Source organism: Micromonospora sp. NPDC049204, assembly GCF_040647935.1.
Classification (GTDB): Bacteria; Actinomycetota; Actinomycetes; order Mycobacteriales; family Micromonosporaceae; genus Micromonospora.
Map to the genome: position 1 here is coordinate 226,215 of NZ_JBEZDC010000005.1, position 115,343 is coordinate 341,557.

A 115,343-nucleotide genomic window follows, 5' to 3' on the forward strand; every position below is an offset into this window, starting at 1 on the left:
GGGTCAGGTACGCGCTGGAGATGTAGCGACGGGCCTGCGCGGTGTCGCCGTGGGCGTAGCAGGGGGCGAGCTTCGTCATCAGCCCGCTGCCCAGCCCCAGGTCGGCGAAGGCGGCCATGCCGGCCAGCGCGGCCACCGCCATCCACAGGCCGTACAGGTCGTTGCCGAAGTAGGGCAGCGTCACCGGCACCAGGACGATCGGCACGATGAGCCCCGCCGCCCGGCTGAGCAGCGCCGTCGCCACCCCGGAGACGAGCCGGCGACCACGGTCGGGAAGTCGACGGTGCGTGCCCGGTCGGCGGGCGCGCCGGGTCCGCTCGACGACCCCGGACGACATCGACGGCCCTACTGACTCGCGAGCACGTGACCCGCCATCCAGGACACCGTGCGCTCCAGGCCGGTGCGCAGCGGCACCGGCCGCACCCCGGGGAACAGCTCTCCCAGGCGGGTGCAGTCGGCCTGCGAGTCCCGTACGTCGCCCGGGCGCGGCGCCTCGTGCACGACCGGCAGCGGCCGGCCCATGATGTCCTCCAGCTCGGCGATCAGGTCGAGCAGGGAGACCCGCGCGCCGAAGGCCAGGTTCACCACGTCGGTGGTGGACACCCGACGGACGACGGCGTCGACGATCACCGAGGTGACACTGCCGACGAACGTGAAGTCGCGGGCCTGCCGACCGTCGCCGTGCACGCGCAGCGGCTCGCCGGCGAGCGCGGCGGTGACGAAGCGGGGCAGTACCGCGGCGTACGCGTGGTGCGCCGCCTGCCGGGGACCGTAGACGTTGAAGAAGCGGAACGGCAGCACACCCAGGTCGTAGCAGGCGGCGTAGGCGACCGCGTACGCCTCGGCGGCCAACTTGGAGACCGCGTACGGGGACACCGGGATCGGGCGCAGCTCCTCCTGGCGGGGCAGCACCGGGTTGGCGCCGTAGACCGACGAGGAGGACGCGAGGATCACCTGTGGGACGTGGTGCCGGCGAGCCGCCTCCAGCACCAGCAACGTCCCGGTGGCATTGGCGTGGTGGCTGGGCAGCGGCCGGTCGATCGAGCGCGGCACGGAGCCGAGAGCGGCCAGGTGCACCACGGTGGCCGCCCCGGCGAACGCCTCGTCCAGCAGGTCCGGGTCGAGCACGGAGCCCCGGTGCAGCCGGACGGGCTGGTCGTGCAGGTTGTCCAGCAGGCCGGTGGAGAGGTCGTCGACCACCACGACGTCGGTCACCTGGGGTGCCTCGTCGAGCGCCCGTACCAGGTTGGCGCCGATGAACCCGGCGCCGCCGGTCACGACTACCTTCAACGCGTCTCCCCGTTCGGCTCGGCCCCGGGCGGCGGGCGCTGGGGTGCCCGCTGGGTGGGGCCGTGGCAGCGCCGCTGGGGCCACTAGTGTGACAACGAGCGCTGTTGCCGCAAGTCACGCGAAGCGGACACCGACCCGCGTGTCCTTCATTCCCTTCCGTCAGTTGTCTGCCCAGGTGGACGAGTTGACGTCGACGGGAGTGCCGGGCACATGCGAATCGGACTGATCAGTCAGTGGTACCCGCCGGAGAGCGCCTTCGTGCCGGGTCAACTGGCCACGGAGTTGGCCCGACGCGGTCACGAGGTGCGGGTGCTGACCACCTTCCCGAGCCTGCCGCTCGGGCGGACCTACCCGGGTTGGCGGCAACGCTGGAACCACCGGGCCACCGATCGCGGGGTGACCGTCCGACGGGTGCCCGCGTACCCGAGTCACGACCGATCCGGTCTGCGCCGGGCGGCGAGCTATCTCTCCTTCGCCGCCACCAGCACCCTGGCGGCCCCGCGCCACCTGCACGGCGTCGACGCGCTCTACGTCTACCATCCGCCACCCACCGCGTACGCCGCCGCCGGTCTGCTGCGGTTGCTGCGTGGCGTCCCGGCGGTGCTGCACGTGCAGGACCTGTGGCCGGAGTCGGTGACCGCATCCGGGATGGCCCCGCCGGGGCTGGCCGGGCAGGCCATGGACCGGGTCCTGACCGCCATGATGCGCCGCATCTACCGCGCCTGCGCCGGCATCGCGGTGATCGCGCCCGCCATGGCGGAACAGGTGGTCGAGCGGGGTGTCGACCCCGGCGCGGTGCGCACCGTCTTCAACTGGACCGACGAGGCGCTGTTCCGGCCGGTGGCCGGCACCGATTCGGCCCGGGCGACGATCGGGCACCGGGGGCGGGTGACGGTGATGTTCGCCGGCAACCTGGGTGTGTTGCAGGGCGTCGACGTTGCCATCCGCGCGGCCGCGGCGGCGCCGGACGCGGTGGACCTGGTCTTCGTCGGCACCGGGCTGGGGGCGGAACAGGCCCGGCGACTCGCCGACGAGTTGGACGCGGACAACGTGCGGTTCGTCGGTCGCCGTCCGGCCGCCGAGATGGCCGAGCTGTACGCCGCCGCCGACTACCAGTTGGTCATGCTGCGCGACCTGCCCTGGTTGCGCGGGACGGTGCCCTCGAAGTTGCAGGCCGCGCTGGCCTGCGGCGCCCCGGTGCTGATGTCGGCCGACGGCGACGCCGCCGCGCTGGTCAGCGCGGGCGGGGCGGGTCTGGTCTGCCCGCCGGACGACTGGCGGGCGTTGGCCGACCAGTTCGCCGCCGCCGCCCGGGTGCCGGCCGAGCAGCGGATCGCGATGGGCCGGCGGGGTCGCCAGCTCTACCTGGACCGGATGTCGTTGCGGGTCGGCGTCGACCAGATCGAGGACCTGCTCAGCAAGGCGGCGGCGCGCGGCCGGGGCTGAGTGGCGCGCCCGTCGGGCAGCCCGGCCAGCCCGGCGAGGAAGTCGCGCACGCGGCGACCCTGTGCGACCGGGTTACGCGTCTCCCGCACGAAACGGGCCCCGCCGGCGCCCAGCGCCCGGGCCTCGTCCGCCGGCAGCGCCAACACCCGTGCGACGGCTGTCCGCAGCCCGTCGGCGGTGTCCGGCTCGGCGAAGGACAGCCACGGCGCGTACTCCCCGGGAATGCCGGGCAGTCGGGTGCTCACCACCGGCACCCCGGCGGCGAGATACTCGATGATCTTCGACGGGAAGGACCAGCGGACGAAGTCCTGGTCCACCGGACGCGGGTTCACCAGCACGGCCGCCCGGGCCAGCCGGGGCAGCAACTCCGGCCGGGGCAGCAACTCCGGAGGCACGATGCGCCGATCCACGGCGGCCTGGTCACGCAGCCAACCCGCCAGCTCGCCCCGGCCGTACACGCACAGCCGCAGGTCGTCCCCGGGCAGACCGCGGAACGCCTCGACCAGCCGGTCGACGCCGTAGGCACGGCTCAGGCCCCCCGCGTACACGATGTCCCTGGTCGCACCGGGCGGCAGCACCGCCCGCGCGCCCTCGCGCAGCTCAAGCGGATCGGCCGAACAGATGCCCTCCAGCACCAGCCGGGGCCGGCCGGGCGCGAAGTCCTCGGCGAGCGCGGCGGTCAGCGCGATCACCCCCGAGCAGCGGGCGAGGGCGGCCCGGACCAGCGCGACGTCGAGCCCGCGCAGCAGCCGGACCAGCCGACCGTCGCCGGGCAGCGCGACACCCGGCGGGTCGGTGAGCACCGGCACCACGTGGACGCCGCGGCGGCGCAGCACACCGAACCAGAGGAACGGCGAGTGCACGCCGTGCACCAGCAGGACGTCGGCGTCCCGCTCGCGCAGCGCCCGACCGCCGGTACGCCAGGCGGCCACGAACCGGGTGAGGTGCTTGAGGCCGAGCAGGTTGACGAACGCCAGCAGCTGCCCGTCCACGTCGTCCTGCCGGAACCGCCCCGCCCGGAAGCGGACCTGCCCGTTGCCCGGCCAGGTGGACACCGGCGCGGCGGAGAGCAGGTGCACCGGACAGTCGGCGGCCCGCAGGCTCCGCACCACGCTCCAGGCGAAGGTGTGCGTCTGGGTGGGCAGGTGGGTGTCCCGGGCGATGATCTCGGCGAGCAGGTCGTCCGGCACGGTGAAGCCCAGCAGGGTGACCCGGGGGCCGCGTCGCTGCGTCACCGTCCCTCCCCGAGGATCTGCTGATAGACCCGATCGAGGCGACCGAGCATGACGTCGAGGCCGTAGTCCTCGGCCACCACCTTGCGACCCAACTCCCCCACGTGGCGTCGCTCGGCGGCGTCGTCCAGCAGCGGGATCAGTGCCGCGGCCAGGGCATCCGGGTCACCGGCCGGCACCAGCCGGCCGCCGCCGGAGCGCAGCACCTCGACGTTGCCGCCCACCGCCGAGGCGACCACCGGCAGTCCGTACGCCATCGCTTCGAGCAGCGCGTTGGAGAGGTTCTCGTGCAGGGTCGGAAAGACGAAGAGGTCCGCCGCGGCGAGCAGGTCCGGTACGTCGAGACGATTGCCGAGCAGGCGCACCTCGACCTGGCCGGCGTCAGCCAGCGCCGCCGCGATGCCGTCGCGGTCCGGCCCGTCGCCGGCGACCAGCAGCACCCGGCGGGTGGCCGACGGCGGCAGCCGGCGTACCGCGTCGGCGAGGACGCCGTACCCCTTCTCCCAGGTCAGCCGGGACACCGCGATCATCGCGACGTCGTCGGGGCGCAGGCCCAGCTCGGCGCGGACCCGGTCCCGGACAGCGTGTGGACGGGTCGGCAGCGGCACCCCGTTGGGGATCACCCCGACGAACTTCGCGCCCAGGCCGGACAGGAAGTCCCGGCCGGCGGCGTACGCGCAGACGGTGCCGACGTGGCTGGCCAGCCGCAGCGTCAGGGGCTCAGCCCCGTGCACGAGCAGTCGTCGCCGCCAGGGGCGACCCGGCTGACGCAGGTCCCGTACGGTGCCGTGGACGGTGACCAGGACCCGTGGGCAGCCGGCGAGGCGGGCGGCGAGCACGCCGTGGAAGCCTTCGTTCTGCAGACCCCGCACGTGCACCAGATCCGGGCGGACCCGTCGCAGCAGGCGCACCCACTCCCGCAGCAGCGGCAGGTTCAGGCTGCCGTTGCCGGCGTGCTGGTGCATCCGGACGAACTCGTACCGGTCGGCCAGGGGCGAGGCGAGCACCCGCTGCACGGCGGTCAGCGGGCCGTTGGCCCCGGGGGCGCCAGCCGAGTGCTGTACCACCACCGGTCGGCTCACGACGGCACTCCGGCCGACGCGAGCCGGCGCCGGACGTCGCGCACGGCTGCACGCTGCATGTCTCCTCATTTCGACGGCCCGCCTAGACTAAGCAGTCATAATGGCACAAATCACTTTAATCTCCCGAGGGGGTGGAGCGTGGGCGAGCCCACCACCAGCACGGACCTGATCCCCGCCCTGCGGCCCACCGCTACGCCCGCGGTGCTGGCGCTGGCCGCGTACCGGTTTCCGCACGGCGACGCGATGTCCAACCGGCTCCTGCAACTCGTCCGGTCCGCCACCCCGCCGGGGGGCGTGGCCCTGGTGGTCAACGACTGGCCCGACGACGGGTCGCGCCCACCCTCCCCCGTGGACCTGCCACCCGACGTCCGCCTGATCACGCTGCCCCGCCGCCGCCGGGGTGGTGGGGCGCTCGGCCGCTGGTCACACCGGCGACTCCGCCCGCTGCGGGTGCTGGCCGCGCTGCGCCGCGCGGGTGTCCGCCCGGGCGACCTGGCCGGCGTGCACCTGCCGCTCGGACTGTGGGACCTGGCGACCTGGGCGGTGCTGCGGGTGGCGGTGCGGTGCCCGGTGACGGTGGACGTGCTGGAGCAGCACGACCGGGCCCAGTTCCCCCGCGGCTGGCGGACGCCGTACTTCCTCCGGCACCGCTGGGCGTCCTTCTGGGCCGGACGACTCGCCGACCAGGTCATCGTCATCTCCGAGCTGCTGGAGCGGCACTTCGTACGCCAGGGCCGGCCGACCCTTGTGGTGCCGCCCCAGGTGGACCGCGCCGACTACGCCGACCCCGCACCACCCGCACTCGGCGACGGGCTCCGACTGCTCTACGCCGGGTCGGCAGGTGCGAAGGACCAGTTGGCCGTGGTCCTGGAGGGCATCCGTCTCCTCCCGCCCGCCGACCGGGCCCGGGTGCACCTGGTGATCGCCGGGATCAGCCGGGAGCGGGCCGGCCAGCTCTCCGACCTGGACGAGGCCGGGCTGGCCGCCCTCGACGACCAGGTGAGTTTCCTGGGTCGGGTCTCCCGCGACCGGGTGCTCGCCGAGCTGCGCCGGGCGCACTTCTCCGTGCTGGTCCGCCCGCCGCTCGGATACGCGCAGGCGGGCTTCCCCTCCAAGGTGCCGGAGAGCCTCGCCGCCGGGTGCCCGGTGCTGCTCAACCTGACGAGTGATCTCCGGCGGTACCTCGTGGACGGCCGCGAGGGCATCATCCTCGACGGCGCGGCGGCGGAGGACGTCCGGCGCGGGATCGAGCGCGCGCTGCGCCTCGACGACCCGGCCTGGCGGGCGATGAGTCGCGCCGCCCGCGAGCGGTCCCACTGCTTCGACTATCGCGCCTGGAGGCCGGTGGTCAGCGACTTCGTCACGGGCGTCGGACGCGGCTCGGGCACCGGCAGCTCGGCGAGACCGGCCAACTCGGCGGCGGTCAGCCGCCGCGCGGCCGGGTAGAGCTGCCGCTCGTGGTCCCGAATGGTCTCCACCGGCCACCGCAGGCGGATCACCCGGGCCGGGTTGCCGGCGGCCACCGCGTACGGCGGCACCGACCGGGTGACCACCGCACCGGCTCCGATCACCGCGCCCCGGCCGATCGTCACCCCGTGCAGGATCACCGCCCGGGTGCCCACCCACACGTCGTCGCCGATGGTCACACCCCGGTCGTGGGTGTCGTCGCCGGCCTCCTTGTCGACCGCGATCATCGGTACGCCGACCTGGTCGATGCGGTGGTTGCCACCCCGGATCGTCACCTCGGGGCCGAACATCACGTTGTCACCGATGCGGATCCGACTCCGGGCCGCCATCAGGATCGGTCGGTACCCGAGATCAACGTTGTGGCCGACCTCGATCGACCCGCAGGTGTACACACCGTCCGGGTCGAACGTGAAGTTGTCTCCCCGGGCGGCGAAGCGGTCGGCGAGGGCAAGGCCCCGGATCGCCCGTCGGACCCGCGCCCCCGCACGCAGGAGACGGTCGAGCGTCCCGATCACCGGGCGGAGCAGCTTTCCAGGTTGATCGAGGCGGACGCGCATCAGACTCCCGTCCCGACGCCAGCCCGCTCGGGCACCACGCGCATGTCGCCTCCCGCATCTCCGCCGGTCGTCCAGGTCGATCCAGGGGCCGATGGTAGCCTCGCCAAATTCCATAATAGGTGCATATCCCTCGAAGTCTCCGTCCGCGCAGAGAGTCCGAGATGACCAGAATCCTGATCCTGAGCGACTACCGCGGCACGTTCTACTCCACCGCCCGTACCCAACACGGGCTGTGCACGATGGACCTCGGCCGGATCACCGGGCAACTCACCCGCGCCGGTTTCGAACCGGAGGTCATCGGCTTCGCCGACCTGGACCTGAGCGACGATCTGCGCGGGGTCCCGGTGCTCTACACCTCCTCGGAGGATCGCGGGCTGCACTACAAGAGCTGGATCGAGGACCTGGTGCTGGCGTTGGAGACCGCCGGCGCCCGGGTCATTCCGGCCTACCGCTACCTGCGCGCGCACCACAACAAGGTGATGATGGAGGCGCTGCGCGCCCAACTCTTCCCGCGCGACGCCCAACGGCTGGGCACCCGCACCTTCGGCACGTACGAGGAACTCGCCGACGCGGCGCTGGACGGGCCGTGGCCGAAGGTGCTCAAGTCCGCCTACGGCGCCGGTTCCCGGTTCGTGGCCCGCGCGGCCGACCGACCGGAACTGCTGCGCACGGCCCGTGCCTTCAGCCGCACCCACGACCACGCGGAGACCGTCCGCGAGCATGGCCGGCGACTGCTTCGCCGAGACCACCACCCGCGTTCGACGCACCGACAGAAGTTCCTGGTGCAGGCGTTGATTCCGGGGCTGAGCGGTGACTTCAAGGTGCTCCGGATGGGTGCGCGCTACTACACCCTCTACCGGCGTAACCGCCCCGGTGACTTCCGGGCCAGTGGCAGCGGCGACTTCGACTTCGAGGACCTGGCGGGCGTCGACCGTGCCGCGCTGCTCACCTACGCGGAGCAGGTCGCCGACATCCTCGGCACCCCGCTCACGTCGCTGGACATCGGCCACGACGGCGACCGCTTCCACCTGATCGAGTTCCAGTGCCTGCACTTCGGCACCGTCACCGCGGAGAGGTCGAGCGGCTACCACGTCCGGGCGGGCCAGGCGTGGCAGCACGTCGAAGAGGAGTGCGACATCGAGGCGGTGTTCTGCGAGGCGATCGTCGGCCACCTTCGACGCCCGGCGCCCGCACTGCCGGCGCAGCCGGCGCGATCGGCCACCTCGCGGCCCTCGCCGTACTGACGTCGAGCGCGTCCCGCCGGCGACCTGAGCACCGGCACGATCCCCCCGCCGAAGGGGCCGCCCCTCCCCCGCCCGACCGGCCAGTTTTCCCCTCGCCCGACCGGTCGTTGCGACGCTCACCGCTCGTGCGGTGGATCACCGCGCCGCAGAAGGCTGCCGAGCCGGCCGTGTCCGTCTGCGAGTTTCGGGGTTGATCGGGGGAATGCTGGCCGACTGTCGCCTATCAGCGCGGTCATCCGGTTTCTACCCGGTCAGGACGTGTACCGAGCGTTACCCCGACGCTGCTGGAGGTGGGATCGTGCCGATGCCTGGTGGTCTCGTGATCGACGGTGCCCGATGAGTGGCACCGTGTACCTGTCGCCCCCCGACATCGGGCCGCTCGAGGAGTCGTACCTGATCGCCGCCCTGCGCTCGGGCTGGGTCGCCCCGGTCGGCCCGGACCTCCAGGCGTTCGAGCAGGACGTCGCCGCGCGGGTCGGCGCCGTCGGAGCCGTGGCCGTCAACTCCGGGACGGCGGCTCTGCACCTCGCCCTGCTCGGTGTCGGTGTCGGCCCCGGCGACGTGGTCGTCGTGCCCACGCTCACCTTCGTCGCCACCGCCAACGCGGCCCGCTACATCGGGGCGCGGCCGGTCTTCGTCGACTGCGACCCCCGGACCGGCAACGTGGACGTCGCCCTCGTCGACGAGGCGCTGCGACGGCTGCGGTCGCGCGGCGAGCGGGTCGGCGCGGTCGTTCCCGTCGACATGTTCGGCAGCTGCGCCGACTACCAGGCCCTGGTCCCGGTCTGCGCGGACGCCGACGTCCCAGTGGTGGAGGACGCCGCGGAGGCCCTGGGCGCCCGCCACCGCGGGCAGGCCGCCGGCTCCTTCGGGCGTGTCGGCGTGCTCTCCTTCAACGGCAACAAGATCATGACCACCTCCGGCGGCGGGATGCTGGTGTCCGACGACGCCGCGCTGCTCACCCGTGCCCGCCACCTCGCCAGCCAGGCGCGCGAACCGACGCGGCACTACGAGCACCGCGAGACGGGGTACAACTACCGGCTCAGCAACCTGCTCGCGGCGCTCGGTCGAGCCCAGTTGCTTCGGCTGGACGCGATGATCGCCCGCCGCCGGCACCTGCGCGACCACTACGCCAAACTCTTCGCCCCGGTGCCGGGCGTCGGGCTGCTCGGGGCGGAGGACGGCGAGTCCAACTGTTGGCTCACCGTCATCACCGTCGATCCGGAGCGGTGCGGCTGGCGGGCCGACGACCTGGCGGTCCACCTGGCCGAGCGGGACATCGAGACCCGGCCGGTGTGGAAGCCCATGCACCTGCAACCCATGCACGACGGCGCGGAGAGCCTGCTCACCGGCGCGGCGGAGCGGCTGTTCACCGATGGGCTCACGCTGCCCAGCGGAAGCGCCCTGACCGAGCCGCAGATCGCCCGGGTGTCCGTCGCGATCGAGGAGTTCCTGAGCCTCCGGACGGGAGCCCGCCCGGTGTGACGACCGGACGACGCGGGAGCGATGCCGGTGCGTTATTCACCCGAAATCACTCATAAACACGAGACTGCCTGTAACAAGAACAAAGGGCGTTTAGTCCCTTCCGCCGTACGCGGCGGTTGCGGTCGGAGACGGGTCAGGGAGCCAGCACATGTCGCAGGAGACCGAGCACACGGAGCACGCGGACCGCTCGACACGGCGGGCCCGGGCTCGCCGCCGCACCGCGGGCTTCCTCGCCACCGACACCACCGCCTGGGTCAGCGGCTTCGCCGCAGCCGTGTGGACCCGGTTCGAGTTCGACCTCCCGGCGGGCCAACTGGGCCGGGCCGCGGCGATCGGCCTGCTCGCGGCAGTCGCGCACGTCGCCGTGGCGGCGGTACGCCGGCTCTACTCCGGACGACACCCGCTGGGCAGCCTGCAGGAGGTCCAGGGTGTCGCCGGCACCGCCATCCTGACGGCGGCCATCGTGCTGCTCGCCCTGCTGTCGTCAGGTGAGCGGCCGGTGCCGGCGAGCACCCCGTTGGTCGGCGGCGCACTCGCCCTGCTCCTGATGCTCGGTGCCCGGTTCGCGTACCGGCACCGGCGCGATCTCTCCATGCGTCCCGACGTCCGGTCGTCGACACCGGTGCTGCTGTTCGGGATGGGCAACGCCGGCCAGGAGCTGCTGCGGGCGATGCTCGGCGACCCGCGCGGCCGGTACCTGCCGGTGGGCGCCCTCGACGACGATCCCGACAAGCGCGACCTGCGCATCCGGCGGGTGCGGGTGCTCGGCGGGCGGCGCGACATCGATGCCGTGATCCGCCGTACCGGCGCGAAGGCGGTCATCTTCTCGGTGGCCAACGCCGACGCGGCGCTGATCCGCCAGATCCGCGAGGCCACGCTCACCGCCGGGGCGGTGTTCAAGGTGCTGCCCCCCGTGCGGGATCTCGTCGACCACCGGATCACCGTCACCGACGTCCGGGACGTGCAGATCGGCGACCTGCTCGGCCGCCACCAGGTGATCGGTGACCTGCCGCTGAAGACGAACAGCCTGACCGGGCGGCGGGTCCTGGTCACCGGTGCCGGCGGTTCGATCGGCTCGGAGCTCTGCCGCCAGGTGATGAAGGCCGATCCGGGTGAGCTGATGATGCTGGACCGGGACGAGTCGGCCCTGCACGGCCTGCAGATGTCGCTCTCCGGCCGCGCCATGCTGGACAGCCCGGAGCTGATCCTCGCCGACCTGCGCGACGACGAGGGCCTCCGCCGGATCATCCGGGAACGCCGTCCGGAGGTCATCCTGCACGCGGCGGCGCTCAAGCACCTGACCCTGTTGCAGCGGTACCCCGGCGAGGCGGTCAAGACGAACGTCTGGGGCACCCTGTCGGTGCTGGACGCCTGCCAGGACGTCGCCAAATTCGTCAACATCTCCACCGACAAGGCGGCCGACCCGATCAGTGTGCTCGGGTACTCGAAGCGGATCACCGAGCGACTGACCGCGCACGCCGCGTCCCGGTTCCCGGGGACCTTCCTCAGCGTCCGGTTCGGCAACGTGCTCAGCAGTCGCGGCTCGGTGGTGACGGCCTTCCAGCGACAGATCGAGGACGCCAGGCCGCTGACCGTCACCCACCCGGACGTCACCCGCTACCTGATGACCGTCCAGGAGGCGGTCCACCTGGTCCTCCAGGCCGCCGAGATCGGGCGGGACGGGGAGGCGCTGGTGCTGGACATGGGTGAGCCCGTCCGCATCGCCGACCTGGCCCGGCAGATGGCCGAGCAGGCGTCCAGCAGGGTGCCGATCGTCTACACCGGCCTTCGTCCCGGCGAGAAGCTGCACGAGGACCTGTTCGGCACCGGCGAGGTGGACACCCGACCGTTCCACCCGCTGGTGTCCCACGTCGCCGTGCCGGCGCTCGACCCGATGGAGGTGAGCGGGCTCGACCCGTACGACGACGCGGTGAAGCTCACCGAGCACCTGGCGATGCTCTGCGCCCAGCCGATCGACCCGACGGTGGGCGGTCCGGTGGGCGTACCCCTGCAGTCCCGGTGACCGGCGCGGCGGACGGTGACCAGTGCCGCACCCAAACCCCCGCACCGGCAGTTATGACCGTAGGGAACCCCAGCGCGAGGCCGCGACGCGGCAGCCGCGTCCCTCCGGCGTTCGCCGCGAAGCGATAGGACCGACAGATGCGGACCCGGGACGGCAGGTCTCAGCGGTACGAGCCGCTGCACGCCGCATCGCCCAGGTCGCGGCGGGCCGTCCAGACGTTGGAGCCACCCGCTACGGTCGACGCCGCTCCCCCCGGCCCGAGCCGCGCTCGTCGACTGCTGTCCTGGATCGCCACCGCGGCGCTGAGCCGGGCGGTCAGCGCTCTCGTACCACTCGTCCTCCTCCCCGTGACCCTGTCCTACCTGGGCGCCGACCTGTACGGGCTCTGGGCCGCGGTGCTCGCCGTCACCGGGATGGTCGCCTTCGCGGACCTGGGTGTCGGCCTCGGGCTCATGACGAGGCTCGCGCCGTGTCGGGTGGACGGCGACTCGGACACGGCCCGGCGGTACGTCTCCAGCGCCTACGCGGCGGTGTGCGGGGTGGCGCTCCCGACGTGTGGCCTGCTCTTTCTGCTCGGTGGATTCGTCCCGTGGCCGCTGCTGTTCAACGCGACCGGGACGGCGGCGCGGGACGCCCACCTTGTCGCCCTGGTGTGCCTGACCGCGTTCCTGCTCAACATTCCGCTGTCGCTTGTCGCCCGCGTCCAGTACGCGTATCAGCAGGTGGCGGCCAGCAATGTCTGGCAGGCGACGGCGAGCGCGCTCTCGTTACCCCTCGCGCTCGGCGCGGTGTACGCGAAACTGCCCCCGATAGCGGTGATCGCCAGCATCGCCATCGGCCCGTTGCTCGTCAACATCGCCAACACGGTCTGGACGTTCGGCTGGCGGCTGCCGCACCTGGCGCCCCGCCTGAGATTCGTCGACGGTCGGGGAGTTCGGGAGCTGTTCGGCCTGGGCGGCATGTTCTTCCTGGTCACCCTGATCATGGTCCTGGCGGACAACGCCGACCCATTGATCATCGCGCACCTGCTGGGCCTCGCCAGCGTCACCGCGTACGCGGTGCCGGCCAGATTGTTCAACCAGCTCGGCGCGCTCGTGACACTTGTCAACCAACCACTGTGGCCGATGCACGGTGAGGCCCTGGCGCGCGGCGACCTCGACTGGATTCGCCGCACCGTGCGCCGGATGACGATCGTCTCGACGCTTATCGCCCTCCTGCCGTCGACCATCCTGGTGCTGTTCGGCGAGCAGATTCTCGCCGCCTGGCTTCCCATTTCGATCGGGAACCGCCCACTGCTGCTGGGCCTCGCCTGCTGGTGGATCGTGCTGGCGGCGATCTCACCACGGTTCATGGTGCAGAACGCGGCCGGAGTCGTCCGCCCCCAGTTGTGCGGCTATCTGCTGTACCTACCGCTGTCCATTGTCGGAAAACTGCTCGGAGTGCACTGGTGGGGAGTGGCCGCGGCACCGTACGCCGCCGTTGTCATCTACACCGTGACCGTTGTCCCGGCGGCCATCTTCGGCTACCGGCGGGCGCTGAGAATACGGACCACATGAGAGAGGTGGAGGCACCAATGGTGTTCGACGAGGAATTCCCACGGGTACTGGTGGTGAGCCACACGCCCTTCAGCCGCGTCAGCGGCACCGCCCTGACCCTGTCGAACCTCTTCTCCGGCTGGCCCAAGGACCGCCTCGCCCAGGTGCACACCGGGAACATCACGCCGACCACGGACGTGTGCGAGAACTTCTTCCACTTTCCGCCGCGCGACCACTACCTGCCGATCCAGTACTACGCCATGCGGATGTCGGGCTGGAACGGTCGCACGCCGCTGCAACAGAGCCGGCCGATCGCCGCCGTACACGCCGCGGCGGAGAACCGGCCCGCCCTGGCCAAGATCTACGCGCAACTGCGGGCGACCGCCGATCTCAGCCCGATCCGCGTTCCCCCGGCGCTGATCGAGTGGATGCGGGGCTTCCGGCCGGATGTCGTCTACTCGATGCTCGGCAGTGTGCGGCTGACGAGGATCACGGCGCTCGCGGCGCGTACTTGCGGCGTCCCGGTCGTGCCGCACTTCACCGACGACTGGCCGGCGACCCTGTACGACAACGGTGAACTCTTCGGCCGGGCCGACCGGTCCGTCCAGGAGACGGTCGCACGACTCATCCGCCGGGCACCGCTCGGCATGGTCATCAGTGCGCCGATGGCCCAGGAGTACGCCCGGCGGTACGGCGTCCCGTTCAGCCCGTTCGCGAACTGCGTCGACGAGACCTTCTTCGCCCCACCCCGGGGCGCGGCGGAGCAGCGGGCGACGACGGAGCTGGTCTACGTCGGCGCCCTGCACCTCAACCGCTGGGAGTCGCTGCGCGACATCGGCGCCGCACTGGACGACCTGGCCGCGGCCGGTCTGCCCGTCCGGCTGACCATCCACGCTCCGGAGCAGGACCTCACCCGCCACGCGCCACACTTCGCGTCGCTGGCGCGGGTACGGCTGGGGCCGTCGCTGACCAGCGACGAGGTGCCCGCCGCGCTGCACGGCGCGGACGTGCTCGTCCACATCGAGTCCTTCGACGAGGAGATCCGCCGCTACACCCGTTACTCGGTCTCGACGAAGATCCCCCAGTACCTCGCCTCGGGCCGGCCGATCCTCGGCTACGGGCCGGCCGAGGTGGCCTCGATGCACCACATCCAGGAGGCCGATGCGGGCGTCATCGTCGGCACCGACGACACGGCGGCGCTCGTCCGCGGCCTGACCGACCTCTGCCGGGACGCGGCCCTGCGGGAACGGCTGGCCCGCAACGGGACCGCGTTCGCACGGCAGGAGCACGCCAAGGAGAACGTGGCCGCGCGGTTCGCCGCCACGTTGGGCTCGGCGGCACGAACCGGATCCACCACCGCCGGGGTCGCCGGCCGGCAACTGACCTAGATGGGTGCTGCGATGAGACGTACCGGATGGGTTGCCTGTGTGGGTCCGTTCCTCTTCCCGTGGGGGGAGGCGGGGTCCCGACGGGTCTACGGACTGGTGGCGTCGCTGGCCGCCGCCGGCTACGACGTGGTGGTCGCCGGCGGCGGACCGGAGCCGCTCACCAGCACGGCGCTGCCGGGCGTCGACGGACCGGGCTCGGTCTCCCACCTCGGTCTCGCGGAGCGGCCGTCGCCGGAGGCGGGGCCCCTCGGCAGTTCGGTGCAGACGCTCGTGCGCTGGGGTCAGCGGACGGTCCGGTGGCTCGACGCCCAGCCGACCAAGCCGTCCCACGTGCTGGTGCACGGCGGTCAGGCGCAGTACATGTTCCATCTCCAGCGCTGGTGTCGCCGGCACCGGGTGCCGCTGATCGTCGACGTCGTCGACTGGTTCAACGGACGCCACGTGCGGGGCGGCTACCTCGGCCCGCTGCACGTCAGCATGAAGCTGGCCCTGCGCCACTACTACCCGCGGTGCGACGGCATCATCGCGATCAGCTCCTACCTGGAAGACCACTACCGGGGCAGCGGCAGACCCGTCCTGCGGGTGCCACCCACTCTCGACGTCAAGGGCCTGACGTTGGAGGCACGGCAGACCGCGGGCGACGCACCTCCGCTCACGCTCGCCTACGCGGGAAACCCGCACGGGAACAAGAAGGATCTTCTGGGCACCGTCATCGAGGCGGTGGGCAACGTCCAACGCGACGGCGCGAGTGTCGAGCTGCGCGTCTACGGCCCGACGCTGGACGAGGTGCGCCGCCTCTTCGACGGTGGGCCGCTGCCGGACGGGGTGCGGTGCCTGGGGCGGCTACCGCAGGCCGAGGTGTCCAACGCCCTACAGGAAGCGGATTTCACGGTGCTCGTCCGCAGGCCGGAGCGGGCGGCGGACGCGGGCTTCTCGACGAAGTTCTGCGAGAGCCTCGCCAGCGGCACACCGGTGATCGCCAACCTCACCAGCGACATGGGCAGATACCTGCGCCCCCACCGGGAGGGCCTGGTCTGCCGGGACCACTCGGTCGCCGAGGTCACCGGGGCGTTCCGTGCGGCGGCGGGGTTGAGCTCCGCGCAGCGCAGCATGATGCGCCAGGCCGCGCGCGGCCAGGCGCTCGAATCGTTCGACTACCGGGCGTACGCGGAACCGCTCGGCAGGTTCTTCCGGCAGTGGGGCTGACGGCGCACACGCGCCGCCCAGCCCGGGCGGGCGTGGCGCCTACCTGTTGGCAGCCCGTGCGGTGAAGGTCGGACCCGGGGCGGGCGCCCGATGTTCGCCGAAGATCGACCGCAGCACGTGCAGGGCCAGGAGCGTGGCCATCCCGACGATGGATTCCGGCGCCATCCCGAGCTGGTTGTTCGCCGGCACGTAGAAGACGAGAATGCAGAGCTGCGCGAAGATCAGCGACGGGACCACCCGGCGGGACGACACCGCCGCACGCCACGAGCCGGCGAAGAGCCACCCGACCAACCCCATGAACAGCGCCGCACCGGGGAAGGTGAGGTCCGAGGCGAGCCACGGATAGATGGTGGCCCAGTACATGCGCGCCGGCCACCCCATCTCGTTCTCCGTCCGGTCGGGGAAGCTCGGATGGTCGGTGAGGTCCACGTCGAGAGTCTGCTCGGCGAAGATCGCCGCGGACGGCGCGCTGCCGAGACCACGGGACCACTCGAAGGGCACCTGCAGGTTGTAGGACAACCCGAGGTAGCCGTGCGTCGGGTAACCGATCATCGCGGCGATGCCCTCGGCCATCGGTTTACCCAGGACACGTTCCACCGACGGGTTCACGCGCACCACGTCGCCCGTGGTGCCGAACTCGGCCGCCCGCGTCGCGTGATTGTGGATCATGTAGGTGGCCAGGAGCACGAACGCCGCGACGACGAGCAGGAGCGCCCGACGCCGGCGCGAGTAGGTCCGCGGCCGGTGCCGGACCGACGCCCACGCGATCAACATTCCGGCCGCGAGCATGATGACGACGTCGCCGAGGCCCTTCATCGTGCCGATGAAGAGGTAGAACGCGATGTGCGTGGTCGTCGCGCCCACGCCGGCGAGTCGCAGCCAGCCGGGCAGACTGCGCCAGTGCACGACCAGCAGCGGTACGAGGGCAACGCTGAGCACGCCGAGCGGGAAGAGCGCGGTCATCCACGGGCTCGTGCTGCCGAACCCCTGCTGATAGACGTCGAACTTGTTGACGTATCCGGCGGCGGGTGCCTGGATGTTCGCCCACACGCTGCTGGGGCCGGTGGCGCCGAACTGGGTCAGCCGCGTCAGGCTCACGACGACGTAGTAGACCGCGCTGGCCAGGACCAGTTGACGCACCAGCCGGACGCGGCCGATGGAGTGTGTCGCGGCGGCCAGCGAGGGCGGACGGCGGGCCATCTGCGCCACGTACCCACCGGCGAACAGCGCCGTCGCCAGGAGCACGAAGGCGGAGAGCTGGTAGGGGTTGGTGACATCGCGGGCCAGTCGCGTCGACCAGAACACGGCGAACGTGCCGAGCATCCACGACAGCGCCAGCACCAGCGGCAGCCAGGTGACCGTGTGACCGGCCGGTGCCGCGCGGAGCGCCGCCCCGGTCGGGGGTACCCGGTGCTCAGGTCGCGGCGCGGCCAGGAGCTGCAGGTCGCCGACCGGCGAGCGGTGTCGGCCACGACTGATTCCGTCGACGGTGGTCACCGAGGACCACTCCCGGCCGGGCGGCCAGCCCCGGACGGTCGCGGGTCGACCCGGCCAGGATTCCGCGGTTGCACTCGCCGACCCTCCACACTGTTGAGCACCCGACGCCCGTACGCGGCCCGTCGTCGTGCCAGGCCAGGTTTCGGCGGCGCGGACGGTCGCTCCGCGGCGTCGTGGTCCAAATCGCTGGCTCTCAGAAGTCACTGAACGAGCCAACGATCGGGTGGTCACCGGGTGATGGCCCCCGGCCAGTCCAGAACTGTCGCCCCGGCCGGACGTCCGGCGGCGCGGACCCGCACCGGACCCGGCAGGCCTGTCGCTCGCCGCCCGGGGTCGCCCGCCCGGCGACGGCCGGCGACCTGGACCGGCAGCATCGACAGCAGGGCGAGTACCAGCCACGGCCCCCGCTCGAACTCCCACACTCCGGTCAGCCAGAGCGGAAATCCCCCCACCAGGAACAGCCCGGCGACCCGGAGCCCGACCGGGCACTGCGCCGCCCGCCGGGCGAGCACCACCCCGAACAGGGCCGCGACGCCCAGCAGGCCCAGCAGACCCAGGTCCACGGCGACGGCGAGCACGGCGTTGTGCGGGCGGATGCCCAACGGATTCCAGAGCTCGAAGGTGCCCGCGCCGCCGCCCACCCAGAGGGCCTCCCACCAGTAGGAGGACGCGTACCGCCACAACTCGACACGGCTCAGCACGTCGCCGGTCGCCGCCGAGCCGATGAGATCGTCGGCCCACGTCAACGCGCTCTGCCCCAGACCGAGCGGCACCGTCACCAGCAGCGTCGGCACCACGGCGACCGCGGCCACCCAGGTCACCCGGGAGTTGAGTTCGCTGAGCAGTGCGTACACCACCACGAGCAGCAGGGCGACCAGGGCACCCTTGGTCCGGTTCAGGAAGATCCCGGACGCCAGCACCGGCAACGCGGTGATCAGACCGATGGTGAAGAGCCGCCGTTGACCGCGGATCTTCAACAGGCCCAGCGCCAGGACGAACGCGGTGACGCTGGAGTAGGCCGTGAAGTTGATGTTCGTGCCCTCGATGCCGAAGCGCACCGCCATGTCCATCGCGCTGGCCTGTCCCCCGGCTCCGCGCGCCTCGATGATCAGGTGCCACGCGGCGATGGCGCATCCGACGATGTAGGAACCCCCGACCGCGAGCAGGTGCGTCGGCGTCGTGGCGACGTGGCGGACCGCGACGAACAGCAGAGCGGCCGAGGTGTACGCGAGGGCCACGCTCCGCGTCTGCGCGACGTCGCTGGACCAGACGACGGTGAGCTGCGCCCAGGCCGCTACCGCGACCGCCAGCGCGTCGGGCAGTCGGGGGCGCGGAAGGCGGCAACTGAGCAGGATCGCCGCGGCGGAGGCTTGCAGGACGGTCAGCCAGGCGTTCGCCGACGACGCCTGGAAGGCCGCGACACACAGCAGCGCGACGGCGAGAGTCGTCATCCTCGTCCGCCGGCCACCCCGTCCGGCCACGGCCACGGCCCGACCTCCGGGGCGTGATCCGGCACCGGCCGGAGGCGGCACCGGCGTACGGGGGCCGAGCGGCGCCCGGGTTTGCGCTGTCACGACCACTCCTTCTCGTCCCTGCGGCGGCATCCGCGGACGTCGTCACCGGCGGTGTCGTCACTGATGCGGCACCGGCGGCGTTGGACAGACGACAGTCCGACGACCCGCCCCGACCGGCGCGCCCCACCACGACCCGGGCACCACCGAAGAGCGTCCTAAATGCCCGATTTGATCTGCGCTTGCAGCTTCCTACACCCACGGTCCCGGTCGGGACGAAACGACGGAATCGCCATTGCCCAAGGGGACGTCGAAGGTGAAACCCGATCTCCGCGCGATCGCCGTGGACATGCGCGCGCTGGGCCTGTCGGCACCGCTGCGCGCGGCGTACGAGGCATCCAAGCGCACCGGATTCCACGCGGTCCTGTTCCGCGGCGAGGCGCACCGGCACCACCCGGCCGCGTCGGTGCCGCTGACCGGCGTGCGGCCGATCGGCGACGGCGCACGGCAGCGCTGCCTGGACGACGCCGGCCAGGTGCTGAACGACGGGCTCCGGGTCTTCGGCGCCCGCGTGGCGACGGGTGTGTCGGCACCGTGGAGCACCGACCCGTTGACCGGACGGCAGTGGCCGGCGGACGACCCGTGGTGGCGCATCGACATCCGCTCCGAGGCTCGCCTGTCCGACGTGAAGCACACCTGGGAGGCGGCACGCCACCGTGACCTGGTGATCCTGGCCCGCGCGGCCCGCCTCGACCCGACCGGCCCGTGGCAGGGCGGCCTCGACGAACTGCTGCGAGCCTGGTGTACGCAGTCCCCGCCGGAGCGGGGCGTCAACTGGTACTCCAGCCTCGAACTCGCCCTGCGCGCCATCGCCTGGAACCAGATCCTCGCGCTCGTCGGCGATCGACTACCCGGCGACGTCGGGACCGCCATGGAACGGCTGCTGCTGTCCAGCGCCCGACACCTGATGGTCGAGCTGCCCTACACGTTGAGCAGCATGCGCAACAACCACCTCCTCGGTGACGCGCTCGGGCTGATGCTTCTCGCCCGGATGTTCCCCGCGGCGCGGCGCGCCCGCTGGTGGGCGCGTACCGGCGAGAAGATGTTCGCCGCCCAGCAACGCCGACACTTCGGCGCCGACGGCCGGATGATCGAGGACTCGCTGTCGTACCACCGGTTCGTCCTCGAAATGCTCATCGTGCGGGTGCTGCTCGGCGGCGCGCCGCCCAGCGTCCGCCGGGATCTGCACGCCGCCAGCCTGCACCTCGCCCGGCTCGGCGTGTTCGACGGAGACGTCCCGCAGTACGGCGACTGGGACGAGGGACGGGTGCTCGCGTCCTCCGGCGACCCGCTCGACGTGGCCGGCTCCGCCGCGCTCGGGCTCGCGCTGTGCGGCGAACGGCTGCCGGCGCGGTGGTACGCCGAATTCGACGAACTGGCGTGGTACGCGCCCCCGCCCGGCCCGGAGTCCACCGCGGAGGAGTTCGGCGCGACGACGCGCCAGCGGTCGACCGCGACGACCTCCGGAGGCATCGCGCGTGTCGACCGGGGGCCGTGGCGCGTGTGGTTCAAGGTGGACGGCGGCCCCTCGCACGGCCACGCCGACCTGACCTCGGTCTGGATCACACACGACGGCAGGTGGCTGATCGCCGACCCGGGCACGGGCACCTACAACGGCCCGCTTGAGATCCGCAACGGGTTGCGTACCTCCGCCGCCCACCCGGTACGCCGGCCGGACGGGCAGGACCAGCTCGTCCCACACCGGGCGTTCCGCTGGCTCACCACCGGCCATGGCCACCTCGGCACACCGCTCGTCCTGGCGGACCGCACGATCCTCTTCGGCTGGCACGACGCGTACGCGCGCGGCGAGCACCCGGTGCGCGTCGGCCGGGCGGTCGTGGTGGCCGAGCAGTACGTGGCGATCGTCGAGTTCGCCGACCCGCCGGCGACCGCCCGGTCCTGGTCGCTCACCGTCCCGCTGCACCCCGACGTCGTGGTGGACGACGACACGCTCATCCTCGGCGGGACCAAGCTCGACCTCTTCGGACTCGACGGGCACCAGGCGGTACGCGGCCGGTCGACGCCCTTCGCGGGCTGGCACAGCCGAACGTACGGACGCTGGGAGCCGGCGACGTGGCTCACGGCCCAGAGTCGGGCCGACACCGCGCTGTGGGGGCTCGGCGCGGTACCCGGGCCGCCACCCGAACCGGACGCGCTCGACGGCTTCCGCTACCAGGTGGCCTGGAGCGACGCGGGCGCCTCCCTCACCGTCACCCACCTCGGATCAGGGGATGTCCACCACGTGCGAGCACCACGATGAACCCCCGCAGAGTCCTCGTCCTCAACCACTTCGCCGTGCCCCCGGGCCATCCCGGCGGCACCCGGCACGTCGAGTTGTTCAGCCGGCTGCCCGGCTGGACGCACGTGATCATCGCGAGCCGCCGCAACATGATCACCGGCCGGCCGCAGCGCGCGGAGCCGGGCTTTCACCTGGTCGCCGTGACGCCGTACCGGGGCAACGGTCTGGGCCGGGTGGTCAACTGGGCCAGCTACGCGGTGACGGCCACGGTGGCCAGCCTGCGCCAACCCCGACCCGACGTGGTCTACGCCTCGTCGCCGCACCTCCTGGCCGGCCTCTCCGGCTGCGTCGTGGCGACACTCCGGCGCACGCCGTTCGTCCTGGAGGTCCGGGACCTGTGGCCGCGGGTGCTCGTCGAGATGGGCACGCTGTCGGAGACGTCGGTGGCGTACCGGGCGTTGGAGCGCCTCGAACGGTTCCTGTACCGGCGCGCCGACCGCGTGGTGATCATGGCGCCCGGTGTCCGGGCGGCGATCGAGGGCAAGGGCGTGGCGCCCGAGAAGATCGCCTTCATCCCCAACGCGGCGGACCCCGAGGACTTCGTACCCAGCCGACCCCGCGCCGAACTGCGGGAGCGATACCGGTTCACCCGCCGGACCGCCGTCTACGCCGGTGCACACGGCCCGGCCAACGGACTCGACCTGCTGCTGGCCGCCGCCGAGGCGGTGCCCGAGATCGACGTCGTACTGGTGGGCGCGGGAGTGGAGAAGGCACGCCTTCAAGCGAAGGCCCGCGCCATCCCCAACGTCCGCTTCCTCGACCCGGTGCCGAAGTCGGAGATCCCCGACCTCCTGCACGCCGCGGACGTCGGCGTGCACGTCCTCGCCGACGTCGAGCTGTTCCGGGCCGGAGTCAGCCCCAACAAGGTGTTCGACTACATGGCCGCCGGGCTGCCGATCGTCACCAACAGCCCGGGGACCGTCGGCGACCTCGTGCTGGGCGCGGACTCCGGATACGTGACCCCGCCGAGCCACCTCGCCCACGGCCTCGCTCAGATCACCCAGGCGAGCCCGGACGAACTGGCCAAGATGGGCGCCGCCGGCCGGAGTTGGATCCGGGCGAACCAGTCTCGTACCGCGATGGCCCACGCCCTCGGCCGGCTGCTCGCGCCGCTCGTCGACGGCGACGCGCCGCGCTGACCCGGGCCGCCCCGCGCTGACCCAGGCCGCCCCGCGCTGACCCGTCGCGCCCGGTGCGCCCGGCCGCCGGGCGCGGGGGTGTCACGAGGTCGAGCCGGCCCGCACGCTCTCCAGGTCGACCTGGGTGGGCAGCCGCGACGGGTGTTCCTGGATGCCGGCCAGGGCGGCGATCGCGGACAGCGCGGCCCTCGTCGTGCCGAAGGAGGCGTCGAGGTCCCGGTCGTCGGGCACGTTCCCGGCGATCACCGCTCGGGTGCGGGCGAGCAACTCCTGGTGTCCCTTGCCGCCGGGAACCCGCTTCACCTCCCGGCCGTCGATCTCCAGACGCCGGAAGTCGTCGATCACCACCGTGTGCCCGCGACCGAGGACCTCCAGGCGCTCCTTGGGCGTCCGCCGGTGCCCCCGGGTGGAGTACGTGATCGTCGCCGTGGACCCGTCCGGGTATCCGAGCAGGACACTCACGTCCTCCTCCAGACCCGGCTCGCCGCGCCCGCTGCCGTACGCGTGCACGACCCGCGGCTGCTCGCCCACCAGCCACGACGCGAGGTCCATGAAGTGGCACACCTCGCCCCGGATGCGGCCACCCTGGCGTCGGTCGTGATACCAGTGGGCGGCGGGCAGTTGCCCGGCGTTGACCCGGTAGGCGACGGTGATCGGCCCGGACCCGGACGCCAGGGCCGACTTGGCGTGCACGACCATCGGCGCGTGTCGACGGTTGAACCCGACGAACAGGTGGCCGGAGTTGCGGTCGTAGGCGGCCCGGACCTCGTCGAGTTCGTCCTGGGTCAACGCGAGCGGCTTCTCCACGAAGACGTGTTTGCCGGCGTCGAGCGCCTGCGCCACCAGGCGGGCGTGCGAGTCGTGGCGACTGAGGATGAACACCACGTCGACGTCGTCGCGAACCAGCAGGTCCTCGACTGTCGGTGCGACCACGGCGATGCCGTTGCGCTCGGCCGCGTGCCGCGCGGACAGGCCCCGGGCCGACGTGATGGCGACCAGGTCGTCTCCCCAGCCCGCCGCCTTGAGCGCGGGCAGGAACGTCGCCTTGGCGTAGGCGCCGGCCCCGATCAGGCCGCCCCGTGGCGACGTCGAGGTGCGGCGCGGCCGGAGGGTGATCGTCTGCCGGGACGGCTGTGCGGGAGCCGAGTAGCTGAGCTGCACCGCGAGGGAGCGCGGGTCGGAGGCCAGCACGTCGTAGGCCGCCGTCGCGCGCTCCACCTCGTACACGTGCGTCACCAGGTCGTCGACCGCGACCCGACCGCTGGCCACCAGGTCGAGGTACGCCTCGATGTTGCGCCGTGCCGTCCAGCGCACGTGGCCGATCGGATAGTCGATGCCCCACTCCTCGTAGGCCCGGTCGTGGCGGCCGGGACCGTAGCTGCGCGCGAACCGGAGATCCAGCTCACGCTCGTAGAAGGGTCGACGGTCGAGGTCCAGACCGACGTCACCGACCACGACCAGTCGGGCGCGGTCGCGGGCGATCTCGGTGCTGCGCGCCACCGGCTCCGACGAGGGTGTCGCCGCCGTGATCAGGACCGCGTCGACGCCCCGGCCACGGGTCAGTTCCATGATCTGCTCGGTGGTCGCCGCACCGGCCTCGACCAGGCCGACGGCCCCGCACTCGCCGGCCAACTGAGCGGTCCAGTCGCGCAGGTCGATGCCGATGACGTGCAGGCCCGAGGCGAGCGCCAGTCGTACCGTCAGCTGCCCCACCAGGCCGAGACCGACGACCGCGACCGAGCCACCCAGACCCACCTCGGCCTGCCGCAGGCCCTGCATGGCGATCGCCGCCACCGCGCCGAAGGCGGCCGCCTGGTCGGACACCGACTCCGGTACGGGTACCGCGAGCAGACCCGGCACCGCCTGGTACTCGGCGTGCCCCACCGACGCGGTGGCGACCCGCATTCCGGGTCGGATGCCGTCGGTGGCGGCGCCGGCCGTGACGACGACACCCGCGGCGCTGTAGCCGAGCGGCATGTCCTCGTCGAGCCGGCTGCGCACCGCGGCGAGCGTCGAGCGGACTCCCCCGGTGCGGGCCCGGTTGACGACCTGGCGGACCAGATCCGGCCGGGCCCGCGCCTTGCGCAGCAGGCTCGCCGACGCCAGCTCGCGCACGGCGCGCTCGGTTCCCGCCGAGAGCAGGGACCTGCGCGTGGCGACGAGCACCTCGGTGGCACCAGGCTCCGGTTGGGGAACGTCGACGATGCGCAATTCTCCGCCGGACACCGATTGGACGATCTGCTTCACGCGGCTCTGCCTGCCTTCGGAATTGAGAACATCATTCACGGCAGGTCACCGGTCCGGGCGACGCACACCGCAATGCATCCGTCATTCGGCATTCTATGACGATTAGATGCCTTAAACTGGATAACTTGTACTATTGGCGCGCCGCCGTTGATTCGCACCGAATTTCCGAGGAGAGCCATGCCAGCCGACGCCGTTCTGCACGTCGCGGGTGCACGTCCCAACTTCCCCAAGGCAGCACCGGTGATCCGCGCGCTGGAGCGGCACGGCGTGACGCAGCGCCTCGTCCACACCGGACAGCACTACGACGAGCGGATGTCCGAGGTGTTCTTCCGGCAGCTGGGCCTGCCCGAGCCGGACATCAACCTGGGAGTCGGTTCGGGAAGCCACGCGAGCCAGACCGCGAGCGTCATGACCGGCCTGGAAGAACTGATGATCGCCGACCGCCCGGCCCTCACCGTCGTCTACGGCGACGTCAACTCCGCACTCGCCGCCGCCCTCGTCGCGTCGAAGCTGGGCATCCCGGTCGCGCACGTCGAGGCAGGGCTACGCAGCTTCGATCGGTCCATGCCCGAAGAGATCAACCGGATCGTCGTCGACCACGTGTCCGACCTGTTGTTCGCCACCAGCCCCGACGCCGTGTCGCACCTCGGGACCGAGGGCGTCCCGGCGGAGAAGATCCATCTGGTCGGCAACCCGATGATCGACACCCTGCTGGCCAATCTCGACCGCTTCGACGTCGCCGGCATCCGGGCGACGCTCGCGCTGCCCGACCGCTACGTGGTGGCCACGCTGCACCGACCGGGCAATGTCGACGATGCGACAGACGTCGTCGACCTGGTCAAGGCGTTGCACGCGGTCGCCGACCAACTCCCGGTCATCCTGCCGCTGCACCCGCGCGGCCGGCGACACCTCGAAAGCGCGGGCCTGCTCTCGCACCGCGCGCTGCGGGTCGTCGCCCCGCTGGGTTACCTCGAGTTCGTCAGCCTGGTGCGCGGCGCCGCCGTCGTCGTCACCGACTCCGGCGGGGTGCAGGAGGAGACGACGATGCTCGGCGTGCCCTGCCTGACGCTGCGGCCCAACACCGAACGCCCGATCACGATCACGCACGGCACGAACCGCCTCGTCACCCGGTCGACGCTCGCCGAGACCGTGGCGAGCACGGTGGCCGCGCCTCGACCCGCCAGCTGGCCCACCCCGCCGATGTGGGACGGCGCGGCGGGTGACCGCATCGCGGACATCATCTCGGCGACACTCCGGTAGCCAGTCCACCACACGATCACAGGCGGCACCCACACCAACACGGGCAGCCACCTCGCGCCCATTGAACTATTGACATCGTTCACGCCGCACCGAAGGCTCGCGCCTACAGGTCCTTCACCCAAGGAGGCGCGAATGAGACCGAGACGACTGGCGATCGCCGGCGTGCTCACCCTGCTCGGCGCACTGGCGTTGACCCCGCCGGCCAGCGCGAAGCCACCGTCCGACCCGGTCGCACGCGACGGCTTGGAGGTGTACGTCGGCACGGTCGACGCGAAACAGCGGGACCAACTGCGCGCGGCGGGGGTCGACCTCGGCCACGACGCGAAGACCGACGCGGCCGGACAGACCACAGTCGAGACGGTGCTCAGCCGCCGGCAGGCCAAGAGGCTCACCGACCAGGGCGTCCCCCTGTCGGTGAAGAAGGTTCGCGGCAAGGACGCCTCGCAGGCGCTGCGGGAGCAGGCCGCGGCCGGCTGGACGGCGTTCCGTCCCTACGGAGAGCCGGGCGGCCTCCGGGACGAGCTGAACGCCACCGCGGCCCGTCATCCCAAGCTGGCCAAGGTGGAGACGATCGGCCGCACCCAGCAGGGCCAGCCGATCCTCGCCGTGAAGGTCACCAAGAACGCGCGGACCGTCGAGGACGGTAAGCGACCGGCGGTGCTCTACGCCGGTGCGCAGCACGCCCGCGAGTGGATCACGCCGGAGATGAACCGCCGGCTGATGCACCACGTGCTGGACAGCTACGGCACCGACCGGGAGATCACCCGTCTGTTGGACACCACCGAGCTGTGGTTCCTGCCGGTCGCCAACCCGGACGGCTACGACCACACCTTCACCCCCGGCAACCGGCTGTGGCGCAAGAACCTGCGGGACAACAACGGCGACGGGCAGATCACCTCGGGCGACGGCGTCGACCTCAACCGCAACTTCAGCTACAAGTGGGGGTACGACAACGAGGGCTCCTCACCGGAGCCGAACAGCGAGACCTACCGGGGTCCGAGCCCCAACTCGGAGCCGGAGACCAAGGCCCTGGACCGGCTCTTCAAGCGGGTCGGGTTCGAGTTCTTCGTCAACTACCACTCGGCGGCCCAGTTGCTGCTCTACGGCGTCGGCTGGCAGGTGAGCACCCCCACCCCGGACGACGTGATCTACGAGGCGATGGCCGGTGACGACGCGCACCCGGCGGTGCCCGGCTACGACCCGGACATCTCCGCCGAGCTGTACACCACCAACGGTGACACCGACAGCCACGCCACCGTCAAGTACGGCACGTTGGGCTTCACGCCGGAGATGTCCACCTGCGAGGCCGCCTCGGCGGTCGACCCGGACGACCAGTGGCACCCGGAGGACTGCGCGAGCGAGTTCATCTTCCCCGACGACGAGGCCCTCATCGCCGGTGAGGTGCAGAAGAACCTGCCGTTCGCGCTGGCCGTGGCCCGATCCGCGGCGGACCCGGACGACCCGGTGTCGGTGGTCGGCCGCAGCACCCCGGACTTCGTGGTGGACGCGTTCGACACCTCGTACGGGCGCACCCAGCAGGTCGCCTCGATCACCCGCCGGGCGCTGAAGAACGTCCGGATGCACTACACGGTCAACGGCGGGCGACCGAAGACGGTCGCGGTCCGCGAGTGGCGCGGCGGCGAGCGGTACGGCGACACGCACGACGACTACTACGCCGAGCTGCGCGGCACGGTCACCGGCGCGAAGCCGGGTGACCGGGTGGAGGTCTGGTTCACCGGCAACAAACCCCGGGCCGGGGTGGTCGCCAGTCAACACTTCACCTACCAGGTGCACCGCGACATCGGCGGCGACGTGCTGGTCCTCGCGATGGAGGACGTCACCGGCCTCAGCCCGACGCAGACCGGCACCACCGCGAAGTACGCCGACGAGGTCGCGGCGTCACTGAGCGCCGCCGGGCGCAGCAGCGACGTGTACGACTTCGACGCGATGAAGCGCGCGGCACCCCACCCGCTGGGCGTGCTGTCGCACTACAAGACGGTGGTCTGGGAGACCGGCGACGACATCATCGTGCGCTCCCCCGACCAGGTGCCCGGCACCACGGCCAAGGCGGCGCTGGACACCGAACTGGCCGTGCGGGACTACCTCAACGAGGGCGGCAAGCTCCTGATCAGCGGCCAGTACGCGCTGTACGCCCAGGGCGCCAACGGGTCGTACGTCTACCACCCGGACGCGCCGCCCGAGTGCACCGACGCCGAGTCCGCCGCCTGCCTGCCGTTGTTGAACGACTTCCAGCAGTACTGGCTGGGCGCGTACACCTACGTCAGCGACGGCGGCACCTCCCCGGAGGGGGGACCGTATCCGGTCGCCGGCACCGACGGCGCGTTCGCCGGCTTCAGCGGGCAGCTCAACGCACCCGGGTCGGCGCAGAACCAGGAGCACGGCGCGTCGTTCCTGACCACGTCGGGCTTCCTGCCGCCGGACGAGTTCCCCCAGTTCGCCAGCTCCGCGCCGGTGGGCTGGACCCGGCCGGGCGGCGCGCCGTTCGATCCGCGTACCGGTGAGTGGTATCTGCACAGCGGGCAGAGCGACGAGTCGTACAAGCGGCTCACCCGCACGGTGGACCTGACCGGGGCGAGCAGTGCGGAGTTGCGCTTCTTCACCTCGTACGACATCGAGCAGGACTGGGACTTCCTCTTCGTCGAGGCGCACGAGGTGGGCACCGACAACTGGACGACCCTGCCGGACGTCAACGGCAAGACCAGCACGTCCACCGGGGAGAGCTGTGCCAGCGACTGGGTCGGGCTGCACCCGTTCCTCGCCCACTACCAGGGTGCGGACTGCTCGCCCACCGGGAGCACCGGCAGCTGGAACGCGGCGTCCGGCGCCTCCGGCGGCTGGAAGGAGTTCGTGACGGACCTGTCCGGTTACGCCGGCAAGCAGGTCGAGGTGTCGATCACGTACGCCTCGGACTGGGCCACCCAGGGGCTGGGTGTCTTCGTGGACGACGCCCGGGTGCTCGTCGACGGGGCGACCGTGGCGGAGACCTCGTTCGAGTCGGCCGACCTGGACGGCTGGACGGTCGCCGGTCCGCCGGCCGGATCCGGTGGCAACGCCACCGACTGGTCGCGCAGCCAGCGGGCGTTCGAGGAGGGCTCCGTGGTGGCCACCGCCGACACGGTCTACCTGGGCTTCGGGTTGGAGGGGCTGCCCCCGGCGGCCCGCGACGACCTGGTCGCCCGCTCGCTGAGGCACCTCAGCGGTCAACCCCGACCCTGACGGCGGCGAGGTGCGCCGACGGTCCCCGGACCGTCGGCGCACCTTCGCGGTACGCCGGGTGCGGCCACCGCGAATGTGGTGAGCTGTACGGGTGTCGGGGCTGGGACTTGTGCTGCACCCCACCCGGGATGTCACCGAGGTGGTCGGGATCATCGAACGGTGGGCGACGCGCCACCACAAGACGCTGATGGTGCGCGAGGAGGACCAGCACCGCGTACCGTCCTGCGTCGAACCGGTGCCGGCCGAGGAGGTCGCCACCCGCTCCAACGCGTTGATCAGCATCGGCGGCGACGGCACCATGCTGGGTGCGCTACGTTCCGCCATCCGTGACCCGAAGCCGGTGCTCGGCGTACACCTGGGTCATCTGGGGTTTCTCGTGGAGATCGAGCCGCCGGAGCTGCCCGACGCGCTGAGCCGGCTGCTGTCGAAGGACTTCACCGTCGAGTCGCACGCCTGCCTCGCCTGCGACGTCTGCGGTGACGACGTCGTGGCGTTCAACGACATCGCGTTGGTCCGCCAGCCCGGCTCCGGCTTCGTCAGCGTCACCCTCGGCATCGACGGCCAGCAGTACGGCTACTACCGCAGCGACGCCGTGGTGGTGAGCACCCCGATCGGCTCGACGGCGTACAGCTACGCGGCCGGTGGCCCACTGATCTCCCCCGCCGCGGACTCGGTGGTGATCACGCCGTCGGCGCCGATGGCCGGTATCTCCCGGTCGGTGGTGCTCTCGCCGGACGAGAAGATCCGGTTGGAACTCCGGCCCGACTCGTCGCCGGTCGTGGTGGAGATGGACGGGCTGGTGTTCCGCGACGCCGCGACGGAGGGGGCCGTGGACATCACGTACCGCCGCAACGCCGGCCTGGTGGTCCGCTTCGACCCGCTGCGCTACCAGGAACGCAACCAGCTGAAGATGACCCTGCTCGACCTGCCGTTCCTGCCGGAGCAGCTCCGCGAACTGCTCCCCGAAGAACTACGACGAAGAGCCCAACAAGAAATCCCCCCACCCTGCTAACCCCCCTGCCCTGCCACCCCCCACCCCACCCTCAGCCCCGTTGATCAAGAGGTTTGCGTCACCCGCGCGGCGTGTCCTGACGCAAACTTCTTGATCAACTTGGGCAAGGCGGACCCGGAGGGGGCAGGGGTTAGGGGGTTAGGGCCTGGTCTACCAGGTTTTTGGCTTCTTCTTGGATCTGCTTGAGGTGGTCGGGGCCCTGGAAGGACTCGGCGTAGATCTTGTAGACGTCCTCGGTGCCGGACGGGCGCGCGGCGAACCAGCCGGACTTCGTGCTGACCTTGAGGCCGCCGATCGGGGCGTTGTTGCCGGGGGCGGTCGTCAACGTCGCGGTGATCGGCTCACCGGCGAGTTCGGTCGCGGTGACCTGGTCCGGGGAGAGCTTTCCGAGCACGGCCTTCTGCTCCCGGGTGGCCGGGGCGTCGATCCGGGCGTACGAGGGCGCGCCGAACCGCTCGGCCAACTCCGCCCAGTGCTCGCTCGGGCTGCGCCCGGTGGTGGCCAGGATCTCGGCGGCGAGCAGGCAGAGCAGGAGGCCGTCCTTGTCGGTGGTCCAGGTGGAGCCGTCGCGGCGCAGGAACGACGCCCCGGCGCTCTCCTCACCGCCGAAGCCGACCGCTCCGTCGAGCAGCCCGGGCACGAACCACTTGAAGCCGACCGGTACCTCCAGCAGCGGCCGACCCAGGTCCGCGGCGACCCGGTCGATCATCGACGAGGAGACGAGCGTCTTGCCCACCGCGGCGTTCGGACCCCATTCGGTACGGGTCCGGAACAGGTGATCGATCGCCACCGCCAGGTAGTGGTTGGGGTTCATCAGGCCCGCGTCCGGGGTGACGATGCCGTGCCGGTCGGCGTCGGCGTCGTTGCCGGTGGAGATCTGATAGTCGGCGCGGGCGGCGATCAGCGACGCCATGGCGTTGGGCGAGGAGCAGTCCATCCGGATCTTGCCGTCGCCGTCCAGGGTCATGAACCGCCAGGTCGGGTCGACCGTCGGGTTGACCACGGTCAGGTCCAGCCGGTGCCGCTCGGCGATCTCACCCCAGTACGCCACGCTCGCCCCGCCCAGCGGGTCCGCGCCGATCCGGATCCCGGCGTCGCGGATGGCGTCGATATCGATCGCCGAGGGCAGGTCGTCGACGTAGTGGGCGAGGAAGTCGTACTCCCCGGTGGTGTCGGCGGCCCGCGCCCGCGCGTGGGTGATCCGGCGGACCTCCTTGAGCCCGGCGGCCAGGATCGCGTTGGCGCGGTCCTGGATCCACCGGGTCACGTCGGTGTCGGCCGGCCCGCCGTTCGTGGGGTTGTACTTGAAACCGCCGTCGTCCGGCGGGTTGTGCGACGGGGTGATGACGATCCCGTCGGCGAGCCCACTGGTGCGTCCCCGGTTGTGGGTGAGGATCGCGTGCGACAGCGCCGGGGTGGGGGTGTAGCCGTCGCGGCTGTCGACGAGCACGGTGACGTCGTTGGCGGCGAGCACCTCCAGGGCGTCCACGGCGGCCGGCGCGGACAGCGCGTGGGTGTCCCGGGCGAGGAAGAGCGGCCCGTCCAGCCCCTGCTCCCGTCGGTAGTCGCAGAGCGCCTGGGTGACGGCCAGGATGTGGTCGGAGTTGAACGCGTTGCGCAGGCTGGAGCCGCGGTGGCCGGAGGTGCCGAAGGAGACCTGCTGGGCCGGGTCCGTGGGGTCCGGATGCTCGGCGTAGTAGGCGGTCACCAGGCGCGGCACGTCGACCAGGTCGGCGGGCTCGGCGGGCTGGCCGGCACGGGGGTGGGTCACTGCGGAATCCTCCTCGGGGAGTGCCTGTCGCTCACGGCTCGACCTTCTGGCCCTTGCCGATCACCACGATGCCATTGTCGGAGACGGTGTAGCGCTGCCGGTCCTTCTCCAGGTCGACGCCGATCTCGACGCCCTCCGGGACGAACACGTTCTTGTCCAGGATGGCCCGCCGGACCACCGCGTGCCGGCCGATCTCCACACCCTCCATCAGCACCGAGCCCTCGACGTGCGCCCAGGAGTGCACCCGCACCTTCGGCGAGACGATCGAGTTCTCCACCAGCGAACCGGAGATCACCACACCGGGCGAGACCATCGAGCCGACCGCCCGGCCGACGCGCTCACCCCACTGGTGGACGAACTTCGCCGGCGGCCACGGCGGCTGCTCGGTGTAGATCGGCCAGTCGAAGTTGTAGAGGTTGAAGACGGGGTGCACGTTGATCAGATCCATGTGCGCGTCGTAGAACGAGTCGAGCGTCCCCACGTCCCGCCAGTAGCCGCGGTCCCGGTCGTTGCTGCCCGGCACCTCGTTGTCGCGGAAGTCGTAGACGTTCGCCTCGCCCCGCTCGACGAGCATCGGGATGATGCTGCCGCCCATGTCGTGCTTGCTCGACTTGTCGGCCGCGTCGCGCTCGACCGCCTCGCAGAGCGCACGGGTGGTGAAGACGTAGTTGCCCATCGAGGCGTAGATCTCGTCCGGCGCGTCCGGCAGACCGACCGCGTCGGTGGGCTTCTCGCGGAACGCCCGGATCTTCCGGCCGTCCTCGCCGACCTCGATGACGCCGAACTGGTCGGCCATCGACAGCGGCTGGCGGATGCCGGCGACGGTGACCGCGGCACCGGAGGCGATGTGGTCCTCCACCATCTGCCGCGGGTCCATCCGGTAGATGTGGTCGGCGCCGAAGACGATCACGTAGTCGGGCTGCTCGTCGTTGATGAGGTTGAAGCTCTGGTAGATGGCGTCGGCCGAGCCGGCGAACCACCACGGGCCACGACGCTGCTGCGCGGGCACCGGGGTGACGTAGTTGCCGAGCAGCGTGGACATCCGCCAGGTCTTGGTGATGTGCCGGTCGAGGGAATGGGACTTGTACTGGGTCAGCACGACAATCTTGAGATAGCCGGCGTTTGCCAGGTTGGAGAGGACGAAGTCGACCATGCGGTACATCCCGCCGAACGGGACGGCCGGCTTGGCCCGGTCCGTGGTGAGTGGCATCAGGCGCTTGCCCTCACCACCCGCCAGGACGATCGCGAGCACCTTGGCAGCCATGCCACGACGCTATCCACCCGCGTCGGACTTCACCACTCGTACGGGGACTCTTCTGCATTAGGGTGCGGGGTCATGACGGAACCCACCCCGCTGCGCGTCGATCTGCTCACCCGCGAGTACCCGCCGGAGGTCTACGGCGGCGCCGGGGTGCACGTCGAGTACCTGGCCCGGGAGTTGCGCCGCCGCGCCGACGTCCGGGTGCACTGCTTCGGTCTGCCGCGCACCGAGCCGGGCGTCACCGCGTACCCCGAACCGCCCGGCCTGACCGGCGCGAACGCCGCGCTGCGCACGATGGGCGTGGACCTGGAGATGGCCGCCGGCACGGCCGGCGCCGACGTGGTGCACAGCCACACCTGGTACGCGAACCTGGCCGGCCACACCGCGAAACTGCTCCACGGGGTGCCGCACGTGGTGACCGCGCACAGCCTGGAGCCGCTGCGGCCGTGGAAGGCCGAACAGCTCGGAGGCGGTTACGCGCTCTCCTCCTGGATCGAGCGCACCGCGATGGAGGCCGCCGACGCGGTGATCGCCGTCAGTGGCGGGATGCGCAACGACGTGCTCACCGCCTACCCGCAGATCGACCCGGACCGGGTCCGGGTGGTCTACAACGGCATCGACACCATTCAGTACGCGCCGGATCAGGCGACCGACGTGCTCGACCGGCTCGGCATCGACCCGTCCCGACCCAGCGTCGTCTACGTGGGAAGGATCACTCGACAGAAGGGGCTGCCCTACCTGTTGCGGGCCGCGCGGGAGCTGCCGGCGGACACCCAGCTCGTGCTGCTCGCCGGCGCACCGGACACCGCCGAGATCGCCGCCGAGGTGGCGGGCCTGGTCGCCGAGCTGCGGGCCAACCGCTCCGGCGTGGTCTGGGTCGCGGAGATGCTGCCCAAGCCCGAGGTGATCCAGGTGCTCACCCACGCCACCGTCTTCGTCTGCCCGTCGATCTATGAGCCGATGGGCATCGTCAACCTGGAGGCGATGGCCTGCGAGACGGCCGTGGTGGCAACCGCGACCGGCGGCATCCCCGAGGTGGTGGCCGACGGCGAGACGGGCCTGCTGGTGCCGATCGAGCAGGTCAGCGACGGGTCGGGGACCCCGTTGGAACCGGGGACGTTCGTCGCCGACCTGGCGGCGGCGATCAACACGCTGCTCGCCGATCCGGCGCGTACCGGGCGGTTCGGCCTGGCCGGTCGCCAGCGCGCGGTGGACCACTTCTCCTGGGACGCCATCGCGGGTCAGACCCTCGACGTGTACCGCTCCGTCGGCGCGGGCCGCGACGCGGGCTGAGGACGGCGAGCCTCGACGCGGCCATCGCCGCCTCAGACGGCAGTTCCTGGAGGGGACTTGAGCAACGACGTCACCTCGGCGGAATGGCCACCACGCCCGGTGCGGAGCGCGCTGGCCGCGATGCGGATGAGGTCGATGTTGACCCCGGCGGCACCGCTGGGGTCGTGCACCGTCAGCTTCACGTCGAGGCTCACCGCTGTCTCGCCCCAACCCTGCGCCTCGATGTTGAGGTGAGCCACCTTCTGCGAGCGCAGGTGCGGCAGGTAGCCGAGCGGAGCCACCTCGACCCTGCCGCCGGCGGGTCGCTCGGCAGCGGGTCGCTCGGTGGCGGGTCGCTCGGCGGGGTGGCCTTCCGTCAGGGCGTTGAGCTTGGACTGCTTCTTCGTGTTGGGGTTGGCGACAAGGTTGCGGAAGTCCTCGGTGCCGCCCAGGTTGACCTGGTACGAGCTGACCAGCGTGAGGCCCCGCTCCTCGAGCAGCCGCAGCAGCGCTTTGTGCAGCACCGAGGTGCCGAACTGGCTGGCCAGGTCATCGCCGAATAGCGGCAGTCCGGCCGCCGTGAACCTGTCCAGCAGGTGCGGGTCGCGGGCGACCGGGTCGGAGGTGGTGTTGATGAAGGCGACGCCGGCGGTGTGCGCCGCCTCGGCGTACGCCCGCGCGGTCTCCGGCCGGCCACTCGGCGCCGAGTAGAGCAGCACCTCCGCACCGGCCAACGCCGCCGCGACCCGCGGCACCCCGGTCGCGTCGACGAGGCCCTTCGTGACGGGCACACCTGCTCGGGGCAGGTCGCAGTTCAGCCGGGGGAAGTTGTTGGGCGGCAGGAAGATCGCCTCGGTCAGATCCCGACCGATCTTCTCCGCGGAGGTGGCGAAGGCCGCCACGACGTCGATGTCGCCCACCCCGAGCCCGTCGATCGTCGGCCGGCGGATGCCGACCAGGCTGCCGCTCTGGCGGTAGAGAGCAAGCCCCTGCACCAACGCCGACGTGTTGTTGCCGACGCCGACGACCGCTACCTTCACCCGTTTGATCATGGCCGGAGGCTATGCCACCTCCACGCGCGCGGAGGCCCACGCCCGTTCGACCATGGCCAGAGGCTAGGTCACCTTCGCGCGCGGAGGCCCACGCCCGAGCGGCACTCCGTCGTCTGGGTAGCCCTTCGCGTCCACCCCCACCCGGAGCGCTGACCGCTGGTGGTGGCGCGGCAACGCCGACCGACCCACCACATCGCCGACCGACCCACCACGCCGCCGCGTGCGGGTAGCCGTTCGCGCGGAGGTGCGGTGATCCGCCCGGCCAACCGTCGGCAGTGCCGGAAGTGTCGTACAGGTGTTCTAGTCTCTGGTGGTGATCGATGCGTTGGAGCAGGCGGAGGCCAGGGTGGCGGCCTGCTTCGACACGCCCGCTTGGGCCGCCGGCGAGCACGATCTCGTGGCGGCGCTGGACGCCACGCACCGCTTGGAGCAACGCCTCGCCGCGGTCAAGCTGAGCCTTGTCCGTGAGCTGGACGGTCGCGGCACCGCGACCGCACAGGGCGCGTCCTCGACGGCGGTGTGGCTCCGCGACCGGCTGCGGCTCGGAGTCGGTGCCGCCCGGCGTCTGGTCGAGCTGGCCGCGACGCTCGACGCCGCCCCGCCCGCCGTGCGGGACGCGTTGGCCGCCGGGACGGTCGACGCGGACCAGGTCCGGGCCATCGCCGGCACGGTCCAGACCGTGCGCACCACGGCCGGCACCGAAGCGGCCGACAAGTCCGTCGGCGTCCTCGTCGACTGGGCGACGCAGTTCGACGCCACCCTGCTGCGCAAGCTCGGCACCCGGATCCTCGACCACGTCGCCCCGGACGTCGCCGACGCCGCGGCCGAGGCCGCACTACGGGCATCGGAGTCGCGGGCCGCCCGCGACCGGCACGTCACCGTCAGCGAGCAGCCCGACGGCCGGCTCCGCCTCACCGGCATCCTCGACACCGAAGCCGCAGCCGCGTTCCGCGCCGCCATCGACCCACTGACCACACCCACCGGCCCCGACGACACCCGCACCCCGGGCCAGCGCCGCCACGACGCCCTCGCCGACGTGTGCCGGCTGGCCCTGCGCACCGGTGAGCTGCCGGAGGCCGGCGGCGATCTCGCCCAGGTCGTCGTCACCACCAGCTACGACGGGTTGACGCGGCAGCTGGGCACCGGCGCTCTCGACACCGGCCTGCACCTCAGCGCCGAGGCCGTGCGTCGGCTCGCCTGCGACGCGAGCATCCTGCCCGCCGTGCTCGGCGGCGCCGGTCAACCACTCGACATCGGCCGACAACGCCGCCTCATCACCGGGTCGCTCCGCCGCGCCCTGGTGCTGCGCGACCGGGGCTGCGGGTTTCCCGGCTGTGATCGCCCGCCGCGTTGGTGCGACGGTCACCACATTCGCCACTGGACCGACGGCGGTCCGACCAGCCTCGACAATGCCGTCCTCCTCTGCGGCCACCACCACCGACACGTGCACCACAGCGACTGGGTTGTGCGGCTCGGCAACGACGGCCACCCCGAATTCATCCCACCCGCCTGGCTCGACCCCGACCGGCTCCCCCGTCGCAACCACTACCACCGGCGCAACTAGCCAGACAGCCGGCCGAGCGTCAGCCAGGACGATCGCCGCCCGCGCGGTCCCGGCAGAAGTCCCGGAAGGATCGTGGCGTACGACCTGTCACGTCTGCGACGGTCGACGTCGTCCGGTCCTCCGCGCCTGCCGCGATCGCCGTGTCCAGGCTCGCGAGGAAGCGGGCGAAGTCCGGCGGTATGCCGTTGGCGCTGTGGCGTTCGGCCAGTTCCGCCGCGTCGATCGCACGGTGCCGGACCGGCCGGCCGCCGGCCTCGGTGAGGATGGCGGCGACAGCGTCGTAGCTCAGCGCCTCTGGGCCGGTGATGATGTGGTCGGTGTTGTGCGCCGTCGGGTCCGTGAGAGCGCGCACCGCCACCTCGGCGATGTCGGCAGGGTCGACGAAGCCGACCCGGGCGGTGCCGGTGGCGCTGACGATCTCGCCATGGTCGCGGGCGCTCACGGCGTACGGCTGCTCACCCACGAAGTTCTCCATGAACCAGGACGGTCGCAGCACCGCCCACTCCCCGAACAGCTCACCGAGGCGTGCGTGCACCAGGCCCAGCCCGTGCTCGGCGGGCGGGACGGCCGAGGAGCTGAGCAGGACCACCCGGCGGACACCGGCGTCGCGTGCCCGCTCGAGGAAGGGCAGCATGATCGGCGCCGGGTCGACCTCGCCGACCGGGGGGATGGCGTAGATCGCGCGCACGCCACCCAGCACGTCTGAGTGGGTGGTCGGGTCGCGCCAGTCGAAGCGGACCCCTCCGGCGGTGGGGCGTCGGCTGGCGATCCGGGTGGGGTGACCGCGCTCGGCAAGCGTGGCGGCGACGATGCGGCCGGTGGTCCCGGTGCCACCGATGACCAGGATCATGAGCGCACCAGGCCGCCACCGAGCAGCTCCTGTGCGGCGATCGGATCCCAGTAGTCGCGATAGTGCACGAGCCGCCCGTGACGGATGGTCAGGACGGCGATGTAGCGCACCTCGTACGGCCGACCCGTCGCGACGACGAAGCCGGAGGCGACGAACTCGACGACGATGACCTCGGGGTCCCTGGTCTCGTGCACGGTTCGATCGCGGATCTCGCGGACGTCGAGCAGCGCGGGGTAGTTGATCAGGTACTCGTGCAGCTCGGCGCGCCCGGCTACCCGACGCGGCTGGCCGGGCGGCGCGAACGGAAGCTCCAGCACCGCATCCTCGGCAAACAGCGCGATGAACCCGGCCATGTCCTTGGCGAGCAGCAGCTCCATGCCGCGATGGAACACGGAGGTGGGGTGGTCCGACATGATCGTCCTTTCGTCGTCCGGTACGGTCGCGCTAAGATGCGGACCGCCGGTCCGCTTAAACTATACGGACCGCTAGTCCGTTTGGCGAGAGGGGTGTCCGGTGCGGGCCGATGCGCTACGCAACAGGGAGTCGGTGCTGGCCGCCGCCGGGCGTCTCTTCGACACCGCAGCCGACCCCGACCAGGTGTCCATGGATGACATCGCCACCGCAGCCGGGGTCGGCAAGGGCACCCTGTTCCGGCGCTTCGGCGACCGCATCGGGCTCATCCGCGCCCTCTACGAGCAACGGGGACTGCGGTTGCAGGCTGCGCTCGCGGTGTCACCCCACCGGCCGGCGGCGGAGCAGGCCGTCGAACTGCTGCGGGCCATGCTGCGCTTCAAGCTCGACAACCGGGTGCTCACGCTGGCGCTCGAGAGCGCCGGGAGCGGCAGCCCGTACCGCAATGAGGCGTACGACCACTGGCACGCCCTGCTGGCCGGCCTCGTCGCGGAGGCACGCGGCCCGCAGGCGGCGGACTATCTGGCCCATGCCCTGCTCGCTGCCGTCCGCAGCGACCTGGTCGAGCACCTGCGCGACTGGCCCGAAGCGCGGTGGCACGCCGGCCTGGACGCACTTGTCGACTCCGTGTTCGGACACGACGGCCAGTCCGAGCTCCCCGCAGGTCCATCGCGCTGAGCTGGTTCTCAGTGGGCCAGCCGACGTACCCCACGCTGGACCTTGTCCACCCAACTCGTCGACTTGCCCAGCCGGTCGGCGAACTGCTGCTGCGTCATGTTGCGCCGCACCCACTCGGGTTTCCGGAGACCGCTCGAACCAGGATCTAGTGGCATCGCCGACGCGCCGAGACCACTACAACCAGGATTCTGTGCGAGCTTGCAGCCTGCGGATCGTCGCGACGGGGCAGGGCAGGCGAGGTGCTTGGCCGCGCGCAAGCGGACGACCGCCGGACGACGGGAGCGGCGGTCAGCGGCCCGGTGTGGTCAGTCGTCCGGCGTGGTCAGCGTCAGGCCCCTGTCACGTGTCTCACACGACACGCGACACAAGCCCGACACGGTGCGTCTCCTGCGTCTCGGGTATTGGCTCGACGCCTGGATGGTCGGCTGCCAGGATGCTGAGCCATGGCGGACGACGGGTCGAGCAGCCCACCGCAGCTCGCGGCGTGGGCGGATATCGACCCGGCGCGATACCCGTTCGACCCGGTCGAGATGTCGGTGGCGGTCCGGGCGTTGGTCCCTCCGCCGCCTCCCCCGCCGGCCTTCCGCGACGGCGGGTGGGTCGGGGGAGCAGAGGCCTTCGCCTGGGTCGATTCCGTCAGCACTCTGCTGTCCGACCGGTACGGCCCGTGGGCCTATCGCTGGCACTGGGGGCCCCGCGAGAGGGAGCATGTGGGCTTCGTGACCGACCGCATCCCGGCCCCGGCGGACGCGCCGACGTTCGTCGCCGACGCGCTGCTGGCCTGGCGGCGCTGGTTGGAGAGCCTGGCTGAGCGGTTCGACCACCTTCTGCCGTCGCTCGATCCGGGGCGGGCCGGCGACGCGGCGGAGGTCGTCGCCTGGGAGGTCGCCGGCGAGCAGTTGATGACCTTCGTCGCCGCCCCCGTCGTCGACAACGACGGCTGGCAGGGGTACTCCCAACTCACCCTGCAGTGGTTCCTCACCGCCACAGGCATACCGCCGGAACAGGCGCGGGTGGTGGTCGGCGGAGCCCTCAAAGGGTTCGGCTGGTGGGCGCCGCTGACCGCGGTGGAGATCGGCGAGATCGGCGGCAGGGTCGCCCGAGACGTGCTCGGCCTCACCGGGAGCGTGCCGCCCGGCCGAGTCCACGACTGGCCCGACACCTGGCCACACGGTTGGCCGACCTGGCGGGCGACGAACACCAGCGCGGGCGCCGGGCCGCCGCCCGACCGTGGGCGCTACAGGTGATCTGCCCCTCACCGACGCCACGAAGACGCGCACAACGTCGGAGGGTGACGCCGCGCGGCAGCACGTACCCCCGAACGTGCACGGATCTTGACGCGCAACCCCGGGGTAGGGCGGACCGGCGGGCTTGCCCGCGCGCGAACGGATCTCGCGCAGTAGGTTGGCGGGGTGACTGGACGGTTCCCGATCGAAGACGTCTCCCCTGTCGTCTCGTGCGGGCGGTACCCGGCCAAGGCGGTGGTCGACGAACCGGTCCCGGTGTCGGCCCGCGCCTACCGGGAGGGGCACGACGCGCTCGGCTGCAACGTGGTCTGGATGGGTCCGGATGGCGTCACCAGGCCGTTCACCCGGATGCGCCCCGGCGAGCCCGGCCAGGACCGGTGGCACGCCACCATCCGGCCGGACGCCGTCGGCTCCTGGGCCTTCGCCGTCGAGGCGTTCCAGGACCCGTACCTGACCTGGCAGAACGCGGTGACGAAGAAGATCGCCGCCGGGCAGGGGTCGGAGGACCTGGCCAACGACCTGGCCGAGGGCGCGCGGGTGCTCGCCGCCGCCCGGGACCTGGTCCCGACCGCCGAGCGGCCCCGGATCGCCGACGCGCTCACCGCGCTCGTCGAGACCGACCTGCCGCTGCCGCAGCGGGTCGGCCCGGCCCTGGCGCTGGCCGACCTGCTCTGGGAGCACCCGGTGCGGGAGCTGGTCACCTCCGGTGACACGTACTCGATCTGGGTGGACCGCAAGCGGGCGCTCTACTCGGCCTGGTACGAGTTCTTCCCCCGCTCGGAGGGGGCGACGCAGGACCGGTCCGGCACCTTCGCGACCGCCACCGAGCGGCTGCCGGGCGTCGCCGCGATGGGCTTCGACGTGCTCTACCTGCCGCCGATCCACCCGATCGGCCGGGTCAACCGCAAGGGCCGCAACAACGCGCTCACCGCCGGGCCGACCGACGTGGGCTCGCCGTGGGCGATCGGCGCCGCCGAGGGCGGCCACGACACGATCCACCCCGACCTGGGTACGCCTGCGGACTTCCGCGCCTTCGTCGAGGCGGCGGCGGCGCAGGGCCTGGAGGTGGCGATGGACCTGGCGTTGCAGTGCGCGCCGGACCACCCGTGGGTCACCGAGCACCCGGAGTGGTTCACCACCCGGGCCGACGGCAGCATCGCGTACGCGGAGAACCCGCCGAAGAAGTACCAGGACATCTACCCGGTCAACTTCGACAACGACCCGGAGGGCATCCGGGCCGAGGTGCTGCGGGTCGTGCTGCACTGGGTGGGCGAGGGCATCCGGATCTTCCGGGTGGACAACCCGCACACCAAGCCGTTCGACTTCTGGCACTGGCTGATCGCCGAGGTGAAGAAGGTCGACCCGGACGTACTGTTCCTGGCTGAGGCGTTCACCCGGCCGGCCATCATGCACGGCCTGGGCAAGATCGGCTTCACGCAGTCGTACACCTATTTCACCTGGCGCACGACGGCCGCGCAGATGCGGGAGTACTGCGAGGAGCTGGTCGCGTCGGCCGACCACATGCGGCCGAACTTCTGGCCGAACACCCCGGACATCCTGCACGAGTCGTTGCAGCACGGCGGCCCGCCGATGTTCAAGATCCGGGCGGTGCTGGCCGCGCTGCTCTCCCCCTCCTGGGGCATGTACGCCGGTTTCGAGCTGTTCGAGCACGTGGCCCGGCCGGGCGCGGAGGAATACCTGGACAACGAGAAGTACGAGCTGCGCCCCCGCGACTGGGCGGGCGCCGAGGCGCAGGGCCGATCGCTGGCGCCGTTCCTGGCCACCCTCAACCGGGTACGCCGCGACAACCCGGCCCTGCACCAGCTCCGCAACCTGCGCTTCCACGAGATCGACAACCCGTCGCTGCTCTGCTGGTCCAAGCACGACCCGGACACCGGCAACACCGTCATCGTGATCTGCTCGTTCGACTCACGTGTGGTGCAGTGGGGTAACACGACCCTGGACATGCCGGAGCTGGGGTTCGACTGGCACGAGCGGTTCACCGTGTACGACGAGCTGACCGGCACCAGCTACGACTGGGGGCAGCGCAACGCGGTGCGGCTCGACCCGTACCTGCAACCGGCGCACGTGCTGACGGTCCGCCGCCCGGCCGCGCCCTCCGCGCCGGTGCCCGCCGGCGTAGAACCGGCGGACCTCACCGTCACCGACGTCCCCACCGAACTCTCCGGCGGTACCGCGCCGACCGCCCCCGCCCCGAAGGACGACCGATGGACCAGCTGATCACCGGCGCGACGCACGACCCGCACGCGCTGCTCGGCGCGCACCCCGCCGAGGGCTCGACGACGATCCGCACGATGCGCCGGGGCGCCGGTGACGTGGTGCTGCTCGTCGGCGACGAACGGCACCCCATGAAGCGGGTGCACGACGCGGGTGTCTTCGAGACCCAGGTCGACGGCACCGTGCTCGACTACCGGGTGGAGGTCGACGGCACCGCGCACGACGACCCGTACCGCTATCCACCGACGCTCGGTGAGCTGGACCTGCACCTGATCCGGGAGGGCCGGCACGAGCGGCTGTGGGACGCGCTGGGCGCGCGGGTATTCGACGAGGGCGTCGCCTTCAGCGTGTGGGCGCCCAACGCCCGCGGCGTGCGGGTGGTCGGCGACTTCACCGGCTGGTCCCCGGACGACGGCTGGCCGATGCGTTCGCTCGGCTCCAGCGGCGTGTGGGAGCTGTTCGTCCCCAACGCCCGCGTCGGGGCGCGCTACAAGTACCGGGTGCTGGGCGCCGACGGGCAGTGGCGGGACAAGGCCGACCCCCTGGCCGCGTACGCGGAGGTGCCGCCGGCGACCGCCTCGGTGGTGCACCACTCGACGTACCGGTGGAACGACGCGGACTGGCTGGCCCGACGGGCCGAGCGGCAGCCGCACCAGGAGCCGATGAGCGTCTACGAGGTGCACCTCGGTTCGTGGCGACCCGGGTTGGGCTACCGCGAGCTGGCCGACCAGCTCACCGCGTACGTCACCGAGATGGGCTTCACGCACGTGGAGTTCCTGCCGGTGATGGAGCACCCGTTCGGCGGTTCCTGGGGCTACCAGGTGACCGGCTACTACGCGCCGACCTCCCGCTTCGGTGATCCGGACGACTTCCGGCACCTGGTCGACCGGCTGCACGCCGCCGGCATCGGCGTGCTCCTCGACTGGGTGCCCGCGCACTTCCCCAAGGACGAGTGGGCCCTCGCGCGCTTCGACGGCACCCCGCTCTACGAGCACCCGGACCCGCGCCGGGGCGAGCACCCGGACTGGGGCACGTACGTCTTCGACTTCGGCCGCAACGAGGTCCGCAACTTCCTGGTCGCCAATGCGCTCTACTGGTGCGACCAGTTCCACGTCGACGGGCTGCGGGTGGACGCGGTCGCCTCGATGCTCTACCTGGACTACTCCCGGGAGCACGGGCAGTGGACCCCGAACCAGTACGGCGGCCGGGAGAACCTGGAGGCCATCGCGCTCATGCAGGAGGTGACCGCGACCGTCTACAAGCACCACGCCGGGGTCGTGATGATCGCCGAGGAGTCCACCGCCTGGCCGGGTGTCACCAGCTCCACCACGGAGGGCGGGCTGGGCTTCGGGTTCAAGTGGAACATGGGCTGGATGCACGACACCCTGCTCTACACCTCGAAGGACCCGATCTACCGCCAGCACCACCACCACCAGCTCACCTTCTCCCTGGCGTACGCGTGGAGCGAGAACTACGTGCTGCCGATCAGCCACGACGAGGTGGTGCACGGCAAGGGCTCGCTGGCCGGCAAGATGCCCGGCGACACCTGGCAGCGGCTGGCCAACGTGCGGGCGCTGCTGGCGTACATGTGGGCGCACCCCGGCAAGCAACTGCTGTTCATGGGTTCCGAGTTGGCCGACGACCGGGAGTGGAGCGAGGAGCGCGGCCTGGACTGGTACCTGCTGCACGACCCGGCCCGCGCCGGCGTGCAGCGTCTCGTCGCCGACCTCAACCGGGTCTACCGGGACACCCCGGCGCTCTGGGCGCAGGACACCGAACCGGCCGGGTTCCGCTGGATCGCCGGCGACGACGTCGCCAACAACACCGTGTCGTTCGTCCGGATCGCCCCGGACGGCTCGACCCTGGTGTGCGTGGCGAACTTCTCCGCCCAGCCGCTGCACGACTACCGGATCGGCCTGCCGGCCGGTGGTACGTGGACCGAGGTGCTCAACACCGACGCCCACCACTACGGCGGCTCCGGGGTGGGCAACCTGGGCGCGGTGCGCGCCGAGGACGTGCCGTGGCACGGGATGGTCGCCTCGGCTGCCCTCCAGGTGCCACCGCTGGGTGCCGTCTGGCTCCGTCAGGGCTGACCACTGGTGCTCTGCCTGCGTGACGACGCGTTGTTCGGTGCTAGCCGGCGCTCCGGCGCCGAACTGCCTGAGTAGGTGCCGGGGCGTAGCTGAGGCCGGGTTTCGGAGGCTAGCGGGTCACTGCCTTGCTCGGTCCGCCAGCTCGCTCAGGAGAGCGAACTGTTCGCCTTCTTTCTGGGCTCGATAGGCGGGATAGGACGAAGGGGCTGTCGCCGCGATCACATGGTCGGCGCCCTGGGCGAAGACGCCGCAGGTCGGATGGACCAGCTTGTATCGGCTCAGGTCAGCGGTGGGGTCTTGGATGGGGGCGCCGGGCTTGCGAGTGGGGGGCGGCTCACCATTCCAACGCAGCAGCCATACGGCGGGATTCTCTGGTAGGCGGGACCGCATGCGGTCGAGCACCGGATTGATGTCGCCGGGTAGGAAAGCAGCGGGGAATTCCACCCTCACGACGCCGTTCAGCTCGGGCCGCAGCGAGCCGCGAAGCACCTCGTGCACGTGGAGTTCAACATCGGCGAACTGGAGATCGTGGAGGATGCGGCCGATGTTGACGGCGGCGACCCTGGCGATCACCGTCGCGGTCGCCTTGGCGAACGCCGCCTCCAGCGTGCCGGGCGGCGGAACCATGGACATGGCCTCTGAAGGTCGTAGCGCTTCGAAGAAGGGCTGATCGGAGGCACGGTAGCGGTCGAGGCCCGAGTCGACTGGGGTCGGCCGATTCGCCACCGGGGGGCGTGCCAGGTCGTCCGCCTTCACAGCCCACACACCTGCACCGGTCACGGCTGCGGCAGCCACGGCGACCAGCACGGCTCGGCGCTTCGTTCCGGACCGGTGGTCCTCGTCCACAACACTGTCGCGAGCTGAGACGATCTCTTCGAGCATCACCCGCCTCGCCTCTGTGCTGGTGAGCCGGACAACCGCAGCCGGATCAGGCACGACGGCCCGCCGTACCCACCCGTCGACGAGCCCATTCTCTTCCTGACGCATGACACCCCTTCTCGTCATCACGATGTCCGCTGGTGCTGCCGGCCCGACACCGGCAGTTGCATCTCCCGGGCCAGACGTGTTCGGGCTCGGTGCAGGCGGACACGAGCGGACACGGCACTGCACTCGAGGACCACTGCCACTTCGGTGGGGCTGAGGCCCTCGACCGCGGTGAGAATGAGGATGTCGCGGTCGGCAGGTTTCAAGCGGCGCAGCGCTTCCCAGACCGGGTCGCGGGTCCTGTCGGCGCTCTGCTCGACCAGGATGGGCTCGGCCCGCAGCCGCGCGATCAGGCGTTCCTGCCTGCGGCCGGTACGAGCCTGGTTGGCAAGCACGCGGCGGGCGATGCCGTACAGCCAAGCCCGTACGGCATCGCCCGCTGGTGCGGTGTCCCGGCGACGCCAAGCGACGAGCAGGGTCTCCGCGGCGGCGTCCGCCGCGTCCTCCCAGGTGCCGGTGCGGCGAAGCGCATAGTGGACGATGAGGTCGTAGTGCTCTGAAAAGACCCGTTCGAACCATGCTGACTCCGCCGATCCCACCCAGCTCCGCCTCGCGCATCGGTGCCTGGCTCATGTGGCTGGCCGACCAGGCTCTACCGGTAGATGTCCGGTCGCCTCCAAACCGTTACAGGTGCCCGGACTATTTCTTCCGCACGAGTGTCACAAGATCACTCAGCTTGGGCAGCGACTGCGCCTCCGACTGCGCACCGCTTGTCGGTTCGTGCCCCTCACCCGACTGCGCAGTCGCGGCAACGACGCCCTTCTCGCCCTGGGTGAAGACACCGCAATTCGTATGAACCAGCTTGTACTTCGTCTTGTCGACAGTGGGGTCCTCCGCAGGGACGCCGGGCTTGCGTGTTGCGGGCGGCTTACCATCCCAGCGCAGCAGCCAGACGGCCGGGTTCTTCGGCAGATGCGAGCTCATCTGATCGACCGCCGGTTGGACCGGTGCCGGCAGGAATGCCACCGGGAACTCGACCTGCACAACGCCCTTGAGTTCAGGCCGGAGCGCACCGTGGAGCACTTCGGCGATGCGGAGCTCTACATCGACGAACTGGAGATCGTGGATCAACCGCCCAGCGCGAACACCGATAGGCGTCGCTAACACCGTGGCTGTGCTCTCGTCTAAAGCAGCCTCCAGCGACACCGGCTGCGGCCTGAGGACAGCGCCGTCACCCAGGCGAACTGCTTTGTAGAACCCGAGGTCCTGCGCGGTATACCGGTCCAGCACGTTCGCTGACACGGCCGGCTCCGCGTTCGTCATGCCCTGCTGCCCACAGGCGGCCGTCATGGCCACAGCTATCACTGCAGAAACGACGGTTCCAGCGAATCGCGACGTCGTCGCCCTCATTTCTTTCACCCCGTCAGTAGCGCGCGTTGATGTGGCTGATGTCATGAGCGTGGAGAATGGAGCCCGTGTTCGCAACAAATGGGTCCCACCAAATGCAACTATTCGAAGACACGGTGTTGTGTCGCAGCCCTACGGTGTGCCCCAATTCGTGACAAGTGAGCAGACGGCGCTGGAAGTCGGTATCGAAGACGCCACTCGCGTTCCAGTACCAGTAGGCGTTAAATCTGTTCTGCTGACCTCGGCACCAACGATTGGGGTGACTTCCACCGGTACCAGAATTCTCATCCGTGCAGTAGGTGATGCCGAAGAAATCAACGCTGCCGTAGTTCCAATCATGCACCCAGACGTCAGGCAGCGGGTCTGACTCGTCACGGTAAACCACCATGTCAGTGGCGTTGTACTGGGCGATCGCGTGATTAGCGGCGATCTGCATGCGTGGAATGTCATTCGGATAAGTCGGCGTGTCGGACGATGTCAGGTTGACGAACCGGATAGCGTGTTGCGAGTTGTTCGCGAGGCTCACACATGCGATGGCAGTATCGCAGATCGATCCCCAGTTGCTAGCGAAGGCGGGCCGGCTTCCTGGATGCGCCACGATCAGTCCGAGGCTGACCACGGCAACGGTCAGAGCGGAGAGGACCGCACGGGGGGTGGTTCGAATCATCCGCCCAGGGCTCCTTGGATGTTCGGTCGAATATTCCGGAAGGGGACGCACGAGGGTCAGCAGAATGCTCAGACAGAAAGGATTCGATCACCTCGGTGGTCCCACCGCCAGCTTAAGGATCAACCACCACTTCGATCAATGACGAACACCAGAGAGTGAGAAGTCTTCAATCGCACATTGATCTTCTTTTGGACGGTTCGACGCATACAGGTATTGCCGCTCGCCCGCCCGCCGATCAAACTCCGCTCGCGGATCCGATTCGCCCCGGCGCCGATCTGGCCAAGGTAAACAGCGAATAGCAACCCAGCGCTGATGTAGGTGAACAATGAATGGCCGTTGGGCGTAGCCAGCGCTGCAATTCTCGGATGCCGGCGAGAGTTGCGCTCAGACCAGGTTGGCGTCGCGCAGCAGTTGCCACAGGCCGGCGCCGTCCGGCGCGGACAGCCACTTCTGCCCCACCGGCCCCGACGACGGGCGACCCGCCGGGGCGGGCAGGGTGCCGGCCAGCACGGACTGCGTCGGGGAGAGCCGGCGGATCGCCACCCCGGCGACGTTCTCCGGGTGGGCGGCGGCGAACTCCCGGTAGATCTCCTGGTCGTGCTGGCCGTCGTCGCCGACCAGCAGCCAGCGCACGTCGGGGAACTCCCGGGCCAGCCGGGCCAGGGTGACCCGCTTGTGTTCCATTCCGCTGCGGAACCAGCGGTCGGCGGTCGGCCCCCAGTCGGTGAGCAGCAGCGGCCCGGCCGGGTAGAGGTGCCGGGACAGGAAGCGGGTCAGGGTGGGCGCCACGTTCCACGCGCCGGTGGAGAGGTAGAAGACCGGCGCGCCGGGGTGCGCGGTGACCAGCCGCTCGTAGAGCACGGCCATGCCGGGCACGGCGTTGCGGGCGTGCTCGTCGAGCACGAACGTGTTCCACGCGGCGAGCAGCGGTCGGGGCAGCGCGGTCACCATCACCGTGTCGTCGATGTCGGAGATGATGCCGAACTTGACCTCCGGGTCGAGGATGCGCACCGGCGCGTCGACCGGCTCGGCGTCCGGAACGCTGAGCCGGACCGTGCCCCAGCCGGGTGGCAGGTCGGCCTCGACGAGTGTGTCGACGAAGCCGCTGCGGTCGGCCTGCGTCTCGTGCCGTACCCCACCGGCCTCGATGGTCACCGTGACGTGCTTGTTGGGCAGGGTGGTGAAGCTGCGCCAGCCCCGGACCTTGTCGAGCCGACCCCGCTGCCGGGTGTCCGGTCGGCCCAGCAGCACCCGACACATCACCCGCACCCAGCCCGGGGCGCCGTAACCGGTGTAGGCGACGATGTTGACCCGCCAGCCGGTTCGCCGCAGCCGGCGCTGGACGAGCTGGTGCACGGCGTCCTCGATCCGCGCAGCCCGGTGCAGGTTCGGAACGGCCAGTTGACCGGCGGGAGTGGGTGGCACGCGCCAACCCTGCCACACGTTGACAGCCACGGCCACGCGAGCCGACCCCGGCCGTGCCGCTGCGGCCCGGCCACCGCGGAGCCGGCCCAGACAACCCCGGCTGCGCCGATCCACCTCGGCGGCCCGTCCGGTCGTGAAACACTCCGGTCGGGACGACGACGGGGGCGTTGGTCGTGTCGCATCCAGAGCAGCACCGTGGGCGATGGCGCCCGCGACTCGACCGGCCGGCGCTCGTCGCGCTGCTGTTCGGGCTGGCCGGGGTCGTCTACCGGCTGGTCCTGACGCTGTACACGGTGCCGGTGTCGAACAGCGACGAGGCCACCTTCGGCCTCGCCGCGCTGCACATCGGGCAGGGCCGGGAACGCCCGGTCTTCCTGTACGGCCAGCACTACATGGGGATGTTGGAGTCGTACCTGGCCGCGCCGCTGGTGGCGGTGGCCGGGCCGAGCTGGCCGGTGTTGCGGCTGCCGATGCTCGCGCTGTACGCGCTGTTCCTCTACCTGATCCACCGGCTGACCCGCCGGCTCTGCGCGCCCTGGTTCGCCACCTTCGTGGTGGGCCTGCTCGCGCTCGGTGGTGAGCGGGTGGTCCGCGACCAGCTCACCGTCGTCGGGGGACGGCCGGAGGTGAAGCCGGCGGTGCTGCTGATGCTGCTGATCACGGTGGGGCTGGCGACCGGCACCGTACGCCGTCGGCGGCTCGCCGTCGCGCTGTTCGGCCTGCTCGTCGGGCTCGCCGCCTGGTCGGACTGGCTGATCCTGCCGTACCTGGCGGTGGCCGGGCTGGCGCTGGTGTGGGCGCTGCGGCGCGAGCTTCTCGGCTGGTCCGGCCTGCTGCTGGTGGCGGGCGTCGTGGTCGGGATCGCGCCGATGGTCTGGGACAACCTGCGCGCCGGGCCGGGTGAGGACTCGTGGACCGTGTTCCGGGAGGTCAGCACCAAGGCGGGGCCGTCGCCGCCGTGGTCGGAGCGGCTCCGGGGCGGCCTGCTGGAGGGAGTGCCGCTGGCGCACGGGCTCTGCCCGGTGGACGGCTGCGGACGCTGGCAACAGTGGTTCGGGGTGGTGTATCCGCTGCTGCTGCTGGTCGGCGCGGTGCTCGCGGTGCTCGCGTACCGCCGGGCCGGCGCGAGCCCGCGCGGGGAGCGGGTCGGGCCGGTCGTACAACTCGCGCTGGTCGCCGGTGCCGCGTTGACCCTGTTGTCGTACGTCCGCAGTCCGCTCGCCGCGACCAGCCCACTGGACAACGCCCGCTACCTGTCGGTGCTGCAACTGTCGCTGCCGGCGGTGCTCTGGCCGCTCTGGGTGGCGGCGCTGACCGCCTGGCGGGGCACCAGCAGCGTGCTGGGGCGGTTCACCGGAGCGCTGTCCGCCGCCGCGCTCGTCGCTCTGACCGCCACCACGCTCGTGGTCACCGTGCTCTTCGCGGCCACCGGCACCGCCGCCTCGCGGACCGAGGAACGCCAGGCCCGGGAGTTGGCCGCCGCGCTGCGCGCCGACGGACCCCACGAGGTGTACGGGGACTACTGGACCTGCAACCGACTGATCTTCAACACGGACGAGACGGTGGTCTGCGCGGTGCTCGACGGTGACCTGTCCCCCGGGCAGAACCGCTACCGGCCGTACTGGCGGCAGGTCGGGCGGGCTCCACGGCCCGGCTACGTGGTGGAGGCCGGTTCCCCGATGGATCGGCGGCTGCGCCGGCTGCTCGCCGACCGAGCCGACGCCACACCGGTGCGCGAGGTGGGCGGCTATCGCGTGTACCACCCCGAGACCCCGGTGCGGCCCTGGCGCTGAGGGCGGGTCGTACGCTGGCCGGGCCGCCGTCCCGCCCGTCGAGGAGACCCGATGCTCATCCTGCTGCCGCCCTCGGAGGGCAAGGCCGACGCCGGCACCGGGCGGCGCTGGGCCCCGGACCGGCTCTCGCTGCCCGAGCTGAACCCGGCCCGGGAGCGGGTGGTGGACGCGCTGGTGGCGCTGAGCGCTGGGCCGGACGAGGCGACGGCGCGGGCGGCGCTCGGCCTCAGCGAGGGCCAGCGGGACGAGCTGCGCCGCAACGCCCGGCTGCGGGAGGCGGCCACCGCGCCGGCGGAACGGCTCTACACCGGGGTGCTCTACGAGGCGCTGGAGCTGACCTCGTTGCCGGTCGCGGCGCAGCGGGCGGCCCGTCGGTCGATCCTGATCAGCTCCGGGCTGTGGGGCGCGGTCCGGCTGGCGGACCGGATCCCCCCGTACCGCTGCCCGATCGGCGCCCGCCTGCCGGGCGTCGGGGCGTTGTCGGCGTACTGGCGTGGGGAGCTGACGCAGGCGTTGGACGCCGCCGCCGGCCGCGGTCCGGTGCTGGACCTGCGCTCCGGCGCGTACGCGGCCACCTGGACGCCGCGGGGAGGGCTGGCCGAACGGACCGTCAGCGTGCGGGTGCTGCACGAGCGGGAGGTCGACGGCGTGCCGGTCCGCTCTGTGGTCAGCCACTTCAACAAGGCGACCAAGGGCCGGCTGGTCCGTGATCTCCTCGTCGCCGGCGCCAGACCGCGCTCGGCGGCGGAGCTGCTCGGCACGCTGCGGGAGTTGAAGTACACGGTCGAGGAGCAGGCCGCCGCGCCGGGCCGGGTGCGTCAGGTGGACCTGGTGGTCACCGACCTGTAGCGGTGCGAACAGTCGCAAGATTTGCTCAAGGCTGGGCCGGAAGAGTTCCGTAACGACGAAGCAGGGGCCACGGTAGGGGCACCCAGACTCCGACGAGGGAGCCTTCGTTGACCCGCGAAACCGCCCTGCTCGACCGGCCGCGCTCGTCGGCGCCGCCGCCCCCGCTGGACTGGCTGACGCTCGGCGACGCGTTCGAGGCCGCCTGCCTGCTGCGCTGCACGCCGCCGCCGACCACCGCCCGGCCGAACCCGGCGCACGCGCCGGGGGTGGAGTTCAACCGGGAGGACGCCGCGCAGCGGATGCGGCAGTTGCTCGCCCGCCTGGATATTCCGGTCACGCACGAGGTCGCCGTCGGGGGCCTGCGCCGCCGCTACGAACTGCACCGGCTCTGGGTGCCCCAGGAGCAGCAGGACACGTACGCCCGGCTGTTGGAGGCGGGCTGGTGGCAGGGGCGGCGCGCGCTGCTGGGCGGCCCACCCCCCGGCACCTCGCCGGCCCGCCGGCAGTTGGTGACCCGACTCGCGGCGGCGGCCTGGCGGTCGGCGCTGCTGGCCGCCGGCCGACACGTTCGCCGACACATCCTCGGCGTTCGGCTCACCGACCGGGAGTTGGCTGCCGTGCTGATTCGCAGCGCCGCCGTGCTCGACGTCCCGGCCCGGCTTCGAGCGGGCACCGGCTGTTTTCTGGTCAGCGTGGCCGACGGTCCGGACCGGGCGCGGATCCTGAGCAACGCGGCGCTGGAGCCGGCCCGCCCGACCTGCTGACCGGCGCTCGGTCCACACCCACTCGGCACACCTGTCGGCAGGGAGGTTGCGCGCACCGGTCCGACGGCGCACAGTGCACCGCGTGAGACGTACCTCATCCCGCCGGCCCCGGCGTCATGCCGCGGGACTGGCGGCCCTGTTGACGGTGCTGCTGACCGCGACCACGAGCACCGCCGGTTGCCAGGACGCCCCCACCGAGCAGGTGCTGATCCGGATCGCCACCGGCAGCCCCACCGCCGTCTACTACGCGTTCGGGCAGTCGCTCGCGGCCATCCTCAACCGGGAACTGCCCGACGTCGACGCCCGCGTGGTGGTCACCGCCGCCTCCGCGGAGAACGTCCAGCTGGTCCGCTCCGGCAGCGCGGAGCTGGGCTTCACCCAGGCCGACGTGCTGCCGGCGAACGCCGAGGAAAGCAGCTCGGTCAAGGCGATCGCCCGGGTGTACGACGACCAACTCCACCTGGTTACCACGAGTGGAGGGCCGGTGCGCACACTCGACGACCTGCGAGGCCGGCGGGTCTCCGTCGGCGCACCCCGATCGGGCACCGAGATCACCACGACGAGGCTGCTGGAGGTGGCCGACCTCGGTGGCGACGCGGTACGCCGTACGCGGCTCGGCCTGGACGACTCGGTGGAGGCGCTGCGCTCGGGGCAGATCGACGCGTTCTTCTTCTCCGGTGGGCTGCCGGTGTGGGGCATCGAGAACCTGGCCCGGCAGCGTGCCACCCGGATCGTGGACCTCAGCGACTGGACCGAGCGGCTGCGCTCACGCTACGGCCAGGTGTACGTCTCCCGGGACATCCCCCGCTCGGTGTACGGGGTGGACGCGGTGACCACGGTGGCCGACCCGAACTATCTGATCGTCAGCGCCAGCCTGCCGGAGTCGTTGGTCCGAGAGGTGACCCGCCTGCTGATGGACGGGCGGGCCGAGCTGGCCGCCGCGCATCCCGCGGCGGGGCGGATGAGCCCTCGCTCGGCGATCGCCACCGCGCCGCTGACGTTGCACCCCGGCGCCGCCGCCTGGTACCGGGAGGACAAACCCTGACGGCGGGTGCTACCGCGTCAGGGTGGGCCGGCGGTCGGTGGCCGGCTCGTCGTCCACCGGCTCGTCGTCCGCCGGCTCGCCGTCCACCGGCTCGGTCGCCGGGTCCTGGTCCGGGGCGGGAAACCACAGGGCCGCGACCAGCCCGCGCGTCTCCCCCGGGCGCATGGTGAGCCGTCCGTCAGACGCGTCCACCAGCACGGCGGCGATGGTCAGGCCGAGCCCCGCGCCCTCCACGTTCTGCGCGTCCGGCGCCCGCCAGAACCGCTCGGTCGCCTGGCCGAGCTGACTGCCCGTCATGCCCGGGCCGGAGTCGCGCACCTCCAGGGCCACCCCGTCGTCGCGGCGGGCCACGGTCACCGTCACCGCCCCGCCCGCCCCGCTGAACTTCACCGCGTTGTCGATGAGCGCGTCCAGCGCCTGGTCGACGGCGGTCGGCACGGTCTGCGCGTACGCCGGGGCGTCGGTGCTGGTCAGCCGCAACGTGACCGAACGGTGCCGGGCCAGCGGCGCCCACGCGGACACCCGGGACGCGGCCACCGCGGCGGCGTCGACGGTGACCCTCTCGTTCTCCTCCCGTTCGGCGCGGGCGAGGGTCAGCAGCGCGTCGAGCACCAACGCCAGCCGATCGGTCTCCTCCAGGGCCAGCTGGTGCTCCGCGCGGCCCTCCGGGTCGGTGAGACTGGGACCCAGTTCCTCCACCCGCAGCCGCAGCGCGGTGAGCGGGTTGCGCAGTTGGTGGCTGGCGTGCGCGACGAAGGCGCGCTGCCGGTCCATCACGTCGGAGACCACGTCCGCCATGTGGTTGAAGCTGGCCGCGAGGCGACGCAGCTCCGGCGGACCCAGGCGGTGCTGCACCCGGGCGCCCCGGTCGCCCTCGGCGATCTCGTGGGTGACCGCGTCCAGCTCGGTGACCGGGCGCAGCACCCAACCCGCCAGCCCGAACGCGGTGAGCACGCAGGCCAGCACGGCGAGCAGGCCGGCCAGGGCGAGCAGTGACCACCACACGGCGACCTCCCGGCGGATCGGGTCGGCCGGGGTCACGATCACCACCGCGCCGAGCACCTCACCACCGTCGTTGATCGGCACCGCCACCACCACCGGGCCGGTCCTCCACGGCCAGACCGACTCCGGGGCGCTCGTCTGCTGCCCGGCCAGCGCCATGTCCAGCGTCGCCGCGGTCCCCGGGCCGGGTTGGTACCGGGGCGACGCGAACAGGGTGCTCCGGTCCCGGTCGACGATCGCGGCGCCGATCCCGTACAGGTCGTCGTAGCTGGTCAGCTCCGACTCGATCGGACCCGGTCCACCGTCGCGCAGCGCGGGCCCGGCCAGCGAGGCGAACCGGGTCGCGTCGGCGAGCCGGTCGGCCCGGACCTGTTCGGTTTCGCGGCTGGCCATGGTGGCCGCCAGCGGCGTCTCCAACGCGATGAGGACGAGCACCATCAGCAGCAGATAGCTGATCACCAGTCGACGACGCACGTCAGCCCCTCACGCGTCGCGCAGCCGGTAGCCGACGCCACGGACGGTCTCCACCAGGCGGGCGTCGCCGAGTTTGCCGCGCAGGGACCCGACGTGCACCTCGACGGTGTGCCGGTCGGCCCAGGTGGTGCCCCAGGCGTCCAGCAGGATGCGGTCGCGGGGCACCGCCACCCCCGGTTGGCGGGCCAACGAGAGCAGCACGTCGAACTCCTTGCGGGTCAACGTGACGGCGCGGCCGTCCACGGCCACCGTCCGAGCGGCCACGTCGATGCGCACCGAACCGGCCTGGATGACGTGCCGCTCCGGTGTGGCGTTCGCGGCCCGGCGCAGCACCGCCTCGATCCGGGCCTGCAACTCCACCATCGAGAACGGCTTGACGACGTAGTCGTCGGCGCCGAGACGCAGGCCCAGCACCCGGTCGCGTTCCTCACCGCGGGCGGTCACCGCGATGATGCCGAGCTGGCTGCTCCGCCGGCGCAACTCCCGGCACAGGTCGGTGCCGTCGCCGTCGGGCAGGGTCAGATCGAGCAGCACCAGGTCACACGGGGCGGCGGAGAGCGCGGCCGCGACGGTGGCGGCGTGCTCGACCTCGTAGCCCCGGCGGGTCAGGGCGGAGGAGAGCGCGGCGGCCACCCGGCGGTCGTCCTCCACCAGCAGGATCCGCACCCGTGCCCCCGTTCGTCGCAGCGCTGTTCTGCGAATGGTGGCAGAAGCGCACGCCCGGCGGGAAGCCGCGTGTCGGGTCGGACCTACAAGCCGAAGACGTCGTCGGCGGTGGCGTCCCGGACGCCGTCGGTGAAGCCGCGGAAACCCGGGTCCTCGTGGCTGGCCGGCACGCTGGTGACGGTGACCCCGCTGGCCTGGGTGACCGCGTCGACCAGAGGCGGGTAGTCGATCTCGGCGTCGTTGAAGGCGTCGTCGTCCGCCTCGGCCAGGTTGATCACGTGCTGTACGTCATCGGACGGAGTGTCCGGATCTTCGGCCCACTCGCCGCCAGCCCGGTAGCACTCGTCGTACAGCGCGCGCTGACTGTCGGTCCAGTCGTCGTCGTAGCTCTGCATCGCCCATCCCTCCGCGGCCCGTGACCTGAGCATGCCCGGCCCGGGGCGACGGGCGCGGCGGTACCGGCGAAAACCGGGCGAGCGGGCCGCCGGCGTCCCCGTAGGCTGCGGTGGTGATCTACAAACTGTTGTCGACCACGGAATGGGACGACGCCCTCGCCGCCGGCGCCTTCGCCGGCTCCGCCGTGGACCGGCAGGACGGCTTCATCCACCTCTCCGGCGGTGACCAGGTGGTGGAGACGGCGCGGCGGCACTTCGCCGGGGCGACCGGGTTGACCCTGCTCAGCGTCGAGGAGGAGCGACTGGGTGACGCGCTGCGGTGGGAACCGTCGCGCGGCGGGCAACTCTTTCCACACGTGTACGGCCCGCTGCCGGTCGCGGCGGTCGTCGCGGCGCAGGCGTTGCCGGCGGACACTCCGGCCGCCGACGCGGTGGCCGCCCTGCTGGGTTGAACCGGTCGCGCCCGGCCCGAGCGATGTCGGGCCGGGCGCGCAACGCACAACGGAGGGCTCAGCGGCTGAGCCGCACAACAGTGCTCAGCGGCAGAGCCGGGAGATCTCCTCCTGGAACCGGTCCATCGGGTTCGCCTCGGCCGGACCGAGCAGGTAGGTCTTCAGCTCCCGGCGGGCCTCGGTCATCGGGTCGTCGCCGGCCCGGGTCAGTGCCACGATCTTCTCCAGCTCACCGCAGTCCTTGGAGAGCAGGTACGCGGCCCGAGCCGTCGGGTACTCCCGGCGGAAGTCGTCCTCCGACAGGCCGGACGGGTTGGCCACCACGTACGGCCGCTGGCTCTGCACGAAGTCGGAGACCACACTGGACACGTCGCTGATCAGCAGGTCGGTCTGGTTGAAGCAGTCGAACAGCGCCGGGGTGCGGCCGGTGACCACCAGGTGCGCGGTGCCGTCCAGGGAGGACGCGTTCGGGTCGCCGCCGGCGGCGCGGATGGCCGCCACGACCCGGTCGTGCACCGCCCTGGCCGCCCGGGACCGCGACCCGGTGAGCGGGTGCGGCTTGTAGATCAGGCGCAGCCGGGGCGTCGTGGCGAGCAGTCCCTTGACGATCCGCTCGCCCATCAGCACCAGCGAGGTGTGGTACGGGTCGTCGTCGAGCCAGCCCTCCCAGGTGGGGGCGTAGAGCACGGTGAACGGCCGGTCCACCGACTCGGCACCGAAGGTGTGCACACCGGCGAGCTGCGGGCGGCCGATCTCGACGATGTCCGAGTCGAGGACACCCACACCGGCTCGGGCGTAACGCTCCCGGCCGGCCAGGCCGGCGACCCAGACCTCGTCGTACACCTTGCTGTACGGGTTGACGCTCGCCTGCTTGTCGCTGTCGCCGTGCCCCACGAAGACGTGCTTGGTGCTCGGCTCACGCAGCATGTGGATGTTCGCGCCGACGTTCGCGGCGTAGAGCGCCGCACGGATGTTGCGCAGATCGAGGTTCATGAAGTCGACACCGGTCGGTACGCAGATCACCGGCAGCCGGGTGTCGGCCAACTCGAGGAACGCGTCCCGGCTGCGCAGCAGCACCACCGCGCGCTGCTGGAGCGCCTCGGTCGGGGCGAGCCACATGTTGGCCTGGTAGACGTCCTTGGCCGGCCCGGCGAAGTAGAGCGCCACCTCGGGCCGGTAGTTGTCCAGCCACCGCTGCACGGCGGGCAGCAGCGGGCCCTCCCCCGTGCTCCGGCCCCGACCCCGCAGCCAGGTCAGCGCGGTGATGGCGCCCACCACACCGGTCGCCACGACCGCCACCGCGGCGGCGGCGAAGAACGGCGTCAGGTCGTGTCGCACCGCCGCGGCCACGGCGGCCGGGACCAGAAGCAGGTTGAGCAGCGGCATCCGGTCACCGGCCACCGTCGCCACCCAGCCCGGCAGTTGGGGAGCGGAGCGCAGCTCACCCAACTCGATGTTGCGCACCATGGCGGAGAGTGGGTTACGACGCTCGATCATGACGGAGAGCGCCCCGGCGAAGACCGACACGACCCACACCAAGGCCGGCAGCGCGAGCAGCAGGGTCAGCTCACCGCTGCTGAGCCGCACCTCGGCGGCGACGAGCAGCACGGCCGCGAGGTCCCGGGTCAGCTGCCGGTACGACCAGTGCAGACCCACCTTCTCCAGCAACAGCTGCGACGTCGGCGACCAGCGGGCGGCGGCGAACTCGCCGATCACGGCGGCCAGTCCGGCGACGGCGAACAGGCCCACCCAGCCGAAGACACCCGCGACGAGCATGACCAGGTAGGCCAGCACCAGCAGCGCGGCGCTGGCGGCCACTCCGATGCGACCTGAGAACGTGCCGAACAACGAGTTCGCTCCCTACGATTTCCGTATCGGGTTGGGCTGGGTCTGCGCGGACCAGGAGCCGAGACCGAAGCCCCTGGTGGACGCTCGTCCCGTCACGGCAGCCCTCGGCGGACGAACGTGCCTGCGACCCTAACGCGAGACCGCCTGATGGTATCGAGCGGGTATCCGTACGGAAAACCGACCAAACCGACCGCCAACCCGACCCGCCTCAGGATCCGCCGGTGGGCGAGCCGGGGCGATAGCAGACCATCGCGCCCGGCGCCTTGCGCGACGCGAAGGGCGTCAGCCCCAGGGCGGGAGTCGCCGCCGCGCTGGCGGTGTTGCCCTTCCACAGGCACACCATGCCCACGCCGACCCTGGCCATAGCCTCGGCGACCGCGGGAACGGAGACGGGCTCCGTGCCGTCGGCGAACCTCGCCAGCAGCAGCCTGTCCTGCGCGAACGGCGTCTCGGGTCCGTAGTCGGTGAGATACAGGTCGCGGGGCAGCACCACGCGGACCTCCGAGGTGACCTGCGGAAGCGACCGCATCACCGACGACGGTGCGAGGACCAGGCCGGCGGGGCGGTCCAGCCTCTCGATCCAGAAGGAGGCGGCCTTGCGGTTCTCCGGCATCCGCCAGGTCGGCGTCGTCTGGATCACCTGCCCCTCCCACATCGGCTTTCCCTGGGTGAAGAAGAGGAACACCAGGACGACGGGAAGGGCGAAGGCGAGGACCCGGCTCGTCCGGGCCAGCCCGGGCAGGCGGATGACCGCGAGGACGCCGACGAGCGCCGGCACGGGCAGGATCCACGGCACCCGCCAGAGCACGGCCGTCAGTCCGCTGAGATCACCGCCGAACTTCAACACGCCGGGGACCATCAGCACCGTGGTCGCCAGCGCGGCGCCGGCGGCCAGTTGCTGCGGCACACCGCGACGGAGCAGGAGGGGCGACCACCAGACGGCGAGCCCACCGATCACGCCGAGGACGCCGAGCCACAGCGTCAGCTCGTAGATGGTCCGCAGCGGCAACAGCGGGGAGTACGTCGCGGCGGCCTCCTCCACCCCACCGCGCAGGACCTGGACGAGCACGCCGGACAGCAGGGGGTAGACCGAGAGGACCGCGAAGCACACGATGGCCTCGCGCGTGCGCCGCGTGGCGAGCAGCACCGCGCCGGCCGCCGCGGCGAGCAGCGGCAGCAGGAAGACCGCGGTGGTGGTGTAGCCGACAGCAGCGACGGAGAGCAGGGTGAGCAGGAGCAGTGCCCGCCGCGAGCGGTGCTCCAGGTAGTCGGTGAGGTACACCCAGGCGAGTGGGATCAGCGCGTGGACGAACACGCTCTTGCCCTGGGTCAGCCGGGGTAGGTGGTAGGTGTTCAGGGCGTCGGCGTAGTAGGCCACGAGCAGGATGTAGGCCGCCGCGACGCCGAACGCGACGAGCGGGCGTCGCGGGGCCCAGCGCAGCACGAGCCGCCACAGCGCGAAGACCGCGAAGACGGCCAGCACCGGCAGGAGCAGGTACCACATCACCGACGCCGTGTGCACGTGCAGGGCGCGGGCGAGCGCCCCGATGAACACCTCGAAGGAGGGCAGCGGCGGGTTCGCCGAACCGCCCGGCAGCACGCCCTCGGTGAACAGGAAGTCCTTGAACGGGATGTTGTCCCGGTCGGCGACCCAGACCGACTTGCCGACGTAGAAGACATCGTCGAGCGACACCCGGTCGATCAACGTGGCGAAGTAGGCGGCGGCCAGGGACACGACGATGACCACGTACCCCTGCACGGGGGTGGTCCGCTGGCCGGCCGGCGCGGCGACCGCGTCGGTCGCCCCGCCGCGGCGGGGCAGGGTCAGCCAGGCGGAGACGACCGAGACCAGGCCGAGCCCGGCGGCCAACCACCAACTCACCGCGCCACGACCGAGGGCGGCGAACAACGCCGCGCCGAGTGCGGCACCGACCGGCAGCGCGTACCGACGCAGCAGCGCCGCGCGGTCGGCGGGCACCTCGGTCGGGGCGGGGGCGGCCTCGTCGTCGGCCTGCCGCGCCACCGGGTCGTGACGGCGCAGCCGCCAGGCCGCGTACGCCGCGACCGGCTGCAGGACGACCCAGATGAGGAAGACGACGGACGGGCGCAGGTCGAGGCCGAGGTTGAGGTGGTAGAGCAGCGTCCAGATGGCGAAACTCACCACCGCCGCGTCGGTGCACACCACGGGTGCGGCCGCCACCGCGGCGTTGAACCGCCCGATCAGACCGCGGCCCCGTCCGGGTCGGGCACCCGCGCTCGGGGTGTCCTTCTGGCTGCCTGCCGCTGAGGCCACAACAGCGTCTTCGACTTGCGTCACGGGGCGTCCTTGTCGTCCGGCGGCGGGTTGGGGGCGAGAAGCGGATGTCTGACCGGTGACCGGCCGGGGGTCAGGGGGCAGCGTAGCGGAATCGGACAGCGGGACCGCCGCTGCGGGAGGCGGAGTGTCGGAGGCTGGTCAACCCGATATCGGGGCTGTTCGGGGACGGGGTAGGGCGCTGTCGGCGCCGAGCCCGGCGGCCACGGATTCGACCAGGTTGTCGAGGTAGCTGTCGGTGAGCGGGAGACGGGCGATGGCCAGCCGCCAGTAGAGCGGGCCCACGATGAGGTCGACCGCCGCGTCCGGGTCGGTGTCGGTGGGCAGTTCGCCGCGCTGCACGGCGCGGGCGACCAGGCGACCGCCGATCTCCTGCTGACGGGCGTGCAGCACCTGCCGCAGGGTCGCGTCGATGCTGGGGTTGCGCGCCGCCTCGGCCAGCAGGTCCGGGATGATCTGCGACGCCAGCGGGTGGCGCAGCGCGTGTGCCACCGCCTGGAACAGCAGGGCGAGGTCGCCGCGCAGGGTGCCGGTGTCCAGGGCCGGCAGCTTGCCGTGGGCCGCCGCGGCGACGATCTCCAGCACCAGGTCGAGCTTGGAGTTCCACCGCCGGTAGATCGCGGTCTTGCTGACACCGGCACGACGCGCCACCGCCTCGATGGAGAGCCGGCCGTAGCCGACCGCGGCGAGCTCCTGCGTCAGCGCACGCCGGATGGCCGTGGTGATCTCGCCACGGAGCACTGCCGCACCGGCCGGGGCGCGCCTCTTCTCGGTGGTCACCAGGGACTCTTATCGCAGGTCACGGTGCCCAGGGTAGCGCAACGACGATACGGTTGCGTCCCGACGTGTTTCGGACTACTGTCCTCGCAGCGACGAGGCGGCGCCCCGCGCACATCTCCCACTAGGATTCCATCGTCGTGAGCCACCCGTCTGCACGAAAGATCGGAGCGCCATTTCCATGGCCACCACCGCGCTGGTCGACCCCGACACGGGCCTGACCCAGGCGCAGCTGGCCGCTCGGCACGGGCTACGGGTCGCCGGTGAGCGACCGACCCTCGTCGAGTACAGCCGCCAATTGTGGGCCTACCGGCACTTCATCGCCGCGTACGCCAACGCCAAGCTGGTCGCCTCTTACAGCAACGCCAAGCTGGGCCAGCTCTGGCAGGTGCTCACCCCGCTGACCAACGCGGCGGTCTACTACCTGATCTTCGGGGTGGTGCTGAGTCAGAACGAGATTCCGAACTACATCGCCTACCTGACCACCGGGTTGTTCATCTTCAACTTCACCCAGAGCGCGGTCCTGGCCGGCACCCAGTCGATCAGCAGCAACCTGGGGCTGATCCGGGCGCTGCACTTCCCCCGGGCCAGCCTGCCGCTGTCCACGACAATGACCCAGTTCCAGCAACTGCTGGCGTCGATGGTGGTGCTGATCGGCATCGTGCTGGTCACCGGGGAACCGATCACGCTGGAGTGGCTGCTGCTGGTGCCGGCCCTGCTCCTACAGGCGGTGTTCAACGCCGGCGTCGTCCTCGTGGCGGCGCGGTTGGGCAGCAAGTCGAGCGACCTGAAGCAGGTCATGCCGTTCATCATGCGCACCTGGATGTACGGCTCCGGCGTCCTCTACAGCGTCAGTCTCTTCGAGCAGCTGCCGAGCTGGGCGACGACGCTCGTGCAGTACAACCCGCTGCTCGTCTACATCGAGCTCGCGCGGTACACGCTGCTGGAGGAAGCACCGCTGCTCAACGAGTCGCTGGCCCAGCTCTGGCTGGTCGGCGGCGGGTGGGCACTGCTCGCCGGCTTGGGCGGTTTCATCTACTTCTGGCGCGGCGAACAGGAGTACGGCCGTGGTTGAGCACTTCGAGGCCCCCACCGAGGCGACCGCGACGATGACGTCGACGCAGGAGCGCATCCCGACCGTGGTGGTCGACGACGCGCACATCATCTACCGGGTGCACCAGGGCGCCGGCGGTGGCACCACCCCGGTGGCCGCGCTGCGCCGGCTGGTCAAGCGCACCAACGCTCCGAACATCCGGGAGGTGCACGCGGTCAAGGGTGTCTCCTTCACCGCGTACCGGGGTGAGGCGATCGGGCTGATCGGCAGCAACGGCTCCGGCAAGTCCACCATCCTGCGGGCCATCGCCGGCCTGCTGCCGGTCAACCGGGGCGCGATCCACACCCAGGGACAACCGTCGCTGCTGGGGGTGAACGCCGCCCTGCTCAACGACCTCTCCGGCGAGCGCAACGTCACCCTCGGTTGCCTGGCCATGGGCATGCACCCGGACGACGTGGCCCAGCAGGCCGCCGGCATCATCGAGTTCTCCGGGATCAACGACCGGGGCGACTTCGCCAGCCTGCCGATGCGGACGTACTCCTCGGGGATGGCGGCCCGGCTGCGGTTCTCCATCGCCGCCGCGAAGAAGCATGACGTGCTGCTCATCGACGAGGCGCTCGCCACCGGTGACAAGGGCTTCCGCAAGCGCAGCGAGCAGCGGGTACGGGAGCTGCGGGAGGGCGCGGGCACGGTGTTCCTCGTCAGCCACCAACTCTCCTCGGTCCGCGACACCTGCGAACGAACGATCTGGCTGGAATCGGGCGTCCTGCGGATGGACGGACCCACCGACGAGGTCATCCGGGCCTACGAGGCGTACGCGAACAGCAAGTAGAGCGCCGGCGAACACCCGGCATCGACACGGCGCCATGGACCGCGTCGCCCGCGTTGGGGCGGCGCGGTCCGCGCGTTAAGGTTCATTCCGTCGCCGCTCGGGCGGAACCTTCCGTTAACGCATCCCTGAGAGTGAGGATCCGGCAATGACGCAGGACCAGACCACTGGCCCGGACGCCGCAGCGGAGACCCCGACGCCGTGGCGGCCCTCGCGGACGGTGGCCGTGGTTCTGGCCGGCGGCACCGGGACCCGGTTGGGCCTCGGCATCCCCAAGCAGCTACTCAAGATCGCCGGCAAGCCGATCATCGAGCACACCCTGGCGGTCTTCGAGGCGGCACCGGAGATCGACGAGATCATCGTGCTGATGGCGACCGGCCACGTCGACGACGCCCGGCAGATCGTCGAGAAGGCCGGCCTGCGCAAGGTCACCAAGGTGATCGAGGGCGGTGACACCCGCAACGCCACCACCCGCATCGCGCTGGACGCGGTCGGCCCGGAGGACTGCAACATCCTCTTCCACGACGCGGTACGCCCACTGCTCAGCGGGCGGATCGTGCGCGAGTGCGTCAACGCGCTCTGGACGTACGACGCCGTGGACGTGGCCATCCCGTCCGCCGACACGATCATCCAGGTGGACGACAACGACTGCATCACCGACATCCCGGTACGCTCCCGGCTGCGCCGCGGGCAGACCCCGCAGGCGTTCCGCTCCCCCACCATCCGGGAGGCGTACCGGATCGCCGAGAACGACAAGGACTTCGCCGCCACCGACGACTGCGGCGTGGTGCTGCGCTACCTGCCCGGCACCCCGATCAAGGTGATCGACGGCTCGGACGAGAACATCAAGGTCACCCACCCGGTCGACGTGCACCTGGCGGACAAGCTCTTCCAGCTCGCCGCGGCGCAGGCGCCCCGGCTGACCGACCACCGCAGCTACTCGGAGGAGCTGACCGGCCGCACCATCGTCGTGTTCGGCGGCAGCTACGGCATCGGTCACGAACTGGCCGAGCTGGCCCGACGCTACGGCGCACAGGTCTTCCCGTTCAGCCGTTCCAGCACCGGCACCCACGTGGAGCGGGCCGCCGACGTCGAGGCCGCGCTGACGACCGCCTTCGAGGCCACCGGCCGGATCGACCACGTGGTGGTCACCGCCGGGGTGCTGGAGAAGGGCGCCCTCGCCGAGATGGACGAGGAGACGATGGACCGGGTACTCCAGGTCAACTTCGTCGGCCCGGTGACCATCGCCCGGCAGGCGCTGCCCTACCTCCAGCAGACCAAGGGCCAACTGCTGCTCTACACGTCCAGCTCCTACACCCGGGGGCGAGCCCGCTACGCGCTGTACTCGGCCACCAAGGCGGCCCTGGTCAACCTCACCCAGGCGCTCGCCGACGAGTGGGCCGACGTCGGCGTCCGCGTCAACTGCATCAACCCGGAGCGCACCGCCACGCCGATGCGCACGCGGGCCTTCGGCGAGGAGCCGGAGCACACCCTGCTCGCCGCCGAGGCCGTCGCCCAGTCGTCACTCGACGTGCTGATCTCCGACCTGACCGGCCAGGTCATCGACGTACGCCGAGCGCCCGGCGACGGTCCCACGCCGAGCGTGCCGGCCCAGACCGGTCAGGTCGACGCGCCGGTCGGCGCGGCGTCGACGAACTGACCCCGGCCGGCGGCGGAACCACGAACGGAGCGACATGCGCGGCGACCTGGTCCGAAAGCTGGCCGCCCGGTGCCTGAGCACCGGACTGGCCGTGCTGGCCTTTGCCGTGCTGGCGCTCACCGGCGCCACCGGCTGGGGGCTGGCGCTGGCCGTCGCCGCGCTGGCCGCCTCGGCCGCCGAGCAGCGGATCCGGCCCAACGCCGACCTCGTCGCGGAGACGACGCTGATCGCGGCCGCGATCCTGGTCGGTTACTCCCGGCGGTTGGACGACGGGCTCCACCTCACGCTCGTCGCCACCGCGCTGGTGCTGCTGGGACTGGTGCTGCTGGTGGGGCCCCTGCGTACCGCCGGCAACCTGGAGATCCGCACGGCCAACCTGCCGGTCCGGGCCTGGACGCCACTGATCGCCGACCGGCTCGGCACCGCCCTGCTCGGGCTGCTCGCCGTCCTGGCGCTCGCCGCCGCGCTCACCCTGCCGGCCGGCGTGGCGTTGGCCGCCAGCCTGCTGGTCGCCGCGGGCACCGGAGTGGTCGCCCTGGACCTGGCCCGGCGGCGGTTCCGGCCGGGAGCCGGCGGCGGGCCGGCGGCCCGGGCACTGCGCCGGCACCAACCGGAGTTCCTGCTCTACTTCTCCGCGCCGCCCGGCTCGGAATACCAGGTCACCATGTGGCTGCCGTACCTGGAGCGAATCGGCCGGCCGTTCCTGGTCGTGCTGCGCGAGCCGGAGTTCCTGGCCCCGATCGCCGCGGCCACCGACGCGCCGGTGGTCTACTGCCCCACCCTGCGGGCCATGGACGAGGCGCTGGTGCCGAGCCTGCGGGCGGCGTTCTACGTCAACCACGGCGCGAAGAACAGCCACTGCATCCGCTTCACCCAGCTCACCCACGTCCAGTTGCACCACGGCGACAGCGACAAGGCGCCGAGCGCCAACCCGGTGTCCGGGATCTTCGACCGGATCTTCGTGGCCGGCCCGGCGGCGATCGACAGGTACGCCCGCGCCGGGGTGCGGATCCCGGCGGACAAGTTCGTGGTGGTGGGCCGCCCGCAGGTGGAGTCGATCGAGGTACGCCCCGAGCCGGCCCGGGGGTTGACGACGCCGACCGTGCTCTACACCCCGACCTGGACCGGGCACCACGCCGACGCCGACTACTGCTCGCTGCCGGTCGCCGAGGGGCTGCTGCGGCGGCTGCTGGAGCGCGGCGCGACGGTGATCCTGCGGTCCCACCCGTACACGGCGCAGAACCCGGCCTCGGCACGGCAGTTGGGCCGGCTGACCGAGATGCTCGTCGCCGATCGTGCCCGCAGCGGACGCCAGCACGTCGTCGGTGCGACGGCCCGCGAGCTGAGCCTGACCGAGTGCGTGAACCGGTCCGACGCGCTGATCTCCGACGTGTCCGGGGTGATCTCGGACTACCTCTACTCCAGCAAGCCGTACGCGGTCACCGACATGGGCGACGAGGGCGACCGGTTCACCGAGCGGTTCCCGCTGGCCGCGTCGGGTTACGTGCTGCGCCGCGATCTGTCCAACGTGGACGAGGTGTTGACCGCGCTGCTGGACACCGACCCGCTGGCCGCGGAGCGCTGGGCCACCCGCCGGCGTTACCTGGGTGACTTCCCCGCCACGTCGTACGCCGAGGCGTTCCTGACCGCCGCGCGCCGGGAGCTGACGGCGTCGGAGGACCCCGCGGCCGAACGCTCGCCGCAGCTCTCCCCCCTCGCCTGACCCGGGCTGACGGCCCAAACCCTCAGCGGTACGCGTCGAGCAGCGCCAGCACGGCCGCCGGGTTCTCCACGTGCGCGTTGTGCCCGAGACCGGGCAGCGTGGCGACCGGCACGCCGTACTCCTTGAGCTGCGCGTCGGTGACCATCGGGTCGTGCTCGCCGCGCGCCAGCAGCACCGGTACGTCGGTCGCCGTCAGCAGTCCGGTCAGGTCGGGCTCGCCGACGGCGAAGGCGTTCGGATCCATGGCGAGCCGCCACCGGCCGTCGACCTGACGGAGGCCGGCGTCCACCACCGGGTGGTCCGGCGGGAGCAGGCCGGCCAGCCCGGAGACGCGCAGGTAGCGGCGGGCCGCCTCGGTACGGCTGGCGAACCAGCTCACCGGGCGGGCGGCCAGTTCGGCGGCCCGTTCCAGTTCGGCGGGCGACCAGAGCGCCTTGATCCCCAAGCCGACCACCGCGTCCACCGGCATACCGGCGTCGCGCGCGGCCAACGCGAGGCCCACCACGCCACCCAGCGAGTGCCCGAGCACGACGAGCCGGTCGTCGGGGGCGAGGGCCGGCGCGATCCGCTCGGCGAAGCCGGCGAAGGAGTACGACGGCAGCGGCGACGCCCAGCCGTGGCCCGCGAGGTCCGGTGCCAGCCACCGGCCGGGCCAGTGTTGCTCCAGGTACGGCGCCCAGGGCAACCACACGTCACCGGTGGCCCCCAGGCCGTGCAACAGCAGCAGGACCGGCCGTCGACCGGCGTGACCACCCGATTCATCCACCACGGCCGCAGTCTCCCACGGTTCACGGCCAGGGACGAGAGTCGTCGACGGGGGCGTACCGCCGTGGAGGACGCGACGGGCGCCGGCCCCTCGTGAGGGACGGCGCCCGTGGCGGTCAGCGTGCCGGGTCAGGCGGAGTAGCCCCGGCTGGCGATCCAGTTGGCCAGGTCGATGGTGGTGACCCAGTACGACGGGTCGGCCGGGTTCGCCGAGTCGGCGATACGTACCGTGCGGCCGTTGTCCTTGTAACCCACGACGGCGATGTAGTGGCCGCCGCCGTAGGAGTGCCAGGAGCCGTCGGTGTCGGTGGCGTCCCCGACGACGTTGGCGACCACGCCGCGGCCGTCGGTGATGGCCTTGACGACGTCGGCCTGGAGGCGGTCCATCTGCGCCGGGCTGGGCGCGCCGACGAACATCCGGGTCCGGTACGGGGAGCCCTTCACCTCGGCGTTGAGCACCCGGGTGGTGTCCTCGGCCGAGTTGGTGCCCATCTCGGTGGTGCCCAGTTCGGCGCCGAGTTCCTCCTGGGTCCGGTCGATCCCGGTGGCGCTGAGCGCGTTGCGGGTGGCCGCCGGGCCGCAGTTGTAGTACGTGTTCTGCGCCTCGTACTCGTAGTCGAGCACCTTTGTCGCGGGCGGCTTCGGCCGCTCCGGCTTCCGGGTCAGGTCCGGGTTGCTGCTGGCCTTGGCGGCGGGCGCCGCGGCGCTGGTGGCCGGGGCGGCGCTGCTCGGCGCGGCGCTCGCCGACGGAGACGCGTCCCGCACCTCGCCCCGGGAGGCGGCGACGTCGGTGCGCATCTCGGCGACAGTGGTCGCGGTGCGCTGGCCGGCCGGCGCGTCGTCGGCGGTGGCGAGCAGGGTGCCGGTGGTGGCGGCGAGCACGAGGGCCGCGGCGGAGGCGGCGACGATCTGGTACGGGCGCTCGGTCGCGAGGCGGCGGAGCTGACGCTGCATGGTGTGCTTCACGGGGTCCTCCACGGTCGGGGGGAGAGCGGCACACCGGGGCCGGACCGGTATCCGGGCAGGCGCCATCGCGCGGACGGTGGTCCGCGGGTGGTGAACCGCTCAGGGGAACGCCCGGCGTGGCCGGGCGGTGAGGCGATGACCCGGGGGGTCAGCTCACCGTCACTGGACGGATGAGCGGGGGCACCGCTGTGCCGTGGAGGCGAGGGAACAGCCGAGGGGTGGAGAGGTGCTGCACGAGGATGGAACTCCTTCCGACACCGCCTACCGGGTTAGCTGACGGATTCGGGCGGGAAGATCGCCCTACCGCGGGCCGTGGCTCGCGGATTCACCCCGGACGTACTGATGGGTCCCCGGTTCGTTCATGACGATTGAGCGGGTCGGCGCGGCGTCGCCTGTTGCGATCGGTTACCGCACCGGACGGGACGACACTACTGGCCCGTTCACACCATGCCAAGCCAGGTTCACCTGCGTAAACCCGAATCGGCGCGACAATTTCTGCGCGTTCTGCCGCTGATGTGACTCGATGGGACAAGCGGTTACGGTGACGCCTGTGGGCGACAACCGGACAGGTCGCCGAAACTGCGGTCAGAATCCCGGGAACAATCGCGCCGAACGTGCCGGACGCCCGATTCCACATTCCGTGACCGGGCTCACACAACAGATCGGGCTCAACCCGCGCGGGCCGGGCGCCAGCGTGCCACCACGGCGGGACGGGCCGCCCCGCGCACCAGCCGGCGGGCGGGTGCCCGACTCGGCCGCAGCCGGGCCGTTGCCGCGCACGCCTCCTCGGCAAGGGTGCGCGCCGACTCGGCGGCCAGTTCCGCAGCCCGCCAGGCGGCCCGCTCCGCGCTGGCGGCGGCCTGGTGGTCGGCCCGTCTCGCGTCCCGGATCGACCGGCTGAGCAGCGCTTCCTGCTCGACCGGGTGCCGCCGGGGATCCCAGCCGTGCCGGTGCCCGAACACGTCGCTGAGCTGCGCCATGCTCAGGTCGCCCCGCCAGTACGCCGCCGTGGCCGCGCGGTGCAGGTAGCGCTCCCGGGCGGCGTACTCGGCGGGGGTGCGGGGCGTGGCCGGGCTGGGCAGCGCCCCGGACCCCGCGAAGCGGCGCGCGGCGGTGTCCGCCTCGTCGTAGCGCGCCCAGGCGCGTTCGGCCTGCTCCTGACTGGCCAGCCAGGCATCGCGTCGCCGCTGGGCCGTCCGGGCCGCGCCGGCCGCCGCGACGGCCACCTCCTCGGCGTACCGGCGCCGGTCGACGATCGCGGCCGCCGCCACCTCACGCGCGGTCGGCACGGCCGGGGACGGGTCGGCGGTGGGCCGGTCCTCTTCGGGCCGGGCGACAAGCACGGCGAGCACGCCGAGCGCCAGCAGGAACAGGGCCGACCAGATGGCAGCGGCCTGCGGTACCTCGGTTACGAACTGGTAGAAGACGGTGGTCTCCATGGTCGGCACCTCGCTGAGGAAGCAGAGCGATGGGGAGCCCCGTCGGCCACCTGGCCACGGTGAGCGCGACCGGAAGCCACGTCCCCACGCTACCGTCGTGCCGACCTGGGCGCATCGACCGCGGGCGTGTCGAGGCGCGCCGCGCCGAGCCCCCTGACCAGGGTGGACGGTGTCAGCGGGTGTCCGCGTACGTTGATCGACTGTCGGTCTGGTCGGGTCCGCCGGTGTCGGGGGCGACGTCGCCGGTGGCCCGGGTTCCGGCCGTGCGTTGTCCGGGGACGGACGCCGATCGGGCCGGGCGGCGCGGCGCGAGCCGGCGCATCATCGGGGTTTCGACGTAGCGATGCAGCAGCGCGGCGAGGAGCAGGGTCACCAGCAGGAAGCCGAGCACCACGGCCGGCCCGCGCCACCCCTCGAAGCCGATCCCCCAGTCGCCGGTGAAGCGCAGCACGCTCGTCATCACCAGCACGTGGACCAGGTAGAAGGCGAAGGAGACCTCACCGAGCCAGACCAGCGGCCGCGACCGCCACGGCGACCGCCGGTCCCGCACGTCCGCGTCCGCGGCGGCGGTGATCACCAACAGGTACGCGACCGCGAGCAGCGTGGTCCACAACTCCGCGGGAATCCACTGCGCGGCCGCTGCCCAGACGCCCACGAAGATGACGCTGGCCCAGGTCAGCCCGGGGCCACGCCAGAGACCCCGGCGCATCAGCTCGGCCGCCACCGCGCCCAACCAGAACTCCAGCGACCGGACCGGCGGGAAGATCTGGGTGAACCACCACCGGCTCACCTCCGGCACCAGGTGTTGGGCCGGCCAGAGCGCGAGGATCAGCAGTGGCATCGCGACGACCAGCGCCCAGAGCAGCTTCGGCCGGGCCCGGCGCAGCAGCGGCAGCACCAGCGGTAGGCAGAGATAGAAGAAGAACTCGCAGGACAGCGACCAGCTCACCGTGTTGATGCTGTAGAACCAGCCCGGCCGGGGGTCCCAGGCCTGCAACAGCAGCAGGTTCTCCAGCGCGGCGGCCGGCAGGACCGGGTCGGCGAACCACCAGGCGACAAGCACCGTCGCCATGAACAGCACCAGGTGGTTGGGGTAGATCTTGGCAACCCGTCGCCGCCAGAAGGTGCGCCGGGAGTCGCCGGGGCGGGCCGACCAGACCAGCACGAACCCGCTGAGGATGAAGAAGAACTGCACCCCGGACAGGCCGAGGCTGAACACCTTGTCGACAACGGCCTTGACGTCCGGCTCGGCGATGATCCGCATGGTGCCCGCGTGGAACCCGAAGACCAGCAGCGCGGCGATCCAGCGCAGCCCGGTCAGCGAGGGCAGCCGGGACGGTGCGGGGGCGGGCCGGGCGGTCGACGCCGCGGCGGCGCTCGTCATCGGCGGATACCGAGGCTTGGCAGGGTCACCAGCACGTTCGTATCCTCCTCGGCGCGGCGTGGACGGCACGACGGCGACGCCCGCGACGGCCCGGCGGGGCCGCACCGGGGCACCCTACCGGGTCACTCCCGGGTGAACCGGACGAGTCCCGCCCGTCGCGGGCCTGGTCCCGCCGGCCGGCGTTAACCTTCTGCTGGGCGGGAGTTCAGCGACTCCACCATCCGCGGTCACGCGCGGTTCCGGGGCCGGCCATCCGGGTCGTCGAAGGTGGCGGGCGTGGTCAATGAGCCGACGCACGCACCGCTGCTGAGCATCGTCGTGCCCGTGTACGGCGTCGAGGCGTACCTGTACCAGTGCCTCGAGTCGATCCGGGCCGACATCCCGGCCGGGGAGTCGGACGCGGTCGAGTTGATCGCCGTCGACGACGCCTCCCCGGACGGCTGCGGCGACATGCTCCGCTCGTACGCCGCCGGCCACGACCGCGTCCGCGTCGTGCACCTGAGCAGCAACGTGGGTCTGGGTCTGGCCCGCAACGCCGGGCTCGACGTGGCCACCGGCCGGTACGTCTGGTTCATCGACAGCGACGACTGGGTGCCGACGGGCACGATCGCGGCCGTGCTGGACCGGCTGCGCCAGCACCAGCCCGACGTGCTGATGCTCGACCACCTGCGGGTGCACGAGGACGGCCGGCGGGAGATCGACGCGAGCAGTCACCTGCTGCACGGGATCGCCGGCGTGACCCGCCTGGACGACCAGCCGCAACTGCTGCGGGTGCAGCACACCGCCTGGAACAAGGTGGTCCGCCGGGACTTCCTGGACCGGTTGGAGCTGCGGTTCTTCCCCGGCTGGTACGAGGACATCCCGTTCAGCCATCCGCTGCTGATCGGCGCGGAGAAGATCTCCGTGCTGAACCGGGTCTGCTACCTGTACCGGCAGGGCCGACAGGGCGCGATCACCTCCACCCGCAGTGGCCGGCACTTCGACGCCTTCGCCCAGTACGAGCGCCTGCTGGACTGGGTCGCCCGCAGGCACCCGGACGAGCGGTTGCAGGCCGAACTGTTCCAGCTGATGATCAGCCACTACCTGGTGGTGGTGGGCAACGACGACCGGTTGCACCCGCACCTGCGGCGGGACTTCTTCCACCGGGCCGCCGAGCACTACCGCCGGTACCTGCCCACCGGCGGCTATCCGCTGCCCGCCGGGGCGACCGGGCTCAAGCACCGCCTCGTCGGTCGCGGTGACTGGCTGGCGTACTCGGCGCTGCGCCAGGCGCACCGGATCGCCGGTCGCCTACGCCGCGGCGGCCCGGCCGGTGGGGCCGGCGCCGGAGCCGGTCCGGTCACCGCCGACGAGGACCCGGGTCGAGGGGCGGACGTCGCGACGACGCGGGGCGGCGGGATCGCGACGGAGCGGCGGGACGCGCTGGCCGGGGGTCGACTGCCGTGACCGCGACCAGCGCACAGCACGCGGATTTTCCAGGTCGTTCACCCGCCGGGTGGACGACGACAGCAGCACCACCGCACGCGGGTGCGGGCATACCTGAGCAGAGGTCGGAATGACGGCGACAATCAAGATCGGACCACACCTGGTCGGTGCCGGGGAGCGACCGTTCGTGGTGGCCGAGATGTCCGGCAACCACAACGGTGACCTGAACCGGGCGTTGTCCATCGTCGACGCGGTGGCCGAGAGCGGGGCGCACGCGCTGAAGCTCCAGACGTACCGGCCGGACACGATCACCATCGACGTCGACACCCCGGCATTCCGGATCTCCGGCGGGCACGAGTTGTGGGGCGGGGAGAACCTGTACCGCCTCTACGAGCGGGCGCACACCCCGTACGAGTGGCACGCCCCGATCTTCGAGCGGGCGCGGGAGCACGGGCTGACCGTCTTCTCGTCCCCGTTCGACGCGACCGCCGTGCGACTGCTGGAGTCGCTGGACGCGCCGGCGTACAAGATCGCTTCTTCGGAGCTGGTCGACCTGCCGCTGATCCGGCTCGTGGCCAGCACCGGCAAGCCGATGGTGATCTCCACGGGGATGGCGACGGTCGCCGAGATCGACGCCGCGGTGCGCACCGCCCGTGCCGGCGGCGCGGCGGGCATCGTCCTGTTGGCCTGTACCGCGTCCTACCCGGCGCCACCGGCCGACAGCAACCTGCGCCGACTGCCGGTGCTGGCCGGCGCGTTCGACGTGCCGGTCGGGCTCTCCGACCACACGCCCGGCATCGGGGTGGCGGTCGCCTCGGTGGCGCTCGGCGCCTGCTTCATCGAGAAGCACGTCACGCTGGACCGGGCCGACGGCGGCGTGGACTCGGACTTCTCGCTGAACCCGGCGGAGCTGGCGGCGCTCGTCGCCGAGTCCGGCCGGGCGTACGAGGCGCTGGGTGGCACCGCGATCGGCCCGACCCCGGCGGAGCGGGAGGGGCTACGGTTCCGCCGTTCCCTGTTCGTGGTCGAGGACGTCCGCGCCGGTGACCAGGTGTCCGCGCAGAACGTGCGGTCGATCCGGCCGGCCGGCGGCCTGCCCCCCGTGGAGATCGACCGGGTGCTGGGCCGCACCTTCACCGCCGACGTCTCCCGGGGCACTCCCCTGAGCTGGGACCTGATCTGACCGTCGTCCGAGGCCGGGTCGCCGAGTGGGTGCGGCCCGGCCCGGTGCACTCCCCTAGGCGCCGGCAGCAGCCCGACCGTCGGGCACGAAGCCGACGGTGACCACCAGGTCGGCCAGCCAGAGGGTCCGCCAGACCGCGGGCCCGTCGGCCGGTGTACTCAGTCCGTGGCGGCGCCACCACGCCGCCACCGGCACGTTGGTCAGCTTGCAGCAGCACTCGGCGCGGGTCCACCGCGCCCAGAAGTCCTCCACACCGAACCGGCGGGCCAGCGCCGGGGGCACCGGGGCGTCGGCCCGTTCCGCGTCGATGGCCACCCGCCACCCCGGCGTCCGCGGGCCGTACCAGCCGACGCAGCGTCCGTCGTCCAGGTGACTGCGGGTCACCGCGTCGGTCAGGGCGGCGGGAGCACCGATACGCAGGTGTCGTTCGGCGACGGCCAGCAGCGCCGGCACCGGACGGGGCCGGAGCAGCCGGTCCAGGTCAGATGGCGGCGGCACCGTCCACCACGATGACCTGGCCGTTGATGTTGGTGTGCTCCCGCAGCAGCATCCGCACCACGGGCGTGACCTCCGCCGGCTCGGTCAGGTGACCGGTCGGCGTGCGGCGCACGATCTGGTCGAGCTGGGTCGGGCCGAGCACGGCGGACATCTCCGAGGCGAAGAAGCCGGGGGCGACCGAGTTGACGAGCATCCGGCCGCCCAACTCCCGGGCGAGCGAGCGAGTGGCGGCGTCCATGCCGCCCTTGGTGGCCGAGTACGCGACCAGACCCGGAAACCCGCGCTGCCCGCAGATCGAGGTGATGTTGACGATCCGCCCGCGCATGCCCTTGCCGAGCATTCGGCGGACCACCAGCCGGGTCAGCTGCAACGGGGCGGTCAGGTTGGTCTCGATGATCCGGGCGATGTCGTCGGTGGCGGTGTGCACGTGCAGCGAGTCCTGCCCGACGGCGGCGTTGTTGACGATGCCGTCGATCGGGCCGAGGCGTTGCTCCACCTCGCGGACGAAGCTCTGCGCGGCCCGCAGGTCGGTGACGTCCACCGAGCCGACGTGCACCCGGTCGGGGTGCTCGGCGGCGAGTTTCGCCAGCTCCGGCGTGACGGTACGGGCGAACGCCGCCACCCGTACGCCCGCGTCGAGCAGGTCGGTGACGATGGCCAGGCCCAGCCCACGGGAGCCGCCGGAGACGAGGACGACGGTGCTGGGCGGGACGAGTGGGATGACGACGGGATCAGACATCGCTCTTCAGGGTCTCCTTGACGGGAATCTCGGTGAGCACGCGGATCCGGCGGGGCACCGCGTACTCGGGAAGCTGGCCCGCGCACCAGCGGACCAGCGCGGCCTCGTCGGGCACACCGGTGCCGACCGAAGGCGGGCCGGCGGGGCCGGTGGGGTTGAGGACCACCTCGGCGACCACCATCCGGCCGAGCACCGGGGCGCGGCGTCCGGTCACCCGGGCCCAGGCCACCGCCGGATGCCCGGCGAGCACACCGCGGACCACCCCGGCGGAGACCTTGCTGCCGCCGACGTTGATCTCGTCGGAGTCGAGGCGGCCGGTGATCAGCACCCGGTCGTCGAGGATCTGCACCCGGTCCCCGGTGCGGATCGGGCCGGACAGCCCGGCCCCGTGGTGCGGGGAGGTCACCACCAGCTCGTCGTCCACAACGGACAGCGTCGGCCGGCCCGGGGTCTCTCGGTCCAGCCAGTCGACCGGGAAGCCGGCCCGCCCGTCGTGCACCACGATGGATGCCCCCACCTCGGACGAGGCGTAGATCCAGGAGATCCGGGCGGCGGGGAACACCTCCCGGAGCTGGTCCAGGATCGCCTGGTCCACCGGCTCCCCGCCGAGGGTGAGCTGCCGCAGCGGCACCCGGGCCAGGGCGGCGGCGTCGCGGTGGAGGGTGCGACGCCAGAAGGTCGGGGTGCCGGAGGCGGCGTCCACCCCGTGCGCGGCCGCGACGGCGGGCCAGTCGTCCAGCTCGTCGGGCTCGACCACCACGAGGTGCTGGCCGGGCTGGGTCAGTGACAGGGTGACCACCTGCCACCAGGCGTACGTGCCGGGCGCGTACGGGCACAGCCAGGTCCGGTCGGGCTGCTCGGCCCGCACGGTGGTCAGCGTGTCGAGGGTGTGCCCGACCCGCTTGGGACGGCCCGTCGAGCCCGAGGTCAGCAGCCACAGCCGGCCGGGCTCGGCGGCTCGCTGCCGGGCCGGCACGCTCGCCTGCACGCCGTCGTCGTCGAGGACGCCGACGGTGAACCCGGCCTCCAGCAACTCCGTCCGCATCGCCGCGTCGACCCGACCCGACGTGCTGAGCAGCAACTCAGTGCCGTGCACGGCGTGCTGCCGAGCGGCGGCGAGCGCGTGCACGCCACGGTGGGCGAGCACCGCTGCCGGATCGGGCAGCGTCGGCGTCGGCAGGGCCCGCCAGGTCAGCGCGGCGCCACCGACGACGATCCGGTTGTCGACGCCCGCCGGCTCCCGGCGCGCGGGTGCGCGGTCGCGCGCCGTCGCGACTGTCACTGGTGTTGAAGCTCGACGAGGAAGTCGAGGACGTCTCCGACGGTGGCGATGCGGCGCAGGCCGGGGGCGTCGAAGTTGAGCTCCTCCCCCGTCTCGTCCTCGACCCGCAGGGCCAACTCGGAGAAGTCGAGCGACCGGAAACCGATCTCCCGCAACTGCGCCGCGTCGTCCGCGGGCAGCTCCTTGTCCTGGTTCTTCAGCACCTGAGCCATGAGGTCGCGGATCTGCGCGCGACTCAATTCGTTCATGCGGCGCAGTCTACAACCCATCGAATGCATATCTGCTTTCCCGGTGTGGCCGGGTAAGGTGCTCCGACCGGACGTGAACAGCTAAGAAAGCGAGACGCACGTGCTGCGCGAAGCGACGGCGGACGACGTTCACCTGATGTTGTCCTGGCGTAATCAGGAAACCAACCGACAGGTCAGCAAGACCAGCCACGAGATCACCGCCGACGAGCACGCCCGGTGGTGGTCGGCGGTCCGCGACGACAGGTCCCGGCGCGTGCTGGTGTACGTCCGCGACGACCGGCCCTGCGGCGTGGTCACCTTCTTCGACCTGCGGTTCGACCGCCCTCGCACCGGGGCGTGGGGCTTCTATCTGGACGCCGACGGGCTGGCCGGCCGGGACGAGACGCTGCCCGCCTGGCTGGGGGTCATGCGGGAGGCCGTCGAGTACGCGTTCGACGGGCTGCACCTGGACCGGCTCGACGGCGAGGTGCTCGGTCACAATACCGTCGTACGACAGATGAACCGGCGTTTCCGATTCGTCGAGGGCACCCCGAGACAGGAGCTGTCCGACGGGCGGGAAATCACCGTCATCCCGATTTCCCTGGCTCGGGCCGACCGCCGCCAACGCTGATTGTCGGACCCATTCGGATAATGGCCCCGAATCATTAACCGATGGTGTTCCCGGTGGACATCCGCCGTTCACGAATGGCGGCGCCCGGCCGGGTCAGCCCCGCCGCCAGGCCGCCCAGTGCTGCACCGGGTTGCCGCCGAGCCGGACGAAGCCGTACGCGGTGCCGTCCCAGTCGTCCGGCTGACCGGGCGCCCAGCGGGCGAACACCACCTGCGCCGCCGCCGGCGGCTGCTCGCCGAACCACCGGACGTCGGTCCAGGTCACCTGGTGGCTCAGGTTGAACCGCAGGACGTAGTGCACGCCGGTCGAGGCCCAGACCCGCTCGCCGGGGCGTACGCCGACGTCGGCCACCCGGGGCGTCGGTGCGGTGCTCGCGACGGCCGGCCGCACGATGCGGTGCTCGATGACCTGCATGGTGACCAGGTTGACCACGACGAGCACGCCGAACATCGGCAACCGCAGTCGGGGCACCAGCGCGGCGGCGACGAGCAGCAGGCAACCGCCGATCCCGACAAGTGACCCGAGCACCGGGCGCATCTCCCGCCAGCCCCCGGTCAACGCCACCAGGTCCGGCGCGCTGAAACCGCCGTAGCGCAACCGGTGGCCCTGGCTGGCCACGTACGCGAGGCGGGCGGCGATCAGCGCTCCACCGCCGACCAGCAGGGCCACCGCGACGGCCGCCCGGCGCAGCACCACCCGGCGGCCGGCGGTGAGCAGCACCCCGAGGCCGACCAGCAGCCAGAACGGCGCCAGCATCTGCACGTAGCGGCCGTAGATCGCGTCCAGGGGCTTGCCGGTGATGCCGGCCAGGATCACCGACGCGCCGCCGGCCACCCCGACGGTCACCACGAGCGCCACGCCCATCGTCCAGCGGGCCGCGTCGCCGTGCCGTGGACGCCACAGTTCGCGCACGGCCGCGGCCCAGGCCACTCCGGCCATCCCGAACGTGATCACCACGAGGTACCAGAGTTGGGTGGTGACGCCCGCGCCGACGCGGACCACGCCCCGCACGGAGGCGACCGCCTCGACCGTGCCGCCGCCGGGGGTGCTGCCCAGCAGGTAGACCCTGTCGCCGAGGTGGTGGATGACGGCGGCGTTGAGCAGCGCCAGGGCGAGCACCGGCAGCAGCGCCGCGAGCACCGCGGGCGGGCCGATCCGGCGGCGGACCAGCAGCAGCAGGACCAATCCGGCGTGCACCGCCACGATCACCAGGCCACGCGAGTGCAGCAGGTGGAACCCGCCGACCAGCAGGCCGACGGTGGCGGCGGCGAGCGGGCCGGGCCGGGAGATCCAGCGGTGCACGGCGAGCAGCCAGGCGACGACCAGCGGGGCCATCACTGTGTCGATCATGGCGATGCCCGCGTAGAAGGCGGTGGCCGGCAGGGTCGCCGCCGCGACCGCGCCGAGCAGCGCGTACGACCGGCGCAGCCCGAGCAGGCGGCGACCGAGCAGGTACGCCAGCGGCAACAGCGTCGAGTTCGCCATCGCGTTGACCAGCTGGACGATCCGGTAGCTGTCGCCGAAGTCCCGGTCCCCGAGGAACGCCGGTGAGATCAACATCGGGTAGCCGACCCGGCGCAGCAGGTCGTTCTCACTGCTGAACCCGCCCGGCCCGCCGACCAGCGCGCGGGCGGTGTTCAGGTAGCTGTCCTCGTCGGTGTGCGCGATCGGCAGCACGATGTGCCGGGACAGCCACATCCGCCAGGCGACGCTGAGCACCCAACCGACGACGAGCAGCACCGGCACCAGCCAGCGCCGCGCCGGTGCGGCGTCGGACGTCGTCGCCACCACCTCCGGCCGTTCGATCACGTCGCTACCGGATGCCATCAACGCCTCCAGATCTGCCGGTCGGACCGGTCCCCGCGTGGACCGGCAGGGGCTGTCGGTCCGCGCCGGTGACGCGTGGGGTGACCCGCTCGCACCGAGCCGATGCGGATGTCGGGTGAACGCGGAACCGGCCGCGAAGCGGGGCTGGCGGGTCACTCGCGCGGGTCACTGTAACGGCCCAATGTGGCCAGGTCAGGCCGGTTACGGGCCGGACGGAAGTGTTTGCCTACGCGGTGCTCGGCATTCACAGGAGCAGGGGGTGCGGTTAACCCGCGAGCGTCGGGGAGTTAACCCGCCATGGCTAGCGTCTCACCCCGGTCGGCCGGCCGAGGGCCGCCCGTTCATCCACGATCACGGGAGCACCAAATTGAGTGAGTTGAATGGATCGTCCATTCTGATCACCGGGGGAACGGGTTCCTTCGGCAGGACCTTCCTCCGGCACATCCTCACCGAGGCCGACCCCGCGCGCGTGGTCGTGTTCTCCCGCGACGAGCTCAAGCAGTACGAGCTGCGCCAGCAACTCGGCGACGACCCACGGCTGCGCTGGTTCATCGGCGACATCCGGGACCGCCACCGCCTCACCCGGGCCATGCACGGGGTGGACCACGTGGTGCACGCCGCCGCGCTCAAGCAGGTGGACACCGCGGAGTACAACCCCTCCGAGTACATCGCCACGAACATCACCGGCTCCCAGCACGTCGTCGACGCCGCGATCGAGGCCGGCGTCAAGAAGGTCATCGCGCTCTCCACCGACAAGGCGTCCAGCCCGATCAACCTGTACGGCGCGACGAAGCTGGTCGGCGACAAGCTGTTCGTCTCGGCCAACCACTACGCCGCCCAGCACCCCACCCGGTTCTCCGTGGTGCGCTACGGCAACGTGGTGGGCAGCCGCGGCTCGGTCGTCCCGCTGTTCCGCCGGCTGGCCGCCGAGGGCAAGAGCCTGCCGATCACCGACAAGCGGATGACCCGCTTCTGGATCACGCTCGACCAGGCCGTGCAGTTCGTCATGGACTCGTTCGACCAGATGCAGGGTGGCGAGTTGTTCGTGCCCCGCATCCCGAGCATGCGCATCCTCGACCTGGTCGAGGCCGTGGCCCCGGACGCCACCACCCACGAGATCGGCATCCGCCCGGGCGAGAAGCTGCACGAGGAGATGATCGCGCCCGACGACAGCCGCCGCACGCTACGTGCCGACGGCCGGTTCATCGTCCAGCCGACCATCGCCACCTGGGGCTACCAGCCGCCGGTCGACTGCGACCCGGTGCCGGACGGCTTCGCCTACCAGTCGGACACCAACGACGAGTGGCTCACCGTCGAGCAACTGCGCGACATGCTCGGCCTCACCGCATGACGGGGATGCTCCCGTACGGCCGGCATTCGATCAGCGAGGACGACATCGCCGCCGTCGCCGACGTGCTGCGCGGCGACTGGCTCACCACCGGCCCGCAGGTCGACGCCTTCGAGGCCGACCTCGCCACCTGGACCGGCGGGGTCGGCGTCGCCGCCGTCGCCAACGGCACCGCCGCGCTGCACGTGGCGTACGCGGCGGCCGGCGTGGGACCGGGCGACGAGGTGGTCGTCCCACCGATGACCTTCGTGGCGACCGCCAGCAGCGCGGTCGCCCTCGGCGCGAAGATCGTGTTCGCCGACGTCGACGACGAGACGTTCTGCCTCGACCCGGCCGCGGCCGCCGCCGCCGTCACCGCGCGGACGAAGGTCGTCGCCGCGGTCGACTACGCCGGCCACCCCGCCGACTACGACGCGCTGCGCACGTCGGTCGACGGCAGCGACGCGCTGCTGCTCGCCGACGCGGCGCACTCGATCGGCGGGACGTACCACGGTCGACCGGTGGGCTCGCTCGCCGACCTGACCACGTTCTCGTTCTTCCCCACCAAGAACCTCACCACCGCCGAGGGTGGCGCCGTCGCCGCGCTGGACCCGCGGATCCTCACGCGGGCCCGCCGCTTCCGTGGCGTCGGGATGGTCCGGGAACGCGACGAGTTCCGCTTCGCCGACGAGGGCGGCTGGCATCAGGAGGTGCACGAGTTCGGGCTGAACTACCGCCTGCCCGACGTGCTCTGCGCCCTGGGCCGCAGTCAACTGCGCCGGCTCGCCGAGTTCACGGCGCGGCGGGCCGCCCTGGCCGCCCGCTACGACGAGGCACTGGCCGACCTCGACGGCGTACTCCGGCCGAACCGCAGGTCGTGGGCCGACCCGGCCTGGCACCTCTACCCGATCCGGGTGCTCGACGGGCGTCGCCGCGAGGTGTACGACCGGATGCGCGCCGCCGGCATCGGCGTCCAGGTCAACTACATCCCGGTGCACTGGCACCCGGCCTTCGCCGACCTCGGCTACCGGCGCGGGTCCTGCCCGGTGGCCGAGTCGTTCTACTCCCAGCAGCTGTCCCTGCCGCTCTACCCGGGACTCAGCGACACCGACCAGGATCGCGTCATCGACGCGCTGACCACGGCCCTGCGGTACGGCTCGGTGCGTTCCGCCGCCTGATGGGAACCTGATGCACCACGCCAACCACTTCTACGGCCACGCGCACGTACTGGCCCGCTACGCCGGTCTCGGCGACCGGCACCCACCGCGGATCAACGGGTACGTGCAGCACGGCTGGAACATCGGTGACGGCCTGGCCCCCGGTCACCCGTACGCCGAGCGCTCCCCCAGCCTGCTCTGGTCCGAGCAGACCCGCCGGCGGGCCTGGTCGGTGGGGCGGCGCAACGTGGTGGTCATCGGCGCTCCGTTCGCCTACCTGCTGGCCCTGCGACCCGAGCAACCGGCGGCCGAGGAGCGGGAGGGCACCATCTGGTACCCGTTCCACGGGTGGGAGGGCCAGCACGTCAAGGGCGACCACCGGAAGTTGATCGCGCTCATCCAGGACACCGAGCCCGGCCCGGTCACCGTCTGCCTCTACTGGCACGAGTACCGGATGCGCAGCGTCCGCCGGCTCTACGAGCGCGCCGGCTTCCGGGTGATCTGCCACGGCTACCGGGGACACTGGTGGAAGGACACCGACCCGGAGTTCCTCGACAAGCAGTTGACCGAGCTGCGTCGACACCGGCGGGTAGCATCCAACCGGCTGACCAGCGCGATCTTCTACGGCATCGCTGCCGGCTGCGAACCGGCGGTCTACGGCGACCCGATGATCCTGTCCAACGAGGACCCGACCTTCGGCGGGACGGCCCGCATCCGACGGCAGTGGCCGCAGTTACACGGCACCGAGGTCGACCTGCCCACCGCGGTCGAGATCGCCCGCGCCGAGTTGGGGACCGACCACCGCTGCACGCCGGCAGAGCTGCGCGAGCTGCTCGGTTGGGCGAACCTCCAGGAGGAAGAGGACCACCGTGACGACTGAGACGGCACCCGCCGGCCGGATCACCCTGCCCGGCGGCGAGATGCTGGCCTGGTCCGACCTGCCGCAGCAGCGCCTGGCCGACGGTGGACCCCTCGCCGCGCTGGCCGCCCGGCTCGTGCCGCCCGGCGCCCGGGTGCTGGTGGCCGGCCCGCACGACCCGGCCCTGCTCGACCAACTCGGCCACGCCGAGGTGACATGCCTGCTGCGCAGCCACCCGGACGCGGTCGCGCTCGCCCAGCGCGCCGCCCACCTGGTGGTGGGCGGCCCGGCCGGGTTGCCCGACGACGAGACGTACGACGTGGCGATCGCCGCCGCCGGACTGGACCCGGTCGAGTCGGTGGAGGGCACCCGCCTCGGTTGGGACGGCGTGCTGGCGCGACTGGTCGCCGCCCTGCGGCCGGGCGGCACCCTGCTGCTGCGCGTGGACAACCCGCTCGGCCTGCACCGACTCGTCGCCACCACCCCCTGGTACGCCGGCCGGGAGGACTCGGCGTGGACCATCGGCGGGGTCCTCGACCGGACCCACCCGGCCAACCGGGAGCAGCTGCGCGAGCGGCTCACCGCGGCGGGGCTGCGGGCGGGCGCCTGCTGGGCCGCGTACCCCGACGCCGGCACCCCGACGGCGCTGCTCGACGCCGACCACCTCGACTCCGACGCGGGCTCCGGCCTCTTCGACGCGGTGCTGCACGGCGCGTGCGCCGGCGGTTTCACCGGCGACACCGTGCTCCAGGACCCGGCCCGGCTGGCGGTGGACGCGCTGCACGCCGGCCGCGCCGCCGACCTCGCGCCGGGTTGGCTGGTGCTCGCCCACCGGCCCGCCGACCCGGCGGATCCGGGCACGCCGCCCGTCGACGGGGATCTGCCGGTGGCGCTGGTGCAGACCGGGCGCCCCGGGATCGGCGTGCTGGAGGTGCGGCACGGTCCGTCGGGATGGCGGTGGGGACGCCTCGCGACCACCGGCACGGACCTGCCGGCCGCCGCGCCGTTCGCCAGCCGCGAGGCCGCGTACCGGGACGCGGACGCGCTGTCCGGGCCGGTGCCGGCCGGCCGGCTGCTGCGTACCCTGCTGCTCGACGCGGCCCTGCGCCGCGACCTGGCCGCCCTGCGCACGCTGCTGCACGGGTACGCGGGCTGGCTCGCCGACCAGGCCGACACCGACGGCCGGATCGCCGGCGCGGCGGCGCTGGCCGGCACCGACAACGTGGTCGTCGACGGCGAGCGGTACGCGGTGCTCGACCCGAGCTGGCGGGCCACCGATCCGCTGCCCGCCGACGTGGTGCTGGCCCGCGGGCTGTGGCGTTTCGCGGCGGGCCTGCTCACCGGCGGGTACGCCCACCCGTGGTCGTCCACCCTCGACGTCGCCGGCCTGACCGTGGTGCTCGGTGGCCTCGCCGGACACGACCTGGACCGCGCGACCATCAGCGAGGCGGTGGAGGCCGAGGCCGCCATCGCCGCGGCGCTGCACGGGTTGGACACCGACGGCAGGGCCCACCTCGCCACCGAGCTGCACGCCGTCACGCCGACCGACCCGCCGGCGGGTGCGGCGCGCAGCTACCAACAGCTCCACGAGGCGTGGCTGCGCCAACGCGAGGAACTCGCCCGGCTGGCGGCACTGACCGCGTGGACCGAGGAGCTGCTCACCTCGCGGGAACGCGCGTTGCGGCGGGCCGAGACGACGATCGGCCTGCTCAGCGGATCGATCAGCTACCGGGTGGGCCGGCTCGCCATCACCCCGGCCCGGCTGGCCAAGCAGGGCGCCCGCGCCGCCAAACGCCGGGCCACCGCGGTGCTCTCCCCCAAGCAGGAGGAGCAGCAGTGACCGCCGTACCGGTGCCCGGGGTCGCCACGGACGACACGGGGCCACGGATCGTCGGCATCGTGCAGGCGCGCATGGGTTCGTCCCGGCTGCCCGGCAAGGTGCTCCGCCCGCTCGCCGGGCGTTCCGTGCTGGGCCGGGTGGTGCGCGCCGCCCTCGACAGCGGCGTCCTGGCCGACCTGGTGGTCGCCACCAGCACGGATGCGGTCGACGACGCGGTGGCGGCCGAGTGCGCGCGGCTGGGCGTGGCGTGCCACCGCGGGCCGGTCGACGACGTGCTGGGCCGGTTCGTGGGTGCGCTCGCGGCGCACCCGGGCGACGCGGTCCTGCGGTTCACCGCCGACTGCCCGCTGCTCGACCCGGAGATCATCACCCTGGTCGCGTCGGTGTACCGGGCGGTCCCCGGGCTCGACTACGCGAGCACGTCGATCGCCCGCACCCTGCCCCGCGGGCTCGACGTCGAGATCATCCGGGCGGAGACGCTGCGCACCCTGGACCGGCTCGCCACCGACCACCACCGGGTGCATGTCACCTCGTACGCGTACACCCATCCGGAGGTGTTCCGGGTGCTCGGGGTGACGCTCACCCCGGACCGGTCGACGCTGCGGCTGACCCTGGACACCGAGCGGGACTGGGCGCTGGTCAGCGCGGTCGTCGACCACTTCGGCGACGTCAGCGTGCCACTGGCCACGCTCACCGGCTGGCTGCACGGGCAACCCCACCTGCGCGCGCTCAACGCCGACGTGCGACAGAAGCAGCTGGAGGAGTGCTGAGCACGCCGCGGGTCGGGTTGCGCTGCGACGCCAGCCCACGGCGGGGCGTCGGCCACCTCGTCCGCTGCCTGGCACTCGCCGAGGAGTTCCTCGCCCGGGGCGTCCACGTCGCCGTGTTCGGCACCGTCGAACGACTCCCCTGGGCCACCGCGGAACTGGCCGCCCGGGGCATCCCCCTGCACCCCGGCCCGGACTCGCCGGCCGGACTGGTCGAGGCGGCCCGCCGACACCACCTGGACGTGCTGGTCCTCGACTCGTACGAGCTGGACCCGGCCGGGGCGGGCGCGCTGCGTGCCGCCGGCGTGTTCACCCTCGCCGTGATCGACGGGGACAGCCGGGGTCAGGTCGCCGACCTCTACCTCGACCAGAACTTCGGCGCGGAGCTGCCGGGGCTGACGGGCCGGCTGCTCGCCGGCACCGGGTACGCCCTGCTGCGCGACTCCGTGATCACCGCCCGGCCGTCGGCGCCTCCGCCCGCCACGACGGTCAGCCGACCCCGGGTGCTGGCCTTCTTCGGCGGCACCGACGCGGTCGGCGCGGCACCGGTGCTGACCCGGGTGCTCGTCGCCACCGGCCATCCGATGGACCTCACGGTCATCGTCGGCCGACCCGAGATCGAGGCCGAGGTCGAGGACGTCGCCCCCGGCCGGGGACAGGTCATCCGGCCGGTGCCACCCACCGGCGCGCTGCCGGCACTGATCACCGAAGCCGACCTGGTGGTCAGCGCCGCCGGCACGTCCACCTGGGAACTCTGCTGCCTGGGCGCGCCCGCCGCGCTCGTGTGCGTGGTCGACAACCAACGTGAGTCGTACACCCGGGTGGTGCGGCACGGCCTGGCCGCCGGCCTCGGCGAACTGCCGGAGCTGACCGCCGCCGGCGTCGCCGGACGGGCCGCCCGCGCGGCGGCGGCACGGACCCTGCACGGGCTGCTCAGCTCACCGCAGCGCCGCGCGACGCTCGCCGCGCAGGCCTGGTCGACCGTCGACGGGCAGGGCCGGGCGCGGGTCGTGGACGCGGTGCTCGACGCCGTACGCGCCGCCGCCGTCCCCGGCTGACCAGAGCAGACCACCAGGGGCAGCGCTACCTAGTACGGGTGTACGAAAGTGCTGCTAGGGTGGCTGGATGACGCAGGCCGCCTACCAGCCGTCGATGCTCGACCTCGCCGACGCCGGGCCGACCCTGGGGTCCCTGCCCGGTCTGATCCGCCGGCACCAGCTCAGCCGGAGCGCCTGGGTCGACCACCTTCCCGGGTGGGTGCACGGCTCCGACGCGGTCCTCGACACCCTGCTCACCGAGGTCCCCTGGCGGGCCGAGCGGCGCACCATGTACGACAGCGAGGTCGACGTGCCCCGCCTGCTCTGCTGGTACGACGGCGACCGGCGCCTCCCCCACCCGGTGCTCACCGAGGCACGGGCCGCGCTGACCCGGCACTACGCCCCCGAGCTGGGCGAGCCCTTCGTCACCGCGGGCATGTGCCTCTACCGGTCCGGCCGGGACAGCGTCGCCTGGCACGGCGACACCATCGGCCGTTCCGCACACACCGACACCATCGTCGCGATCGTCTCCTTCGGCGCGCCCCGACCCCTGCTCCTGCGCCCTCGCGGCGGCGGCGACAGCCTCCGCTTCCCGGTGGGCCACGGCGACCTGATCGTGATGGGTGGTTCCTGCCAACGCACCTGGGAGCACGCCATCCCGAAGACCACCCGCCCGGTCGGCCCCCGGGTGAGCGTCCAGTTCCGCCCGGTCGGCGTGGCCTGATTCCCACCCGGGTCCGCCCCCGCCTGCTCTACAGCAGGCCGGCGAGTTTGTAGAGGACCAGCGATCCGGCGACGGCGACGTTCAGGCTCTGGCCGTGCCCGACCATGGGAATCTCCACGGCCGCGTCCAGGTGGTCGAGGGCCTCGGGCGGGATGCCCGTCGACTCGTGCCCGAGCAGCACCACGGTGCGGCCCCGAGCGGCGGGCAGGTCACCGAGCCGAACGGCCTCGTCGGCCAACTCCACCCCGAGGATCCGGGTGCCGGCGGCCCGTTCGGCGGCCAGCCACCGCAGCGGACTGCCGACCCGGTGGACGCAGCCCGGCCGGCGCAGGGTGTTGCCACGGGCCAGGGCCTCGTCCACCCACCGGAAGGGCGGCACGGCCAGGCAGGCACCGACCGCGTCGCAGGTACGCAGCAGGGTGCCCAGGTTCGCGCCGTGCAGCGGCCAGAGCGGGGCGGCGATCAGATGACCCCAGCAGCGATGCTGGCGGGGTCGGCGGGCGGCACGCAGCTCGCGCCTGGGCCGGACCCGGATGGCGGCGCTCACGCCGCGTCGGCGACTCCGCCGGACAAGATAAAGATCATGTGAGAGGTGCTTGGCGGCGCACCCGGGCCATCACCGAGAACAGGAGCCCTCACCATACCCCGCGTACGCGCCCTCTCCGCATGATCGTGCTCCATCCAGGATCGAGTGGTATCGCCGCGTCGGTGATGCCACTACTTCCCGGATCGAGCACGATCTTCCCCCACCTGCGCGGCTCTTGGGGAAGGACGCGCGGGCGGGTCGGGCGCGCGGCGTGGCAACCCGATCAATCGCGTTCGATGAGGTGGCCGACCACCGTTGGGCCGAGCATCACGGCGAAGCCGGAACCGTCGCGGCGGGGATCCGCCGCCGGCAGTTCCACCGGATCACCGGTGCCGGTCGCGCCGACCGGGCGCGGACCCACCCAGGCGACGACCACGTCCGTCTCACCCTTGAGGAAGCGGTGCGCGCGCACGCCGCCGGTCGACCGGCCCTTCGCCGGGTACGCCTTGAACGGCGTCACCTTGACCGTCGCCCCGGTGGAGGTGACCACCATCGGCTCACCATGCCCCGGGTCGTCGGTGCGGACCGCGCCGAAGAACGCCACCCGCGCCCCGGCCGGCACGTTGATGCCGGCCATCCCGCCGCCCTTGAGGCCCTGCGGACGGACCAGCCCGGCGGGGAAACGTAGCAGCGACGCCTCCGACGTGACGAAGGTGAGCGATTCGGTGCCGTCGGCCAACCACGTCGCACCGACCACCTCGTCGCCGTCCCGCAGGCCGATCACCTCGAACTCGTCGGAGCGCACCGGCCACTCCGGCGCGCAGATCTTCACCACGCCCTGCCGGGTGCCCAGCGCCAGCCCCGGTGAGCCCTCCGCCTGGCCACCCAACGGGGCCAGGCCGACGACGGTCTCCCCCGCCGCCAACGGGACCAGCTCGGCCGCGGACATGCCACCGCGCAGCGACACCGTGCCGGCCTGCTCGGGCAGCACCGGCAGCGGCAGCACGTCGACCTTGAAGGCCCGACCCGCGCTGGTCAGCAACAGCACCCGACCACGGGCCGTCGAGTGCACGATGGCGCGTACCGTGTCGTGCTTGACCCGGCCGTTGCGCCGACGCCCCTCGGCGCTCTCCTCCGACTCGGCCGCGGTGCGGGCGACCAGCCCGGTCGCGGAAAGGATCACCTGGCACGGGTCGTCGGCGACCTCCAGCGGGCCGGCCGGCGCGGACGCCGCCAGGACCTCCTTCAGGTCGCCGTCGACGAGCGTCGTCCGACGTTCGGTACCGAACTGCTTGACCACCGAGGCCAACTCGTCGGAGACCAGCTTCCGCAGCACCCGCTCGTCGTCGAGGATCTTGCTCAACTCGGCGATCTCGCCGCGCAGCCGCTCCTGCTCGGTCTCCAGCTCGATCCGGTCGAACTTGGTCAGCCGACGCAACGGGGTGTCCAGGATGTAGGTGGCCTGGATGTCGGACAGACCGAACCGGCTCATCAGCCCGTCCTTCGCGGCCTGCGCGTCGTCGCTGCCCCGGATGAGCCGGACCACCTCGTCGATGTCCAGCAGGGCGATCAGCAGACCGTCGACCAGGTGCAGCCGCTCCTGACGCTTGCGCCGCCGGTACGAGGTGCGTCGGGTGACCACCTCGTACCGGTGCGCCAGGAAGACCTCCAGCAGCGCCTTGAGCCCCAGCGTGCGCGGCTGCCCGTCGACCAGGACCAGGTTGTTGACGCCGAACGACTGCTCCAGCGGGGTCAGCCGGTAGAGGTCGGCGAGCAACGCCTGCGGGTTGACCCCGACCTTGCACTCGACGACGAGTCGGGTGCCGCTCTCCCGGTCGGTGAGGTCCTTGACGTCGGCGATGCCGGTCAGCCGCTTGGTCTTGGTGACCTCGTTGGTGATCGCCGCGATGACCTTCTCCGCGCCGACGCCGTAGGGCAGCTCGACCACGGTGATCGCCTGGCGGCCACGGCTGCCCTCGATCGGGCCGATCTCCACCTTGCCGCGCATCCGCACCACACCGCGCCCGGTCTCGTACGCCCGGCGCACCTCGTCCAGGCCGAGCAGCACCCCGCCGGTGGGCAGGTCGGGGCCGGGGACGAACTCCATGAGCTTGTCCAGGGTGGCGTCCGGGTGGTTGATCAGCCAGCGGGCCGCGGAGACGACCTCGGCGAGGTTGTGCGGGATCATGTTGGTGGCCATCCCGACCGCGATCCCGGACGCGCCGTTGACCAGCAGGTTGGGGAAGGCGGCCGGCAGCACGGTCGGCTGGGTCAGCGACCCGTCGTAGTTGGGCTCGACGTCGACGGTGTCCTCGCCCAGCTCACCGACCAGCAGCATGGCCTCGCGGGACATTCGCGCTTCCGTGTAACGCGAGGCAGCCGGGCCATCGTCTGGGGAGCCAAAGTTTCCATGCCCGTCGATGAGAGGCACGTTGAGCGAGAAGTCCTGCGCGAGGCGGACCATGGCGTCATAGATCGCCGTGTCGCCGTGCGGATGGTACTTGCCCATCGCATCCCCGACAATTCGGGCAGACTTCACGTGCCCACGGTCGGGGCGGTAGCCCTGCTCGTACATCGACCAGAGGATGCGCCGGTGTACGGGTTTGAGGCCGTCGCGCGCGTCGGGCAGGGCGCGGGAGTGGATGACCGAGAACGCGTACTCCAGGTAGGAGTCGGACACCTCGGTGACCAGCGGGTTGTCGAAGACCCGCGCGCCGGCCTGGTCGAACGAGGAGAGGTCGACCTTGTTTTCCTTACGGCGTGCCATGACTCAGCTCTCCACTGGAACAGGAACGGAACGGGCGCTCATGCGTCGATCGCATCCCGGTCGACCCGGTCGGCGGAGTCGATGAGCCAGTTGCGGCGCGGCTCGACCTTCTCACCCATCAGGAGTTCGAGGATGCGTTCGGCGGCGTCGACGTCGTCGAGGGTGATCCGGCGTACGGCCCGGGTGGCCGGGTTCATCGTGGTGTCCCACAACTCGTCGGCGTCCATCTCACCGAGACCCTTGAACCGTGGGATGGGCGTGACGATCTGCTTGCCGGCCTTCTCCAGCTTGCGGACCGTCGTCTCCATCTCGGCCTGGGTGTAGGTGTACACCGTCTGCGGGTTACGCCCCCTGGTGGTGATCTTGTGCAGGGGCGGCATCGCGGCGTAGAGCCGACCGGCCTCGATCAGTGGCCGCATGTACCGGGCGAAGAGAGTGATCAGCAGCGTCCGGATGTGCGCGCCGTCCACGTCGGCGTCGGCCATGATCAGCACCCGCCCATAGCGCAGCGCGGAGAGGTCGAAGGTGCGCCCCGAGCCGGCGCCGAGGACCTGCACGATGGACGCACACTCGGCATTGTCCAGAACCTGCTGGAGGTTGGCCTTCTGCACGTTGAGGATCTTGCCTCGGATCGGCAGCAGCGCCTGGTATTCCGAGGAGCGAGCCATGCGACTCGTTCCCAAGGCGCTGTCTCCCTCGACGATGAACAGCTCGCTCCGTTCCACACCGGTGGCCCGGCAGTCGACGAGCTTCGGCGGCATCGACGCGCCCTCCAGGGCGGTCTTGCGCCGGGCGGCGTCCTTCTGCTGCTTCTGGGTGAGCCGTACCCGGGCCGCGTCGACGATCTTCTGCAGGACGGTGCGGGCCTCGGCCTTGGTGCGCCGGTCCTCCAGCCAGGCCTTCACGTGCGCGTCGACCAGGCTCTGGAGCACCTTGGTGATCCCCGGGGTGGAGAGCTCGTCCTTGGTCTGCGAGGTGAACTGCGGCTCGGGGATGCGCACGTGCACCACGGCGGTCATCCCCTCCAGGACGTCGTCCAGCAGGGGCGGCTCCTCCTTGGCCTTGAGCAGGCCGCGGGTGTTGCGGACGGCGTCGGCGAGGGCGCGGACGAGAGCCCGCTCGAAGCCCTTGCGGTGGGTGCCGCCGTGCGCGTTGCGGATGGTGTTGGTGAAGCACTCGACGGTGCGGTCGTAGCCGGTGCCCCACCGGAACGCCACCTCGACCTCGGCGCGCCGCTGCACGTTGGACTGCATCACGCCGTTGGCGTCGGCGGCGTTCTCCCGGTAGGTGCCCTCGCCGTTGACCAGCAGGGTGCCGGAGACGGGCCGGTCGCCGGCCGGGGCGAGGAACTCCACCATGTCGCTGAGCCCGTTGGGGTAGTGGAACCGCTCCTCGGCGGGCGCCTCGCCGGTCAGGTCGCGCAGCAGGTAGGTCACACCGGGGACCAGGAACGCGGTGTTCCGCAGCTTGGTGCGGACCGCGTCCACGTCGAGTGCGGCGCCGGTCTCGAAGTAGCGGGCGTCGTGCCACCAGCGGATCGAGGTGCCGGTGCGTTGGCCGCGCTTCATGGCGCCGATGACCTGGAGGCCGGGACCGGCGGTGAAGGGCGCGTCCGGCCCGGCGCCGTCGAAGATGCCCGGTACGCCGTGCCGGAACGACATCGTGTGGATCTTGCCGGCTCGACGGACGGTCACGTCGAACCGTCGGGACAGCGCGTTGACCGCCGAGGCGCCGACGCCGTGCAGGCCGCCGGAGGTCTTGTAGCCGGAGCCGCCGAACTTGCCGCCGGCGTGCAGCCGGGTGAGCACCAGCTCGACGCCGGAGATGCCGGATTTGGCGTGCACGTCGGTGGGGATGCCCCGCCCGTCGTCGTCGACCTGCACCGAGCCGTCGGCGTGCAGGATCACCTCGACGGCGCTGGCGTGACCGGCGACACCCTCGTCGGTGGAGTTGTCGAGGATCTCGTTGACGAGGTGACCCACGCCACGGCTGTCGGTGGAGCCGATGTACATGCCGGGACGCTTGCGGACGGCGTCCAGCCCCTCAAGGTGGGTGAGGTCATCGGCCCCGTACAGGGTGTCAGGCTCTGCGGTCAACTGGTCGTACTCCCCGGTCTCGGCTGTGTGCTGCCGGTCACCGGCGACATCAGCCGGCGTGGCGCGCCGCAGCGAGCCTAGCCCGAGGCTAGGACAAGTCCCGGAGGACCTATGCGACCCGCCGTGCGGCAGCCGCCGGACGTGAGCCACGGAACAGCCAACCAGCGCGCACGGGACAACGCACAGACACCCCTTCTCAGCCGGCGGAGTCACGTGTCTTTCATCGAACGATTCTGTTACCGGCCATTGACGCCCGTTGCACAGGGGTGATCTGATCGCGCTCTCAGAGAATCTTTCATCTTTCGATGGATGGGGGCCCCATGCCCAGGTTCCGCCGTACCGCGCTCGCCGCGGGACTAACGATCGCCATGGCCGCGCTGTCGACAACCGTCACGCTGCCCGGACCCGCGTCCGCCGCGCTGCCCACCGCCGCGGTGGCACTCGGGGACAGCTTCATCAGCGGTGAGGGCGCCGGGGCGTACACCCCGGTGGTCGACGTCAACGGCGTCGCCCAGGGCTTCCCCGGCTGGACGGCCGCGAACAACAACGCGTACTTCTGCCACCGTTCCGCGAACGCCTCGCTCAACCAGGCCAACCTGCCGGGCATCCAGAACCGGTTCAACCTGGCCTGCTCCGGCGGTCAGCCGCACGACATCGCCAACGCCTCGCAGGCGCGGACCAACGGCCGTACCGTGGCCGCGCAGCTCGACCAGCTCCGCGCCGTCGCGCAGACCCAGGACATCGACCTGGTGCTGATCGGCCTGGGTTCCAACAACAGCTCGTTCACCTTCGGCAGCGTCGCGGAGAAGTGCGCCAACCGGTTCATCGCCGACGCGTGGACCGGCTGGTGGGAGTTCTGGGCGTACCTCAACGGCCCGGTCGAGCAGAAGCCGTGCAGCGACGCCGACCTGGCCACCGCCGCCCAGATCAGCGCCGCGACCGCGGAGACCACCGCCGCCGTCCGCCAGGTGCTGACCACGTTGGACCAGATCGACGCGGACGGACAGCACCGGGTGGTGTTCCAGGACTACACGAACCCGCTGCCGCTGGACCTGAACCCGGCGTACCACGAGGAGGACGGCCGGGACGACACCCGGGACAAGTTCCGTGACCTCGGTGCCGAGCGCTACGCGGGCGGCTGCCCGATCCACCGCGCCAGCCTGGCGCCGGGCCACCGGTTCTCCCAGGGCCTGGGCGCCATCGTGCAGTCCACCCGGGACACCCTGGCCGCCGAGTTCCCCGCCGACGACCTGGTGTACCTGAACGTGCAGCAGGCCTTCAACGGCGCCCGGCTCTGCGAGCAGACGGGCAGCCCGACGGGCACGCTGGCCACGCCGATCCGGCTCCAGGACGGCGCGACCGGCACCTTCGTCACCAGCCTCGCCGGCAAGGACAAGATCGCCATTCAGCGGATCGCCAACACCTGCGTCAGCTACTTCCAGACCTGCCAGGAGTCGTGGCACCCGAACGCCACCGGGCACCAGGTCCTCGGCCAGTGCCTGAGCGGCGCTGCCTCCACCAGTGCCCGGTCGGTGGCCTGCGTCCGCGCCGGCAACGGGACGATCTCCGTCTCCTGATCGCCGCGTCAACTCGGAGGCCCCGCCGGTCGGCGGGGCCTCCGTCGCGCCCGACCACTCTGCGGCTACCCGCCAGTAACGTCAGGCCGTAAGCTGGGCCGATGAACGGGGAGCCGGAGTACGCACAGGAGTTCGTCGAGGTCGCCGGTGGTCGGCTGGGTGTGCAGATCTATCCGGAGCCAACCGGTGTGACCGATGCGCCGGTGGCCGTGATCTGGCCCGCGATGGGGGTCCGCGCCCGTTACTACCGGCCCTTCGCCGCCGAGCTGCGCGCCGGCGGACTGGCCGTGGTCGTCGCCGACCTGCGCGGAAACGGGGCGAGCACCCCGACGCCGAGCCGGGCCGACCGCTACGGCTACGCCGACCTGGCCGACGACGTCGGCGCCGTGCTGTCCGCGCTCAAGCCACGACTGGACGGGCGTACCCGGCTGCTGGTCGGGCACTCGCTCGGCGGGCAGGCCGCGCTGCTGCACCTCGCCCTGCACGGCGGCGACGACGTGGACGCGTTGGCGCTGATCGCGGTCGGCATCCCGTACTGGCGAAGCTACCCGGGTCTGCGCGGCCTGGGCGTGCTGCCGTACACCCAGGGGATCGCCGCCACCACGGCCCTGCTCGGGGTCTGGCCGGGTTGGGGCTTCGGCGGCCGGCAGGCACGCGGCGTGATCCGCGACTGGGCCCAGACCGCGCGGACCGGCCGTTTCCCCCGACTGAACGGTACGGACACCGAGGCGGCGGTACGCGCGGTGCGCACACCGGTGTTGGCGGTCAGTGTGGACGACGACCAGTTCACCCCGCACGAGACGATGGACGCGCTCTGCGCGAAGCTCGCCGCCGCCCCACTCACCCGCGAGCGCTACACCTCGGCGCAGGCCGGCGCCGCTCTGGACCACTTCACCTGGGTCCGCGCGAGCACCCCGCTGGCGCGGCGGATCGCCGGTTTCGTCGGCGACCTGCCGTCCCGCTGAGCCGCACCGGACCGCCCGGACGGATCACTCGTCCTGGTCCAGCGGCACCAGCTCACCGTCGCGCTCCACCTGGATCTCCGCGTGGTCCTTGCGGGGCGCGACCTCCGCGGTGTTCCGGTGTGGGTCGTTGTCCGGGTGCATGAGCACCGCGTCGGTTTTCGGGGTCTTCTCCCGACTTTCGTCCGGCTGCGACATCCCGTTCCCCTCTCCGTCAGCGTCGCTCGGGATCTACCCGCCACCGCGCGGACGACTCCTGCCGGCGGCCGTGGACCCCGTCGAAACCCGAACGTCCCGGTCGTACCGGCGCGGCGCGGATCAGCCCCCGGACGACGGGGTTAGCCGCCCGGGCGGCGGGTAAGCCGCAGCGCCCAACACGGCGGAAGGGGATCACATGTCCGAACGGCATACCGCACTGCGCTCGATGCACGATCTGGGTCTCGCGGCCTGGTTCGGCGGCTCCCTCATGGGTGCCTTCGGCGTCAACGGCGCAGCCGGGAAGATCAGCGACTCGACGCAGCGACTCTCGGTCGCGTCGGCGGGATGGTCCAGATGGACCCCGGTCAACGCAGCCGCCATCGGCGCGCACCTGGCCGGTGCGGTCGGCGAACTGGTGACCGAGAGCCCACGCGTGGCGGCCCAGTCCGGGGTGGGCCGGACCAGCGCCATCAAGACGGCGTTGACGATCGGCGCTCTCGCCGTGACCGGCTACAGCCGGTTGATCGGCATGCGCCTGGAGAAGGCCGGTGCGTCACCGGTCAGCGGGACCACCGAGCCGAACCACCAGACTCCGGCGAGCGTGGCCTCCTCGCAGCGGCAGATGAAGTTGCTCCAGTGGGCCATCCCGGCGCTGACCGGGGCCCTGGTGGTGGTCACCGCGTACATGGGTGAGCAGCAGAAGCCCGGCCAGGTCTTCAAGGGGATTCTCGGCCGGGGCGGCACCATGAAGGGCGCCTCGAAAGGCATGATCAAGATGGCCGGCATGAGCAACGGCAAGCGACCGATGGCGATGGCCGGACGCTGAACGCCGGGCCGGCCGGCGTCCCGCCGCCCTCTCGACGGCGGGGCGCAGGCCGGCCCTGCGCGCTCAGCGTTGCGACAAGGTCGGGTGACGACACCGCGCGGCCGGAGATCAGCACACCGTCCGCCGACCGCGGCGGACCGAGGAGCGGGGTGGCCATGACGGCGCACAAGGGACGCAGCGGCGACAACGACCGGCAGGAGCCGGAGGCGACTCAGCCGTGGGGTGGCGGCGACGGCTTCGACGCCGACGCGCCCTGGGGCACCGATGCGGACTCGCCGATGGACGAGGGCAGCGAGGAGACCGCGGTGCCCGAGGGACGACGCGGGGAGCGGCGGGCGGGCGCGTCGGCGGGCCGGACCGATCCGGCGGGACGGCACGGCTTCGGTTCGGTGGAGCCGACCCGCACGACGATGGCCGGACCCGGTGCCCCACCGGACCCGGCGCCCAGTGGCCGGACCTTCCCGGACGACGCCGACATCGGCGAGTCGACGCAGGACGCGCTGCGCAGCCGGGGCCGACGCTCCTGACACCAGCGTGGACGGTCAGCCGGTCGACCCGGCCGGGACACTCCGATCGGCGATCATCGTCTCGGTGAGCAGTTGCGCCAGCCGGGTGGCGTCGCGCTGGGCCTGACCGGCGCAGCAGTTGTTGAACAGCACGTGCAGGTCGTCAGCCGGGCGGGCGAGGTCAGCCAGCAGCCCGGCCCAGTGCCGAAGCTCGTCGTCGCCGTAGGCGTACCGGAACTTGTCCTGCTTGTCGCCGTCACCCCAGGCCGGGCTGTGGCCGTGAAAGCGGACGATCGCCGGCTCGGCGGTCCTGGTCAGGATCGGCGGCACCGACGACGGGTGCCCCTGTGGCATGTCGACGCAGACCAGGGACAGATCGTGCGCGCGCAGCAGGTCCAGCGTCTCGACCGCCGCCGGACCGTCGAACCAGGAGGCGTGCCGCAGTTCCACGCCGACCCGCCAGGGCCGGCAGCGCTGCGCCAGCTCGACGATCCGACGTTCGGCCGCGGCACCGCGGGCCAGCCATGGTGGGAACTGCAACAGCACCGCGCCCAGCTTGCCGGCCGCCGCGATCGGCGCGAGCGCCGCGCGGAACCGGGTCCACAGTTCGTCGTACGCGCGCTCGGGCAGGTCACGACGGCGGATCCGACTCGGGCCGCCGGCCGGACGCAGGTCCCGGGGAAGCGCGGCGACCGGCGTCGGATGGCCGGTGAAGAGACTGAACGCCTTGACGTCGAAGGTGAAGTCGTCAGGTGTGGCGTCGACCCAGCCCGACGTGGTCTCCGGAACCGGGACCGCGTAGTACGACGTGTCCACCTCGACCAACGGGAACCGGCCGGCGTAGAAACCGAGTCGACGGGCCGGCGTGTTGGCCGAGCGTGGATACCACCCGGAGCGCAGCAGCGACTGGTCGGCCCAGGACGACGTGCCCACCTTGATCACACCCATGTCATTCAGTGGACCGCCACCGACGCGAATCGGCAACCGCTGGCGACTCACATGTCGCACCTGGTGTGCGACGCCGGAAGTGTCGGTGCCTCGCCCTAGGGTGACAGCTGGTGAACATCGACGAAGGGTGGCGGCATGACCAGCACGGAGCAGCTCACCGGTGAGCGGGCCGATCTCCTGCAGACGCTCCGCCGGCACCGGGGTTTCCTCCTGCACACGGTGGGCGGGCTCACCGACGAGCAGGCCGCCGCCCGTCCCACGGCCAGCGAGCTGAGCCTCGGCGGCCTGATCAAGCACGTCGCCGGCGTCGAGCACCGGTGGATGCTCTTCGCCGTGGGCGGAGCGGAGGCGATGCAGCGCGAGGAGATCGACTGGGTCGGTCAGTTCCGGATGACGCCGGGCGAGACCCTGGCCGGTCTGGTCGCGCGGTTCCAGGAGGTGGCCGACCAGACCGACGCGCTGGTCGCCACCCTCGACCTGGACTCGGCGCATCCGCTGCCGCAGGCGCCCTGGTTCGAGCCGGGGGCAAGGTGGACGGTCCGCCGGGTGCTGCTGCACCTGATCGCCGAGACAGCCCAGCACGCCGGGCACGCCGATATTCTGCGGGAGTCGATCGACGGCGCGAAGACGATGGGCTGAGGTCCTACCGACCGGCCCCGGTGGACGCGTCGGCCTCGAGCAGGCCGCGCACGTAGGCGGCCTGGCCCGCGTGTTGCAGGTCGTCGTCGACGATGCTGACCAGCCGGACGCCGAGGGTGACCGGCGGGTCCCACGACTCGTCGACCACCCGGTCCAGGTCCGCCGGGCGCAGGCCGGCCAGGAACGATCCGGTCCGCGACGCCACCGCCTCGTAGTAGTCGACGAGCGCCTGCGCGCTCTCCGGCCGCACCGTCTCGACCTGGACGGCCGAGTGACCGTAGCCGGTGTTGTCCGGGTCGGCGGTGAGCCCGAACCGGCCCGCCCAGTCGCCGCTCACCCAGACCTGGTCGGCGTCGAGCAGGTCGGCGACGTGGTGATCCTGCACCCGGGTGAGGTGCCAGACGAGCCAGCCGATCGAGTTGGCGCCCGGGCCGGGCGCCCAGCGCAGGTGCTCGGGGCTGAGGCCGTCGACGGCCGCGCGCACGAGGTCGGGCAGTCGGTCGTACGCCTCGGTCAGCAGGTCACTCACGTCCACTGGCACGCCCTTCGGGTCGGTGTCCCCCTCAGGTACCGCTGGCGCGTGCGATCAAACCTCGGCCACTACTGTGATCGGGTGGTCGCCGCGTTGGAGTTGTATCTGGACCCGGACGCCACCCGGCGGATCCGGGCGCTCTGGGACGCCCTGGAGGCTGAGGGCGTGCAGAGCATGCGTTCCCTGTTGGAGCGACGCCACCGGCCGCACGTCTCGCTCGCGGTGGCGCCCCGCTTCAACCCCGAGCAGGTCGCCGAGGCGCTGCGCGGGACTGTCGTCGCGGCCCCGCTGCGACTGGACTTCCAGCACGCCGGGCAGTTCGTCGGCCGGGTGCTCTGGCTCGGCCCGGCCCCCACCGCGGAGTTGCTGACCCACCAGCGGATGGTGTCCGATCGGCTCATCGCCGCCGGCATCCCGCTGGCCGAGCACTACCGGCCGGGCCGCTGGGTGCCGCACTGCACACTCTCCATGCGGGTGCCGAACGTGCTGATGGCCGCGGCGGTGCGCCGCTGTCTTGAGGTGTTGCCGCTGGCCGCGACGGTGGTCGGCGCGGCGCTCACCGACCACGCCCGGGGCATCGCCCACCCGTTGCCCTGACCACCGACGGCCCACGTGGACGCGTGTGTTCACCTGTCGCGCCACTGCCGCGCGGAGACCGCCGCCACCACCGCGGCGGCGAGCGTGACCGACGCTCCGGCGACCAACAGCAGGCGCGGACCCAGCGGGGCGAGCACCCCGGCCAACCCGGTGCCGAGCGAGGCGGCGGCAACCTTGATCGCCGCCGTCGACACGAACACCTGCGCCCGCACGGCGTCCGGCGCGTACGCCGATCGAGCCGCCAGGGTGGCCGCGAAGAGCGGCGCGGTCGCTGCCCCGGCCAGGGCGAACGCGACGACCGCCAACGGAAAGCTGGGCACGGCCGCGCAGAGCGCGATCCCCACCGCGCCGAGGGCCGCCCAGCGGACGGTGAGTCGCTCCGGCGCACCGGTCAGCGGGAACGCCGTGACCAGAAGCGCGGCGGCGAGGTTTCCACCGCCGTAGACCGCCGCCAGCAGCGCGCCGGAGACCGTCTGCCGGCCGAGGTCCGCTGCCAGCGCGACGGCAAGCACCGAGATCGCCCCACCGGTCAGCGCGGCGACCGTGGTGACCCCGGTGACCCGGCGCAGCGGCCCGGGGCCGAGCACGGCCCGCAGCGCGCCCCGCGCCGGTGGCCCGACCCGCGCTGGCGAGTCCCGAGCGGGCACCCGCGGCGGCAGTGTGCCCACCAGGGCCGCCGCGAGCAGGGTGGCGGCGCCCAACCCGACCAGGGACATCCGGGGTCCGACCAGCGCGGCGAGGGTCGCCACCACGGCCGGGCCGGCGCTGGCGCCGATCCCGTACGTCACCGCGTCCCAGCCCTGACCCCGACGTTGCGCCCGCTCGTCCGGAGCGAGCAGCGCGGCGAGCCGGCTGCTCAGTCCCCCGGTCACCAGCGGCCCGCAAGCCCCGGCCGCGATCAGCAGGGCCACGGGCACGCCGACGGGCACCCGACCGAGCAGCAGCCCGGCCGCCGCGACCGCCGCGGCGTACGTGACGAAGCCGACGGCCAGCCGGCCCCGGCCGTCCTCGGCCCGGTCCAGCCACCGGGCCAGCAGCGGCCCGAGCAGGTGCGGTGCCGTCAGGCAGGTGGCCAACAACCCGCCGAGCAGCGCCGGACGGGTCGCCCCCACCGCCGGCAGGGTGGCCAGCAGCACCACTCCCACCGCCCCGCCGGCGTCCGCGCCTCGGGCGAGCGTCGCGGCGACGAGGTAGCGGGGCAACGCTCGGCGAGCGGGGACGACGGACGAGACCATCTCCGCAGTTCGGCTCACCCGGTCTCCCTACCCAGTCGACCACTCTCGACAACGCTGATGCGTTATGTCCGGTTTGGCAGGCCGCAGTCGGAAACCCGAAAACAAGCGGTGCGAATACGGCCGGGCGTGGGAAAGTTCGAGGTGGCTGTCGTACCGGTGTGACCCGCCAGCGCGTGGATCGCCCGACCGGTGGCGCGCTGACGCCGCGCCACCGACGACGGCGTCGACGAGGAGAGGCGGGGCCCATGCAGGCTCAGCGCAGACCAGCACGTGCGGAGCGGAGCCAGGCCCGGGACGACCGGACCGGCGGCGGCATGACCGGGGCGGCGACGCCACTGACGATCTGGGCCGCGGCCGTCCTGCTCGGCCGGATCGCCGCCGGCGACGACGACGTCGAGGACGAACGGCACATCCTGCGTGGCATCGAGTGATCCGGGGCGGGTGGCTCACAGCCAGCCGCGCCGCTTGAAGATCACGTAGAGGGTGCCGCAGACCAGCAGCATCAGCAGCAACGCGAACAGGTAGCCGAAACGCCAGTTCAACTCCGGCATGTGGACGAAGTTCATCCCGTACACGGTGCCGATGAGTGTGGGCGCGAACAGGATCGCCGCCCAGGACGAGACCTTCTTCAGTTCCTCGTTCTGCGCGTAGCTCGCCGCGGTCAGGCTGCGCATCTCCTCGTTCTGCTGCTGCGAGACGAGGGTGGCGTTGACGGTGAGGATGTTCTGCAACAGGTGCCGGAAACCGTCCACCCGCTCCACCACCTGGGTCAGGTGGTCGGTCACGTCCCGCAGGTAGCGGCGCAGCTCCTCGTCCGTGCCGGCACTGCTGGCGCCGTCGGCAAGTGCGTCGAGTACGGCGAGCAGGGGCCGGGCGGCCCGCTGGAACTGGATGACCTCGCGGCTCAGGCCGTAGATGCGCCGGCTGGCGTTCGGGTCGCCGCCGAACACCTGGGTCTCGATCTCGTCGATGTCGTTCTCCAGCCCGGCCACCACCGGCGCGTACCCGTCGACGACCTGGTCGAGGATCGCGTACAGGACCGCCTCCGGTCCCCGGGCGAGAATCGGCGCGTCGGTCTCCATCCGCCGCCGCACCGCGGCCAGGTCCGGGACCTCACCGTGCCGGACGGTGACCACGAAGCCCGGCCCGATGAACAGGTGCAGCTCGGAGAACTCGACCTCCTCGCGCAGGTCGTCGTAGCGGGCGGCGCGCAGCACCACGAACAGGGTGTGCCCGTACCGTTCCAGCTTGGGGCGCTGGTGGGCGTTGATCGCGTCCTCGACCGCCAGGTCGTGCAGCCGGAACTCCCGGGCCAGCGAGGTGATCTGCTCGATGTCGGGCCGGTACAACCCGATCCAGGCCATCGCGGCGTCCTGCTCCTGCAGGCAGCGGTACGTCTCGGCGAGCCCGGACGGTGAGGCGAAGCGGTGCCCTCGGACGTAGACCGCGCTGTCCACCAGACCGCCGGTGGGCGGGTCGGGCGACACCGTCGACGGCGGCACGCCGTCGGTGCTGTCGTGCTCGTCAAGTTGGCGACCGAAGCCACCACCGGGGCGGAATCGACGGCCACCGACCATGCCTGTCCCCTCCCCCGGCGCCGTCCGGCCCGGTGCGCTCCCGCCGATCCGGGAGGGCTGCATCCCCCGTGCCCACGACCCGAAACCAGCCCGCCGACGGGTGGGTTCCGGGCACCCGGGGACGGGCGCGGCCCGACGGGCGGATACTCACGGTGACCATGGGCGGATGACGGGGGACGCGCCGATGGAGGTGGACAGACGCGGCGGTCGGCTGCGGGGGTGGTTGCTCGACGCGGGCTCGGACCACGCCGTGCGGCACCCGGGGCCGCACGGACGCCCGCCGGAGCACCGGCAGCATCCGTGGTGGAAGGTGATGTGCCTGACCGGCGTCGACTACTTCTCCACCCTGGGCTACCAGCCGGGCATCGCGGCGCTGGCCGCCGGGGCGCTGTCGCCGGTGGCGACCCTGGTGCTGGTGCTGGTGACGCTGCTGGGCGCCCTGCCGGTCTACCGGCGGGTGGCCGTGGAGAGCCCGCACGGTGAGGGTTCCATCGCGATGTTGGTACGCCTGCTGAGCTACTGGCCGGGCAAGTTGCTGGTGCTGGTGCTGCTCGGTTTCGCGGCCACCGACTTCATCATCACCATCACCCTGTCGGCCGCCGACGCGACCGCGCACATCGACGAGAACCCGTTCTGGCCGGACGGGTTCAAGGGGCACGAGGTACTTGTCACGCTGCTGCTGGTGGCCCTGTTGGGCGCGGTGTTCCTCAAGGGATTCACCGAGGCCATCGGCATCGCCGTCGTGCTGGTGGCGGCCTACCTGGCGCTGAACGCGGTGGTGGTGGTCGACGCGCTGTGGCGGGTGGTGACGCACCCGAGCGCCGTCGGGGACTGGACGACCATGCTGACCACCGGGCACGGCGATCCCTGGCTGGTGGTCGGGTTGTCGCTGCTGGTCTTTCCGAAACTGGCGTTGGGCCTGTCCGGCTTCGAGACCGGGGTGGCCGTGATGCCGAGCGTACGGGGCGACCCACAGGACTCCGAGGATCGACCGTTGGGCCGGATCCGCGGCGCGCGCCGGCTGCTCACCACCGCCGCGGTGATCATGAGTGTCTTCCTGATCACCAGCAGCGTGACGACCACCATCCTGATCCCGGCGGAGGACTTCCGGCCGGGCGGGCCGGCGAACGGCCGGGCGCTGGCCTACCTGGCGCACCAGCACCTCGGGGAGGTGTTCGGCACCGTCTACGACCTGTCCACCATCGGGATCCTGTGGTTCGCGGGGGCGTCCGCGATGGCCGGACTGCTCAACCTCGTCCCCCGTTACCTGCCCCGCTACGGCATGGCACCGGCCTGGGCGCGGGCCGTCCGGCCGCTCGTGCTGGTCTTCACCACGGTGGCCTTCCTGATCACGGTCGTCTTCGATGCCAGCGTGGACGCGCAGGGCGGCGCGTACGCAACAGGTGTGCTGGTGTTGATCACGTCCGCGGCGACGGCGGTGACGCTCGCGGCGGCCCGGCGGCGTCAGCGCGGTCGCACCGTCGCGTTCGGCGTCATCGCGGTGGTCTTCGTCTACACCACCCTGGCGAACGTGGTGGAACGCCCCGACGGCGTCAAGATCGCGGCCTGTTTCATCGGCGGGATCATCGTGGTCTCGGTGCTGTCCCGGGTGTCTCGGGCCTACGAGCTGCGGGTGGACCGGATCGAGCTGGATCCGGTCGCCACCCGGATGATCGACGAACGCGCCGGACGGCGAATCCGGCTCGTCGCCCACGAGCCCGACCGGCACGACGAGGCCGAGTACCGCGCGAAGTTGGCACAGACGATGGCGGACAACGACTTCCCCGACGACAGCGACGTGATCTTCGTCGAGGTGCACGTCACCGACCCGTCGGACTTCCAGACCGAGTTGCTGGTACGCGGCGGCCTGGCCGACGACAGCTTCGCGGTGCTCAGTCTGACCAGCTCCTCGGTGCCCAACGCGCTCGCCGTCCTGCTGCTGGAGATCCGCGACCGCACCGGGCGGCGACCGCACATCTACTTCGAGTGGAGCGAGGGCGGCCCGGCCCGCAACTTCCTGCGCTACCTGGCGTTCGGGCAGGGCGCGATCGCCTCGGTGACCCGGGAGATCCTGCGCCGCCAGGAACCCGACCCGTGTCGCCGGCCGCACGTGCACGCCGGTTGACCTGCGGGCCGAGCATCCTCCGCGCACGGTGAGCGTGGTCATAACGACTGGACGATCCACCCGTGCGTGCTGCTAGCCTCGCTGCAGGTCATGAGTGCCAGCGCGAAGCCCCGGCTCGCTGGCCGGCAACCCTCCTCCGCGGTGGGGTGCCCCGGGTGAAGACCAGGCACCGGCACGACGTCGGTGCAAGCGTGGCCTGGCACCCAGGTCAGCACAGACCCGGGAGACCCATGCGCATCCTCAGCACCGCCCCACCGACCGATGTCGCGCAACTCCGCGCCGGTCAGCCCACGCCGGCACTGACCCGGCGGCGGCACGTGGACATGATGCGAATGTGCAGCGCCGCGTGTCGACGCGGCCCTCGGCACTAACTAGCACACCTCTCTTTTTCCGAGCCTTTCCAGCGGTACGCCCATCGGGCGCACCGTCGGCGGCACACGTCCGTGCCCGCCGAGACATGACCCCTTTCGGAGACACCCGTGCGAATCCTTCCTGCCCTGACCCGTGCCGCAGCCCTGGGCGCGGCCACGATCCTGGCCGCCACCGCTCTCACCGCCTGCGGCGACGACACCTCGTCCGACGCCACCGCCAACCCGTACGGCCTGGCGCAGCCGGGCGTGCTGCGGGCCGGCACGCTGACCGACGCCCCGCCGAACGTGTACCTCAAGGACGGCAGGTTCACCGGCTTCGACAACGACCTGCTGACCGCCGTGGCCGGCAGGCTCGGCCTCACTGTCGAGTTCGTCGGCACCGACTTCTCCGCGCTGCTGTCCCAGGTCAACAACCACAAGTTCGACGTGGGCAGCTCCTCGATCACCATCACCGAGGCGCGCAAGAAGACCGTCGACTTCGGCAACGGCTACGACTTCGGCTACTTCGGCCTGGACGTGCCGGCCGGCTCGCCGATCACCGGCTTCGACCAGCTCGCCGGCAAGCGGGTCGTGGTGGTGCAGGGCACTGTGCAGGACGACTACGCCACCGGTCAGCAGCTCGACCCGGTCCGGGTGCCGGACTACAACGGTGCGATCAACCAGCTCAAGGCCGGCACCGCCGACGCGTGGATCGCTCCGGCCGAAATCGGCGAGAAGTCGGCCGCCGACAGCACCGGCAAGATCACCGTGGCGGCCAAGCAGCTCAGCCCGGCGCCGACCGCGTACGCCGTGGCCAAGGGCAGCGACAAGCTGCGCGAGGCGCTGAACAAGGGCCTCGACGAGGTCATCGCGGACGGCACCTGGAGCAGGTTGCAGGCGCAGTACTACCCCGGTCGGCCGATCCCGGCGGACTTCACGCCGGGCAGCGGCACCGTGTCGGCACCGACCGCGTCGGGCACGTCGTCGAAGCCGTCGGCGTCCGCGTCGGCCGTGCCGTCGGCGTCCGCGTCGGCCGCGTCCTGACCCGGTGACGAGCGAGCAGGGCGGTAGGAGAGGCGACCGATGGATCCGTTGAGCACGCTGTGGGAGACCTTCTTCGACATCGACGCGATGCGCGAGGCGCTGCCCGAGATGCTGACCGTCGGGTTGCCCAACACACTGATCCTGGCGGTCTCCGCCGCCCTGCTCGGCTCGGTGCTGGGCCTGCTGTTGGCCGTCGCCGGCATCTCGCGCAGCCGTTGGCTGCGCTGGCCGGCGCGGGTCTACACCGACGTGTTCCGAGGACTTCCGGCCGCGGCGACGATCCTGCTGATCGGCGTCGGGCTGGCGCCGCTGGGCATGCAGGTCTGGGGACCGGACCCCTACCCGTTGGGCATCCTGGCGCTGTCGCTGATCGCGGCCGCGTACATCGGGGAGATCTTCCGGTCCGGCATCCAGTCGGTGGAGGCCGCCCAACTGGAGGGCGCCCGCGCCCTCGGCTTCTCCTGGACCGACGCGATGCGGCTGGTGATCATCCCGCAGGGCATCCGGCGGGTGTTGCCGGCCTGGGTGAATCAGCTCATCGCCCTGATCAAGGACTCCAGCCTGGTCTACTTCCTCGGCCTGGTGGCCAGTCAACGGGAGCTGTTCCGGATCGGGCAGGACTACGCCGCCACCACCGGAAACGAGTCGGCGCTGCTGCTGGCCGGGCTCTGTTACCTGGTGTTGACCGTCCCACTGACGCACGTCGTCAACTGGATCGACCGGCGGCTGCGCAACGGCCGGCCGGCGACCGCACCGACAGACGAGGACGACGACACCGCTTCGGCGTACGCCGCGACGGAAGGACACCGGTGATGACCACCGACACGACCACCTCGGTCAGCCTCGACGTACGCGACGTGCACCTTGCCTTCGGACCGAACCGGGTGCTGCGCGGCGTCGACCTCACGGTGCCGCGCGGCGCGACGGCCTGCGTGATCGGCCCGTCCGGGTCGGGCAAGTCGACGCTGCTGCGCACCATCAACCGACTGATCGAGCCGGACCACGGCGACGTGCTGCTGGACGGGCGCAGCGTGCTGGGCGACGACCCGGACGCGCTGCGGCAGCGGGTGGGCATGGTCTTCCAGCAGTTCAACCTCTTCCCGCACATGAGCGTGCTGCGCAACGTCACCCTCGCGCTGCGCCGGCTCCGCAAGCTCGGCGAGGATGAGGCGGAAACCGTCGCGCGGAACCAGTTGGACCTGGTGGGATTGGCCGGCAAGGCCGACGCACGACCGGCGCAGCTCTCCGGCGGTCAGCAGCAACGCGTGGCGATCGCCCGGGCGCTGGCCCTGCGGCCGGAGGTGATGCTCTTCGACGAGGCCACCTCGGCGCTCGACCCGGAGTTGGTCAAGGGTGTCCTCGGGGTGATGGCCGACCTGTCCGCCGCGGGCATGACCATGGTGGTGGTCACCCATGAGATGGGCTTCGCCCGGCAGGTCGCCGACACCGTCGCCTTCATGGACCGGGGCGTGGTGTTGGAGGCCGGCCCGCCCGAGGCGATCTTCGAACGGGCCGAGCATCCTCGGCTGCGCCGGTTCCTCGCGCAGGTGCTCTGACGAGGCGGCCGATCAGTCGTTGGGCCCGCGCCCCAGCAACCGGATCTCCTCGTTGTCCAGCGCGGCCTGGAGTTCCTGCAAGACCAGGTCGTCGATCTCCCGGTTGTCGCGCAGTCGGGTGACCTCCCGCCGCTTGTGCGCGAGGACCCCGAGGCGCAGGCGATGTTCCAGGCGACGTTCCTCGGCGCTGTTCCCTCCGGTCTCGTTGACGTCCGCCAGGTGCCGCTGGTACTCGGCCTGCAACCGGCGTACCGACTCCTCGCGGGCACCGACCTCGGCGGCGACCTGCGGTAGGGCGGCCAGACCCGCCTCGGTGGCCCGCCGCCGGGCATGCCGGGTCTCGTCGACGCGTTCCGGGTCACCGACCAGCCCCGCCCAGCGCACCACGAGCGGCAGGGTGGTGCCCTGAACCAGCATGATCAGCACGATCACCAACGCGGTGACGAAGATGATCAGGTCTCGTTCGACCACCGGCCGACCGGAGACCGTCATCGTCGGGACGGCCAGGGCGGCGGCGAGCGACACCGCCCCCCGGAAACCGGACCAGCCGGCGACGGTCCCCACCCGCCAACTGGGCGGACCTGAGTCCTCGTCCATCATCCGGCGACGCCGCAGCCGCGCCGACTGCGCGGTGAGGTAGATGAAGACCAGCCGGGTGGCCACGACGACCACCGTGACCACCAGCACGATCACCAGCGCCCGCTCGGGCGAGGTGCTGGTGATGCCCCGCACCGCCCGGGGTATCTGCGTGCCGAGCAGGACGAACAGCCCGCCGTTGATCAGGAACGTGGTCAGGTCCCAGAACGCGTACGCGAGCACCCGGGATCGGGCGCGGATCACCCGTGGGCCGGCGTAGGCCAGCACCAGCCCGGCGACCACCACCGCCAGTACGCCGCTGGCGTGCACCGAGTCGGCCAGCAGGAAGGCCCCGAACGGTGTCAACACGCTCAGCGCGCCCTCGCGCAGCGGATCGTCGAGCCGCTTGCGGATCAGCACCACGGCCGCCCCCACCAGCAGACCGGCGACCACGCCACCGACGCTGGCGCCGACGAACTCCTCGCTGATGCCCAGCACACCCGGCTTGGCGCTCTGACTGAGCAGACCCACCGCCACCGCGAAGACCACAAGTGCGGTGCCGTCGTTGATCAGGCTCTCCGCGTGCAGGGTGGTGAGGAGCTTGCGGGGCAACCGTTTGGCCAGGCCGGTGACCGCGGCGGCGTCGGTCGGCGCGAGGACCGCGCCGAGCACCCAGGCGGCGGCCGGGTTCACGCCGAACGCCTGCGCGGTGAACGACACCGTCACCATGGTGAGCACCACGAGCACCACCGCGAGCAGCCCGATCACCGGCAGGTTGGCACGGATCTCCCGCAGGCTGATGGTGAGGCTCTCCCGGTACAGGATCGCCGGCAGGAAGATCAGCAGCACCAGGTCCGGTTCCAGGGTCACCTCGGACAGCGGCGGCGTGAGCCCGAGCAGCACCCCGAACGCGATGAGCAGAACCGGCGGCGCGACCCGGTACCGACCACCGAGGGTGGTGCCGATCAGGACGGTGCCGCCCAGCACCACGATCAGGACGAGCACCTCCACGCGTACCCCCTCGATCGTTGGCGCGACGGTGGACGCGCCGGTGCTTCAATCTGACCGCACTCGCCGGCTGGTTCCAGCGGAAACCGGCAAGTCGCCGGGTAGCCCGGGGATGTCGGTGCCGTCTGCAAGGCTGCTCACGATGAATGCGATCAAGCGGAGAGGGGGCGCGAGATGAGCGCGAAGGCTGACGGAACGTTTGAACTCACCTCATTCGAGCCGGAGGTGCTCGACGAAGGCCCGGGGGCCGCGCTTGGCCAGGTGCGGATCACCAAGACCTTCCAGGGTGGCCTGGCCGGCAGCAGTACGGTGACCATGCTGTCGGTGGCCGACATCGAGGGCAGCCCCGCTGCTTATGTCGCAGTGGAGCGATTCACCGGCGAACTCGACGGCCGCAAAGGCTCGTTCGTCCTCCAACACAGCGCACCCGGCAGCCACGGTGAGCACCTCGCGATCCGCGTCGTCCCGGGAACGGGCTCCGGTGACCTCACCGGGATCGTGGGAACCTTCGAGATCATCCAGTCCGACGACGGCGGCCACTCCTATGTCCTGGAGTACACCCTGGCCTTCGACACCAGTCAGCCTCCGTCGAGATAGGGCGCTACGGCCTCTCGGGTGTCGGCGCTGCTCACCACCGGAACGATCTCGAATGTGACGCCCGCGCCGCCGCGCGCTCAGGTCGGGTCGTCGGCGCGGGCGCGCGCGGTGAGCGCGCGGGCGGTACGGCGGTGCCCGGCGGCCTCCTCGTCGCGACCCAGAGCGCTGGCCAACTCGGCGAGGTGCCCCGCCACCGGGCCGGCGGTGACCATCCCGCTGCCGGCGGCCAGTTCGGCGGCGGCCGGCCGGAGCGCGGTGGCGACGCGCTCCATGGTGGGCCGGTCGCCGATGGCGAGCGCCGCCCGAGCGGTGAGGCACAGCCGCACCTCCCGCAGCAGGTCGTGCGGCCCGTCCGGGAGTGCCCGCAGCGCCGCTCCGGTAGCGACCCGGTCGCCGGCGGCGGCGAGCAGCAGTGGTCGGACCCAGGGCTCGTGTGGCCCCCAGTCCAGTTGCGCCCAGCCCTCGTCCGGCCCGGGGATCGGGCGCTGACGTCCGGGAACGAGCCGGGCCTCGCTGACCGCGTCGGCCAGTCGCAGGCCGAGCAGGGCGAGCGGCAGCAGCCCTCGGGCCAGTCCCGGCATGGCGTCGGCGGGCAGGCGTTCGGCGGCGGCCCGGTACGCGGTCACCGCGGCGTCCTGGTCACCGCTCACCGCCAGGCGCAGCGCGGCGTACCAGCCGGTGAAGACCCCGACCAGCGGCAACTCGTACCGCTGCGCGAGTCGGTCGGCGGCGCGGGCGTGCGCGTCCGCGCCGGCCCGGTCGGCCCGCGCGCAGCAGGCCTGGACCAGGACGAGATGACCCAGCACCTCGAAGGTCACCAACTGACGGGGAGCGGCCAGGTCGACCAGCTCCGCGCCGATCCGGGCCCGCTCGTCGGCCAGCCCGACCCGGTGGAAGGCGTGCATGAAACGCGCGTTGAGCGCGAACGCCAGCAGCCCCGGATCCCCGACGGTCCGGGCGATCCGCTCGGCCTCGACCGCGGCCCGGCGGCCCCGGTCGCCGGTGCTCCCCCGCAGCTCCAGCGCGAGCGTGCTCAGCAGCCGGCTGCGCTGCGCCGAGCCGGTCGGGCCGAGGCCGGTCAGGGCGTGCTCGGCGGCGCGAACGATCCGCTCGGAGAGCGCCTCGTCGTCGTTGCGGGTCCAGACGGCGGGTACGTCGAATCCGGCGAGCACCTCGGCGGTCAGCCGCGGGTCACCCACCGCCTCGGCGTCGGTGATCGCCGCGGCGCGGTACCGCCGCGCCTCGGCCAACCGACCCGTCACCGCCAGCCCGCGCCCGAGACCGAGCACCGCGCTGAGTCGCTCGCGCCGCTCGTCCCGCCCGGCCCGGTCGTACGCGTCGAGCACCTGCGCCCAGAGCCGGGCCGCCTCGTGCGGGTTGCCGTCGCGTTCGGCCTGTTCGGCAGCGGTGCGGGCGTAGCCGGCGGCGCGGTGGGCGGCTTCCCGCCCTCCGGCGTGCAGCAGGTGGTGGGCGAGCGCGGCGGGGTCGACGGGCTGCTGCCGTCGCATCGCCTCGGCCACGGCGGCGTGCCAGGCCGCGCGACGCGACGCGGACAGGTCGGCGTAGAGCGTGTCGCGGACCAGGATGTGGGTGAACCGTAGTCGTCCGTCGGGCTCCTGCTCGCTCAGGAACCCGGCCTGCAACCCCCGGTCCACGGCGTCCAGAAGCGCCGCCGGGTCGCCCGCCAGCTCGCCGAGCACCACCGGATCGAGGTCCCGGCCGAGGACCGCCGCCTGCCGCAGCACGGTACGGGTCGGCGCGGGCAGCTGTGCGAGGCGGTGCCGGATCACGTCGCGTACCCCCGGTGGTACCGCCGCCAGCGCAGCCTGACCCGAACTCGCGGACAACTGGGCCAGCTCCCGGACGAAGAACGGGTTGCCGCCGCTGCGATGGTGGATCAGCCGGACGGTGGGCGGGTCCAGCTCCGGCCCCGCGACGGCACGGGCCAACTCGCCGGTCGCCTCCACGGACAGTCCGCCGAGGTATTCCCGCACCGGTTCGAGTCCGGCCGCGCGGGCCAGCGCGGCGGTCAGCTCCGGGTTGATCTCGGTGGCCCGGTAGGTGCCGAGGACCAGCATCGGGCCGGTGGCCGGCTGCGGGCCGGCGAGCAGGCCGGTGAGCAGATCCAACGTGTCCCCGTCGGCGCGGTGCAGATCATCCAGGACCAGCAGCAGGGGTCCGCGGCCGGCGACGGCGGAGACCAGCGCCGCCACCGCGCGGTGCCGACGGAAGCGGGCCACGGCGGGATCACCCGGGCCATCGGCCACCACCGGCTCGGCCAGCCCGCCACCCACCGATCCGGCCGGCCCGGTGAGCGCGTCGGTGATCTGGGTCCACGGCCAGGCGGCCGGTGCGCCGTCGTACTCGGGGCTGCGACCCCAGGCCGTGCTCCAGCCTTCGGCGGCGAGCTGCCGGCCCAGCTCCTCGGCCAGGGCGGACTTGCCGGCGCCCGGGTCCCCACTGAGCAGGGCGAGCGTCGGCCGTCCGGCCTGGGTGGCGGCCTCGGCGGCGTGCCGCAGCCGCGCCAACTCCGCGTCCCGCCCGACGAACGGTCGCGATTCGGGCCCGCCACCTGGAACGCGTCCGGCCGCGCCGGCCACCACGGGGGTGGGGGTGAGGTGTGCCGCCTGGGCCAGGATGTCGGCCTCCAGCCTGCGCAGCTCGGGCCCCGGGTCCACCCCGAGCGCGGACACCACGGCGTCGCGGGCGTCGCGCAGCGCGGCCAGCGCCTCGCCCTGCCGCCCGGCCCGGTAGCGCGCCAACGCGAGCAGCCGCCAGGCGTCCTCCCGCAACGGATGGCCGGCGAGGTGGGCGGGCAGGTCGGCGGCGGCCTCGTCCGGCCGACCCAGCGCGAGCAACGCCTCGGCCCGCCGTTCGACGGCGAGCATCCGCAGCTCGTCCAGCCGGTTGATCTCCGCGACGGCCCAGAGTGCGCCCGCACAGTCCGCGTACGCGGGTCCGCGCCAGAGCCCGAGCGCCGTGTCCAGCGCGGCCAGGGCCGGTGCGGGCAGTCCGGCTGTGAGCAGTCGTCCCGCCTCGCCGACGGCCGCCTCGAAGCGTTCGGCGTCCACCGCGTCCGGGGCGGCCCGCAGCGCGTACCCCGGGGGTTCGGTGACCAGGAGGCGGGGCGGCTGCCGGGGCGGCCGGTCGGGCTCCAGCGCCCGGCGCAGGTCGGCGACGAAGGTCCGGATCGCGCCCACCGCGCCGTCGGACGGAACCTCCCACAGGTCGTCGACGAGGCGGTCGACCGGCACCACCCGGCCGTGGGCGATCACCAACCGGGCCAGCACCAGGCGCTGCCGGTGCCCCCGCAGCGGGACCGGGCCGTCCTCGGTGGCGGCGGTCACCGGCCCGAGTACGCCGAACGTCACCTCCATCGGCGACGTCGGTTGCCTGGTCATGACACCAATCTAGGCGGCCGTGCAGGCGGGCACTGATGCGGCGCTGACCGGCTGCTGATCACCACCGGGCAGGCTCGACACCGTACGACGGCGACGGGTCACCGCCCGCGCCGACCCTGCTCACCAGGAAGGTTCCCCGTGGAGCCGAGGATCAACGGATTCGACTACCAGCGCGTCACCGTCGCCGACGGCGTGACGCTCGCCGCCGCCGTGGGCGGCTCCGGGCCACCGATCGTGCTGTTGCACGGCTTTCCGCAGACCCACCTCATGTGGCGGCACGTCGCGGCCGACCTGGCCGCCGACCACACGGTCATCTGCCCCGACCTGCGCGGCTACGGCGACAGCGACAAGCCGGTGGACGCCGACGGCACGGCGTACGCCAAGCGGACCATGGCCGCCGACGTGGTGGCGCTGGCCGGCGCGCTCGGTCACGAGCGCTTCGCCCTGGCCGGGCACGACCGGGGCGCCCTTGTCGCGTTCCGCGCCGGCCTCGACCACCCGGCGGCGATCAGCCACCTCGCCCTGCTCGACGTGCTGCCCACCCTGGACATGTGGGACGTGCTGCACGGCGTCAACGCGGCGGTCGCCTTCCACCTGTACCTGATGGCGCAGCCGCCCGGACTGCCGGAGGAGCTGATCGGCGCCAGCCCGGACGCCTTCTTCGGCCACTTCCTGGACGTCTGGACCCGCGACCCGGGTGCCCTGCCGGCCGAGGTACGCGCCACCTACCTGCGCGCGTCCCGCGACGCGGTCACCTCGATCGTGGCCGACTACCGGGCGTCCGCCGGGATCGACGTCACCCACGACACCGCCGACCGGGCGGCGGGCAACCAACTGCGGATGCCGGTGACCGTGCTCCAGCAGGACTGGGGCGCGGCGCTCGGCTACGACGCGGCCGGAGTGTGGCGGGCCTGGGCGCCTGACCTCGACCACCAGACGGTCACCTGCGGGCACTTCATGGCGGAGGAGGCCCCCGCGGTGGTGGTCGGGGCGCTGCGCGACCTGCTGCGCCGGTGACCGGTCGCCTCTGACCTGCGGAAATGCGACTAAGCGCGGGTGGACGCGAACCGCCCGGCGGTGATAAACAGGCAGATATCGGCAGCCAACGGCGGCGCGTCGTCCATCGACCGTCTTCCTGCACCGCCGCCTCGGGCTTCGCCGCACGGGCCGCCACGCGGCCGCGACCCACCCCACGGCTCAAGCCCCGGTGGCGGGCTGGTGAGCACGGTCATCGACCAAGGAGTCGCCGTGGGGCATCTGCGTAACCGCGCCAAGCACCAACCGTTCGAGGTGGCCGCGCTGATCACGACGCCCGTCTGTGGGGTCCTACTGCTCGCGCTCGACGTCCGACCACCGTCGGTACAGCTGTCCATGCCGGAACCCATCCAGCTCGGCTGGGAGGTCGCCCTCATCGCCGTCGGTGTGGGCGGGCTGCTGGGCATCCTGTGGCCCGGTCGGCTCTCCACCGGTCTCGGCATCGAGTTCGCGTCCGTGCTGATGCTCGGCACCATCACCGGCATGTACGCGGTGGCGCTGATGGCGGTGGCGGGCCAGCAGGGCATCGTCGCCGCGTCGTTGATCAGCGCGGTACCGCTGGGGTCCTTCTGGCGGATCGCCCAGATCGCCGTCGACCTCCGCTGCCTGGCCTACGGGCACCAGTGCGCGACCCACCGACGGGTCGTGGGAGGTGTCACGTGATCTCGGTATCGACACCCGAGGCGCCGCACTGGGTGCAGGTGTTACTCAGTCTGCTCGGCGTCCTCGGCGGCACGACCGGCCTGGCCGCCATCGCCACGGTCGTGTCGCAGCGGGGCAAGTTCAAGGCCGACGCCGCCGACACGCTCACCGAGGCCGCCCTGACGCTCGTGCAGCCCCTCCAGATGCGGATCACCGAGTTGGAGAGCGAGGCGGTGAGCGCCCGGTCGGAACTGGGGCTGCTGCGCGAGCAGGTCAACCAGTTGCAGTTCGTCGTCCGGGTGCTGACCCGCACGCTCGACAGATGGCGTACCGCCGTGCACGCCCCCGACGCCACCCTGCGCAAGATCCGTTCGGTGGTCGCGGAGTCCGAGCGACTGTCCGAGGACCGGTGAGGGCTCATTCGCCGTCCGGGACGCGCAACCGGCCGGCGAGTTCCCGCAGGGCCGCCCGGAACTCGGGCGCGGACTCGTCCGGGTGGTGCCCGCGCAGGGGTGGCGGTCGACGCTTCCCCGGCGGAGGCAGCAGGTCCCGCGGATCGCGCAGCCTCCGGTCGACCCGCCCGGCCGGGTCGGCGGCGTCCGGCGGCGGATCGCCGGGCCGGTGCGCGGCGAAGATCCAGCCGCCGACCGGGTCCGTGTCGCGCCAGAGGTTGAGCCACCGCCAGCCGATCCGCTCCCCCACCTCACGCAGCACGGTCTCGTTCAGGTACGCCGGGAAGAGCCGGGCGTAGAGGCGGTCCAGCGGGGAGCCGTAGGTGAGCAGCGCGACCCGTCGGCGGGTACGCGGAGGCAGCCGCAGCACCGCGAGGGCCAGCAACGCCGAGCCGTGGCTGTGCCCGCACAGCAGCACCCCGGCGTGCCGGTCGGCCAGGTAGGTGATCCGGTCGGCCAGCTCCGGCACCGCGCGGTCGGCGTAGCTGGGAGGCGCGAAAGGGTGGGCGGCCCGGGGCCAGAAGGTGCCCAGGTCCCACAGGATCCCGACGTGCCGGCGGAACCATGGCGTCCGGTAGGCGAACACACCGCCCGACAGCAGGACGAGGCCCACCGCGGTGACGAGGTAGGTGCCCCCCGTGAGCGCCATTCCGACGAACCAGGTCGGCAGCCCGAGGACCTGCCACGCCACCTCGCCCGGTTCCCGCCCGAACTGCCCGAGCAGACTCGTGGCCAGCCCGATCACCGCGAGCGCCGCGTACACGGTGGCCAG

Annotated in this window: 96 protein-coding genes, 2 pseudogenes and 2 riboswitches (2 of these 100 cut by a window edge); of the genes and pseudogenes, 53 read left to right on the top strand and 45 right to left on the bottom strand. The window is 72.0% G+C overall.

The window, feature by feature from the left end; translation table 11 throughout:
* Both AB0A90_RS12515 and AB0A90_RS12520 read right to left on the bottom strand, forming a co-directional pair.
* A protein-coding gene (locus tag AB0A90_RS12515) for a lipopolysaccharide biosynthesis protein (protein WP_357245700.1) crosses the window boundary here: on the bottom strand, positions 1 to 337 show its start. The gene continues 1,070 nt to the left of window position 1, outside the view; the window shows 337 of its 1,407 coding nt (coding positions 1-337); it begins with the start codon at positions 335 to 337; its stop codon lies beyond the left edge, outside the window.
* 8 nt (positions 338 to 345) lie between these two features.
* Positions 346 to 1,290, bottom strand: a complete 945-nt coding sequence (locus AB0A90_RS12520) for an NAD-dependent epimerase/dehydratase family protein (RefSeq protein ID WP_357245702.1) — start codon at positions 1,288 to 1,290, stop codon at positions 346 to 348.
* Between the two features lie 210 nt (positions 1,291 to 1,500).
* Between AB0A90_RS12520 and AB0A90_RS12525 the strand changes: the two genes are divergently transcribed.
* On the top strand, positions 1,501 to 2,736 hold the full coding sequence (locus tag AB0A90_RS12525) for a glycosyltransferase family 4 protein (RefSeq protein ID WP_357245705.1): 1,236 nt from the start codon (positions 1,501 to 1,503) through the stop codon (positions 2,734 to 2,736).
* Here AB0A90_RS12525 and AB0A90_RS12530 read toward each other — a convergent pair.
* Complete coding sequence (locus tag AB0A90_RS12530; protein WP_357245708.1) at positions 2,652 to 3,971, bottom strand: glycosyltransferase; 1,320 nt, start codon at positions 3,969 to 3,971, stop codon at positions 2,652 to 2,654. The two genes, AB0A90_RS12525 and AB0A90_RS12530, sit on opposite strands and share 85 nt — an antisense overlap.
* Entirely contained in the window at positions 3,968 to 5,050 is a 1,083-nt protein-coding gene (locus AB0A90_RS12535) for a glycosyltransferase (RefSeq protein ID WP_357245710.1), read from the bottom strand. The genes AB0A90_RS12530 and AB0A90_RS12535 overlap by 4 nt, the downstream gene beginning before the upstream one ends.
* Positions 5,051 to 5,293: 243 nt before the next feature.
* Between AB0A90_RS12535 and AB0A90_RS12540 the strand changes: the two are divergent.
* A pseudogene (locus AB0A90_RS12540) lies at positions 5,294 to 6,355 on the top strand (glycosyltransferase); the annotation flags it as partial.
* Positions 6,356 to 6,375: 20 nt separating this feature from the next.
* Here the strand turns inward: AB0A90_RS12540 and AB0A90_RS12545 are convergent.
* Complete coding sequence (locus tag AB0A90_RS12545; RefSeq protein WP_357245713.1) at positions 6,376 to 7,074, bottom strand: acyltransferase; 699 nt, start codon at positions 7,072 to 7,074, stop codon at positions 6,376 to 6,378.
* A gap of 161 nt (positions 7,075 to 7,235) precedes the next feature.
* Here AB0A90_RS12545 and AB0A90_RS12550 point away from each other — a divergent pair, with 161 nt between their 5' ends.
* The 6 genes from AB0A90_RS12550 (at position 7,236) to AB0A90_RS12575 (ending at position 15,955) form a co-directional block, all read left to right on the top strand.
* A complete protein-coding gene (locus AB0A90_RS12550; protein WP_357245715.1) occupies positions 7,236 to 8,318 on the top strand; it encodes a hypothetical protein in 1,083 nt (360 codons plus the stop codon).
* 336 nt (positions 8,319 to 8,654) lie between these two features.
* A complete protein-coding gene (locus tag AB0A90_RS12555) occupies positions 8,655 to 9,803 on the top strand; it encodes an aminotransferase class I/II-fold pyridoxal phosphate-dependent enzyme (RefSeq protein WP_357245718.1) in 1,149 nt (382 codons plus the stop codon).
* A 148-nt stretch (positions 9,804 to 9,951) separates the two neighbouring features.
* Positions 9,952 to 11,826: a polysaccharide biosynthesis protein gene (locus AB0A90_RS12560; protein ID WP_357245721.1), complete on the top strand. Its 1,875-nt coding sequence runs from the start codon at positions 9,952 to 9,954 to the stop codon at positions 11,824 to 11,826.
* A gap of 137 nt (positions 11,827 to 11,963) precedes the next feature.
* Entirely contained in the window at positions 11,964 to 13,382 is a 1,419-nt protein-coding gene (locus AB0A90_RS12565; protein ID WP_357245724.1) for an oligosaccharide flippase family protein, read from the top strand.
* Positions 13,379 to 14,749 carry a glycosyl transferase family 1 gene (locus AB0A90_RS12570; protein WP_357245727.1) on the top strand — a complete coding sequence of 457 codons (1,371 nt, stop codon included), beginning with the start codon at positions 13,379 to 13,381 and terminating at the stop codon, positions 14,747 to 14,749. The genes AB0A90_RS12565 and AB0A90_RS12570 overlap by 4 nt, the downstream gene beginning before the upstream one ends.
* A gap of 12 nt (positions 14,750 to 14,761) precedes the next feature.
* Positions 14,762 to 15,955, top strand: coding sequence for a glycosyltransferase (locus AB0A90_RS12575; RefSeq protein ID WP_357245730.1), 1,194 nt, complete (start codon positions 14,762 to 14,764; stop codon positions 15,953 to 15,955).
* A 39-nt stretch (positions 15,956 to 15,994) separates the two neighbouring features.
* Here AB0A90_RS12575 and AB0A90_RS12580 read toward each other — a convergent pair whose 3' ends face one another.
* A complete protein-coding gene (locus AB0A90_RS12580; RefSeq protein WP_357245733.1) occupies positions 15,995 to 17,452 on the bottom strand; it encodes a hypothetical protein in 1,458 nt (485 codons plus the stop codon).
* A 227-nt stretch (positions 17,453 to 17,679) separates the two neighbouring features.
* Positions 17,680 to 19,026 (bottom strand): O-antigen ligase family protein, encoded by a 1,347-nt coding sequence (locus tag AB0A90_RS12585; protein ID WP_357245736.1) that lies wholly within the window; start codon positions 19,024 to 19,026, stop codon positions 17,680 to 17,682.
* Between the two features lie 253 nt (positions 19,027 to 19,279).
* Here AB0A90_RS12585 and AB0A90_RS12590 point away from each other — a divergent pair, with 253 nt between their 5' ends.
* Entirely contained in the window at positions 19,280 to 21,283 is a 2,004-nt protein-coding gene (locus tag AB0A90_RS12590; protein ID WP_357245738.1) for a heparinase II/III family protein, read from the top strand.
* Positions 21,280 to 22,461, top strand: coding sequence for a glycosyltransferase family 4 protein (locus AB0A90_RS12595; protein WP_357245741.1), 1,182 nt, complete (start codon positions 21,280 to 21,282; stop codon positions 22,459 to 22,461). The genes AB0A90_RS12590 and AB0A90_RS12595 overlap by 4 nt, the downstream gene beginning before the upstream one ends.
* Before the next feature lie 81 nt (positions 22,462 to 22,542).
* Here AB0A90_RS12595 and AB0A90_RS12600 read toward each other — a convergent pair whose 3' ends face one another.
* Positions 22,543 to 24,687, bottom strand: a complete 2,145-nt coding sequence (locus tag AB0A90_RS12600) for a bi-domain-containing oxidoreductase (protein WP_357245744.1) — start codon at positions 24,685 to 24,687, stop codon at positions 22,543 to 22,545.
* 198 nt (positions 24,688 to 24,885) lie between these two features.
* Here AB0A90_RS12600 and wecB point away from each other — a divergent pair, with 198 nt between their 5' ends.
* The 3 genes from wecB (at position 24,886) to AB0A90_RS12615 (ending at position 30,217) form a co-directional block, all read left to right on the top strand.
* Entirely contained in the window at positions 24,886 to 25,968 is a 1,083-nt protein-coding gene (wecB, locus tag AB0A90_RS12605) for a UDP-N-acetylglucosamine 2-epimerase (non-hydrolyzing) (RefSeq protein ID WP_357245747.1), read from the top strand.
* 132 nt (positions 25,969 to 26,100) lie between these two features.
* Positions 26,101 to 29,205 (top strand): M14 family zinc carboxypeptidase, encoded by a 3,105-nt coding sequence (locus AB0A90_RS12610; RefSeq protein ID WP_357245750.1) that lies wholly within the window; start codon positions 26,101 to 26,103, stop codon positions 29,203 to 29,205.
* 91 nt (positions 29,206 to 29,296) lie between these two features.
* A complete protein-coding gene (locus AB0A90_RS12615; protein WP_357245753.1) occupies positions 29,297 to 30,217 on the top strand; it encodes an NAD(+)/NADH kinase in 921 nt (306 codons plus the stop codon).
* A 130-nt stretch (positions 30,218 to 30,347) separates the two neighbouring features.
* Here the strand turns inward: AB0A90_RS12615 and pgm are convergent, their stop codons facing one another.
* On the bottom strand, positions 30,348 to 31,988 hold the full coding sequence (gene pgm, locus AB0A90_RS12620) for a phosphoglucomutase (alpha-D-glucose-1,6-bisphosphate-dependent) (RefSeq protein ID WP_357245756.1): 1,641 nt from the start codon (positions 31,986 to 31,988) through the stop codon (positions 30,348 to 30,350).
* Between the two features lie 31 nt (positions 31,989 to 32,019).
* Positions 32,020 to 33,252: a glucose-1-phosphate adenylyltransferase gene (gene glgC, locus AB0A90_RS12625; RefSeq protein WP_357245759.1), complete on the bottom strand. Its 1,233-nt coding sequence runs from the start codon at positions 33,250 to 33,252 to the stop codon at positions 32,020 to 32,022.
* A gap of 72 nt (positions 33,253 to 33,324) precedes the next feature.
* On the opposite strand from glgC, the gene glgA reads away from it, so the two are divergent.
* Complete coding sequence (gene glgA / locus AB0A90_RS12630) at positions 33,325 to 34,542, top strand: glycogen synthase (protein WP_357245762.1); 1,218 nt, start codon at positions 33,325 to 33,327, stop codon at positions 34,540 to 34,542.
* 32 nt (positions 34,543 to 34,574) lie between these two features.
* Here glgA and AB0A90_RS12635 read toward each other — a convergent pair whose 3' ends face one another.
* Entirely contained in the window at positions 34,575 to 35,573 is a 999-nt protein-coding gene (locus AB0A90_RS12635) for an inositol-3-phosphate synthase (RefSeq protein WP_357245765.1), read from the bottom strand.
* 313 nt (positions 35,574 to 35,886) lie between these two features.
* On the opposite strand from AB0A90_RS12635, the gene AB0A90_RS12640 reads away from it, so the two are divergent.
* The gene (locus tag AB0A90_RS12640) at positions 35,887 to 37,137 is read left to right on the top strand and encodes a DUF222 domain-containing protein (protein ID WP_357245768.1); all 1,251 of its coding nucleotides are present in this window, start codon (positions 35,887 to 35,889) and stop codon (positions 37,135 to 37,137) included.
* 19 nt (positions 37,138 to 37,156) lie between these two features.
* Here AB0A90_RS12640 and AB0A90_RS12645 read toward each other — a convergent pair whose 3' ends face one another.
* Complete coding sequence (locus AB0A90_RS12645) at positions 37,157 to 37,987, bottom strand: NAD-dependent epimerase/dehydratase family protein (protein WP_357245769.1); 831 nt, start codon at positions 37,985 to 37,987, stop codon at positions 37,157 to 37,159.
* Entirely contained in the window at positions 37,984 to 38,400 is a 417-nt protein-coding gene (locus AB0A90_RS12650; protein ID WP_357245772.1) for a nuclear transport factor 2 family protein, read from the bottom strand. The genes AB0A90_RS12645 and AB0A90_RS12650 overlap by 4 nt, the downstream gene beginning before the upstream one ends.
* Before the next feature lie 100 nt (positions 38,401 to 38,500).
* Here AB0A90_RS12650 and AB0A90_RS12655 point away from each other — a divergent pair, with 100 nt between their 5' ends.
* Entirely contained in the window at positions 38,501 to 39,076 is a 576-nt protein-coding gene (locus AB0A90_RS12655) for a helix-turn-helix domain-containing protein (protein WP_357245775.1), read from the top strand.
* A 17-nt stretch (positions 39,077 to 39,093) separates the two neighbouring features.
* On the opposite strand, the pseudogene AB0A90_RS12660 reads toward AB0A90_RS12655, so the two are convergent.
* Positions 39,094 to 39,231: pseudogene (locus AB0A90_RS12660) on the bottom strand (helix-turn-helix domain-containing protein); the annotation flags it as partial.
* A gap of 288 nt (positions 39,232 to 39,519) precedes the next feature.
* Between AB0A90_RS12660 and AB0A90_RS12665 the strand changes: the two are divergent.
* The 3 genes from AB0A90_RS12665 (at position 39,520) to glgB (ending at position 44,654) form a co-directional block, all read left to right on the top strand.
* Positions 39,520 to 40,323 carry a hypothetical protein gene (locus tag AB0A90_RS12665; protein WP_357245778.1) on the top strand — a complete coding sequence of 268 codons (804 nt, stop codon included), beginning with the start codon at positions 39,520 to 39,522 and terminating at the stop codon, positions 40,321 to 40,323.
* Between the two features lie 165 nt (positions 40,324 to 40,488).
* Positions 40,489 to 42,564, top strand: a complete 2,076-nt coding sequence (locus AB0A90_RS12670) for a maltotransferase domain-containing protein (RefSeq protein ID WP_357245781.1) — start codon at positions 40,489 to 40,491, stop codon at positions 42,562 to 42,564.
* Positions 42,552 to 44,654 carry a 1,4-alpha-glucan branching protein GlgB gene (gene glgB, locus AB0A90_RS12675; protein ID WP_357245784.1) on the top strand — a complete coding sequence of 701 codons (2,103 nt, stop codon included), beginning with the start codon at positions 42,552 to 42,554 and terminating at the stop codon, positions 44,652 to 44,654. The genes AB0A90_RS12670 and glgB overlap by 13 nt, the downstream gene beginning before the upstream one ends.
* 117 nt (positions 44,655 to 44,771) lie before the next feature.
* Here glgB and AB0A90_RS12680 read toward each other — a convergent pair whose 3' ends face one another.
* The 5 genes from AB0A90_RS12680 to AB0A90_RS12700 all read right to left on the bottom strand — a co-directional run bounded on the left by AB0A90_RS12680 (position 44,772) and on the right by AB0A90_RS12700 (position 49,077).
* Positions 44,772 to 45,641: a hypothetical protein gene (locus AB0A90_RS12680; RefSeq protein WP_357245787.1), complete on the bottom strand. Its 870-nt coding sequence runs from the start codon at positions 45,639 to 45,641 to the stop codon at positions 44,772 to 44,774.
* A 17-nt stretch (positions 45,642 to 45,658) separates the two neighbouring features.
* Positions 45,659 to 46,177: a sigma-70 family RNA polymerase sigma factor gene (locus AB0A90_RS12685; protein ID WP_357245790.1), complete on the bottom strand. Its 519-nt coding sequence runs from the start codon at positions 46,175 to 46,177 to the stop codon at positions 45,659 to 45,661.
* Positions 46,178 to 46,277: 100 nt separating this feature from the next.
* A complete protein-coding gene (locus tag AB0A90_RS12690) occupies positions 46,278 to 46,901 on the bottom strand; it encodes a hypothetical protein (RefSeq protein ID WP_357245793.1) in 624 nt (207 codons plus the stop codon).
* Between the two features lie 100 nt (positions 46,902 to 47,001).
* Entirely contained in the window at positions 47,002 to 47,652 is a 651-nt protein-coding gene (locus tag AB0A90_RS12695) for a hypothetical protein (RefSeq protein ID WP_357245796.1), read from the bottom strand.
* Positions 47,653 to 48,036: 384 nt separating this feature from the next.
* Positions 48,037 to 49,077 (bottom strand): phosphatase domain-containing protein, encoded by a 1,041-nt coding sequence (locus tag AB0A90_RS12700; protein WP_357065533.1) that lies wholly within the window; start codon positions 49,075 to 49,077, stop codon positions 48,037 to 48,039.
* Positions 49,078 to 49,250: 173 nt separating this feature from the next.
* Here AB0A90_RS12700 and AB0A90_RS12705 point away from each other — a divergent pair, with 173 nt between their 5' ends.
* The 4 genes from AB0A90_RS12705 to AB0A90_RS12720 all read left to right on the top strand — a co-directional run bounded on the left by AB0A90_RS12705 (position 49,251) and on the right by AB0A90_RS12720 (position 53,528).
* Positions 49,251 to 50,870, top strand: a complete 1,620-nt coding sequence (locus AB0A90_RS12705; protein ID WP_357245799.1) for a hypothetical protein — start codon at positions 49,251 to 49,253, stop codon at positions 50,868 to 50,870.
* Positions 50,871 to 50,921: 51 nt separating this feature from the next.
* Positions 50,922 to 51,719, top strand: coding sequence for a peroxide stress protein YaaA (gene yaaA, locus AB0A90_RS12710; protein ID WP_357245802.1), 798 nt, complete (start codon positions 50,922 to 50,924; stop codon positions 51,717 to 51,719).
* A gap of 107 nt (positions 51,720 to 51,826) precedes the next feature.
* A complete protein-coding gene (locus AB0A90_RS12715) occupies positions 51,827 to 52,483 on the top strand; it encodes a hypothetical protein (protein ID WP_357245805.1) in 657 nt (218 codons plus the stop codon).
* A 127-nt stretch (positions 52,484 to 52,610) separates the two neighbouring features.
* Complete coding sequence (locus AB0A90_RS12720) at positions 52,611 to 53,528, top strand: TAXI family TRAP transporter solute-binding subunit (RefSeq protein WP_357246176.1); 918 nt, start codon at positions 52,611 to 52,613, stop codon at positions 53,526 to 53,528.
* A 9-nt stretch (positions 53,529 to 53,537) separates the two neighbouring features.
* Here the strand turns inward: AB0A90_RS12720 and AB0A90_RS12725 are convergent, their stop codons facing one another.
* The 3 genes from AB0A90_RS12725 to AB0A90_RS12735 form a co-directional block, all read right to left on the bottom strand.
* On the bottom strand, positions 53,538 to 55,004 hold the full coding sequence (locus tag AB0A90_RS12725; protein WP_357245808.1) for a sensor histidine kinase: 1,467 nt from the start codon (positions 55,002 to 55,004) through the stop codon (positions 53,538 to 53,540).
* A 9-nt stretch (positions 55,005 to 55,013) separates the two neighbouring features.
* Positions 55,014 to 55,670, bottom strand: a complete 657-nt coding sequence (locus tag AB0A90_RS12730) for a response regulator transcription factor (RefSeq protein WP_357245811.1) — start codon at positions 55,668 to 55,670, stop codon at positions 55,014 to 55,016.
* An 83-nt stretch (positions 55,671 to 55,753) separates the two neighbouring features.
* A complete protein-coding gene (locus tag AB0A90_RS12735; protein ID WP_355031047.1) occupies positions 55,754 to 56,065 on the bottom strand; it encodes a hypothetical protein in 312 nt (103 codons plus the stop codon).
* A gap of 113 nt (positions 56,066 to 56,178) precedes the next feature.
* Here AB0A90_RS12735 and AB0A90_RS12740 point away from each other — a divergent pair, with 113 nt between their 5' ends.
* A complete protein-coding gene (locus tag AB0A90_RS12740; protein ID WP_357245814.1) occupies positions 56,179 to 56,517 on the top strand; it encodes a DUF952 domain-containing protein in 339 nt (112 codons plus the stop codon).
* Positions 56,518 to 56,601: 84 nt separating this feature from the next.
* Here AB0A90_RS12740 and AB0A90_RS12745 read toward each other — a convergent pair whose 3' ends face one another.
* From AB0A90_RS12745 to AB0A90_RS12755, 3 genes are all read right to left on the bottom strand, one after another.
* Positions 56,602 to 58,293, bottom strand: coding sequence for a CDP-glycerol glycerophosphotransferase family protein (locus AB0A90_RS12745; protein WP_357246179.1), 1,692 nt, complete (start codon positions 58,291 to 58,293; stop codon positions 56,602 to 56,604).
* Positions 58,294 to 58,573: 280 nt separating this feature from the next.
* Positions 58,574 to 60,682, bottom strand: a complete 2,109-nt coding sequence (locus AB0A90_RS12750; protein WP_357245817.1) for a DUF6077 domain-containing protein — start codon at positions 60,680 to 60,682, stop codon at positions 58,574 to 58,576.
* A 138-nt stretch (positions 60,683 to 60,820) separates the two neighbouring features.
* Positions 60,821 to 61,459, bottom strand: a complete 639-nt coding sequence (locus tag AB0A90_RS12755) for a TetR/AcrR family transcriptional regulator (RefSeq protein WP_357245820.1) — start codon at positions 61,457 to 61,459, stop codon at positions 60,821 to 60,823.
* 178 nt (positions 61,460 to 61,637) lie between these two features.
* On the opposite strand from AB0A90_RS12755, the gene AB0A90_RS12760 reads away from it, so the two are divergent.
* The 4 genes from AB0A90_RS12760 to AB0A90_RS12775 all read left to right on the top strand — a co-directional run bounded on the left by AB0A90_RS12760 (position 61,638) and on the right by AB0A90_RS12775 (position 66,722).
* Positions 61,638 to 62,531: an ABC transporter permease gene (locus AB0A90_RS12760; protein ID WP_357245823.1), complete on the top strand. Its 894-nt coding sequence runs from the start codon at positions 61,638 to 61,640 to the stop codon at positions 62,529 to 62,531.
* A 34-nt stretch (positions 62,532 to 62,565) separates the two neighbouring features.
* A complete protein-coding gene (locus AB0A90_RS12765) occupies positions 62,566 to 63,342 on the top strand; it encodes an ABC transporter ATP-binding protein (protein ID WP_357246181.1) in 777 nt (258 codons plus the stop codon).
* A gap of 145 nt (positions 63,343 to 63,487) precedes the next feature.
* A complete protein-coding gene (locus tag AB0A90_RS12770; RefSeq protein ID WP_357245826.1) occupies positions 63,488 to 64,999 on the top strand; it encodes a bifunctional cytidylyltransferase/SDR family oxidoreductase in 1,512 nt (503 codons plus the stop codon).
* A gap of 34 nt (positions 65,000 to 65,033) precedes the next feature.
* Positions 65,034 to 66,722: a CDP-glycerol glycerophosphotransferase family protein gene (locus tag AB0A90_RS12775; RefSeq protein WP_357245829.1), complete on the top strand. Its 1,689-nt coding sequence runs from the start codon at positions 65,034 to 65,036 to the stop codon at positions 66,720 to 66,722.
* A gap of 22 nt (positions 66,723 to 66,744) precedes the next feature.
* On the opposite strand, the gene AB0A90_RS12780 is transcribed toward AB0A90_RS12775, so the two are convergent.
* From AB0A90_RS12780 to AB0A90_RS12795, 4 genes are all read right to left on the bottom strand, one after another.
* On the bottom strand, positions 66,745 to 67,491 hold the full coding sequence (locus AB0A90_RS12780) for an alpha/beta fold hydrolase (protein ID WP_357245831.1): 747 nt from the start codon (positions 67,489 to 67,491) through the stop codon (positions 66,745 to 66,747).
* A gap of 125 nt (positions 67,492 to 67,616) precedes the next feature.
* On the bottom strand, positions 67,617 to 68,465 hold the full coding sequence (locus AB0A90_RS12785; protein WP_357245834.1) for a C39 family peptidase: 849 nt from the start codon (positions 68,463 to 68,465) through the stop codon (positions 67,617 to 67,619).
* A gap of 231 nt (positions 68,466 to 68,696) precedes the next feature.
* Positions 68,697 to 68,838: riboswitch (cyclic di-AMP (ydaO/yuaA leader) on the bottom strand.
* Positions 68,839 to 69,121: 283 nt separating this feature from the next.
* Positions 69,122 to 69,892: a hypothetical protein gene (locus AB0A90_RS12790; protein ID WP_357245836.1), complete on the bottom strand. Its 771-nt coding sequence runs from the start codon at positions 69,890 to 69,892 to the stop codon at positions 69,122 to 69,124.
* A gap of 172 nt (positions 69,893 to 70,064) precedes the next feature.
* Positions 70,065 to 71,276, bottom strand: a complete 1,212-nt coding sequence (locus tag AB0A90_RS12795) for an acyltransferase (protein WP_357245839.1) — start codon at positions 71,274 to 71,276, stop codon at positions 70,065 to 70,067.
* Between the two features lie 276 nt (positions 71,277 to 71,552).
* Between AB0A90_RS12795 and AB0A90_RS12800 the strand changes: the two genes are divergently transcribed.
* Positions 71,553 to 72,722, top strand: coding sequence for a glycosyltransferase (locus AB0A90_RS12800; protein ID WP_357245841.1), 1,170 nt, complete (start codon positions 71,553 to 71,555; stop codon positions 72,720 to 72,722).
* Positions 72,723 to 72,831: 109 nt separating this feature from the next.
* Positions 72,832 to 73,884, top strand: a complete 1,053-nt coding sequence (pseI, locus tag AB0A90_RS12805) for a pseudaminic acid synthase (protein WP_357245844.1) — start codon at positions 72,832 to 72,834, stop codon at positions 73,882 to 73,884.
* Positions 73,885 to 73,938: 54 nt separating this feature from the next.
* Here the strand turns inward: pseI and AB0A90_RS12810 are convergent, their stop codons facing one another.
* From AB0A90_RS12810 to AB0A90_RS12825, 4 genes are read right to left on the bottom strand one after another with little or no spacing between them, the layout of a single operon-like run.
* Positions 73,939 to 74,382 carry a hypothetical protein gene (locus tag AB0A90_RS12810; protein WP_357245848.1) on the bottom strand — a complete coding sequence of 148 codons (444 nt, stop codon included), beginning with the start codon at positions 74,380 to 74,382 and terminating at the stop codon, positions 73,939 to 73,941.
* Positions 74,366 to 75,121, bottom strand: coding sequence for an SDR family NAD(P)-dependent oxidoreductase (locus tag AB0A90_RS12815; protein WP_357245850.1), 756 nt, complete (start codon positions 75,119 to 75,121; stop codon positions 74,366 to 74,368). Before AB0A90_RS12815 ends, AB0A90_RS12810 begins: the two co-directional genes overlap by 17 nt.
* A complete protein-coding gene (locus AB0A90_RS12820; RefSeq protein ID WP_357245853.1) occupies positions 75,114 to 76,403 on the bottom strand; it encodes an AMP-binding protein in 1,290 nt (429 codons plus the stop codon). The genes AB0A90_RS12815 and AB0A90_RS12820 overlap by 8 nt, the downstream gene beginning before the upstream one ends.
* Positions 76,400 to 76,651 (bottom strand): acyl carrier protein, encoded by a 252-nt coding sequence (locus AB0A90_RS12825; RefSeq protein WP_091401397.1) that lies wholly within the window; start codon positions 76,649 to 76,651, stop codon positions 76,400 to 76,402. The genes AB0A90_RS12820 and AB0A90_RS12825 overlap by 4 nt, the downstream gene beginning before the upstream one ends.
* A 100-nt stretch (positions 76,652 to 76,751) precedes the next feature.
* Here AB0A90_RS12825 and AB0A90_RS12830 point away from each other — a divergent pair, with 100 nt between their 5' ends.
* On the top strand, positions 76,752 to 77,261 hold the full coding sequence (locus AB0A90_RS12830; protein WP_357245856.1) for a GNAT family N-acetyltransferase: 510 nt from the start codon (positions 76,752 to 76,754) through the stop codon (positions 77,259 to 77,261).
* A gap of 93 nt (positions 77,262 to 77,354) precedes the next feature.
* Here AB0A90_RS12830 and AB0A90_RS12835 read toward each other — a convergent pair whose 3' ends face one another.
* On the bottom strand, positions 77,355 to 79,088 hold the full coding sequence (locus tag AB0A90_RS12835; RefSeq protein WP_357245860.1) for a hypothetical protein: 1,734 nt from the start codon (positions 79,086 to 79,088) through the stop codon (positions 77,355 to 77,357).
* Between the two features lie 367 nt (positions 79,089 to 79,455).
* On the opposite strand from AB0A90_RS12835, the gene pseB reads away from it, so the two are divergent.
* The 7 genes from pseB to AB0A90_RS12870 all read left to right on the top strand — a co-directional run bounded on the left by pseB (position 79,456) and on the right by AB0A90_RS12870 (position 86,799).
* On the top strand, positions 79,456 to 80,439 hold the full coding sequence (pseB, locus tag AB0A90_RS12840; RefSeq protein WP_357245863.1) for a UDP-N-acetylglucosamine 4,6-dehydratase (inverting): 984 nt from the start codon (positions 79,456 to 79,458) through the stop codon (positions 80,437 to 80,439).
* A complete protein-coding gene (locus AB0A90_RS12845; protein WP_357245866.1) occupies positions 80,436 to 81,593 on the top strand; it encodes an aminotransferase class I/II-fold pyridoxal phosphate-dependent enzyme in 1,158 nt (385 codons plus the stop codon). The genes pseB and AB0A90_RS12845 overlap by 4 nt, the downstream gene beginning before the upstream one ends.
* A 10-nt stretch (positions 81,594 to 81,603) precedes the next feature.
* Complete coding sequence (locus AB0A90_RS12850; protein ID WP_357245870.1) at positions 81,604 to 82,452, top strand: hypothetical protein; 849 nt, start codon at positions 81,604 to 81,606, stop codon at positions 82,450 to 82,452.
* A complete protein-coding gene (locus AB0A90_RS12855) occupies positions 82,442 to 84,271 on the top strand; it encodes a class I SAM-dependent methyltransferase (protein ID WP_357245873.1) in 1,830 nt (609 codons plus the stop codon). The genes AB0A90_RS12850 and AB0A90_RS12855 overlap by 11 nt, the downstream gene beginning before the upstream one ends.
* Positions 84,268 to 85,041 carry a glycosyltransferase family protein gene (locus AB0A90_RS12860; RefSeq protein WP_357245875.1) on the top strand — a complete coding sequence of 258 codons (774 nt, stop codon included), beginning with the start codon at positions 84,268 to 84,270 and terminating at the stop codon, positions 85,039 to 85,041. Before AB0A90_RS12855 ends, AB0A90_RS12860 begins: the two co-directional genes overlap by 4 nt.
* Positions 85,038 to 86,096: a spore coat protein gene (locus AB0A90_RS12865; RefSeq protein WP_357246184.1), complete on the top strand. Its 1,059-nt coding sequence runs from the start codon at positions 85,038 to 85,040 to the stop codon at positions 86,094 to 86,096. Before AB0A90_RS12860 ends, AB0A90_RS12865 begins: the two co-directional genes overlap by 4 nt.
* A gap of 67 nt (positions 86,097 to 86,163) precedes the next feature.
* Positions 86,164 to 86,799, top strand: a complete 636-nt coding sequence (locus tag AB0A90_RS12870) for an alpha-ketoglutarate-dependent dioxygenase AlkB (protein ID WP_357245878.1) — start codon at positions 86,164 to 86,166, stop codon at positions 86,797 to 86,799.
* Positions 86,800 to 86,827: 28 nt separating this feature from the next.
* Here the strand turns inward: AB0A90_RS12870 and AB0A90_RS12875 are convergent, their stop codons facing one another.
* The 3 genes from AB0A90_RS12875 to AB0A90_RS12885 all read right to left on the bottom strand — a co-directional run bounded on the left by AB0A90_RS12875 (position 86,828) and on the right by AB0A90_RS12885 (position 92,188).
* Positions 86,828 to 87,346: a TrmH family RNA methyltransferase gene (locus AB0A90_RS12875; RefSeq protein WP_357245881.1), complete on the bottom strand. Its 519-nt coding sequence runs from the start codon at positions 87,344 to 87,346 to the stop codon at positions 86,828 to 86,830.
* A 262-nt stretch (positions 87,347 to 87,608) separates the two neighbouring features.
* Entirely contained in the window at positions 87,609 to 90,092 is a 2,484-nt protein-coding gene (locus AB0A90_RS12880) for a DNA topoisomerase IV subunit A (RefSeq protein WP_357245884.1), read from the bottom strand.
* Positions 90,093 to 90,130: 38 nt separating this feature from the next.
* The gene (locus tag AB0A90_RS12885; protein WP_357245888.1) at positions 90,131 to 92,188 is read right to left on the bottom strand and encodes a DNA topoisomerase IV subunit B; all 2,058 of its coding nucleotides are present in this window, start codon (positions 92,186 to 92,188) and stop codon (positions 90,131 to 90,133) included.
* 320 nt (positions 92,189 to 92,508) lie between these two features.
* On the opposite strand from AB0A90_RS12885, the gene AB0A90_RS12890 reads away from it, so the two are divergent.
* A complete protein-coding gene (locus AB0A90_RS12890) occupies positions 92,509 to 93,765 on the top strand; it encodes a hypothetical protein (protein ID WP_357245891.1) in 1,257 nt (418 codons plus the stop codon).
* Positions 93,766 to 93,866: 101 nt separating this feature from the next.
* Complete coding sequence (locus AB0A90_RS12895; RefSeq protein WP_357245894.1) at positions 93,867 to 94,730, top strand: alpha/beta fold hydrolase; 864 nt, start codon at positions 93,867 to 93,869, stop codon at positions 94,728 to 94,730.
* Positions 94,731 to 94,754: 24 nt separating this feature from the next.
* On the opposite strand, the gene AB0A90_RS12900 is transcribed toward AB0A90_RS12895, so the two are convergent.
* Positions 94,755 to 94,925 (bottom strand): hypothetical protein, encoded by a 171-nt coding sequence (locus AB0A90_RS12900; RefSeq protein WP_157563104.1) that lies wholly within the window; start codon positions 94,923 to 94,925, stop codon positions 94,755 to 94,757.
* 196 nt (positions 94,926 to 95,121) lie between these two features.
* Between AB0A90_RS12900 and AB0A90_RS12905 the strand changes: the two genes are divergently transcribed.
* Together AB0A90_RS12905 and AB0A90_RS12910 are read left to right on the top strand one after the other, a co-directional pair.
* Positions 95,122 to 95,751: a hypothetical protein gene (locus AB0A90_RS12905; protein ID WP_357245897.1), complete on the top strand. Its 630-nt coding sequence runs from the start codon at positions 95,122 to 95,124 to the stop codon at positions 95,749 to 95,751.
* 155 nt (positions 95,752 to 95,906) lie between these two features.
* Positions 95,907 to 96,278 carry a hypothetical protein gene (locus AB0A90_RS12910; RefSeq protein WP_357245899.1) on the top strand — a complete coding sequence of 124 codons (372 nt, stop codon included), beginning with the start codon at positions 95,907 to 95,909 and terminating at the stop codon, positions 96,276 to 96,278.
* A 15-nt stretch (positions 96,279 to 96,293) separates the two neighbouring features.
* Here AB0A90_RS12910 and AB0A90_RS12915 read toward each other — a convergent pair whose 3' ends face one another.
* Positions 96,294 to 97,205, bottom strand: a complete 912-nt coding sequence (locus tag AB0A90_RS12915; RefSeq protein WP_357245901.1) for a DUF72 domain-containing protein — start codon at positions 97,203 to 97,205, stop codon at positions 96,294 to 96,296.
* A 135-nt stretch (positions 97,206 to 97,340) separates the two neighbouring features.
* On the opposite strand from AB0A90_RS12915, the gene AB0A90_RS12920 reads away from it, so the two are divergent.
* Entirely contained in the window at positions 97,341 to 97,844 is a 504-nt protein-coding gene (locus AB0A90_RS12920) for a DinB family protein (RefSeq protein ID WP_357245903.1), read from the top strand.
* A 4-nt stretch (positions 97,845 to 97,848) separates the two neighbouring features.
* Here AB0A90_RS12920 and AB0A90_RS12925 read toward each other — a convergent pair whose 3' ends face one another.
* On the bottom strand, positions 97,849 to 98,379 hold the full coding sequence (locus AB0A90_RS12925; RefSeq protein ID WP_357245906.1) for a DUF664 domain-containing protein: 531 nt from the start codon (positions 98,377 to 98,379) through the stop codon (positions 97,849 to 97,851).
* 78 nt (positions 98,380 to 98,457) lie between these two features.
* On the opposite strand from AB0A90_RS12925, the gene AB0A90_RS12930 reads away from it, so the two are divergent.
* Positions 98,458 to 98,973 (top strand): 2'-5' RNA ligase family protein, encoded by a 516-nt coding sequence (locus AB0A90_RS12930; protein WP_357246187.1) that lies wholly within the window; start codon positions 98,458 to 98,460, stop codon positions 98,971 to 98,973.
* 29 nt (positions 98,974 to 99,002) lie between these two features.
* Here AB0A90_RS12930 and AB0A90_RS12935 read toward each other — a convergent pair whose 3' ends face one another.
* A complete protein-coding gene (locus AB0A90_RS12935) occupies positions 99,003 to 100,226 on the bottom strand; it encodes an MFS transporter (RefSeq protein ID WP_357245909.1) in 1,224 nt (407 codons plus the stop codon).
* Positions 100,227 to 100,453: 227 nt separating this feature from the next.
* On the opposite strand from AB0A90_RS12935, the gene AB0A90_RS12940 reads away from it, so the two are divergent.
* A complete protein-coding gene (locus AB0A90_RS12940) occupies positions 100,454 to 100,639 on the top strand; it encodes a hypothetical protein (protein WP_357245912.1) in 186 nt (61 codons plus the stop codon).
* A gap of 15 nt (positions 100,640 to 100,654) precedes the next feature.
* Here AB0A90_RS12940 and corA read toward each other — a convergent pair whose 3' ends face one another.
* Positions 100,655 to 101,785, bottom strand: a complete 1,131-nt coding sequence (gene corA, locus AB0A90_RS12945; protein WP_357245915.1) for a magnesium/cobalt transporter CorA — start codon at positions 101,783 to 101,785, stop codon at positions 100,655 to 100,657.
* A 166-nt stretch (positions 101,786 to 101,951) separates the two neighbouring features.
* Here corA and AB0A90_RS12950 point away from each other — a divergent pair, with 166 nt between their 5' ends.
* The 4 genes from AB0A90_RS12950 (at position 101,952) to AB0A90_RS12965 (ending at position 106,860) form a co-directional block, all read left to right on the top strand.
* On the top strand, positions 101,952 to 103,910 hold the full coding sequence (locus AB0A90_RS12950) for an amino acid transporter (RefSeq protein ID WP_357245917.1): 1,959 nt from the start codon (positions 101,952 to 101,954) through the stop codon (positions 103,908 to 103,910).
* An 86-nt stretch (positions 103,911 to 103,996) separates the two neighbouring features.
* Positions 103,997 to 104,108, top strand: a riboswitch (SAM riboswitch).
* A 281-nt stretch (positions 104,109 to 104,389) separates the two neighbouring features.
* Entirely contained in the window at positions 104,390 to 105,304 is a 915-nt protein-coding gene (locus AB0A90_RS12955) for an ABC transporter substrate-binding protein (protein ID WP_357245920.1), read from the top strand.
* A gap of 39 nt (positions 105,305 to 105,343) precedes the next feature.
* Positions 105,344 to 106,117: an amino acid ABC transporter permease gene (locus tag AB0A90_RS12960; protein WP_357245923.1), complete on the top strand. Its 774-nt coding sequence runs from the start codon at positions 105,344 to 105,346 to the stop codon at positions 106,115 to 106,117.
* Positions 106,117 to 106,860: an amino acid ABC transporter ATP-binding protein gene (locus AB0A90_RS12965; RefSeq protein WP_357245926.1), complete on the top strand. Its 744-nt coding sequence runs from the start codon at positions 106,117 to 106,119 to the stop codon at positions 106,858 to 106,860. The genes AB0A90_RS12960 and AB0A90_RS12965 overlap by 1 nt, the downstream gene beginning before the upstream one ends.
* A gap of 12 nt (positions 106,861 to 106,872) precedes the next feature.
* Here the strand turns inward: AB0A90_RS12965 and AB0A90_RS12970 are convergent, their stop codons facing one another.
* Positions 106,873 to 108,447 (bottom strand): Na+/H+ antiporter, encoded by a 1,575-nt coding sequence (locus AB0A90_RS12970; RefSeq protein ID WP_357245929.1) that lies wholly within the window; start codon positions 108,445 to 108,447, stop codon positions 106,873 to 106,875.
* A 171-nt stretch (positions 108,448 to 108,618) separates the two neighbouring features.
* Here AB0A90_RS12970 and AB0A90_RS12975 point away from each other — a divergent pair, with 171 nt between their 5' ends.
* Positions 108,619 to 109,041, top strand: coding sequence for a DUF3224 domain-containing protein (locus AB0A90_RS12975; RefSeq protein ID WP_357245932.1), 423 nt, complete (start codon positions 108,619 to 108,621; stop codon positions 109,039 to 109,041).
* Positions 109,042 to 109,118: 77 nt separating this feature from the next.
* Here AB0A90_RS12975 and AB0A90_RS12980 read toward each other — a convergent pair whose 3' ends face one another.
* Positions 109,119 to 112,442, bottom strand: a complete 3,324-nt coding sequence (locus AB0A90_RS12980) for a BTAD domain-containing putative transcriptional regulator (RefSeq protein ID WP_357245935.1) — start codon at positions 112,440 to 112,442, stop codon at positions 109,119 to 109,121.
* 138 nt (positions 112,443 to 112,580) lie between these two features.
* Here AB0A90_RS12980 and AB0A90_RS12985 point away from each other — a divergent pair, with 138 nt between their 5' ends.
* The 3 genes from AB0A90_RS12985 to AB0A90_RS12995 all read left to right on the top strand — a co-directional run bounded on the left by AB0A90_RS12985 (position 112,581) and on the right by AB0A90_RS12995 (position 114,532).
* Complete coding sequence (locus tag AB0A90_RS12985; RefSeq protein WP_357245938.1) at positions 112,581 to 113,459, top strand: alpha/beta hydrolase; 879 nt, start codon at positions 112,581 to 112,583, stop codon at positions 113,457 to 113,459.
* A gap of 231 nt (positions 113,460 to 113,690) precedes the next feature.
* Entirely contained in the window at positions 113,691 to 114,140 is a 450-nt protein-coding gene (locus AB0A90_RS12990; protein ID WP_357245941.1) for a hypothetical protein, read from the top strand.
* Positions 114,137 to 114,532, top strand: coding sequence for a hypothetical protein (locus AB0A90_RS12995; RefSeq protein WP_357245944.1), 396 nt, complete (start codon positions 114,137 to 114,139; stop codon positions 114,530 to 114,532). Before AB0A90_RS12990 ends, AB0A90_RS12995 begins: the two co-directional genes overlap by 4 nt.
* Positions 114,533 to 114,536: 4 nt before the next feature.
* Here the strand turns inward: AB0A90_RS12995 and AB0A90_RS13000 are convergent, their stop codons facing one another.
* A protein-coding gene (locus AB0A90_RS13000) for a hypothetical protein (protein WP_357245948.1) crosses the window boundary here: on the bottom strand, positions 114,537 to 115,343 show its end. Its footprint extends 1,365 nt past the window's final position; the window shows 807 of its 2,172 coding nt (coding positions 1,366-2,172); its start codon lies off the right edge, out of view; its stop codon occupies positions 114,537 to 114,539.

Bases quoted from the DNA above. Each gene is read 5' to 3' on its own strand.
- AB0A90_RS12850 (WP_357245870.1), top strand. From the start codon at position 81,604: ATGCACCACGCCAACCACTTCTACGGCCACGCGCACGTACTGGCCCGC.
- AB0A90_RS12920 (WP_357245903.1), top strand. From the start codon at position 97,341: ATGACCAGCACGGAGCAGCTCACCGGTGAGCGGGCCGATCTCCTGCAG.
- AB0A90_RS12895 (WP_357245894.1), top strand. From the start codon at position 93,867: ATGAACGGGGAGCCGGAGTACGCACAGGAGTTCGTCGAGGTCGCCGGT.
- yaaA (WP_357245802.1), top strand. From the start codon at position 50,922: ATGCTCATCCTGCTGCCGCCCTCGGAGGGCAAGGCCGACGCCGGCACC.
- pseI (WP_357245844.1), top strand. From the start codon at position 72,832: ATGACGGCGACAATCAAGATCGGACCACACCTGGTCGGTGCCGGGGAG.
- wecB (WP_357245747.1), top strand. From the start codon at position 24,886: ATGCCAGCCGACGCCGTTCTGCACGTCGCGGGTGCACGTCCCAACTTC.
- AB0A90_RS12695 (WP_357245796.1), bottom strand. From the start codon at position 47,652: ATGATTCGAACCACCCCCCGTGCGGTCCTCTCCGCTCTGACCGTTGCC.
- AB0A90_RS12980 (WP_357245935.1), bottom strand. From the start codon at position 112,442: ATGACCAGGCAACCGACGTCGCCGATGGAGGTGACGTTCGGCGTACTC.
- AB0A90_RS12900 (WP_157563104.1), bottom strand. From the start codon at position 94,925: ATGTCGCAGCCGGACGAAAGTCGGGAGAAGACCCCGAAAACCGACGCG.
- AB0A90_RS12595 (WP_357245741.1), top strand. From the start codon at position 21,280: ATGAACCCCCGCAGAGTCCTCGTCCTCAACCACTTCGCCGTGCCCCCG.
- AB0A90_RS12815 (WP_357245850.1), bottom strand. From the start codon at position 75,121: ATGTCTGATCCCGTCGTCATCCCACTCGTCCCGCCCAGCACCGTCGTC.
- AB0A90_RS12975 (WP_357245932.1), top strand. From the start codon at position 108,619: ATGAGCGCGAAGGCTGACGGAACGTTTGAACTCACCTCATTCGAGCCG.
- AB0A90_RS12845 (WP_357245866.1), top strand. From the start codon at position 80,436: ATGACGGGGATGCTCCCGTACGGCCGGCATTCGATCAGCGAGGACGAC.
- glgA (WP_357245762.1), top strand. From the start codon at position 33,325: ATGACGGAACCCACCCCGCTGCGCGTCGATCTGCTCACCCGCGAGTAC.
- AB0A90_RS12665 (WP_357245778.1), top strand. From the start codon at position 39,520: ATGGCGGACGACGGGTCGAGCAGCCCACCGCAGCTCGCGGCGTGGGCG.
- AB0A90_RS12645 (WP_357245769.1), bottom strand. From the start codon at position 37,987: ATGATCCTGGTCATCGGTGGCACCGGGACCACCGGCCGCATCGTCGCC.
- AB0A90_RS12950 (WP_357245917.1), top strand. From the start codon at position 101,952: ATGACGGGGGACGCGCCGATGGAGGTGGACAGACGCGGCGGTCGGCTG.
- AB0A90_RS12965 (WP_357245926.1), top strand. From the start codon at position 106,117: ATGACCACCGACACGACCACCTCGGTCAGCCTCGACGTACGCGACGTG.
- AB0A90_RS12790 (WP_357245836.1), bottom strand. From the start codon at position 69,892: ATGGAGACCACCGTCTTCTACCAGTTCGTAACCGAGGTACCGCAGGCC.
- AB0A90_RS12560 (WP_357245721.1), top strand. From the start codon at position 9,952: ATGTCGCAGGAGACCGAGCACACGGAGCACGCGGACCGCTCGACACGG.
- AB0A90_RS12760 (WP_357245823.1), top strand. From the start codon at position 61,638: ATGGCCACCACCGCGCTGGTCGACCCCGACACGGGCCTGACCCAGGCG.
- glgB (WP_357245784.1), top strand. From the start codon at position 42,552: ATGGACCAGCTGATCACCGGCGCGACGCACGACCCGCACGCGCTGCTC.
- AB0A90_RS12610 (WP_357245750.1), top strand. From the start codon at position 26,101: ATGAGACCGAGACGACTGGCGATCGCCGGCGTGCTCACCCTGCTCGGC.
- AB0A90_RS12570 (WP_357245727.1), top strand. From the start codon at position 13,379: ATGAGAGAGGTGGAGGCACCAATGGTGTTCGACGAGGAATTCCCACGG.
- AB0A90_RS12525 (WP_357245705.1), top strand. From the start codon at position 1,501: ATGCGAATCGGACTGATCAGTCAGTGGTACCCGCCGGAGAGCGCCTTC.
- AB0A90_RS12910 (WP_357245899.1), top strand. From the start codon at position 95,907: ATGACGGCGCACAAGGGACGCAGCGGCGACAACGACCGGCAGGAGCCG.
- AB0A90_RS12770 (WP_357245826.1), top strand. From the start codon at position 63,488: ATGACGCAGGACCAGACCACTGGCCCGGACGCCGCAGCGGAGACCCCG.
- corA (WP_357245915.1), bottom strand. From the start codon at position 101,785: ATGGTCGGTGGCCGTCGATTCCGCCCCGGTGGTGGCTTCGGTCGCCAA.
- AB0A90_RS12835 (WP_357245860.1), bottom strand. From the start codon at position 79,088: ATGGCATCCGGTAGCGACGTGATCGAACGGCCGGAGGTGGTGGCGACG.
- AB0A90_RS12825 (WP_091401397.1), bottom strand. From the start codon at position 76,651: ATGAACGAATTGAGTCGCGCGCAGATCCGCGACCTCATGGCTCAGGTG.
- AB0A90_RS12635 (WP_357245765.1), bottom strand. From the start codon at position 35,573: ATGATCAAACGGGTGAAGGTAGCGGTCGTCGGCGTCGGCAACAACACG.
- AB0A90_RS12690 (WP_357245793.1), bottom strand. From the start codon at position 46,901: ATGACGAACGCGGAGCCGGCCGTGTCAGCGAACGTGCTGGACCGGTAT.
- AB0A90_RS12940 (WP_357245912.1), top strand. From the start codon at position 100,454: ATGCAGGCTCAGCGCAGACCAGCACGTGCGGAGCGGAGCCAGGCCCGG.
- AB0A90_RS12880 (WP_357245884.1), bottom strand. From the start codon at position 90,092: ATGGCACGCCGTAAGGAAAACAAGGTCGACCTCTCCTCGTTCGACCAG.
- AB0A90_RS12890 (WP_357245891.1), top strand. From the start codon at position 92,509: ATGCCCAGGTTCCGCCGTACCGCGCTCGCCGCGGGACTAACGATCGCC.
- AB0A90_RS12745 (WP_357246179.1), bottom strand. From the start codon at position 58,293: ATGCTCGTCGCGGGTGTCTTCGGCTGGGTGGGCCTGTTCGCCGTCGCC.
- AB0A90_RS12565 (WP_357245724.1), top strand. From the start codon at position 11,964: ATGCGGACCCGGGACGGCAGGTCTCAGCGGTACGAGCCGCTGCACGCC.
- AB0A90_RS12735 (WP_355031047.1), bottom strand. From the start codon at position 56,065: ATGCAGAGCTACGACGACGACTGGACCGACAGTCAGCGCGCGCTGTAC.
- AB0A90_RS12765 (WP_357246181.1), top strand. From the start codon at position 62,566: ATGACGTCGACGCAGGAGCGCATCCCGACCGTGGTGGTCGACGACGCG.
- AB0A90_RS12550 (WP_357245715.1), top strand. From the start codon at position 7,236: ATGACCAGAATCCTGATCCTGAGCGACTACCGCGGCACGTTCTACTCC.
- AB0A90_RS12545 (WP_357245713.1), bottom strand. From the start codon at position 7,074: ATGCGCGTCCGCCTCGATCAACCTGGAAAGCTGCTCCGCCCGGTGATC.
- AB0A90_RS12870 (WP_357245878.1), top strand. From the start codon at position 86,164: ATGACGCAGGCCGCCTACCAGCCGTCGATGCTCGACCTCGCCGACGCC.
- glgC (WP_357245759.1), bottom strand. From the start codon at position 33,252: ATGGCTGCCAAGGTGCTCGCGATCGTCCTGGCGGGTGGTGAGGGCAAG.
- AB0A90_RS12575 (WP_357245730.1), top strand. From the start codon at position 14,762: ATGAGACGTACCGGATGGGTTGCCTGTGTGGGTCCGTTCCTCTTCCCG.
- AB0A90_RS12795 (WP_357245839.1), bottom strand. From the start codon at position 71,276: ATGACGAGCGCCGCCGCGGCGTCGACCGCCCGGCCCGCCCCCGCACCG.
- AB0A90_RS12905 (WP_357245897.1), top strand. From the start codon at position 95,122: ATGTCCGAACGGCATACCGCACTGCGCTCGATGCACGATCTGGGTCTC.
- AB0A90_RS12680 (WP_357245787.1), bottom strand. From the start codon at position 45,641: ATGCGTCAGGAAGAGAATGGGCTCGTCGACGGGTGGGTACGGCGGGCC.
- AB0A90_RS12555 (WP_357245718.1), top strand. From the start codon at position 8,655: ATGAGTGGCACCGTGTACCTGTCGCCCCCCGACATCGGGCCGCTCGAG.
- AB0A90_RS12650 (WP_357245772.1), bottom strand. From the start codon at position 38,400: ATGTCGGACCACCCCACCTCCGTGTTCCATCGCGGCATGGAGCTGCTG.
- AB0A90_RS12960 (WP_357245923.1), top strand. From the start codon at position 105,344: ATGGATCCGTTGAGCACGCTGTGGGAGACCTTCTTCGACATCGACGCG.
- AB0A90_RS12775 (WP_357245829.1), top strand. From the start codon at position 65,034: ATGCGCGGCGACCTGGTCCGAAAGCTGGCCGCCCGGTGCCTGAGCACC.
- AB0A90_RS12915 (WP_357245901.1), bottom strand. From the start codon at position 97,205: ATGGGTGTGATCAAGGTGGGCACGTCGTCCTGGGCCGACCAGTCGCTG.